Here is a 110975-nt window from a genome sequence, read left to right as displayed (position 1 = left end):
TTGCCGGCGGTCGACAGGCCGTAGAACCCGGCCTGGTACTGCTTGTAGATGACGCTCGCGATGACGTCACTGGTGAACCCTGGCCCACCGCCGGTCATCGCCCAGATGAGGTCGAAGGACCGCAGCCCGCCGATCAGCGACAGGATGATGACGGTGCCCATCGCGGGACGCGACAGCGGCAGGGTGATGTTCCGGAAGATCGACCACGCGCTCGCGCCGTCGACCCGTGCGGCCTCGAAGTACTCCTGCGGGATCGCCACGATGCCGGCGATGAAGATGAGCGTCGCGATGCCGACGCCCTTCCAGACGTCCACCGCGGCGACGCTCCACAGGGCGAGTGCCGGGTCGGTCAGCCACCCCGGAGTGGGGAGGCCGACCGAGCCGAGGACGCCGTTGATGATCCCGTGGAACGGGTCCATCAGCGCCTTGAACGTGATGCCGATGCCGATCGTCGACACGAGCACCGGGAAGAACACGACCGCCCGCAGGTAGCCGCGCCCCAGCACGGGCGACGTGAGGAGCAGGGCGAGGGCGAGTCCGATGACCACCTTCGCCGCGCTCGTCACGAAGCCGTACTGGAACGTGTGCACGAACCCGGAGACGAGCTGCGGGTCCTGGAAGAACCGGACGAAGTTGTCGAAACCGATGAAGGTCTGGTCGAACAGCGTCCAGCGGGTGAGGGAGAAGTAGAACCCGGCGAAGGTCGGGACCGCGAAGAACACGACGTACAGCGCGATCGCGGGGATGAAGAACCACGCGGGGTAGAACGAGCGCATCCGCTTGCGCGCGGGACCGGTCCCGCCGGAACCCGCTCGGGTCTTCGCCGGCTCGAGTGCCGTCGTGAGTGTCGCGGTCACCGTGTCACCAGCCCTTGATGCCGAGCTGCTGGGCCTGCTGGACGACGTCGTCGTCGTACTGGTCAGCACCCTTGGCCGCGTTGGTGATGCCGGAGCCGACCTGCACGCAGATCTTCTCGAGGTTCGGGCCCTTGATCGGGGACAGGAACTCGAGCGCCGGGCTCGCCTTGCCGTCGTCCAGGTACTTCTGCAGGTCGTCGATCATCGGGGGCACGTCGTCCGGCAGCGAGCAGGTCGAGATGACGTACGGGCCACCGGGCGTTCCGGTGTCGTTCTGCACCTTGCAGCCGTCGGCCGAGTTCGCGAAGGCGATGAACTTCTTCGCGGCGGCGAGCTCGTCACCCTCGGTGGTCTTCGGGATGTACAGGCCGTTCGGTTCCCAGATGGTCAGGTTCGTGTCGTCGGCGTCCTCGGCCGGCAGCGCGAAGGCTCCGATGTCCGCGACCGCGTCGGGGCTGTCCTGCTGCAGGGTCGAGATCGCGTTCGTCAGCATCGGGTACTGCGCCCCCGTGCCGTCGGCGAGCATCTTCAGGCCGTTCGCCTGCGTGGCCGAGGCGTAGTCCTCGTTGTAGAGGTCCTTGTCCTTGCCCTCGGCGAGGTGGTCGAAGCCGGCGAGTGCGGGTTCCTTGGCGTAGGACTCCTTGTTGGCGGTGTAGTTCTCCGCCCAGTCCTTCTGCTGCGCCGTGATGTTGGCGAAGTCGCCGAGCACGAACAGCTGGCTGGTCCAGGTGTCGCCGTACGTCTGGATGATCGGGGCGACCTTGCCGGCGTCCTTGATCTTCTCGCTGTTGCTGATGAACTCGTCCCACGTGGTGGGGACGCTGAGACCGAGGTCGGCGTAGACCTTTTTGTTGTACATGACGCCGCCGCCGAAGCTCGTGCCGAACGGAGCGCCGTAGACGCCCTTGTCGGTGCTGACGACCTTGGTGAACTGCTCGTCGACGTCCTTCGTCCAGCTCTCGTCGGACAGGTCCACCAGAGTGTTGTCCGGGTTGAGGGCCTGCATGAGCGAACCGGAGTTGTAGTTGAAGACGTCGGCCATCTCGCCGGTCGACAGCTGGGTCTTCACCAGGTTGTCGCCGTCGGTGCCCTGCGGGCGGGTGTCGAACTTGACCGTGATGTCGGGGTTGGCCTTCTCGAACGCCTCGATGAGCGGCTTCGCGGTGGCTGCGGTCGCGGGTGAGTTGTCGGCCTGGTAGGTGATCTGCACCTTGCCGCCGCCTTCGTCGGCGGAACCGCCGGACGAACACGCCGCGAGCCCGCCGATCAGGACCGTGGCGCCGCCGATGGCGACGAGCCGTTTGACGACGGCGCGCTTGGTGAGCGTCCTCGTGGTCAGGGAACGAGCTGACATTCCTTACCTCCTCGTAAGGCCCGGGGCGGGGTACCCCGGGTGAAACGGACCCGGATCCCGCGTCGTCGTGGGCTCCGGTTGCTGCTGTTTAGAACGTTTCAATCAGGATGGAACCACGTGGATTGAAGCGTGTCAATCGCTGTGCCGATTTCGTTACGGGAACGCGCGTGAGCCGTGCGCCGACCCCATCCCGCCCAACCCGCGAAAGCGACAGAGTGCCGCGAACTGTTCGCGTGGATCTGTCGCTTGGCCGGACCAGACGGCGTCCCGTGACGCAGGACTGTCGCTTTCGGGCGCTCAGGCCTCGGTGCGGCGCGGGTCGCTCGGCGCCGTGGCCCGCGCGGCCGCTGCACCGGCTCGACCGAGGGTGCTCTCGCGGGGGACGAGCTCGCTGCCGAGCACCACGGTGCGGTGGACGTGCATCGGGTCGGAGAGTTCCTCGAGCAGCAGGGCCACGGCGGTCGCGCCCATCTCCTCGCCGTGCATGGTGACCGAGGTCAACGGCACCGCGCCGCCCCACGCCACCGAGTTGTGGTCGCACCCCGACACCGGGATGTCCTCCGGCACGCGGATGCCGGCGGCTCGGAGCTCGGAGACGACCGCCATCGCGAGCAGGTCGGTGACACCCAGGACGCCGTCGGGCCGCTCGGCGACCGGCATCGCGGCGATCCGCGCGCCGGCGTCGGTACCGCCGGGCGGGTCGATGTCACCGGCGTCGACGTCGACGAGTTCGACTCCGGGGTGTTCCGCGATCGCGCGGAGGAGCCCCGCACGACGACGGGCCACCGGCTGCAGGTCGGGGCGGGCACTCACGAAGCCGATGCGTCGGCAGCCCTGCTCGATGAGGTGCTGCGCGGCGACGTACCCGGCCTGCTCGTTGTCGACGACCACCGAGCAGGCGTCCACCTCGGTCGGTTCGTAGTTGACGTAGACGACGGGCAGGCCGTGCTGCTTCGCTGCCTCGACCTGTGCGCGGGACTCCGTCATCGAGGCCAGCAGGATGCCGGACACCCGGGTGCTCTCGAGGAACGCGAGGTGTTCGCCCTGCGCCTCGAGGTCGTTCTCGCTGCTGGCGACGAGCAGGGTGCGCCGGCGTTCGCGGGCGGTCGTGTGCGCGCCGCTCACCACGTCGGTGAACAGCGAGTTGCGGAGCGAGGCGACCACGAGACCGATCGCCCGGGTGCTGCCGGACACCAGGGCCCGGGCGTTGCGGTTCGGCGTGTACCCGAGTTCGGCGATCGCGTCGTGCACGCGTGCGGCCGTGGGCTCGGCGACCCGCTCGGGGTGGTTCAGGACGTTCGAGACCGTCGCCAGCGAGACGCCGGCGCGAGCTGCGACGTGGTGCACGCTCGGCGGGCCGTCGCGCCGCGGGACATGCACCATGCTCCGATCGTAGGCCGCAGCGGCGGCCGATCCGTGCCGCAGAGCCGGGCCGGCTGGTGGGTAGACGCGAGGCGGTCGGCTACGCGTCGGCGACGGAGGACTGCCGGACCACGAGCTCCGGCGTGAACTCGACGTGCTCGAGGTCGATGCCCTGCCCGAGCTCGACCTGCTTCGTCAACAGCTCGATCGCCTGGCGCCCGAGGTCCTGCGCAGGCTGACGCACCGAGGTCAACGGGACGACGGCTGCCTCGGCGAAGGCGATGTCGTCGTAGCCCACGATCGCGATCTCGTCCGGCACCGCGATCGTGCCGCGCATGATGAACGCCTGTTCGAGACCGACCGCGAGCAGGTCGTTCGCCGCGAACACCGCGTCCGGCCGTCCGGCGCGGGGGCGTGCCTGGAGTTCTTCGCCGATGCGACGCCCTTCGAGCACCGACAGTGACGCGGTCGGCAGGACCTCGAGCTCGATACCAGCTGCCCGGGCCGCCGACAGTGCCCCGGCATGCCGGTCGGCAACCTGGCGGATGCTGGACGGGCCACCGACGAACGCGATGCGCGTCCGCCCGATGGCCGCGAGGTGCTCGACCGCGATGCGACCGCCCGCGACGTCGTCCACCGACACCGAGGCGAAGTGCTCGTCGTCGGCGCGGCGGTCGACGAGCACGACGGCGGTGCCCTGGTCGCGCAGGCGGGCGAGGCGGGACAGGTCGTCACCAGCGGGGGAGATCAGCAGGCCGGCGACGCGGCGTTCCTCGAACAGGTCGACGTAGGTGCGCTCGCGGTCGGTGGACTCGTCGGAGTTGCCGATCAGGACGGCCAGGCCCTTGTCCATCGCGGCGTCTTCGGCACCGCGGGCGACGTCGGTGAAGAACGGGTTGCCGCCGTCGAGCACGATCAGGCCGACGGTGGAGCTGCGGCCGGCCCGGAGCTGGCGTGCGGAGTCGTTGCGGACGAACCCGAGTGCGGCGATGGCCGACTGCACCCGGTCGACGGTGGTCGGGGCCACCTTGTCGGGGCGGTTCAGGACGTTCGACACCGTCCCCAGGGACACGCCGGCGAGCGCTGCCACCTCTCGCACACTGACCGCCATGTGGCCATCCTGGCATCGCACCTGCGCTTCCGGGCGGTGCGCGCCGTGATCTGTGGAAAACGGCGGACGGGAGGCACGGTGCGGGCTGGACCCGGGCCTCCCGTCCGGTGGGTGGTCGCGTCCACCGCACGGTGCTGGATCGTGGGTGCGGCCGCGCCTCGTGCGTGCTCTGCTCCGGCGTCGCACCGTGCGTGCTGCGCCGCCACGTGCGAGGTTGGCCGCTCGGTGCGCGCTTGCAGCGCCGCACGGAGCGGCCAACCTCGCACCAAGTGAGCGACCACGCACCGTGCGGACGCGGGCCCGCACCGCACCGTGCGGACGCGGGCCCGCACCGCACCGTGCGGACGTGGGCCCGCACCGCGCGGCACGGACCCGGACGCACGGGCGGACTTGCCAACGCCCGCCGGGGCGCACTATCGTCTCGCTGTCCCGTTGAAACGATTCACTGACGAACACGCGAACGGAGGACCAATGGCGGTCCGCATCGGAGCCCGGAGCACCAGGGGCTGGAAGGCGACCGTCTCGGTCGCCATGTCGAACTACATCGAGTCGGGGTCGATCATCGCGATCGCCACGAGCCTCAGCCTGTGGCAGGCGCAGTTCCACGTCGGCGACCTCGAGGTCGGTCTGCTGGCGAGTCTGTCGGCGAACGCGTTCGGTGCCGCCGCCGGCGCCATCATCGGCGGACCGCTGTGCGACCGCTACGGCCGGAAGTTCATCTACACCTACGACCTGCTGCTCTACATGCTCGGCATCCTGCTCGCGGTCTTCGCCGGCAGCTACGGCATGCTGCTGGTCGGCTTCATCCTGACCGGCATCGCGGTCGGCGCCGGGGTGCCGGCGAGCTGGACCTACATCGCCGAGCAGGCACCAGCGGACAAGCGCGCCGCCCACGTCGGCACCGCGCAGCTCGCCTGGTCGATCGGCCCGATGGTCGGCTTCGCGTTGGCCATCGCCGCCGCACCGCTCGGACTGCTCGGCAGCCGGCTCATCTTCGCGCACCTGTTCGTCGTCGCCGCCGTCGTCTGGTGGCTCCGCCGCGGGCTGCCGGAGTCGGCGATCTGGAAGGACGAGCGCGCCGCGACCGGCACCGCGAACTTCTTCCACGGGATCACCCAGCTGTTCAGCCGGCGTCGGAACCTGACCGCGATGCTGTTCCTGTTCGGCGTCTACGCGCTCTGGAACACCGTCGCCGGGCAGGCCGGTATCTTCCAGCCGCGGGTGTACTCGGCCACCGGGGTCACGAGCGTCACCGAGCAGTACGGCCTGCAGATCCTGGTGTGGGGCTGCACCGTCGCCGCGACCTCCTTCGGCTTCATGCGCTACGGCGACCGGGTCAGTCGACGGTTGCTGTTCGCCCTCGGCGCGGTGCTGGCGATCGTCGCCTGGGCCGTCCTGATCTACGCACCGGCGAACCTCGGCACGCTGCTGTTCTTCGCCGTGGCGTGGGGCATCTCGTCGGGCATCGGCGCCCAGGCGTTCTACGGCCTCTGGACGAGCGAGCTCTTCGCCACCCGGTACCGGGCCAGTGCCCAGGGCGTGCTCTTCCTCGCCGCGCGGGTCATGGTCGGTCTGCTGAGCATCTGGTTCCCGCTGCTGCTGTCGGACATCGGACTCCGTGCGCTCGGCGGTCTCATCCTGGGGCTCCTCGCGATGTCGTTCCTGGTCGGCACCATCTGGGCGCCGCGCACGCAGGGCAAGACACTCGAGGCGATCGAGGCCGAGCGGTACGGCACCGTGACCACCGTCACCGGTACCGTGCGCACCGCCGACGAGCGCGCCGTGCAGGACGCCGAGCAGCGCCGCCGCGCCGAGGCCGACCGGTGACCCGCGTCTGCTTCCGACTGCAGGTGCAGGCCGTGCACCTGGACGCCTACCGCGAGCGGCACGCCGCGGTCTGGCCGGCGATGCTCCGGGCGATCGCCACGGCGGGGCGGCGGAACTACTCCCTGTTCCTCGGCGACGACGGCCTGCTGATCGGCTACTACGAGACCGACTCGGTGGCCGATGCCGACGCGTCGCTCGCGGCCTCCGAGGTCGCGACCGCATGGGAGGCGCACATGCAGGACCTGTTCGACGGTGCCACGGGTCGGGCGGACCAGACCGCGCGGGTGCTGCCCGAGGTGTTCAACCTGGAGGACCAGCTGGCCGCCGCCGCCGAGTGAGGAGCGCTGGAAACCTCGAACGGGGAGTCGTGCGTCGTCGGTCCGCGGCCCTACGGTGGCGGGATGCGATTCCTGCGTGGCCGAAACCCGTTCCAGTTCGCCCTCGGTGCCCTCGCGATCCTGGGTGCGGTGATCCTCGTCGTGCGGTGGATCACGAGCTTCGTCGCGCCGCACACGTACAGCTACGCCTACATCGCGGGTGCCGGTGTCGCGATCGACCTGCCGTTCATCGTGGTCGTCGAGCTCGTCACGATCCTGTCGTTCGTCGGGTGGCTCGTCGTCGGCGCGCTGCACTGGGGACCGCGGCGCACCGACGGCTGAACACCACGGGTAGCGTCCGGTCCATGGCCGACGTGACCCACGCCGCGGACCTCGGGATCGACCTGTCCGACGGCAAGCCCCAACAGCTCTACCGGTGGTTCCTCGCGAGCATGCTCTTCGGCCGGCCCATCCGGCAGGAGCAGGCGGCGGAGACCTACCGCGTCCTCATCGACCACGGGTTCACCAGCCCGGGGAAGTTCGCGGGCGCCGGACGCGAGCAACTGCGGAGGGTCCTGGACGAGGGCGGCTACGCGCGCTTCGACTACCAGATGACCGATGCCCTGCACGAGACGATGCACACGCTCGACGCCGACGAGGGCTCCGTGTCGCACCTGGTGAAGACCGCGGCGTCGCGGAAGGACCTGCGCGACCGACTCGGCGCGCTCAAGGGGATCGGCCCGAAGACGATCGAGATCTTCCTGCGGGACATCCCGGACGCGGTGCTGCCGGACTGACCGCGAGTGCGTGCCCGGGTGACTTCGTGAGCAGAAACGGTCGAGTCTGACGCCCCGACCCGACCGTTTCTGCTCACGAAGCGCCCACGACCCGCCACGAGGAACCCCCGCCCCGCCCAGCCCACCCATCGCCCCCGTGGCTACCGTGGACCCCATGCAGCCGCCCGCAGCAGGAACCCTCCGCGTCCTCCACCTCTCCGACACCCACCTGACCGGCGACGGCGCTCTGCACCAGGGGTCCGTCGACACCACCGCAGCGCTGGACGGCGTGCTCGCCCGCGTCGACGGAGTGCCCGGCATCGGCCTCGTCGTCATCTCCGGCGACGTCTCCGAGGACGGCAGCCCCGAGTCCTACGCCGCCGTCCTCGAGCGGGTCGGCGGATGGGCGGAGCGTCACGGCGCCGCCCTCGTCGCCGTCCCGGGCAACCACGACCTGCGCGAGGGCTTCCGCCAGGTGCTGTCCAACGGCCACGTCCTCGGCGAGGGCGGCCGCCCCGTCATGCACACGATGGAGTACCACCCGCCGACCGTCCCGGTGTGGGGGCAGTCGCTCGTGGCCGGCCGGAGGATCGTCACGGTCGACACGAGCGTGCCGGGTTCCGGCTACGGCGAGCTCAGTGACGCCAGCCTCGAACGGCTCCGCACCGCGCTCGCCGGGGACCACGCCCCGCACGGCACGGTCGTCGTCCTGCACCACCCGCCCCTGCCGGCCCCGACCGAGCTGCACGAGGCGCTCCGGCTGCAGAACCCCGAGGCGCTCGCCGACGTGATCCGGGGGTCCGACGTGCGCGTGGTCCTGGGCGGGCACTACCACCACCACTTCGCCGGATCACTGGCCGGCGTCCCGGTCCTCGTCGCTCCCGGGGTCGCGAACGACACGGACGTCACCGGCGCGTACGACGAGGAATCGGCCTCCGTCGACAGCGGCGCCCTCGTCGTGGACGTCGCCGAGGACGGCTCCGTCTGGTCGACGCCGCTGCGCGTCCCACGCCCCGACGCCGACCCGCTCGCGTTCCACCTCGACGCCGAGACCGTCGCGTCCGTCATCGCGGCAGCCGGCAAGCACTGAGCGGCAGCCGGCAAGCACTGACCGGCCGGCGTGCAGTGAGCGCGCGACGCGTACCGAGCGCGCGAGGCGCACTGGACGTGCGCGACCGACGGACGGGAGGCCCGTGGCGACGCCGCCACGGGCCTCCCGTCCGCTCGTCGGTACCGCCCACTGCCGGTACCCCGCCTGCTCGGGCTGCACGCGGGGAAACCGAGTAGGCCGGAGGCACACGCCAGCGAAGGAGCACCCATGCGGAACGGCAAGGCAGTCCAGTACGACCGGTACGGCGACTTCAGCGTGGTCGAGCTCGTCCCGCAGGAGAAGCCGACGGCCGGCCCCGGCGAGATCGTCGTCGAGATCGTCGCCGCCGGGTTGAACCACATCGAGCGCTTCCTGCGCGAGGGGAAGCTCCGGGACCACATCGAGCTCGAGTTCCCGGCACGGCAGGGCGTCGACTTCGCCGGCATCGTCCGGGCGCGGGGCGACGGCGTGAAGGACCTGCGGGTCGGTGACGAGGTCATGGGGCACGCTCCCCAGGGCGGCTCGCACGCGAACTGGATCGCGGTGCCGCGTGGTGCCGTCATCAAGAAGCCGGAGTACGTCGGGTGGGAGGTCGCCGGTGGTCTGTACCTGGCCGGGTGCACGGCGGTGTCGGTGGTGCGATCGCTCCGCCTCGGACCGGACGACACCGTCGTCATCACCGCTGCAGCGGGCGGTGTCGGCCACATCGAGAGCCAGCTGGCGCACGACGCCGGTGCGACCGTGATCACCCTCGGCAGTGCGCGCAACCACGACTACCTGCGACAGATCGGCACGCTGCCGGTCGTGTACGGCGAGGGCGAGGAAGACCGGATCCGCGCGATCGCGGACGGCCGACCGATCACCGCCTTCATCGACAACCACGGGGAGAGCAACGCCGAGCTCCTGGCGGAACGCCTCGGGGTCGGGGCCGAGCGCTTCGTGTCGTCGGACGAACGTCGCGACATCGAGCTCCGGTTCCTGCGCGCCCCGGCAGAGGACGAGGAGACCCGGGAACTCCTGACCCTGCTGGCGAAGGCCCTGCAGGAACGTCGCTTCCAGGTGCTCATCTCGGGCTTCTACCCGTTCGAGTACATCGTCGAGGCGTACGAGGACCTCGCCGAGATGAAGTCGCGCGGCAAGGTCGTCATCGGGATGCAGACGGTCGAGACCGGAGCGCGGCTCGACTGGTACCGCTCCGAGAAGGCCCGCGACCTGCGGGACCGGTACGCGGATGCGCGCGGCTCGGAGGCGGAGACGATGGCGGGCGGCTCAGCGACCCCGGCGAGCTGACGGCGGTCAGGCCCGGCGGTCAGACCCGGCGGTCAGACCCGGCGGTCGGGCTCAGCTCAGGATGTCCTTCGAGGCGAACCGGCTGTACGCCAGCGCGCCGAACACGACGACGTAGCCGAGCTGCAGCAGTGCGTTCGACCCGAACGAGTCGAACGAGATCGGGTCGCGGAGCAGGTCGCCGAACCCCAGCCACTGGTGCGAGAACAGGTACGGGTGCAACCAGTCGAGCTGGGGGAGCTGGTCGAGGACCTGGGAGGCCCCGGCCAGCACCACCGTCGCGGCCATCGCCCCGACCGGCACGTTCGTCAGCGTCGACGCGAACATGCCGATCGCCACGAGTCCGAGCATCGACATCGCTACGTACAGGGCGAGGAGCAGTGCCCGACCGGCGTACGACGCTCCGCCGACCTGGGTGCCGGACAGCAGGGTGACCGGACCGATCGGGAACAGCACGGCACCGATCGCCGCACCGACGAGCACCACGAGCAGCGTCGCTGCCAAGCAGAAGGCGACCGCGCCGGCGAACTTGACCAGGATGAACCGCACCCGGCCGATCGGGGCGACGAGCAGGTAGCGGATGGTGCCGTGGCTGGCCTCGCCCGCGACGGTGTCGCCCGCGACCACGCCGACCGTGAGCGGCAGGAACAGCGGGATCGACACCGTCAACGCGGTGAACGCCACGAACAGGCCGTTGTTGGTGATGTCGCCGAGGAACGCCGGGCCGCCGTCGTCACCGTCGGTCGTCAGCTTCACGGCGACCGCGATCAGGATGGGGACGAGCGCGAGCGCCCCGAGCATCGCCCAGGTCCGGCGGCGGCGGAACACCAGCGCGAGTTCGGAGCCGAGCAGGGCGAAGGGACGCTGGCGGCGCGGTGTCTCGGCATCGGCCTCGGCGGCGGGCAGTGCACGGGCAGTGTCAGGCAGCGACATCGAAGCCCTCTCCGGTGAGCGCGACGAACAGGTCCTCGAGCGTGCCGCCGCCGACCGTCAGCCCACGGACGCGGACGTCGGCGCGGACGAGTTCGGCGGTGATGGTCTCGGGCAGCAGCTCGTGCGGCAGGTCGGCGACCAGGACGTCCGCGCCGCCGTCGTGCCGGGGGACGAGCCCGAGCCGGCTCAGGACGCTGCCGGCCTGCCCGACGTCGGGCGTGCGGACGGTCACGGTGCGCGCCCCGGCGGAACGGAGTTCGTCGAGTTCGCCCTGTGCCACGAGCTTGCCGGTGCGCATCACCGCGGCGTGGGTGCAGACCTGCTCGATCTCGGCGAGCAGGTGGCTCGACACGAACACCGTCGTGCCGTCGTCCGCCAGGGACCGGATGAGGTTGCGGACCTCGCGTGTGCCCTGCGGGTCGAGGCCGTTCGTCGGCTCGTCGAGCACCAGCAGGTCGCGCGGGGAGAGCAGTGCGTTCGCCAGGCCCAGTCGCTGCTTCATGCCGAGCGAGTACGCGTGCGCCTTCTTGTCCGCCGCGTGTGTCAGGCCGACCCGGTCGAGGGCACTGGCCACGCGGGCCTTGCGGGTGCGCGGGTCCGACGTGGGGTCCGCCGCGTCGAAGCGCTGCAGGTTCGCGCGCCCGGACAGGTACGGGTAGAAGGCCGGCCCCTCGACCAGGGCACCGACGCGCGGCAGCACCTGGTGGAGCGCCTTCGGCATCGACTGGCCGAGCACCTCGATCGTGCCGCCGGTCGCGCTCGACAACCCGAGGAGCATCCGGATCGTGGTCGTCTTGCCGGAACCGTTCGGCCCGAGGAACCCGAACACCGCGCCGCGCGGCACCGACAGGTCGATGCCGTCGACGGCGCGCTGCTTGCGGAAGACTTTCTGGAGGCCCGTGGTGCGGATCGCGAGGTCGGTGCCCGTGGTCGGACGGGTCGTGTCCACGGCGGCCGGTTCCGTCGTGTGCGCGGCTTCCGGTGTGCTCACTTCGCGGCGGCGACCAGCGACGACACCGGCACGGCGCCGGCGAGGACCCGGCCGTCGTCGGTCAGGTAGACCGACACGAGCGAGGTCTGGACGGCACGGCCGCCGTCGACGGCCTTCGTGAGCTGGCCGAGCAGGCCCGACGCCTCGTCACCGAGGGACGACTGGTCCACCGTGCCGGCGGGGAGCTCGGCGATCGTGCCCCAGCCCTCGCCCGTGAAGGTCGGCTCGTCACCGTCGTGCGCACCGCGGGCGTGATCGCCCTTCGCGTGCGTACCGTGCTCGGCGTCGGACAGGTCCTTCTCGGTGACCTTCGCGTTCGACGGGGGCGTGAAGTCGAAGAGTCGCGCGGCCGGGGCGCCGTAGTCGAGGCTCGTGAACCCGACCTGCACCGCTGGGTCGTCCTGCCCGGCGGCCTGGATCGTCGCGCGCAGCGGGAGCCCGGTCTGCTGGTCGACCGCCAGTCGGACGGTGCCGACCAGGGTGTCGGAGGACTTCGGCGTCAGCGTGATCTGCCAGGCGTCGTGACCCGCGACGCTGACCTCGGTCGGCTTCGAGACCGTGGTGCTCGGGGTGATGGCGTCGATGGCCTGCTCGGCGATGTCGGTCGGCGTGGTGGTGCCGTCCTGCGGGTCCTTCGCCGAGTCGGAGGGGAGGGTCACGTGGGTGGCCGTGCGCTCCTTCGAGTCCCAGGTCCAGACCTCGGACCCGTTGCGGACCACGTCCTGCTCGGCGAGCTGCTGTGTCAGCTGGACACGCTGCTTGTCGGGGCCGTCGACGTACACGCGGGCGGTGTGCGACGAGGTGAGCAGCCCGAGCACGTCCGAGGCGTCGCCCTCGAGCGAGGAGCCGCCGGAACCGGTCGGCAGTTCGGGGAGTCCGAGGTCGCTCGACTGCGAGAGCTTGCCGGAGTACTGCGCGTCCGAGGACTTCGCGATGCTGGCGATGACGTCGGCCGCGGTCGGGTTCGTCCCCGCGATCGGGTCGTTCGCCGCGTTCGCGATCATCGGGGCGGCGACGGCGCCGGCGACGACCACCGGCGCGATGACTGCTGGCAGCCAGGCTGACTTCTTCATCGGGTTCCCCTCGTGGAGCATCGGAGTCGTGAGTACGGTACGTCCGGCCCCCGACAGGACGCTGGGCGTCGACGGATCGCGATCGTTCGTAGACTCGGGAGGCGACCGACGGCGGTCGTGTGGCGGCGAAGGAGGCGGCATGCGGGCGGTGCTCGGTCTGGACATCGGGACGTCGAGCACGAAGGCGCTGCTGGCCCGGTTCGACGGCACCGTGATCGCCGAGGTGAGCCGCCGACACGACGTCGACCGTCCGGCCCAGGGACTGGTCGAGATGGATGCGGCCGTGTGGTGGGACGAGTTCACGACGTTGACGCACGAGCTCCTCGCGCTCGTCCCCGATGCCGACGTGCAGGCGGTGGGGGTGAGCGGCATCGGCCCCTGCGTCCTGCTGACCGACGACGCGGGTGATCCGCTGCGCCCGGCGGTCCTGTACGGCGTCGACACCCGGACGGCCGACCTGCTCGACGAGGTCACGGCGGAGCTCGGGGGCGAGGACACGATCCGCGCCCGGTGTGGCTCCGGACTGAGCACCCAGGCCGCCGGGGCGAAGCTCGCGTGGGTCGCCCGCCACGAGCCCGACGTCTGGGAGCGGGCGGTCCGGTTCACGATGCCAGCGTCCCGCGTGGTGGAGCTGCTGACGGGGGAGTACGTCCTCGACCACCACTCGGCCAGCCAGACCACGCCGCTCTACGACGTCCACGAGAACACTTGGATCACCGAGTGGTGCGAGCAGCTCGCGCCCGGCCTGCCCATGCCGCGGCTGCTGTGGTCCGGCGACCAGGCGGGCGTGGTGACGCGCGGGGCGGCCGCGGCCACGGGCCTCCCGGTCGGTATCCCCGTGACGGCCGGCACCATCGACGCCTGGGCGGAGGGCGTGAGCGTCGGGGAGTCCGTGCCGGGCCGGATGTTCCTGCAGTACGGCACCACGATGTTCATGATCGCGCCGACCGCCGAGCCGACGCCGGTGCCGGGCATGTGGACGACGGTCGGGACGCACCCGGGGCAGCCGAGCGTGTCGGGTGGGATGGCGACCTCCGGGGCGATCACCGACTGGCTGCGTCGGCTGGTCGACGGCGAGTGGCCGACGATGCTCGAAGAGGCTCGGTGCGCCGGGATCGGCGCGAACGGGCTGCTGATGCTGCCGTACTTCGCGGGGGAGCGGACGCCCATCGCCGATCCGGACGCGCGCGGGGTGATCGCCGGGCTGACGGTGCGGCACACGCGTGGGGACATCTACCGGGCGACGCTCGAGGCGACGGCCTACGCGGTCCGGCACAACGTCGAGGTGCTGCGTGCGGCCGGGGTCGAGGTCCGCGAACTCGTCGGGGCCGGCGGCGGGTTGCTCGGACGGCTCTGGCCGACGATCGTGAGCGACGTGACCGGGCTGCGACAGACGGTGCCGAGCGTGACGATCGGGGCGTGTTACGGCTCGGCGTACCTGGCAGCGCAGCTCGTGGCTGAAGCGGGCGACCCCGTCGACATCACCGAGTGGAACCCGCCGGCCACCGTCATCGAGCCGGACCCGGCGGCGACGGCGGCCTACGAGGCCGGGTACCGCGACTACCGCGAGCTCTACGAGGCGACGAAGGCCGTCGTGCACCGGTTGGCCGCGCGCAGCTGACCGTTCGACCCCGCGCAACGGACACAGCACCGCGCAGATGCACGGTGCTGTGTCCGGAACCTGGTTCCGCGGGAGTGCGCTCGCGCCTACGCCGGGGCGTCGACGCCGGCCGGGGCGCTGCCGTCGTACTCGCAGATGGCCTGGACCTTCGAGGCGCTCGCGCTGGAGCGGTCGAACTCGTAGCCGAGCCACTCCTTCGCCATCCGGCGCGCGACCTCGACGCCGACGACGCGCTGGCCCATGCAGAGGACCTGGGCGTCGTTCGACAGGACCGAACGCTCGACGCTGAACGAGTCGTGCGCCGTGACGGCCCGGATGCCGGGGACCTTGTTCGCCGCGATCGCGACGCCGAGGCCGGTGCCGCAGATCAGGATCGCGCGGTCTGCTTCACCCGACGCGACGAGTCGTGCCGCGTCGACGGCCACGTGCGGGTAGGCGGTGTGGCCGTCCGCGTCGACACCGACGTCGACGACCGACGCCACCCGCGGGTCGGCCTGCAGGTCCTGCTTGATGATCTCCTTGTAGTCGAACCCGGCATCGTCCGAGCCGATCACGAGACGGTACGTCATGCGTGTGTTCCTTCCAGTTCGTTCGCACGGGCAGCGAGGACCTCGCCGACCCGCGTGAGGATCATCCCCATCGAGGTGGCACCCGCGTCGGGTGTCCCCAGGCTCTTCTCCGCCAGCGGTCGGGCGCGCCCGACCTTCGGCGTGAGGTCGGCTGTCTTGTCGGCCTCGTCACGAGCGACTTCCGCTGCAGCCTGCCACGCGTCGGTGAGCGAGGAGCCAGCCGACACCGAGGTCCGCAGTGCATCCACGAACGGCAGCAGTGCGTCGAGCAGCGTCTTGTCCCCGCGGGACGCTCCGCCCAGGTGGACGATCGAGTCGGCGAAGGCCTGCGCGGCCTCGACGACGTCGGACGCCTCGTACGCGGAACGGTCGTCGCGCAGCGACCGTCCGAAGGCCTCGAGTGCCGCACCCCACAGGACTCCCGAGGTGCCGCCCGCGAACTCGGCCCACGCGTCACCGGCGCTTCCGAGGACGAAGGCGACCCCTGCCTCCTGGCCGACCCGGTCGACCGCCTTCCGGGCCGCGCCGATCCCCTTGACCATGCCGCGTCCGTGGTCGCCGTCGCCAGCGACGGCGTCGATGCGGCCGAGCTCCTGCTCGTGCTCCCGCAGGAGCGCGTCGATCGCCTCGATCGCGTCGCGTGCCGTCTGCGCGGCCTGCCGGGAGGCATCACTCGCGTCCGGTACGGCCGTCGCCTCGTCCTCGGCGTCGTCCACGGCGTCGGCCGGCAGCAACGCCGCGATCGGCGCGGCAGCCTTGCGGTAGGCCGGCGTGTAGGTGTCGGCGCGCCACAGGGGGTCGAGCTCGTCGTCGAGCCACTGCAGGGTCAGCGAGCAGCCGCCCATGTCGAGGCTCGTGACGAGTTCGCCGACCTCGGGTTCGACGATCTCGAGGCCGGCGTCCTGCAGCAGCGGGAGCACGCGTCCCCAGAGCAGGAACAGTTCCTCGTACTTCGTGTCGCCGAGGCCGTTCAGGATCGGGGCGACCCGGGTGCCCGCGCTCGCCGGTCGGTCGGCGAGCAGCCGTTCGACGAGCAGCGCCGCGAGGTCGGTGGCGCGGAGCAGTGGGACGTCCTCGATGCCGGGTTCACCGTGGATGCCGAGCCCGAGTCCGAGGTGCCCCTCGGGCACGGTGAAGAGCGGCTCGGTGGCGCCGGGCATGGTGCACCCGGAGAACGCGACACCGATCGTGCGGGTGGCGGCGTTCGATGCGTTGCCGAGGCGCTCGACCTCGTCGAGGTCCGCGCCTGCGGCGGCCGCGGCACCCATTGCCTTGAAGACCGAGAAGTCCCCGGCGATGCCACGGCGCTTCGACTCCTCGTCGGCGCTCGCGATGTCGTCCGTGACCACGACGATCCGGGTGTCGATGCCCTCGGCACGCAGCCGCTCGGCGGCGAGCCCGAAGTTCATCGTGTCACCGGCGTAGTTGCCGAACGACAGCACGACGCCCTTCCCCTGGTCGGCCGCCTTGGCGACCGAGTACACCTGCGCGGTGGACGGCGAGGTGAAGACGTTGCCGACGACGGCGCCGGTGGCGAACCCCGGGCCGACGATCCCGCAGAACGCGGGGTAGTGGCCGGAACCGCCGCCGACGACCACGGCGACCTGGGGGTCGGCGCCGTCGGTGGGCAGGGCGACGACGCCGCCGTGGACGCCGCGGACGCGGTCGGCGTAGAGCGCGAGCCAGCCGGCGAGCTGGTCCTCGGCGAACTCGTCGGGGGCGTCGTGGATCGTGGTCATGCTGGAGTCCTTCAGTGGGAGGTGCGGGTGCCCTGCGGCACCTTGAGGAAGTGGATCATCACGAACGCGCAGGCGTACAGGCCGACGAAGGTCCAGGTCGCGGCCTGACCGCCACCGCCGAGCGCGAAGACCGCGGCGACCACACCGGTGCCGAGGAACGCTGCGCCACCGGCCGCCGTCGTGTACATCGCCATCGCGGCGCCCTTGTGCTCGGGGGCGAGCGCCGGCATGATCGCGCCCATCGGCACGAAGCCGGCGAGCAGGCAACCGAACACGCAGCCGGCGATGACGGAGAGCACGTAGCCCCAGTCCGAGCCGGCGGGGACGAGCTGCGGGACGTACCACCAGGCGATGAGGCCGAGGGCGGACCCGACGATGCCGAACCACTTGACGGTGCGCTGCCAGCCGATCTTGTCGCCGACCCAGCCGAACAGGGCGTTCACCAGGATGTTCGTCGCGTAGACGCACACGGTCATGAGCAGCCAGCGGCTCTGGCCCCACCCGCGCTCGTTCGCGATCACGGCGGGCAGGACGACGAACATGCCGAACTCGGGCGCGGTGTTGATCAGGCGGACCAGGAAGCCCATCAGGATCTTCGGCCGGGTGACGGTCAGGCGGATGCCGCTCGTCAGCACCTGCCAGGCGCTCTCGCCGGCCGGGGCAATGCGGGAGAACCCGTTCGGCAGCCGGACGCCGAACAGCATGATGAGGAACCCGACGACGACCAGGCCGATCGAGGCGACCATCGCGCCGGTCTCACCGATCGTGCCGCCGCCGAACACCGGGATGGCGCCGATCGCGAAGAGGGAACCGAGCGTCGGCAGACCACCCGTGAAGGCGACGTAGAACCAGCCGACCGCCGAACCGTTCCGCTCGACCGGAGTGGTGATGTTCACCCAGACCAGGAACGCGAAGGCGAAGAGCGGGTAGCCGAAGCCCCGGACGGCGTAGGCGACGGCCGCGAACGGCACACTGCCGATGTTCAGCGCGAGCAGGAACAGCACCTCGAAGACGACCCAGACGGCGAACCCGAGGATCATCACCCGACGCGGCCCGATCAGGTCGGAGAGGGCGCCGGAGACGTAGCTGCCGATCAGGGCGGCGAGGCTGTAGAAGGTCACGATCGTCGCGACGGTGGCCTCGGGGCTGCCGAGGACCGCGACCATGTGCGGGGTGATGAAGTTCGACTCGACGCCGTTCCCGGTCATGAAGACCAGGACGGCGACGAACCCTAGGGCGAGCGGGCGGGGGATCCCCATCCGGTCGAGGCGGCCCTCGGCGCGAGGGGTCGTGGGCGCACCGGTGGCGCGCTGTGTCGTCGTTGACATGCTTGCTGACTCCAGGGGTCGGCGGGCTCAGGCCTGCAGGGACGGGAGGATCGAGACCTTGACGCTCGCGCCGGCGGAGTCGCCGACCAGGTCGAGGGCCTCTTGGAACCGCTCGAGCGGGAACTGGTGCGTGCAGATCTCCGACATCGGCAGGGTCTCGGCCTCGAGCAGCTTGATCGCCGCGGGCCAGGTGTGCGGGCCGAGGTGGGCACCCCGGACGTCGAGCTCCTTGTCATCCGAGATGATCGACCAGTCGACGGAGACGGCGTCCTTGAACACCGAGTACTCGACGAAGGTGCCGAGCTTGCGCAGCAGGTTGAGGCCCTGCGGGACCGCGGACGGGTGGCCGGTCGCCTCGATGTAGACGTCGGCGCCGTACCCGTCGGTGAGCTCCTTGACCCGGGCGACCGCGTCGTCCTCGGCGATGTTGATCGTCAGGTCCGCGCCGACCTTGCGTGCCAGCTCGAGCTTCGCCTCGACCACGTCGAGGGCGATGATCCGGAGCGGGTTCTTCTGTCGGGCACCGGCGATCGCGGAGAGGCCGATCGGTCCGGCGCCGGCGATCACGACGGTGTCGCCGAACTTGATGTCGCCCCGCTCGACGGCGTGGAACGCGCAGGACAGCGGCTCGGCGAACGCGGCGACCTGACCGGGCAGGGCGCTCGACACCGGGTGGGTCAGGGCCTTGGCGGGCACGAGCACGTACTCGGCCATCGCGCCGTCGTAGCCCTTGAACCCGAACATGTCGTGGACGTTGCACATCCAGTACGCGCCCTCGAGGCAGTAGCGGCACTCCCAGCACGGCACGATCTGCTCGCACGCGATGCGGTCGCCGAGCGAGACCTTCCGCTTCGCCAGGGTGTCGTCGTCGCCGGACACGATCGTGCCGACGAACTCGTGCCCGGGAATGCGGTCCGTCTCGGCCCAGGCGGCGCGGTTCTCGTCACCCCAGAACTTCGCGGCGCCGTGGTAGCACTTCAGGTCGCTCGCGCAGATGCCGACGGCGTCGGTGCGGAGCAGGAGCTCGCCGGGGCCGGGCGTCGGTACGGGGCGTTCCTCGAGCCGGTAGTCGCCCGGGCCGTGGACGACGACGGCTCGCATCGTCGTGGGGATGGTCGTGGTGGCGGTCGTGGCCGCGTTCTCGGTCGTCGTCGACATGCGCTGCTCCTTCGTTGGATGGCTTCGGCGACGACTGTACACCTCGCAGAACGTTTGTCCAGAACACAATTTCTGCTAGGTTCGACCCGACGCAAAGGAGCGAACATGACGACCAGCAGCACCATCGACTTCGCCGCGGCCCTGCGCCCGGGCCCGGACACCGTCGACCTGACGAACGACTTCACCGGCCGCACCGCGGTGGTGACCGGCGGCGCGTCCGGCATCGGGAACGCCATCGCTCGGGCACTCGCCGGACGGGGTGCGCGGGTCGCGATCGTCGACGTCCGTGGGGACGGCGCCACGGCGGCGGCGGCCGACCTGCCGGCGGCGACCGATGCACCGGGCGCGGCCGACCTGCCGGCTGCGACCGATGTGCCGGGCGCGGCCACGGGCCTCCATGCCGGGTTCGGCTGCGACGTGACGGACGAGACGTCCGTGGCGCGCACCGTCGCCGACGTCGTCGCGCACTTCGGTCGCGTCGACGTGCTCGTCAACTGCGCCGGGATCGCCGCACTCGCTCCGGCGGACGAACTGTCCGCCGAGACCTGGTCGAGGACGATCGACGTCAACCTGACCGGCACCTTCCGCGTCGCCCAGGCCGTCGGTCGGCACATGCTCGCCGCCGGGTACGGGCGCGTGGTGAACATCGCCTCGCAGGCCGCCCACGTCGGCATCGACGGGCACGCCGCGTACTGCGCCTCGAAGGCGGGCGTCATCGGCCTCACCCGGGTCCTCGCGCTCGAGTGGGGCGGTCGCGGCGTCACCGTCAACACCGTGTCGCCGACCGTCGTCCTCACCGACCTCGGCCGTGCCGCGTGGGCGAACGAGAACGGCATCCGGCACCAGGACGAGATCCCCACCGGCCGCTTCGCCACCCCCGACGAGATCGCCGCCGCGGTGCTGTTCCTGGCGGGGGAGTCGAGCGCGATGGTGAACGGCGCCGACCTCCGGGTGGACGGCGGGTTCACGATCCGCTGACGTGTGCCGGGGATACGATCGGCGCATGTCCGCCGAGAACCCCGCCGCCGAGGGTGCCCGGACCCGGTTCCCGCTCGACACCGTGTACCAGGCGGCTCGGATGTACTACCTCGAGGACGCCACCCAGGTCGAGATCGCCTCGCGCCTGGGTGTCTCGCGTCCGACGGTGTCGCGGCTCGTGGCCGAGGCGCGCAAGGCCGGACTCGTCCGCATCGAGGTCGTCGACCCGTTCCAGGACGAGACCGTCGCGCTCGCCGAACGGCTGCAGGTCGTGCTCGGCATCCGAGCAGTGCACCTGGCCGCCGTCACGCACACCGCCACGCTCGGCGCCGACCTCGCCGCGCCCCTCGCCGCAGCGGTCGAGGGCATGGGGCTCGTCCCCGGCGACGCCGTCCTGATGTCGTCGGGCCGCACGGTGTACGACGTCGCACACGCCGGCATGCCGAGCCTGCCCGGCGTGCAGCTCGTCCCGACGGTGGGCGGGCAGGCCGACCCGATGCCGTGGTTCCAGACGAACGAGATCACCCGGACCGCTGCGGAGCACTCCGGAGCGATCCCCGCCTTCCTGTTCGCGCAGGCTCTGCCGTCGCCCGCGATGCGCTCCTCACTCGACGAGGACCCGGCCTTCCAGCACGTCGTCGGGCTCTGGGGCCGGGCGAAGGGCGCGATCCTCGGCATCGGGGCACCGACCCCGACGCGTGACGCGCTGGCACGGGGTGTCCCCGTCGAGGACGCCGCGTTCGACCACGCCGCCGGTGACGTCTGCCTCAACTTCTACGCCGCGGACGGCTCGCCCATCGAGTTCCCCGGCAGCGACCGGATGGTCCGGACCTCACGAGAGGTCCTGTCGGGTGTGCCGCACGCCGTCGGCGTCGCCGTCGGCAGCGCCAAGGTCGGCAGCATCGTCGGCGCGGTGCGCGGGGGACTCGTCAACGAGCTGGTGTCGGACGCCGCGACGGCCCGCGCCGTGCTCGACGCGCTCGCCTGAGCGGTCTGCTCGGCGCCTGGCAGGTGCGCGTTCCTTCCCAGGACGGGCGCGATGGAAGGCGCTTTCGGGCATACCTGGTCGTTTCTTCGTGGCAGGTACGCCCGATTCGGGCAGGTACGCCCGATTCGGGCAGGTACGCCCGATTCGGGCAGGTACGCCCGAACCTAGTGCGTGCGCCGCACGTCCCACAGGTGGTGGACGGGGTCGTGCGCGTAGTAGGTGGCGAGCGTCGCGACGGTGAAGGCACTGCCGTCCGACCGCAGCCCGGTGCGCTCGAGCTGGTCGCCACGGACCTCGTCGAACGCCCGCGCTGCCCGGTGTGCGGCCTCGCCGAGCTCCCGGACGACGACGGCCGGGTCCTGCTCGCCGTACCGGTCCTGGACTGCGGTGGCGTCCTGGTCCCAGTTCGGGAACGTCGGGGCGTCCTCGGCGAGCATCAGGGCGAGCCGCTCGGTCATCTTCCGGTGCACGTCGCGCACGTGGGCGCCGTACTCGAGTGCCGACCAGGTGTGGTCGTCGGGACGCTCGCGCACGTCATCCCGGCCGAGTTCGGTCGGCCACGCGGTCGTGTTCGCGTCGATGATCCCCGGCACGTCGCGGATCGACACCGTGGTGCCGTCGTAGCCGCACTCGGGGCAGGTGCCCTCGATGACCCAGGTCCAGCTCTTCGTCTCGGGTTCGATCGCCATGCGCCGATGTTATGTCCTCGTTACTCAGCCTGGCGGATCCGCAGCCGCATGCGAATCGGGCCCTTCCCCCGTTCGGGTGACACGCCGCTGCCTGGGAATCACCGGCCAATGACATTTCGGTCGCTCGGTAACGTCGCTCGCTGTTCCTGAGCCGGTCTCCACCGGCCCGAGCCGGTCCCTGCCGGCTCGTCACGATCCTCGAGGAGAGACATGGGCTCCGATCCCAGCCATACCCCGACCCGGCCGCACCGACGTCTGCGCGAGAGCGACGTCACCGTGGTCGACAAGAGCATGATGCGCCGCGCGGTGAGCGGCATGGTCGTCGGCAACACGATGGAGTGGTACGACGTCGGCGTCTACGGCTACCTGGCCGTCACGATGGGGAAGGTCTTCCTGCCGACCGCCGAGCCCGCCGTGCAGATCCTGTTCAGCCTCGGTGTCTTCGCTGCGACGTACATCGCCCGTCCGCTCGGCGGCATCGTCTTCGGCCGTCTCGGCGACCGCATCGGGCGCCAGAAGGTGCTCGCGACGACGCTGATCATGATGGCGGCGTCGACGTTCCTCATCGGTGCGCTGCCCGCCTACGCGACGATCGGGGTGTTCGCACCGATCGTGCTCGTCGTGCTGAAGCTGGCGCAGGGGTTCTCCACCGGCGGTGAGTACGCCGGTGCGACGACCTTCGTGACCGAGTACGCCCCGGACCGTCGCCGCGGGTTCTTCGCGAGCATCCTGGACTTCGGCAGCTACCTGGGCTTCGCGCTCGGTGCGACCGTGGTCTCGGTGCTGCAGATCACCCTCGGCGAGGACGCGATGGTCGCCTACGGCTGGCGCTTCCCGTTCCTGGCGGCCGGTGTGATCGGCGTCGTCGCGATCTGGTTCCGTCTGCGCATCGAGGAGTCGCCGGTGTTCCAAGCGACCCAGGCCGCGCAGGAGGCCGCGTCCGAGACCCGCGCGTCCTTCGACGGGGAGCGTCCCGCGAACGTGCTCGTGATGGTCCGAGACCACTGGCGGCCGATCGTCATCGCGATCATGCTCGTCGCGGCGTCGAACACCGTCGGGTACGCCCTGACCTCGTACATGCCGACCTACCTGACCGACTCGCTCGGGTACTCCCCGCTCGACGGCACACTGCTGACGATCCCGGTGCTCCTGCTGCTGGCGGTCATGCTCCCGCTCACCGGCAAGCTGTCCGACAAGCTCGGTCGACGCGTCGTGATGTGGATCGGTGCCGCGACGACCGTGGTGCTCGTGGTGCCGGCGTTCATGCTGATCGGGCACGGTGCGCAGTGGTCCACGCTGGCCGGGCTCGGGCTGCTCGCACTGATGACCGCGCTGTGGGTGTCGAACCAGGCTGCATCGCTGCCGGCGCTGTTCCCGACCTCGACGCGGTACGGCGGCATGGGGTTCGCCTACAACATCGCCATCGCCGTCTTCGGTGGGACCACGCCCCTGATCGTGCAGGCGCTGCTGACCGTGACCGGGGACGAGCTCGCTCCGGCGTACTTCCTGATGGCGATGAGCGTCGTCGGTGCCATCGGTGTCTTCTGCATGAAGGAGTCCTCGCGGCGTCCGCTGCCGGGTTCGATGCCGGCGGTGGAGACCGAGGCCGAGGCGAAGGAGCTCGTGCTCACACAGGACACGAACCCGAACCTGGACCTGGGGGACCTGCCGTTCGCCGCCCAGGACGCTGCCGCCCGGGCCGCGGGCGACGCCGCCGAGGCCGTGCCGGCCCGCTGACGCTGGGGGCGCTCGCGGGTCGCTCGACTCGGAACGACGAGGTCGATGTCGTACGACATCGGCCTCGTCGTTCGTTGCACGGGCGGGCCGTTGCACGGGAGTGGGAACGACATCGTGGTCGTCGCACGACGTCGAGGATGTCGTTCGGAGTCGGAGTCGGAGTCGGAGTCGGAGTCGGAGCAGGCGCCGCTCCCGCCTCACTCGTGCCGGTGCTCCGACGCCGGGTCCACCGCCGGCCACACGGGGAACGGGTCCGCCCACCCGCGCCACAGTTCCGGCCCGGCCAGTAGCTCCGGCGGCGTGAGCAGTGCGCCGTCGAGGGCCCGTTCGATCGCCCGCACGTCGAGCCGCTCGCCGACGAACCACAGCGCCTGCCCGATCGGCGCGTCGGCGTCCCATGACGGGTTCGCGGTGGGGTCGAGCGCGAGCATCGCCCCGAAGCTCGACCACGAGCCGACGTGGTCCGGGCGTGATGCCAGCCGGAAGAACCCCTTCGAGCGGAGCACCCGGCCCGAGGCCCCGGCGGCCAGGTCCCGCTCGATCACGGTGGCCAGTCGCCCGGGGTGGAACGGCAGGGGCTCCCGGTAGCGCATCGCGACCAGGTCGTCGCGGGCGTCCCGGCCGGTGTCGGCGCCGCTCGACAGGGCGCGCATCCACCCGGCGCCCGAGGCCAGGACCCGAGCGGCCCCGCCGTTCGAGGCGGGCAGGTCGCGCGCGGTCCGGAGGGCGGGCAGCGCCACGATCACGGCCTGCGGCGCGAGCCGGTGCAGCAGTGCGACCAGTGCGCGACGGCGGCGCAGGGACAGTGGCGCGAGACGGTCGAGCGCGATGACGGTCGCGTACTCGACGAGTGATGCGACCCGGTCTGCGGCCACGAAGGCGTCGTCGACGTCCGACCACAGCAGGTGGGCGACGTCGTCGGCGCGCAGCACCCCGACCACGTGTCGGAGCACCCGGTCGTCGCCGGTCTCGCTCCGGGCGGCGTTCGCGAGCATCATGCCCACGGCGCGGGCGTCGGAGCCGGGTCGCAGGGTGACGACGAGGCCGTGGTCGGCGTCGGGGCCGCACACGCCGTCGAGGTGGTCGGCCCGCTCGGCGACCGCGCGGGCCGCGGCGAACGCACTCCCGTCGACGTGCATCCGGTGCCCGGTGGTGATCCGGGCGGCGACGCGGTCGGCGTCGGCCTCGTGGAGGGCGGTGACGAGGGTGATGGCAGCAGCACGCATGTCGGGTACCCTACCTGAAAACCGTTCTCAACAAGAGAGCGCCGACGGAGGAGAACCATGAAGGTCCGCAACTCGCTCAAGGCACTCAAGAAGATCCCCGGCTCGCAGGTCGTCCGTCGCCGCGGCCGGGTCTACGTCATCAACAAGCAGAACCCCCGCTGGAACACCCGCCAGGGCTGACGTCGGCGGTGGTCCGTAGGGTGGATCCATGCGACTGCTGCTCATCCGCCACGGCCAGACCCTCGCGAACGTGAACGGTGTCCTCGACGCCGTGGTGCCCGGACCCGGACTGACGGAGCTCGGCCAGCAGCAGGCGGACGCCCTGCCGGCAGCCCTGGCCGACCGGGGGATCGAGCGGCTCTTCGCCTCCACCATGGTCCGGACGCAGATCACCGCGGCACCCCTGGCGGCGTCGCTCGGGCTCGAGCCCGTCGTGCTGCCCGGTCTGCGTGAGATCGAGGCCGGGGACACCCAGGGCAAGAGCGACAAGGTGTCCGTGCAGCTGTACATCTCGACGGTGCACGGCTGGTCCGGCGGAGACCGCACGACCCGGATGCCGGGGGCGGAGAGCGGGCTCGAGTTCTTCGAGCGGTACGACGACGCCGTGCGGCAGATCGAGGCCACCGGCGTCGGCGTGGCGGCGGCGGTGAGTCACGGTGCGGCGATCCGTACCTGGGCGAGCGCGGCCGCCGACAACACCCCTGACCACTTCGGCACCAAGCGCCACCTGGAGAACACCGGCATCGTCGAGCTCGAGGGGTCCTTCGCCGACGGCTGGCACCTGGTCGACTGGGAGGGTGAGCCGATCGGTGGTGACCAGCTCATCGACCGCGCTGCGCTGGACCCGACCGGCGAGCGGTTCTGACGCGCGATCGCGACCGGGCGAACGGAACGAGACCAGACGAACGACGGGAGGTGGGCCCCACCCGCCGGTACCGGCGCACCGCGCCAGCGGGGTGACGGCCGAGACGGGAGGGACGGTACCAGCTGGTACCGGGCCTCCCGTCCGAATGCGGTCGCGTCGACTACGCGAGCTGCGACGCCGACGCCTGTGCCGTTGCGGACGTCAGCGGCACGATCACGCGGTGCGCCTCGCGGAGCACGTCGAGCGTGCGCTGGACTTCGTCCGCGCGCTCCTCGGGCGTCCAGTCGAGCGCCCCGGCGAGCACGTCGGCCAGCTCGTCGAGCAGGTCGATCGTGACACCGCCGACGAAAGCCAGGTTCGTGCGGCGCAGCACCACGTCGATCAGGTGGACGGCCTGCTCGTGCTCGGCGAAGTACGCGACCTCGGCGCGGGTGAGCGACGGGTCGGACTCGAGCGCCTCGACGGGGCCGTCGGTCAGGACGTCCACGACCTCGGCGGCACGGGTGCCGTAGCGCTCCAGCAGGCCCTCGACCAGGGACTCGTCCAGACCGTCACGGTGCGACGTGATCCACAGGGCGCGCTGCGCGTCGGTGGTGGGGAACTCCTTGCCGCCGCCGATCGCCATGCCGGTGGTGTCGACCTTGCGGGTCATCCCGAGCTTCGTGGTGGCCTCGGTCGACAGGTGTGCGGCGAGGGCGCGGAACGTCGTCCACTTGCCGCCGACGAGCGACAGCACGGTCGACTCCGGCAGTCCGGCGATCTGGGTGTCCACGATCCGGTAGTCACGCGACACGAAGCCGGGGGCGGTGTCCTCGTGGCGGGGGAGCGGGCGGATGCCGGAGTAGCTGTAGACGATGTGGTCGCGGGTGACGTCGATCTGCGGGAACACGTGCTTCACGAGCCCGAAGAAGTAGTCGATCTCCTCGTCGGTGGTCGTGACCGGCTTCGAGGGGTCGGCGTCGATGTCGGTCGTGCCGATGAGGACCCGGCCCTTGAGCGGGTAGATGAGGACGATGCGTCCGTCGTCGTTCTCGAAGAACAGCTCGCGGCCCTTGGTGGCCTCGAGCAGCTCGTCGTTCTGGACGACGATGTGCGAGCCCTTCGTGCCGCCCATGAACTTCGTCTCGCCGCCGAACGCCTCGTTCGTCAGGTCGGTCCAGGGGCCGGACGCGTTGATGACGACCTCGGCGGTGAACACGAACTCCTCGCCGGTCTCGCGGTCGCGCAGCAGCACGCCGCCGTCGCGGGTGCCGGCTGCCTCGACGTAGTTCGTCGCGCGGGCGGTCGCGGCGGAGCCGGTCCCGGTGCCCGCGGCGATGCCGTCCTTGAGGACGTCGAGGGCCAGGCGCTCGGGCTCGTGCACGCTCGCGTCGTAGTAGGTGCCCGTGTACTTCAGGTCCTTGTTGAGGGCGGGCATGTCCTCGAGCGCGGCCTTCTTGGTGCGGAAGACGTGCTTCGGGACGGAGCCGCCGTCGCGCGAGAAGGAGTCGTAGATCGTCATGCCGATCTTGATGAGCATCGCGCCGCGCTCCTTGGTGGAGCGCTGCTTGTGCGTCAGCATGCGCAGCGGGGCGTTCATGATGCCGGAGAACGTCGAGAAGATCGGCATCGTGGTCTGCAGCGGCTTGACGTAGTGCGGGGCGATGCGGATGAGGCCGTTGCGCTCCTGGACGCTCTCGCGCACCAGGCGGAACTCGCCGTTCTCGAGGTAGCGGATGCCGCCGTGGATCATGTGGCTCGACGCAGCGGACGCACCGGAGGCGTAGTCGCCGCGCTCGACCAGGGCGACGTCGACGCCCTGCAGCGCGAGGTCGCGGAACGTGGCGATGCCGTTGATGCCGCCGCCGACGACGAGGACCTGCGCGTTCGGGCGCTCGGTGAGGGCGGTCACCGTGTTCCGGGGCTGTGTCTTCTTCGACATGGTTCGTCGCTTCCTTCGTCGGTTCTCGTGGTCAGGATCGATCGTCCGCCGGTTTGGGAGGTCGGGCAACTTGCGTGCACGAACGTGCAGCACACGTGTCGCGCGCTCCGATCCGGGGGCCGGGAGGCGCGACAGGGGTTGCAGAGGCCGTGCACGTCCGTGCATGGTTGCGTTCGACAGATCGGAGCACCATGAGCGATGCGGCTCAGCCCATGCGCACGCAGCAGGCGCTGCGCGCCGCCCACCTGTACTACCTGCAGGACCTGACGATGGACGCCATCGCGGACGAACTCGCGACCTCGCGCTCCTCGGTGTCGCGTCTGCTGAAGTACGCCAGGGACACCGGCCTCGTCGACATCCAGATCCGCTCACCCTTGGACCAGGCCGCCGCGCTGAGCCGCAGCATCCGTTCGCGGTTCGGCGTGCACGCGCACGTCGTCCCGGTGCCGGACCACACGAGCGACGTCGACCGCCTGGAACGGGTCGCCCTGTCCGCCGCCCGGATCCTGACGCAGTACGTCGAGTCGAACATGGTGATCGGGATCTCGTGGGGCTCGACGGTGAGCGCGGTCAGCCGGTACCTCGTGCCGAAGACCACGCACGGGTCGACCATCGTGCAGATCAACGGCGCCGCGAACACCCGGACCACGGGCATCGTCTACGCCTCGGAGATCCTGCGGCGGTTCGGCGAGGCCTACGGCGCGTTCGTGCAGCAGTTCCCGGTGCCCGCGTTCTTCGACGACCCCGCCACGAAGGAGGCGCTGTTCCGCGAGCGCTCGATCCGCCGCGTGCTCGACCTGCACGAGCGGATGGACCTGGTCGTGTTCGGTGTGGGCGCCCCGCAGGCCCCGGTGCCGTCGCACGTGTACTCCGGCGGCTACCTCGACCCCGCCGACCGCGACGAGCTCACGAAGGCCCAGGTCGTCGGGGACGTCTCGACCGTGTTCTACCGGGCCGACGGGTCGTGGCGGGACATCGGCGTGAACGCACGCGCCGGCGGGCCGGACCTCGACACCATCAAGCGCGCTCCGCGTCGGGTCTGCGTCGTCGCGGGCCGGTCGAAGGCCGCGTCGTTGCGGGGTGCGCTGGCGTCCGGGCTCGTCACGGACCTGATCCTGGACGAGAGCGTCGGGCAGGCGATCCTGCAGCCCTGAGTCAGGATGTGACCCGGTTCTGTCGGGGGCGCCGGGTAGGTTCTCGGCCATGGTGATCTCGATGGACCGACCGGGCGGCCGGTACTCCCGTCGCGTGGTCGGCACTGACGTCGACCAGGCGCTCGCCTTCTTCGGGCGCGACTACGACTTCCGGGCACCCGCGGTCCGGCGCACCCGCCCCACCGCGCACTGGGACTTCGCTGGCGTCGGCGACGACCGGATGTCGCTGCGGTCGTCGCGGTTCATGGTCGACCTGCGCAGCGAGAGCCAGGTCGACGACGAGTTCCTGGTTGCCTGGATGCGGAGTGGCTCCAGCCGGATCACCTGCGGCGGCGAGACCTGGGCGCTCGAAGCCGGCGTGCCCGTCGTGCTGCCGTTCGCCGAGCCGTACTCCCTGCACCACCGCGACATCGCGCTGAACCTCGTGCACCTGGACCGCGACTTCGTCCGGGCGCTGGTCGGTGAGGACGACTTCGCCTTCGAGCCGATGCAGCGCCCGACGGCTGCGGGGTCGGCTGCGTGGCAGGACGTGGTCCGGACGCACTCGTCGACGTGGCTCGACGTCGACCACGACCTCGACCCGATCGCGCAGCGCGACATCGCCGAGGCCTTCGCGACCGCTGCGATCCGCGCGTTCCCGCAGCGCGATCGCTGGCGCTCGACCGTGGCCGGCGGCGGTCCGGAGCACGGACGCGTCCGCCGGGCGCTCGACTTCGTGCACGAGCACGCCCGCGAACCCATCGGCACACCGGAGATCGCCGCGGCGGCGGGGCTGAGCCCGCGCGGGCTGCAGCAGTCCCTGCGACGGCACCTCGACCAGACGCCCGGCGACCTGCTGCGCGAGGTGCGGCTCGACGGTGCGCGGGCGGACCTGCTCGGGGGTGCGCGCGACGAGACCTCGGTCGCCGAGATCGCGCGGTCGTGGGGTTTCGGACACCTCGGGCGGTTCTCGGCGACGTACCGTACCCGCTTCGGCGAGCTGCCGAGCGAGTCGCTCCGCACGCGCTGACCGCCGTGGGGGCACCGAGCCGGGGAGTCCACTCGGCGGCGGTAGCGTGACGACATGGACACCGTCGTCACCGAGCTCCGCTCCGCCCTGCAGGACCCCGACGGCACCGTCGTCCGGACCGAACCGGGCGTGCTCGACGCCGCGCGGACCGACAAGTCCGGCTGGATCGCACCCGGCGGTCCGGTCGCCGTCGTCGAGGCCCGCACCGTCGAGCACGTGCAGGCGACACTCCGGACCTGCTCGGCCCTGGGCGTCCCCGTCGTCCCGCGCGGCGCCGGCACCGGTCTGGCGGGTGGCGCGAACGGCACCGAGGGCACGGTGGTGCTCAGCGTCGCGCGGATGGACCGCATCGTCGAGGTGTCCGTCGAGGACGAACTCGCCGTCGTCGAACCCGGGGTGCTCAACGGTGCGCTGAACGCCGCCGTCGCCGAGCACGGGCTGCGCTTCGCACCGGACCCGGCGAGTGCGGCGATCGCGAGCGTCGGCGGCAACATCGCCACGAACGCCGGTGGCCTGCGGTGCGTGAAGTACGGCGTCACGCGCGAGGCCGTGCTCGGACTCGACGTCGTGCTGGCGGACGGCCGGCTCGTGTCGACCGGCCACCGCACCGTCAAGGGGGTGACCGGTCTCGACCTGACGGCGTTGCTCGTCGGGTCCGAGGGCACGCTCGGCGTCATCGTCGGCGCGACGGTGCGCCTCGTGCCCATCCCGGCGGGGGAGCCTGCGACGCTCGGGGCCGTCTACCCGTCCGTGCAGCAGGCCGCCGCCGCGGCCGCCGCCGTGGTGGCGGGAGCGGATCGGCCGTCGACGGTCGAGCTGCTGGACGCCCTGGCCCTCGAGGGGATCGCGGCGTACCTCGGACCCGAGGTGATCGTCGAGACGGTGGGGAGCACTGCGGCGGGCGGGGTGTTCCTGCTCGTGGAGTTCGACGGCCCGGGCGCGACCGAGGCCGCGCGGGGAGCCGTGCCGCGCCTCCAGGCCGAGGGCGGGACCGTGCACCTGGCCGGGTCGGCGGCGGAACGCGAGCGCCTGCTGACGATCCGCCGGTCCTTCCACGCTGCGATGGAGTCGCGCGGTCGGGTGCTCATCGAGGACGTCGCGGTGCCGCGCAGCCGGCTCGCCGAGATGTTCGCTCGCGTGGAGGAGATCGGCCGCGAACACGGGGTCCCGATCCCGACCGTGGCGCACGCCGGTGACGGCAACCTGCACCCGAACTTCGTCTTCGACGGCGACGTGGTGCCTGCTCACGTCTGGGACGCCGCCGATGCGATGTTCCGTGCCGCGATCGAGTTGGGCGGGACCCTGACGGGCGAGCACGGCGTGGGGGTGTTGAAGCGTCGGTGGATCGGTGACGAGCTCGGTGACGACGTCCTCGAGCTGCAGCGGGGGATCCGACGGGTGTTCGACCCGGCAGGCATCCTGAACCCGGGCAAGGTCTTCTGAGTGGCCATCCGCCGAATCTCATCGCACCGATGCGCCGTGCGTCATCAGGATCTTCGGCTGTAACGTCACCGCAACGAATCCGGCGCTGAATGGTGTGGACGAGAGCACCACCCACGAAGGAGTCTGCGATGCGCATCGGCGTCCCCACCGAGATCAAGAACAACGAGTACCGCGTGGCGGCCACCCCGGCGGGTGTCGCCGAGCTGGCGCTGCACGGCCACCAGGTCCTGGTGCAGGCCGGCGCCGGCATCGGGTCGGCGTTCCCCGACGACGAGTACCGCACCGCGGGCGCCGAGATCGTCGACACCGCCGCCGAGGTCTGGGCGCGCGCCGAGCTGATCCTGAAGGTCAAGGAGCCGGTGGCGTCCGAGTACCCGCTCATCCGTCCGGGCCAGGTGCTCTTCACGTACCTGCACCTGGCGGCCGACCGCCCGCTGACCGATGCACTCATCGACTCCGGGGCCACCGCGATCGCCTACGAGACCGTGCAGCTGCCGGACCGCTCGCTGCCGCTGTTGTCGCCGATGTCCGAGGTCGCCGGGCGGCTGTCGGCCCAGGTCGGTGCGTACAACCTGATGCGCACGAACGGCGGACGCGGGCTGCTGCTCGGTGGGGTGCCCGGCACGCCGAAGGGCCGCGTCGTCGTGATCGGCGGTGGCGTCGCGGGCGAGCACGCCGCGACGATGGCGCTCGGCATGGGGGCCGACGTGACGGTCTTCGACATCAGCCTGCCGCGGCTGCGCGCGCTCGACGCCCGGTTCGACGGGCGGATCACGACGCTCCGGTCGTCGGCGCACGCCATCGCTGCAGAACTCAGGGAGGCCGACCTGGTGATCGGTTCCGTGCTCATCCCCGGGGCGTCCGCGCCGAAGCTCGTCACCGACGCCATGGTCGCGGACATGCGTCCGGGATCGGTGCTCGTCGACATCGCGATCGACCAGGGCGGCTGCTTCGAGGGCTCGCACCCGACCACCCACGACGACCCGACGTTCGCGGTGCACGACACCGTGTACTACTGCGTGGCGAACATGCCCGGCGCCGTCCCGCGCACGAGCACGATCTCGCTGACGAACGCGACGCTGCCGTACGCCGTCGCGATCGCCGACCGGGGGTGGGAGGCCGCGCTGGCCGCCGACCCGTCGCTCGCCCTCGGCCTGAACGTGCACGCCGGCCAGGTCACGAACGAGGCCGTGGCGACTGCGCACGGCTTGGTGGCGTCCGCGCGGTAGGCCCCGGCTGCGCTGCGCTGCGCCGGGCCCCGGCCCCGGCCAGCGGCCCGCGGCCCGCGGCCCCGGCCCGCGAAAGCGACAGTCTGCCGCGGAACATCCGCGGCAGACTGTCGCTTTCGCGGCACGGACCGGCTCGGCGCCGCGAGAAGTGTCGGTTTGCCGGGACGGACCGGGACGGACCCGGACGGACCGCGACGCACCGTGGCGCCCCGCCCCGGCCCCGAGACTCGGGCTGGGCGACAGTTCTCGCAGCCGAGCGCCCGAGAAGTGTCGCTCAGCCCGAGACTCGGGCCAGGCCACGCGCGCCGGACCAACCCGCCCGCGCCCGCACGGCGACCGTCACCACCACGACCCCGGCGGCGGCGACCACCGCGGCCACGGCGGTCGGCATCGACACCAGCGGACCGTCGAGCCGGGCGACCGCCACCCACGCCAACCCCCAGGCCAGGGAGAGCATCGGCGCCAGGCGACCCCGACCCCACACCGCCAGCAGCAGCCCGACGAGCCCGGCCACCGCCGCGACGAGCACACCCCAGACGTCCTGCCCGAGGTCGAAGCCCCGGAAGCCCGCTGCCGTCAGCACCGCGGCCGTGTTCGCCGCCGTCGCGACGCACACCCACCCGAGGTAGAGGCCGAACGTGCCGTCGGTGACGATCGCCTCGACGACGCCGGAGGGCTTCGTCCGCCGCAGGATCGTGAACGTCCAGACCAACACCGCGAGCAGGGCCACGATGATCGGCTCGCTCGCCCACAGGAACCCGAACTGCACCGACAGGATCCACGCCGCGTTGAGCAGCAGCGACAGGATCGCCGGCACCGCCAGCTTCGCGTGCCGGTCATCGTCCGACGTGCGGAAGAGCTGGCGGATGGCGTAGGCGATGAGGCCGACGTAGACGACGCTCCAGATCGAGAACGCCGGACCGTCCGGCGCGATGGCGGTCGACGACGCGGACAGTGCTCCGCCGGCAGCGTCCTGGATCGGTGTCCCGCCGGCCGCGCCGGACCCGACGAACGCCCCGACCACCGCGACGACGGCACTCACGGCGACCGCGATGCGCTTCCAGATCCTCTTCATGACCGTTCCCTTCGTCAGCATGCTGATTACCTGCACCGTAGGCGGGCGGTCCTGTCGGGTGCGCAGCGTGCGTTCAGCCTGTGGGGGACGGCGGACGGGAGGCCCGTGGCGGGCCCGCCACGGGCCTCCCGTCCGAAAGCCGGTCACCTGCGTACGGTGGTCGCGTGAGCGTCGAGATGAACACCGTGTACGTCGACCGGATCGCCCCGATGGCGAGTCCGTCGCTGGACGACACCTTCCGGATGCTCGACGAGCAGGGCGCGAGCGCCTGCATCGTGCTGTACCAACCGGACGCGCAGGAGCTCGGCGACGTCGCGGTCGCGCTCGGCCTGCACGAGCTCGCGGTCGAGGACTCCGCCGAGGGACACCAGCGACCGAAGCTCGAGCGGTACGGCTCGACGCTCTTCGTGGTCCTCAAGCCCGCGCTCTACAACGACGGGCAGGAAGAGGTGGCGTTCGGCGAGGTGCACGCCTTCGTCGGTGAGGACTTCTTCCTCGTCGTGGTGAAGGCCGATCCGCGCGGCAAGCCGACCGTCCCGCGAGCGCTGCAGCGGATGAGCGGCAAGCCCGGCCTGGTGACGGTCGGACCGCAGGCGCAGCTCTGGGCGCTCATGGACACGATCGTCGACGGCTACGTGCCGGTGATCGACGGGCTGGAAGAGGACATCAACCAGATCGAGGACCAGCTGTTCGCGGGCGAGGCCGGGGTCTCGCGGCGCATCTACGAACTCTTCGGCGAGGTCGTCGACTTCCAGCGTGCGGCCCGTCCGCTCATCCACATCATCGAGAACCTGCACCGCGGCGCCGAGAAGTACCACCTGCCGATCGAGATGCAGCGCCGGTTCCGCGACGTCCTCGACCACGCCATCCGCACGGTGGAGCGGCTGGACACGTTCCGGCAGCTGCTGCAGAACGCGCTGACCGTCGACTCCACCCTGGCGGCACAGAAGCAGAACGACGACACGAAGCGGATCTCCGGCTGGGCGGCGATCCTGTTCGCCCCGACGCTCATCGCCGCCATCTACGGCATGAACTTCACGCACATGCCCGAGCTGACGTGGACCTGGGGCTACCCGCTGTCGATCGTGGGGATGATCCTGTTCGCCGCGATCCTGTGGGTCGTGTTCAAGGTCAAGCGCTGGTTCTGAGGAAGACTGGGGCCGTGACCTCGTCCGACCTCGTCCACCTGACCGCCGGTGGCGTCTCCCTCGTCCTCGACTGCCGTGACGACGCGCTGCCCGCGGTGGTGCACTGGGGAGCAGCCCTCGGACCACTCGACGACGACGCGCTCGTCGCACTCGCCGACGCGGACGTCGCTCCCGTGGCCCAGAACGAGATGGACGACCCCGTCCGTGTCGCCGTGCTGCCCGAGCCGAACCGCGGGTGGAGCGGACGACCCGGCCTGGCCGGACACCGCGACGGCCACGACTGGTCGCCGGCGTTCACCGTGCGGTCGCTCGACGTGACCGACACGACCGTCACGGCCGAGGCTGCCGACGACACCGCGGGGCTCGCGGTCCGGCTGACGATCGAGGTGCTCGTCTCCGGACTCGTCCGTGCCCGGGCTGCCGTCACGAACACCGCCGACGGCGTCTACACGGTGGACGACCTGACGGTGGCGATGCCGATCCCGTCCGGCGCGCGCGAGGTCCTGGACTTCGCCGGTCGGTGGGGCAAGGAACGCACCCCGCAGCGCCGCGAGCTCGTCGTCGGCACCCACCAGCGCGAGAGCCGGAAGGGCCGGACCGGTGCCGACGCCGCGACCGTCCTGACGGTGGGGGAGCCCGGCTTCGGCTTCGCCCGCGGTCAGGTGTGGGGCGTGCACACCGGCTGGAGCGGGAACCACCGGCACCACGCCGAACGCCTGTCGACCGGGCGCCAGGTGATCGGCGGCGGCGAACTGCTGCTGCCGGGCGAGGTCCGGCTCGGCACGGGCGAGACGTACGAGGGGCCGTGGGTGTGGTTCGCCCACGGTGACGGGCTCGACGACCAGGCCCGACGGTTCCACCAGTGGCTCCGCAGCCGGCCGCAGCACCCGACGACCCCGCGACCGATGACGATCAACGTCTGGGAGGCCGTGTACTTCGACCACGACCTCGCCCGGCTGACCGACCTGGCGGAGCGCGCCGCGGCCCTCGGGGTCGAGCGGTACGTGCTCGACGACGGGTGGTTCCGCGGCCGCCGGAACGACCACCTCGGGCTCGGCGACTGGTACGTCGACGAGGACGTCTGGCCCGACGGGCTCGGGCCGATCGTGGACCGTGTCCGGGCGCTCGGCATGGAGTTCGGCCTGTGGTTCGAACCCGAGATGGTGAACGAGGACAGCGACCTCGCCCGCGCCCACCCGGAGTGGATCATGCAGGCGGACGGCCGACTGCCGATGCGGTCCCGCGACCAGCAGGTGCTCGACCTGGCGATCCCCGCGGCGTACGAGTACGTGCTCGAGCGGATGACGGCGATCATCGGCGAGTACGGCATCGAGTACGTCAAGTGGGACCACAACCGCGACCTGGTGGAGGCCGGGTTCCCTGGTGCCGGCGCGGCGGTGCACGAGCAGACCCTGGCGACGTACCGGCTGATGGCGACCCTGAAGGCACGCTTCCCGACGCTCGAGATCGAGTCGTGCGCGTCGGGTGGCGCCCGGGTCGACCTCGGCGTGATCGAGCACACCGACCGCGTCTGGGTGTCCGACGACATCGACCCCCTCGAGCGGCAGCAGATGCACCGGTGGACGCAGCAGCTCCTGCCCCCGGAACTCCTCGGCGCGCACATCGCGAGCGGCAGGAACCACTCGACGGGCCGCGTCCACGACCTGGCCTTCCGGGCCGGCACCGCACTCGTCGGGCACCTGGGCATCGAGTGGGACCTCACCGAGGCCACGGCGGAGGAGTCGGCGTCGCTGGCGGAGTGGATCGCGCTGTACAAGGAGCTGCGCGGGCTGCTGCACGGCGGCGACCTGGTGCGCATGGACGAGGTCGACGACTCCCGGCTCGTGTACGGCACGGTCACGCCGGACCGGCAGCACGCCGTCTTCTTCCTGGCGAGCATCGGGCGGTCCGAGGTGTCCGGCACCGGTCGGGTCACGTTCCGCGACCTCGACCCGGACGTCTCGTACCGCGTCGACCCGATCGTGGTCGGCGACGGGCACGGGATCGTCCGGCCGGACTGGTGGAGTGGCGCACGGGTGTTCAGCGGTCGGGTGCTCGGCACGGTCGGTCTGCACCCGCCGCTCATGCCCGCCGACTGCGTGGTCCCGTTCCGGCTGACGGCCGTCTGACGGCAGGTGGGACGACCGGGAGGCCCGGTGCCGGTGATCGGAGCCGCTAGGGTTTTCGACATGCCGCGCTCCGGACACGCGACCCCCGTCTGGGCGCTCAAGCTCGCCGTCGTCACCGCCCTGGTGGGCGTCTCCGGCGGCATCGCCGGCATCGCCGTGTGGCTCGCGCTGCAGCTCATCCAGTTCGTGGCCTTCGGGTACGGCTTCGGTGGGCACCTCGAGGCGGCGGACGCCCCGTCGGCGCTGAACCGGTTCCTCGCCCTCGTGGCCGCCGGTGTCCTGACGGGCTTCGCCTGGTGGGCGCTCCGGCGCTGGGGGCGTCCGATCGTGTCGGTCACCGCGGCGGTCGGCGGCAAGCGGATGCCCGCACTCGCGACCCTGGCGAACGCCGGGGTGCAGATCCTGGCGGTCGGTCTCGGCGCCTCGATCGGCAAGGAGGTCGCCCCGCGCGAGGTCGGCGCCTGGCTCTCCCAGCTCGTCACCCGTCGTGCCGGTCTCACCCCGCGCGAGACGAAGATCCTGGTCGCCTGCGGAGCGGCGGCGGGTCTCGCCGCGGTGTACGACGTCCCGCTCGGCGGTGCGCTGTTCGCCGTCGAGGTCCTGCTCGGCGAGATCAGCTTCGCCACGGCCCTGCCCGCGTTCGCCACGAGTGCCGTCGCCGCGTTCGTCGCCCGGCTCGTGATCCCGGACGAGGTGCTCTACCACGTGCCGGCGATGCACATGTCGCCGTCGCTGCTCGTCTGGGCGATCATCGTCGGGCCCGTCCTCGGCCTGGCCGGCGTCGGGTTCGTGAAGCTCACCAACCGGCTGCAGGGCATCGCGCCCAAGGGCTGGCACCTGCTCGTCGTGCTGCCGGTGGTGTTCGCGATGGTCGGGCTCATCGCGGTGCCGTTCCCCGAGATCCTCGGCAACGGGCGGGCGCTGGGCATCGTCGCGATGAACGCCTCGCTCGACGACGACACCATCGCCGGCCTGGCGCCGATCGTGCTGCTCCTGCTGCTCGGCGTCGTCCGCACGATCACCACGTCGGCCACGATCGGTGCCGGCGCGGTCGGCGGCACCCTGACGCCCTCGATCGCGATCGGTTCGGCGATCGGCGGCGGCCTCGGGGGCGCGTGGCTCCTGCTCTGGCCTGCTGACGGCCCGGGCCTGGCGGCCTTCGCGTTCGTCGGCGCCGCGGCGTTCCTGGCGACCACGATGCGGGCCCCGTTCACGGCCCTCGTCCTGGTGGTCGAGTTCACGCAGGAGGGAACCGACATCCTCATCCCGTCGCTGCTCGCGGTGTCCGGGGCGGTCGCGGTCGGGTACGTCCTGGCACGTCGACGCAGCGCACAGATGGTGTGAACACTTCGTCACCTTCCGCGACAGACGACGGTTCTGCGGCCTACGATCTGCGGCATGACGGAGCGACGGGCTCCGCACCGAGCTGAGGAGCAGGCCATGGCGGGGTTCGACGACATCACGAAGAAAGCCCAGGACTTCCTGAAGGACAACAAGGTCCAGGACGCCCTGAAGAGCGAGAAGGCCGAGGACATCAGCGACAAGGTCCTCGGGGGCGTCGCCGACGCGGTCAAGAAGGCCACCGGCGGCAAGTACGACGACAAGATCGACGGTGCCCGCGACGCTGCGGACAAGAAGATCGGCAACGAGTAGCCCCACCGTGCGACGGCCCAGGACCCGGCGTGGTCCTGGGCCGTTCCCGTGCCGACTGGACGCCGTCGGGAACAACGGCCACCATTGACGGGTTGCTCCGGACAGCAACACCAGGAGGACGAGACGTGACAGTCGTGGCGCCGAACCAGCCGCTCACCGAGGCCGAGGTCGAGACGATCAAGTCGGACTTCCCGATCCTCGCGCAGGACGTGAACGGGCAACCGTTGGCGTACCTGGACTCCGGGGCGACGGCGGAACGCCCGACCCAGGTCCTCGACGCCGAGCGCCGGTTCCTCGAGCACGACAACGCCGCCGTGCACCGCGGCGCGCACACGCTCGCGGCCCTGAGTACCGATGCCTACGAGGACGCCCGTGCCACCGTCGCCGACTTCATCGGCGCTGCCGGTCCGAGCGAGGTCGTCTGGACCGCGAACGCCACCGACGCCCTCAACCTCGTCGCCTACGGCATCGCGAACGCCAGCCGTGGCCGCGGCGGGGTCGACGCCGCTCGCTTCCGCATCGGACCGGGCGACGAGATCCTGGTCACCGAGGCCGAGCACCACGCGAACCTCGTGCCCTGGCAGGAACTCGCCGCGCTGACCGGTGCGACGCTCCGCTGGGTCCCGGTCGCCGACGACGGCACCTGGACCGCCGAGGACGTCGCTGCCCTGATCACCGACCACACCAAGGTCGTCGCGTTCGCGCACGTCTCCAACGTCACCGGCATGGTCGCCCCCGTCGAGCAGATCGTCGGTCTCGCCCACGCCCGTGGCGCGCTGGTCGTCCTCGACGCCTGCCAGTCCGCGCCGCACCGGCCGCTCGACGTGCAGCAGCTCGGCGTCGACTTCGCCGCGTTCTCCGGGCACAAGATGCTCGGCCCGAACGGCATCGGCGTCCTCTGGGGCCGCAGCGAGCTGTTGAACGCGCTGCCCCCGTTCCGCACCGGTGGGTCCATGATCACCACCGTGACCATGCAGGCGTCGGAGTTCATGCCGGCACCCGAGCGGTTCGAGGCCGGCACACAGCCCGTGTCGCAGGCCGTCGCCCTGGCCGAGGCCGTCCGCTACCTGCAGGGCATCGGCATGGAGCGTGTCCGCGCGCACGAGGAGCACCTCGCCCGGCGCATGCTCGACGGCCTGGCCGCCGTCCCCGGCATCCGCGTCGTCGGTCCGCCGGTCGGCGTCCCGCGATCGGGCCTGGTGTCGTTCGACGTCGACGGCGTGCACGCCCACGACGTCTCGCAGTACCTCGACGCGCAGGGCATCGCCGTCCGCTCGGGGCACCACTGCGCCCAACCCCTGCACCGCCGACTCGGCCTGGTCGCCACCAGCCGCGCGAGCACCTACGTCTACACGACCGAGCACGACGTCGACCGGTTCATCGCGGCCGTCGGCGAGGTCCGCGGCTACTTCGGAGCGACCGCGTGAACGCCCTCGACAGCCTGTACCAGCAGGTCATCCTCGACCACGCGAAGGCCCGGCACGGCGACGGCGACCTGCCCGACGCGGACGCATCCCACTTCGAGCGCAACCCCACGTGCGGCGACGAGATCACCGTCCGCATCCGCCTCGAACCGGGCACCGACCGGATCGCCGGTCTCGCCTGGCAGGGCGACGGCTGCTCGATCTCGATGGCCTCGGCATCGGTCCTCACCGACATGGCCGTCGGTCGCACGGTCCCGGAGCTCCTCGCACTGACCGACGAGTTCCGCACGATGATGCGCTCCCGCGGCGTCGGTGAGCCCGACGAGGACGTCCTCGAGGACCTCATCGCCTTCCACGGCGTCTCGAAGTTCGTCATGCGGGTCAAGTGCGGCATGCTCGCCTGGGTCGCGGCGGAAGCCGCTGCGCGTGAGGCGACGGCGTCCCGCTGAGCCGGGTGCGGCTCGCGATCGCGACCACGTGACGGCCAGGAGGCCCGGTGCGGGCCCGCCCCGCGCCTCCCGTCCGTCGCCGGGAGCGTCTCGAGCGTCCGGAGCGACGAACGGAGGACAGCAGTGATCGTCGAGGTGCGCCGCCCCGGAGGGGCGGAGTCCGACCTGATGGTGCGGACGTACCTGACCGAGGTGGCCTCGCGCTGGTACGGGCGCGACGCGACGCCTGCCGAGGTCGATCTCGCACTGGCCGACGAGCCGTACGACGACCTGGAGGGCGACAGCGGCGTGTTCCTGGTGGCGTCCGACGGTGGACGGCTGATCGCGTGTGCCGGCGCCCGGTTCCTCGGCGACGTGGCGGAGCTCACGAAGGTGTTCACGCTGCCGAGCCACCGTGGGCGGGGCGTGGGGTCGGCGTTGCTGCGCCGGCTCGAGGCGGAGTGTCGTGCGCGGGGGATCGCGTCCCTGCGACTGGACACCCGGGCTGCGCTCGCCGAGGCCTGCGCGCTCTACGAACGACTCGGGTTCGTTCGGGTGCCGCCGTTCAACGAGGATCGGTACTCCGACCGTTGGTACGCGAAGGTGCTGTAGGCCCGGGTCAGGGGCAGACGTCCTGCGTCGAGGCCTTCGTGTCGTTGACCACGACCGTCGTCACGATGTCGTCGGCTGCGGTGACGCCGCCCGTCGTGTCGAAGTGCAGCCAGTGTCCGCCGGTGGTCGGTGTCACGTACTCGCGGTAGCCGCCGATCGTCGAGTCCCACGTGTCGATCGTCTTCTCGAGACCCGGGTACGCCGCGCGTACCTCGTCGGCGGTCGAACCGAGTGCGATGCCCGTGGTCGTGAGCACGGGCGACGAGAACGCCCCGAAATCGGCGGCCTGTCCGGCCACGCGGACGTAGCGGACGCCCGCCCCGGAGTCATCGGCCGCGACGAGGATCCGGTAGCCGGATCCGCTCGGGGTGGACAGGTCGGCAGACTCCCACTCCCAGAACGTCGGACAACCGCTGGACGGCTGACGCGTGAACCCGGCGGCCGGCAGGACGGTGCCGGCGTCGGCAGCGCCGAGCTGGACCGGTCCGAAGGACGCGTCCCCGAAGCGCCACGTCGACGGGCCGGTCGGGGCGGGCGACGCGGCGCCGGTCGGGGTCGGCGTGGGTGTCGACGCGCTGTCGGTCGCGGTCGGCGTGGGTGTCGACGAGCGGGTCGTCTCGGCGGCCGTCGCGCTCGTCGGCGCCGCGCTCGGAGCGCCTGCGCCGGACGCGGTCGCGCAGCCCGTGGCCCCGATGAGGAGCGTGGCGATCCCGGCGGTAAGGACGGTGGTGCGGAGTGTGGTGCGGAGTGTGGTCATGGTCTCCCCCTTCACTGAGCAGTGTCGTCGTGCAGGCGATCCTGACACGCGGCGGCGTGTCGGCCTGCCGGCACGTCCTCGTGTCCGTCACGACCATCGGCGCGGCCAGGGAGCTGCCGTCAGCTCGCTCCGTGCGGTCCTCGGTCGGGATCACGGAGGGTCATGAAGACGTCGACGTCGTCCTCGGTGTCGACGACGAAGCCGTGCCGTTCGTAGAGCCGTCGTGCGGGGCTTCCCTGCAACACGTTGAGTCGGGTCGTGCCCGTGTGGGAAGCGGACAGGACGGTCCGGAGCACCGTGGACCCGATGCCGCGCCCCTGGGCGTCCGGCGCGAGGTAGAAGTGCTCGATCCACCGGGTGTCGGCGTCCGGACGCACGGTGATCGAGCCGCGATCACACCCGTCGACCACGACGACCCGGGTGTGTTCGGGTGCGAAGGCATCACGCATCCGTCGGCGGACCCGGACCGCGTCGAAGCGGCCGAGACGCTCCAGGTCGGCACGGAGGACCTGCGCACGCAGCTCGACGAGCCACTCGATGTCCTCGGGGATGCTGTTCCGCAGTGTGACGTCCACCCGTCGAGCCTAGGAGTCGTCGGAGCGGATCCCGTGGTGGTGATCGGCTCGTACGCTGGTCCGATGGATCAGGACGGTGTCATCGACCTCGTGGCGGCACGCCGCGCCTCGGCCGGGCACCCCATCGTCGTCGGCATCTCGGGGTACTGCGGCTCGGGGAAGTCCACGCTGGCGCGCAGTCTGGCCGGGACGGTCCCGGGCGCGGTGCGGATCCGTGGGGACGACTTCCTCGATCCGGAGCGGTCCCACCGGCGGTCGGGAGACTGGGGCGGTGTCGATCGGGAGCGTCTGACGTCGTCCGTCCTCGAACCGCATCGGACGGGGCGAGCGAGCACGTTCCAGCGGTTCGACTGGTCGGTCCGGGCGCTCGGTCCCGCGGAGCCACTGCCGACGACGGACGTCGTGGTCGTCGACCTCATCGGCCTCTTCCACCCGGACGGGATGCCGCACATCGACGTGGCGGTCTGGTGCGACGTGGACCTCGACACCGCCGCTCGTCGCGGCATGGCGCGCGATCGCCGGCTCGGACGTGACCACCACGACCTGTGGCGGGACGTGTGGATCCCCAACGAACGCGACTTCGAAGCACAGTTCGCCCCGAGGGACGCTGCCGACGTCCTCTTCGACGGGTGACGGGCCCTTGCGCAGCGGCCGTGGTCAGACTGCTCGACCGGCGGTCGTGGCGGATCGGTCAGTGCGTCCGACGGTGACCCCGAGGGCGATCTGCACGATGCCGAACAGGATCAGGAAGCCGGCGATGGCGACGACGGCCAGCGCTGCCCCGATGGACGGCAGGTTGATGACGAGCACGCCGATGACGATGCTGAGCACCGCGGCGCCGATCGTCAGAGCACGATTCGTCGGTGTCGGGGCGTAGAGCAGCGTGATGCCCTCCACCAGCCAGGCGAAGCCGATCACGAACGCGATCCACCGCACCCCGACCGGCGGGGCGACGAGCGCCACGATGCCCCCGGCGAGGATCAGTGCGCCGAGGACGACCAAGCCGATGCGGCGGCCGGTGCCGATCCCGCGGGTGAACGCACGGACGATCATCGACAGGCCGGACACCAGCAGGTAGATACCGAACACCCACGCGACCGCGAACAGCGTCGCGTGCGGGAGCACGAGTGAGGCGACACCAACGAGGACCGCCACGATGCCGACGATCAGCAGCGCGGTCCGTAGTCGTCGATCCCCGCCGACGTCGGTGACGACGTCGTCCTGCAGCGCCATGGTGTCCGCCCTTCCCTGAGAGGATCTGGTCCTGCGCGCTTCTGCGTCAGGGCTACTCCTCGGAACCGCCCGTGTCCGGTGCCGATGCGGACGCATCGGTCCGCGCGGGGTCGGTCCGGCTCGGCGGGCGCGCCGGCCACGTGACGAGCAGCAGCACCGCGAGCGGGCCGAACAGCAGCGTCAGGAGGAACCAGGTCCACGCTGATCGGTTCCGGGTCCGGGCGTACCCACCGGCGAGCATCGCGACGCTGAGCCAGAGGCTCGACAGGTACAGGCCGGTGAAGTCCTCGTGCACGAACGGTTCCCTTCGAGAGATACATCAATACCGGTCGAAGGGTAGCGCGTCGTCAGACCGTGCCGGCCTCGTCGTCGCTGGTGCGGCGGAGTGAGCGCACCATGCTGCGCAACGCTCCCCGCGCCACCGCCTGCTGCTCGTCGGACAGTCCGCCGAGCATCCGGACCTCGACGCCGCGGACAGCCGCGCTCGCGAGCTCGAGGCTCGCCCGCCCGCTCGCCGTCAACCGCGTCGGGAGCGCCTTGCCAACCGGCGCTTCGGTGGCCCGCGTCACGAAGCCGTCCCGTTCCAGGGCCTGCAGCAGCACGTTCATCGACTGCCGCGTGACGAAGGCGCCGCGTGCGAGCTCGGAGTTCGAGAGTCCGGGCCGCTGGGCCAGCAGTTCGAGGCACGAGTAGTGCGTCATCGTCATGCCGAGGGGGCGCAGCACGGCCTCCATCGCGGCGCGGAGCGCGCTCGCGGCTTCCTTGAGCAGGTACCCGAGGGACGTCTCGAGGTCGATACCGTCTTGACTCATGTCAGGAGTCTGACATAGATTGCTCCGTGTCAGAAGACTGACACGACACGAAGGAGCACCACATGCCCGTCACCGGACCCGACTTCATCTCCCTGCAGACCCGCGACCTGACGGCGTCCCAGGCGTTCTACGAGCAGTACCTCGGTCTGGTCCGCTCGCAGGCCGGCCCGCCGCACGCCGTCGTCTTCGAGACGACGCCGATCGCGTTCGCACTGCGGGACGTCGTCCCCGGCACCGACCTCGACGCGGTCTCGCAGCCGGGCATCGGGGCGGCGATCTGGCTGCACGCGACCGACGTGCAGGCAATCCACGACGCCCTGGTGGCCGACGGCCACACGATCGTCGCGGCGCCGATCGACGGCCCGTTCGGTCGGACGTTCACCTTCGCCGACCCGGACGGCTACCAGGTCACGCTCCACGACCGCGCCTGAGTCGCCGGCCGTCACGCTTCGTCACGATGGATGACGGACGCAGACCCCGCACGTAGCGTCGCCAAGCGTGACCAGCAGCAGCGAGCCCCGGCAGATCCGCTTCAACGCGTTCGACATGAACTGCGTCGCGCACCAGTCCTCCGGGCTGTGGCGGCACCCGCGCGACCGATCGCGGGACTACCGCGACCTGACGTACTGGACGGACCTGGCGAAGACGCTCGAGCGCGGGGCGTTCGACGGCATCTTCATCGCCGACGTGCTGGGCACCTACGACGTGTACGGCGACTCGAACGAGGCCGCACTCCGCACGGGCTCGCAGGTGCCGGTCAACGACCCGATCCTGCTGGTGTCGGCGATGGCGTCGGTGACCGAGCACCTCGGCTTCGGGATCACGGCGGGCACGGCGTACGAGCACCCGTACCCGTTCGCCCGGCGGATCTCGACGCTCGACCACCTGACCAAGGGGCGCGTCGGCTGGAACGTCGTCACCGGCTACCTGCCGAGCGCCGCGCGGAACATGGGCCAGACCGACCAGCTGTCGCACGACGACCGCTACGACGTGGCCGACGAGTACCTCGAGGTCCTCTACAAGCTGTGGGAGGGCTCGTGGGAGGACGACGCGGTCGTCGCCGACCGCGCGTCCGGCGTCTTCACCGACCCGGCGAAGGTGCACCCGATCGAGCACCACGGCAAGCACTTCGACGTGCCGGGCATCCACCTGTCCGAGCCGTCGGTGCAGCGTTCACCTGTCATCTACCAGGCGGGCGCGTCGCCGCGCGGCATCCGCTTCGCAGCGGAGAACGCCGAAGCCGTCTTCGTGGGCGCACCGACCGTCGAGCAGCTCGCGTCGACCGTCGCGAAGGTCCGTGACGCCCTGGAGGCAGCTGGTCGCGACCGCTACGCCGCTCGCGTCTACACGCTGCTCACCGTGATCACGGACGCCACCGACGAGCTGGCGCAGGCGAAGTACGAGGACTACCTGTCGTACGCGTCGGAGCTCGGTGCGCTGGTGCTCAACTCCGGCTGGATGGGCGTCGACCTGTCGCAGTGGGACCTCGACGAGCCCCTCGGTGATGTCGAGTCGAACGCGATCCAGTCGGCGGCGGCCAACATCGCGGCGGCCACCGGCGAGGACGGCAGCTCGTGGACGATCCGCGACCTCGCCCGGCACACCGCGATCGGCGGGCTCGGGCCGGTCGCCGTCGGCGGGGGAGCGACCATCGCCGACCGCTTGCAGGAGATCCAGGAGCTCACCGACGTCGACGGCTTCAACTTGGCGTACGCGGTGACCCCGGGCACGTGGGAGGACGTCATCGAGTTCGTCATCCCCGAACTCCGGGCGCGTGGGGCCTACCCGACCGGCTACGAGCCCGGTTCGCTGCGGCACAAGCTGCACGGCCGCGGTGACCGGCTGCCCGACGAGCACCGTGGGGCGTCGTTCAGGATCGGCAGCAGCGCGGTCGTAGGCTGACCGGGTGATCGAACCGTCCGTGTCCGTGCGTCCAGCGGCCCCGGACGAGGTCTCGGCGTGTGTCGACCTGTGGGTCGCAGCGGTCGCGGCACGGGACGGCGTTCCGGAGTCCGACGCGGTGCGAGCCCGCGCGGCGTCGAAGTTCGCCGTGCCGCGCGTCGCACTGCTCGTCGCTGCCGGAGCGGCCGGTGCGATCGACGGCTTCGCGCTCGTGACGGCGCCGGGGTCCGGGCGTCCGACCGACCCGTCCGACGCCGCCTACCTGTCGCTGCTCGCCGTCCGCCCGGACGTGCAGGCGCGGGGTGTGGGGCGTGCGCTCCTGGCCGCGTCGGTCGACGCGGCGTCGGCGACGGGACACCCCGCGGTGGTCCTGCACGCACTCGCCGGCAACGAGCGGGCGCTGCGGCTCTACGAAGCCGGCGGGTTCCGGGCGGACGGGGTCGAGTTCCCGCACGCCCTGACGGGCGGGCCGACGCGGACGTACATCGCGACGGCCCCGGCGCACTGAACGGTCAGACGCGCCACTTCGGTCGCGGGGCGTGGTCCTCGTAGGACTGCCGACTCGGGTAGGTGATCAGCTCGATCGTCGATCCCCACGGGGTGCCGACGTACACGAACCGGTTGCCGAATCCTCCCTCGTTGCCGCCCAGGTCGCGCGGGTCCGCGTACCGCTGGCCGCCCGCCGTCTCGATGTGCGACAGCGCGTGGTCGATGTCGTCGACGTAGAACGCCACGTGCTGCCAGCCGAGGTCGCTCGCGCGGACGGCCGGGCGCTGATCGGGGCCGTGGTACTCGAACAGCTCGAGTCCCGGACCGTTCGGCAGCGCGAGCATGCGCAGCGCGCCCTGGGCCATGGTCTTCGGGATGCCGAGCCGGCGCTGCACGTCGGGTTGACCGCGGAGCGGTTCGCTCCGGAGGAACCGGTCGTACAGGGGGACGGCGTCGAGTCCCAGGACGAAGAAGTCGGTGGCCTGGTCGATGTCGGGCACGGTGAGGCCGATGTGGTCGATGCCGTGTGCGGTGCTGGGGGTGCCCGTCGGGGTGGTGACGGTTGCAGGACGTGTCGCGGTGGTGCCGGATGGGCGTGGCGCAGTGTGCATGGTGCCGTCTCCCCTGAGTTCGGCTCGGACGTGGATCACCCGAGTAGAACGGCTGCGCGCGGGGGAGGACAAGCGGAGCGCGGGACGCGTGCGGAGAACCGCCGCGATCGTGCGTGATCAGTCGACGGGGGTCCACGCCGGGTACGTTGCCGAGCGTCCGTCGCCCGACGACCGCCGGGTGACGCGGCGCTGCACCCAGGGCAGGACGTGCTCGCGGTAGTAGCGGAGTTCCTCGGAGAATCGGGTGCGACCGGTCTGTTCGGACGCCGGCTCGATCGGTGCCGGTCCGTCCCCGATCGCGTGCAGGGCGAGGTCCGCGACGCGCTGGTGGCCGGTGTCGTTCATGTGCAGCCGGTCCTCGGACCAGAACTCGGCACGGCGCAGGTGTGGATCACGGGACACGTCGACGAAGGGCAGGTCGTACCGCCGGGCGAGGTCGGCGAGGGCGTCGGCCCAGGCGTCGCCGCGCGCGTTGATGAGGTGCCCCAGGGGGAGCCGGGCGCTCGGGTCGGCCGGGCTGAGCAGTGCCAGGTGGACGCCGCGGTCGAGGACCGTCCTGACCGCCGCCTCGAGCGGCGCGACGAGGGCGGCAGCGTCGAACCGTGGCCGCAGCAGGTCGTTGCCGCCCGCGCAGAACGTGATCAGTGTCGGTGCGGGGTCGAGTGCGAGCGCCGCGTCGAGCTGCTCGTCGAGGACCCCGGCGAGCAGGCGCCCGCGGACCGCGAGGTTGGCGTACCGGACGTCTGCGTCGTGCGCACGGGCCATGCCGCTCGCGAGTCGACCGGTCCAGCCGGGGAACGGTACGGCGCCGGCGTCGCCGATGCCCTCCGAGAAGCTGTCGCCGATCGCGACGTAACGGATGGTGTCGGGCATGGGGCCATCTTCGTGCACATGTCTGTGCACGTTCTGGTGTGGAACGAGCGTTTCAGGACAGCGACCACGACACACGACCGTTACACGAGGGAAACGGCGGGCGCGAAGAGGCTCCCTAACTTCTGTGGTGGAGGCGATCACCGCCTCCCCACCCCACTCCCTCGGAGGACGCCATGGCTACCGATCTCGTGACACCCGTCGCAGCGCCCCACGCCCCCACCACGACCGCCGCACCCGCTGGTGCCGGCGTCGTCAAGCCCGGGTACGACCCGGCGCTCACGAACGAGGACCTCGCCCCGCTGCGCAAGCAGAGCTGGACGAGCTACAACTTCTTCGCCTTCTGGATGTCCGACGTGCACTCGGTCGGCGGCTACGTCACCGCCGGGTCGCTCTTCGCACTCGGCATCGCGAGCTGGCAGGTGCTCATCGCCCTGGTGGTCGGCATCCTGATCGTGCAGGTCTTCGCCAACCTCGTCGCCAAGCCGTCGCAGCGCACCGGCGTGCCCTACCCGGTCATCAACCGTGCGGTGTTCGGGGTGCTCGGGGCGAACGTGCCCGCGATCATCCGCGGGCTGATCGCGATGGCCTGGTACGGCGTGCAGACGTTCCTCGCCGCGCAGTCGCTCAACATCATCTTCCTGAAGTTCATCCCCGCCTCGGCCGGGCTGCTCGACCACTCGTTCCTGGGGCTGTCGGCGCTCGGGTGGATCTCGTACGCGATCCTGTGGGTCGCGCAGGGGGCCCTGTTCTGGATGGGCATGGAGGCCATCAAGAAGTTCATCGACTGGGCGGGCCCGGCGGTGTACGTCGTGATGATCGCGCTGGCGATCTACCTCGTCAGCCAGGCCGGCATCGGCAACATCTCGTTCACGCTGTCGGTGGGAGAGCCGCTCTCGTTCGGCGCGTCGATCCCGGTCATGCTCTCCGCGGTCGCCCTGGTGGTCAGCTACTTCTCCGGCCCGATGCTCAACTTCGGTGACTTCTCGCGCTACGGCAAGTCCTTCGCGTCCGTCAAGCGGGGCAACTTCTGGGGCCTGCCGATCAACTTCCTGTTCTTCTCGGTGCTCACCGTGCTGTGTGCGAGTGCGACCGTGCCGGTCTTCGGCAAGCTCATCACCGACCCGATCGAGACCGTGCAGGCGATCGGCGCTCCGTTCGCGATCCTGCTCGGCGGCCTGACCTTCGTGACGGCGACGGTCGGCATCAACATCGTCGCGAACTTCATCAGCCCCGCGTTCGACTTCTCGAACGTCGCTCCGCGCAAGATCTCGTGGCGAGCCGGCGGCATGATCGCCGCGGTCGGCTCCGTGCTGCTGACCCCGTGGAACTGGTACGGCAACGACCAGGCCATCCTGTACACGCTCGGGGTGCTCGGCGCGCTGATCGGCCCGCTGTTCGGCATCCTGATCGCCGGGTACTACATCGTCGGGAAGCAACGCATCGCCGTCGACGACATGTACACGAAGGACACCTCGGCCCGGTACTGGTACCGCGGCGGCTTCAACCCGAACGCCATCGGTACCCTCGTCGTCACCGGGGTGGTCTCGGTCGCCAGTGCGGTGCTGCCGCCCGCGCTCGGGATCCTGCCGGGGTTGAACAACTACAGCTGGTTCATCGGCTGCGGCCTGGGACTCGTGGTCTTCTGGGGCCTCGAGCGGGTCCGGCCGAGCATGCCGGAGCTCGCCTCGGACGACCCGACGGTCGACGACGGCGCCGCCGTCGGGCGAGCCTGAGACGCCCCCGCACCACCAGCGACACCCGCACCGCCCGCACCACCGGAAGGACCCCGATGCGCATCCGCGTCGTCAACCCGAACACCACCGCCTCGATGACCCGCTCGATCGGCGTCGCCGCCACCGCGGTCGCCGGCCCGGGAACCATCGTCGAGGCGGTGAACCCCACGATGGGCCCGGCGTCGATCGAGAGCCACTACGAAGAGGCGCTCGCGGTGCCGGGGCTCCTCGAGCAGATCGCGCTCGGGGAGCAGGACGGCGTGGACGCCTACGTCGTCGCCTGCTTCGGTGACCCGGGCCTCGACGCCGCGCGGGAGCTCGCCGCCGGGCCGGTCATCGGGATCGCCGAGGCGGGCTTCCACGCGGCGGCGATGCTCGGGCGCCGGTTCGGCGTCGTGACGACCCTGGCGCGGACGACCGGACGGGCCCACGAGCTCGCCGAGCGCTACGGCTTCGCGTCGCTCGTCACCGAGATCCGGGCGTGCGAGGTCGCGGTGCTCGAGCTCGACGACCCCGCCTCGGGAGCACGTGCCCTGGTGATCGAGGAGTGCCGGGCCGTCATCGCTGGCGGAGCCGACGCGGTCGTGCTCGGCTGCGCGGGGATGGCGGACTTCTGCGCCGAGGTCTCGCGGGCGATCGGGGCGCCGGTCGTCGACGGCGTCGCCGCGGCGACCGTGCTCGCCGAGTCGCTCGTGCGGCTCGGGCTCTCGACGGGCAAGCACGGCGAGTACGCCACCCCGCCGACGAAGGCGATGTCGGGTCTGCTTGCGGGCTTCGAACGCCAGCCGGCGGCGGCCGCGACGGTCGGGGCGGGCGCATGACGGGCCTCCCGGCCGCCGCCGACACCGTCGCGGACCTCGTCCTGCGCGCGGATCGCGCCTGGATCGACGGAGCCTTCCGCCCCGCTGCGGTCGTCGTGCGCGACGGCCGCGTCGACGGCGTCCTGCCCGTCGACGCCGTGGTCCGGACGCTCGACGACCGCACCGTGCCGGACGACCAGGTCCTGCTGCCCGGCCTCGTCGACACCCACGTGCACGTCAACGAACCCGGACGCACCGAGTGGGAGGGGTTCGCCTCCGCGACCCGGGCCGCCGCCCTCGGCGGGGTCACGACCATCATCGACATGCCGCTCAACTCGATCCCCGCCACGACGACGGTCGAGGCGCTCGCCGTGAAGCGGGCGAGTGCCGAGGGGCGGGTCGCCGTCGACGTCGGGTTCTGGGGCGGGGCGGTCCCCGACAACGCCGGCTCGCTCAGCGCACTGCACGACGCGGGCGTCTTCGGGTTCAAGTGCTTCACCGCGCCGTCCGGGGTCGACGAGTTCCCGCACCTGGACGCCGACCAACTGCGCGCCGCGATCGAGGAGGTCGCCCGGATCGATGCCCTGCTCATCGTGCACGCCGAGGACCCCGAGTTCCTGGTCGACCACGCCGCGCTCGGCGGCCACTACGAGGACTTCCTCGCCACCCGCCCGGTCGACGCCGAGCGGTCCGCCATCGCGCGGGTCATCGACGGCGCACGGGCCACCGGCGCCCGGGTGCACATCCTGCACCTGTCCGACGCGGGAGCGATCCCGATGATCCGCGCCGCGAAGGACGACGGCGTCCGGATCACGGTCGAGACCTGCCCGCACTACCTGTCGTTCGAAGCGGGGTCCATCCCCGACGGCGCGACCGAGTACAAGTGCTGCCCGCCGATCCGTGACGACGCGAACCGTGACGCCCTGTGGGCCGGTGTGCTCGACGGCACGATCGACATGATCGTGTCCGACCACTCGCCGTCGACCGCCGACCTCAAGGTCGACGACTGGGGACTCGCCTGGGGCGGGATCGCCGGCCTGCAGGTCGGCTTCCGGGCCGTCTGGACCGAGGCCCTCCGCCGCGGCGTCCCGCTCGAGGCGCTGCTGCCGCTGTTCACGACCGGTCCGGCAGCACTCGTCGGCTTCCCCGACCGCGGGGTCATCGCCCCCGGCGCGCTGGCCCACTTCGCCGTGTTCGACCCGTCCGCCACGGCCGTCATCGACGTGGCCGGCCTCGCACACCGCAACCCGGTCTCCGCGTTCGCCGGCCTGGAGGCCCGTGGCCGCGTCACCGAGACCTGGCTGCGCGGGCGCGTGGTGGCGTCCACCGCGTCCGGCGTCACCGCCGTCGAGGGGCAGCTCGTCGCTGCGCCCGCGACCGCGGATGCCCGGGTCACCGAAACACGTCTGTAACGATCGTTCCGGTACGCTCGTGACCGGAACGGAAGGATCAACCATGCACCCCGTGAACCCGCCAGCCCGCCTCCTCATGGGCCCCGGCCCGATCACCGCCGACCCGCGTGTGCTCCGCGCCCTGTCGACCCCGCTCGTCGGGCAGTACGACCCGTGGATGACCTCCGCCATGAACGACACCCAGGAGCTCTACCGCGGTGTGTTCGGCACCACGAACGACGCCACCGTGCTCGTCGACGGCACCTCGCGCGCCGGGATCGAGGCGGTGCTCGTGTCGCTCCTCGCACCGGGTGACCGCGTGCTCGTGCCGGTGTTCGGCCGGTTCGGGCACCTGCTCGCCGAGATCGCCGGCCGTGCCGGGGCCGAGGTCCACACCATCGAGACCGCGTGGGGGCAGGTCTTCACACCGTCCGCGATCGAGGACGCCATCGTCCGTGTCCGGCCGAAGGTGCTGGCGATCGTGCAGGGTGACACCTCCACGACGATGAACCAGCCGCTCGACGAACTGGGCGCGATCTGCGAGCGGCACGGCGTGCTGTTCTACACCGACGCCACGGCGACCGTCGGCGGCAACCCGCTCGAGGTCGACGCCTGGGGCATCGACGCCGTCAGCGCCGGCCTGCAGAAGTGCCTCGGCGGGCCGTCCGGCAGCGCACCGGTCACCGTCTCGCCGCGTGCGACCGCCGTGCTCGACGAGCGCCGCAGCGTCGAGGCGGGCATCCGCGAACCCGGTGACGACGTCGCCGACGAGCCGATCCGCTCGAACTACCTCGACCTCGCGATGATCCTGGACTACTGGGGCCCGCGGCGCCTGAACCACCACACCGAGGCCGCGTCGATGCTCTACGCCGCCAACGAGTGCGCCCGCATCCTGCTCGACGAAGGGCGCGAGCAGGCGATCGCTCGGCACGAACTCGCGGGCCGCGCGATGCTGCAGGGCGTCCAGGCGCTCGGGCTCGGGGTGTTCGGTGACGTCGCACACAAGATGCACAACGTCGTCGCCGTGGAGATCCCGTCCGACGTCGTCGGCGACCAGGTCCGTGGTTCGATGCTCGACGACCACGGCATCGAGATCGGCACCTCGTTCGGACCGCTGCACGGCAAGGTCTGGCGCATCGGCACCATGGGCTACAACGCCCGCAAGGACACCGTCGTGACGACCCTCGCCGCCCTCGAGCACGCGCTCCGCCGTGCGGGGCACGCCGTCCCGCACGGCGGTGGGGTCGACGCGGCCCTCGACGCCTTCGCCGGTGCGCCGGTCGGGGTGCTGGCGTGACCGCGGCCCCGGTCGTGACCGCCACCGCCCTGGGCACCGCCGACGCCGAGCTCGTGGCGCGCTGGTGCGACGAGCTGGCCCTGGTCACCGCGGAGACCGGTCGGATCACCCGCGTGTACCTGTCGCCCGAGCACGCCCGCGTCAACGGGATCGTCGCCGGGTGGATGCAGGATGCCGGACTCACCACCTGGCAGGACGCCGCCGGCAACCTGCACGGACGGGTCGACGGCGCGACGCCCGACGCCCCCGTGCTGCTGCTCGGCTCGCACCTCGACACCGTGGTGGACGCCGGCCGCTACGACGGGATCGTCGGGGTCCTGATGGCCATCCGCACCGCTGCGCGACTGACGACCGCGGGACCGCTGCCCGTCGCGCTCGAGGTCATCGCGTTCTCCGACGAAGAGGGGACCCGCTTCGGCAAGGCCCTGCTCGGGTCGTCCGCCGTCGCCGGGGTGTGGGACGAGTCCTGGTGGGACCTGGCGGACGGCGACGGCGTGACCCTGCGCGAGGCCTTCACCCGGTTCGGGCTCGACCCGGCCCGGGTGGGTGACGCGACGGCAGACCCGACGACGCTCGCCGGGTACCTCGAGGCGCACATCGAACAGGGCCCGTACCTCGAGCAGGCCGGTCAGGCGCTCGGCGTCGTCACGAGCATCGCGAGCGCCCGACGCTTCTCGGTCGAGGCCGTCGGCGAGGCCCGGCACGCGGGCGGAACGCCGTACGAGCGCCGCCACGACGCGCTGCTCGCCGCGGCCGAGGCCGCCTTGGCCGTCGAGCGGATCTGCCGGGCGTCGCACCACGTCGGCACCGTCGGCACGATGACCGTCGAACCGGGCGCCGTGAACGTGGTCCCCGGGCTCGCGCGGTTCTCGGTGGACCTGCGCGGCGAGTTCGACGACGGCCGCGACGCGGTCTGGGACGAGCTCACGAAGGCGTTCTCGCTGATCGGGGAACGACGCGGGGTCAGCGTCACGCCGACCGAGGTGCACCGTGCACCGGCGGTGTTCTGCGCGCCGCGGCTGATGGACGCCGTCCGCGCCGGCATCGAGTCGACGGGCGAGGCTGCGCCGATGGAGCTGTTCTCGCGGGCGGGACACGACGCCATGTCGCTCGGGCTCGTCACCGACGTCGCGATGCTGTTCCTGCGCAACCCGGACGGCATCAGCCACCACCCGGACGAGTTCGTCTCGACGCCCGACATCGCGCTCGGGCTCGACGCGCTCGCCGTCGCGGTGGAGCGGGTGGCCCGGGCATGAGCACCGCCGGACCGGACGTCCGCGCCCGCATCGACTCCGTCTGGGAGCAGCTCTCGCCCGCCGAACGCCGCGTCGCCGCGATGGTCCGGCACGACCCGGAACTCCTGCTCGTCGGAACCTCGGCCGAGCTCGCCGCCGAGTCGGGCACGTCGAAGGCCACGGTGTCCCGGCTCGTCCGGTCGCTCGGGTTCCAGGACGCGGCCGAGGTCCGGCAGAACCTGATGTCCGCACGCGGTTCCGGCCTGCCGTGGGTGGCGGAAGACGCCGCCCACGTCGACCAGCGTGCCGTCGAGGCCCGCAACCTCGACGCGGCCTTCGCCTCGCTGGCCCGTGCCGATCGTCCGCGACTCGCTCGCCGCATCGTCCGCGCTCATCGTGTGCTCGTGTTCGGGGAGCGCGGTGCCTACCCGGTGGCGCTGCAGCTCCGCGCGCAGCTCGCCCAGGTCCGCTCCGACGTCCGGGTCGGTCCGGCCCCGGGGCAGCGGCTCGGCGAAGAGGTCGCCGACCTCGACCGCCGTGACCTCGTCGTCCTGGTGACCGTGCGTCGTCACACCGCCGGGGTCGACCGGATCGTGCGGCACTGCGTCTCGACCGGCGCCGACGTCGTCGTGCTGGGCGACCCGACCGCAGCCGTCATCGCGGCACCGGCGAACACGGCGATCCTGTGCCCGGTCGACTCGCCGGCGGCGTTCGACTCGATGGCGGCCATGTTCGCGGTCGTCGCGGCCATCGCGAACGACGTGTACGAAGCCTCGGGGCCGGCTGGCCGCGCGCGGGTCGACGCGGTGGCGAGTGCCTACGACGCGCTGGGGGAGCTCGCAGCGCCCTGACCGTCGCGGCCGTCCCGGCCGTCGGCGTGCAGCTCGGTGGCGAGCGACGCGTTGCGCTCACGGATGAGCCGCGGCAGGTAGCGCTCGAGGGCGACGACCTCGGCCAGACGACCGAGCGGGCCCAACGGTGCGCGGAACGTGATGGTGTCGACCATGCGCGTGCCGCCGGCCGACGGCTCGAACCGGTGCTCGTGGTGGAAGCGGGCGAACGGCCCACGCACCTGTTCGTCGACGAACCGGTGTGGGGCCTCCAGAGCAGTGATCCGACTCGTCATCCGCCAGACGATCCCGAAGTGCCGCGCGCGCCACGTGACGGACTCGCCCAGGCCGATCGTGCCGGACGTCGTGCCGGCGACGGCGCGTTCGTCGGTCGCAGCCATCGACCGCTCGTGCGCGCCGATGTCGAGTGACAGCGCGAACGCGCGCTCGGGCGGTGCCGCGAGCTCGGTCACCACGCGGAACGTCACCGTCACGACGCGGGCCAGACCGTCGGCGTCGAGCGGTCGTCATCGTGCAGAGCAGCCGCGATGAGCTGGTCGTGGCGTCGTCCGCGGTGGAACACGCCGGACCGGAGCCGTCCCTCGTAGCGGAGCCCGAGCCGCTGCGCGATCGCCGCGGACGGGGCGTTCGCCGCGATCGCCCGCCACTGCACGCGGACGAGCCCGAGCCCGTCGGACGACGGCGTGAACGCCCAAGCCAGGACGGCGGCTGCGGCCTCGGTCACGAAGCCGTGGCCGCGCCCGTCCGGGTGCACGGCGTAGCCGACCTCGGCCGCGCCGTCGACGAACCCGAACAGTCCGATCGTCCCGAGCAGCCGGAGGTCGTCGGCCCGCCGGATGCCGAACTCGTAGCGGGAGTCCGTGGACCAGCCCGCGCGCACGACGTCGGTGATCCAGTTGTGTGCCTCGGCGTGGCCGTACGGCACCGGTACCGGTGTGTAGGCGACGACGTCGGGATCGTTCGCGTAGGCGATGACGTCCTCCGCATCGGACGGTTCCGGCACGGAGAGCACCAGGCGATCGGTCCGGAGGGTGACGGGGTCCACGCACCGAGCCTAGCCACGGCAGTGCGCGCGGTACCGTCGGGAGCATGACGTTCGACGCGATCCCGTTCCCGGTCATCGACGGCCACAACGACCTGCCGTGGGAGCGCCGCGAGACCCACGACTCCGGGGTCGAGGGCATCGACACCGAGGTCGACTCGCTGCACACCGACCTGCCGAAGCTCCGCGCCGGTGGGGTCGTCGGCCAGTTCTGGTCGGTCTTCGTGCCCGTCGACGAACCGGACCCGGTGCGGACGACGCTGCAGCAGATCGACCTGGCGCACCGGATCATCGCGCGGTACCCGGAGTCGCTCGCACTGTCCCGGACGGCGACCGAGGTGCGGGCGGCGGTCGAGTCCGGCCGGATCGCGTCGCTGCTCGGCGCCGAGGGCGGGCACTCCATCGGCGACGACCTGGCGGTGCTCCGCGACTTCGCCCGACTCGGCGTCCGGTACATGACGCTCACGCACAACGACGACACCCCCTGGGCCGACTCGGCGACGGGCTCGCGTCCGCACGGCGGGCTGACCGACCGCGGCCGCCAGGTGGTGGCCGAGATGGAGCGGATCGGCATGCTCGTCGACCTGTCCCACACCGCACCGGCGACCATGCGGGACACCCTCGACGTCGCCACGCAGCCCGTCGTGTTCAGCCACTCGTCCACCGTCGCCGTCGACGACCACCCGCGGAACGTGCCGGACGACGTGCTCGCCCGGCTGTCGGACAACGGCGGCGTCGTGATGATCACGTTCGTGCCGAAGTTCGTCTCCCGCGACTGGGTGGACTGGGAGGACGCCGGCTCGGTGGGGGAGCCGCCGCTCGTGACGGTGTCGGACGTCGCGGACCACGTCGAGCACGCCCGCGACCTCGCCGGCGCAGCACACATCGGCCTCGGCGGGGACTACGACGGCACCCCGGTGCTGCCGCCGGACCTGCGCGACGTGTCGCGGTACCCGGTGCTCGCGGCCGAGCTGCAGCGGCGCGGGTGGGGAGCGGACGACCTGCGGGCGCTCGCCGGGGGCAACGTGCTGCGGGTGCTCGAAGCGACCGACGAGCGCTTCGCGCGGACAGCATTCGTGCGCTGACCCTGGCCATGTGCTTTCACACCTGACGTCCATACCGATTCGTGGACGGCGCGTGCCAGCAGCCCCCACGATCGGCGGATGACTGATGGATCGACGCTCCCGGCCGAGTACGAACACACGTTTCGAGTGATCCGCGAACAGGTGACCGCGACGCGGCATCGCGTGCAGCTGGCAGCGAACGCGCAACTGGTGCACCTGTACTGGTCGATCGGCACGGTCCTGCTCGAGCGGTCGAAGAGCGGGCAGTGGGGGAGCGGTGTCCTGAACCGGCTCGCCGACGATCTGCGAAGCGAGTTCCCGTCGATGAAGGGGCTGTCGGCGACGAACCTCAAGTACATGCGGCAGTTCGCGGCGGCCTGGCCTGAGGAAGCATCAATTGGTCCACAGCTTGTGGACCAATTGCCGTGGGGGCACATCCGTGCTCTGCTCCCAGTGCCGGAGCCTGATCGCCGGGCTCGGTACGCAGTAGCTGCAGTTCAGGGCAGCTGGTCGCGAAGCGCGCTCGTGCACAACCTGCGAACCCGTGTCCTGGAGCGCAGCGGGACTCCGCCAACGAACTTCGGTCGTCTCCTGGACGAAGACGGTGCCGATCTGGCTCGGCAGATGACCCGGGACCCGTACGTGCTCGACTTCCTCGCCGTCGACGGCGACCTCGACGAGCGAAAGCTCGAGCGCGCACTGGTGCAGCGGATCGAGGAAACCCTCCGCGAGTTCGGTACCGGGTTCGCATTCGTCGGGCGGCAGGTGCACTTCGACGTCGACGGCAACGACTTCTTCGTCGATCTCCTCTTCTTCCACGTCGAGCAGCTCCGGTACGTCGTCGTGGAACTCAAGACCGGAGAGTTCCGGCCGGACAACATCGGGCAGCTCTCGTTCTACGTCGCCCTCGTCGACGGCGAGCTCCGCCGCCCAGCGCACGCTGAAACGGTCGGGCTGTTGCTCGTCGCGGGCAAGAACGACGCCGTCGTCCGGTACGCACTCGGCGCGTCCAACGCCCCGGTGGGAGTGGCTTCGTTCGATCTGCTGCCAACTGAGCTGCAGCGAGCGCTGCCTTCGGAGGCGCAACTCCGGCGGGCGCTGCGGCCAGCGGAGGACGCTCAGCCGTAGGTGGGGTACTGCGGCCAGCCCTCGGGGCTGTCCTCCCAGTCCTGCTGGCGGCCGTACGCGGTGCGGTCCATGATGTGCGCGACCGGCAGGATGGCCTCCGTCCCACGCGATCCGGTGGCGTACGTCAGGTAGGGCACGCCGTCGCGCAGCAGGTAGTACGAGTAGCCCGGCACCGGACCGTCGTAGTCGTCGTGGTGCAGGGTCCATCCCCAGTCGTCGTGGTAGCTCGTGGCGCCCGACGACACCCACCGGTGCGGCCAGCCGCGCAGCTCCCGCCAGCGCTCGAGCTTCTCGATCGGGGCCTGCGAGACCATGGCGAACGCGATGCCCTCGTCGTCGAGCCGGCCCGTGTTCGCCGGCAGGTTGTCCACGGCCCAGGTGCAGCTCGGGCAGCCGTCGTCCCAGTCGGGCGCGAACATCACGTTCTGCACGAGGAGCAGGTAGCGGCCGTCGAACAGCTCGGAGAGCCGGACCGGGCCGTCGGCACCCTGGAACTCGTAGTCCTCCACCTGGACCATCGGGAGTCGGCGGCGGGCGGCGGACACCCGGTCGCCGTGCCGGGTGAGTTCCTTCTCGTCGCGGACCTGGGTGGCGAGTGCCTCGTCGAACGCGGCACGGTCGACCACGGGCGGTGCGACCTCGGGTTGCTGCAGCTTGGACATGGCGACCTCCTCGTCGTTGCCCGGAACCGTACGCCCAGGTGGGCCACACGGCAACGGGAGCCCGATGCCGTGGACAGGACCACCTGGGGTCCGGTCGCTAGGATCGGGCGCACACCGCGCCTCCAGGAAGAGCGATGCGCGACCTGACCCGATGAGGACGGACCGGATGAGCGGCACGATCTACGACAACATCTCCCAGGCGTTCGGCAACACCCCGCTCGTCAAGCTGAACCGGCTGCCGAAGGCGGGCGGCGCCGAGGTGCTGGCCAAGCTCGAGTTCTACAACCCCGGCGCCAGCGTGAAGGACCGCCTCGGCGTCGCGATCATCGACGCGGCCGAGCAGTCCGGCGACCTGCAGCCGGGCGGCACCATCGTCGAGGGGTCGTCGGGCAACACCGGCATCGCCCTCGCGCTCGTCGGTGCGGCCCGCGGCTACAAGGTGATCATCACGATGCCGGAGACGATGAGCGTCGAGCGTCGTGCGGTGATGCGCGCCTACGGGGCCGAGATCGTGCTCACCCCCGGTCCCGAGGGCATGAAGGGCGCGGTCGAACGCGCCGCCGCGATCGTCGACGAGACGCCCGGCGCGATCCTCGCCCACCAGTTCGAGACCGCCGCGAACGCCGCGATCCACCGGAAGACCACCGCTGAGGAGATCCTGCGCGACACCGAGGAGCACGTCGACGTGTTCGTCGCCGGCGTCGGGACCGGTGGCACGATCACGGGTGTCGGCCAGGTGCTCAAGGAGCGCGTGCCCGGCGTGCAGATCGTCGCGGTCGAGCCGAAGGACTCCCCGCTCCTGACCGAGGGCAAGGCCGGACCGCACAAGATCGCGGGCATCGGCGCGAACTTCATCCCCGAGGTCCTCGACCAGTCCGTCATCGACGAGGTGTTCGACGTCGAGCTCGACGACGCTCTGCGTGTGGCGCGGGCGCTCGCGACCGACGAGGGCATCCTCGCCGGCATCTCGTCCGGGGCGATCATCCACGCCGCGCTCGAGATCGCCGCACGACCCGAGAACGCCGGCAAGCGCGTCGTCGCGATCGTCTGCGACACCGGGGAGCGCTACCTGTCGACGGTGCTCTTCGAGGGACTCACTGCGTGAGTCGTCCCGTCCGACGAGGCGTGCTGCGGACGGTCCGGGAGGACCTGGCCGCAGCACGCCGCGGCGACCCCGCCGCCCGTGGTGACCTCGAGAACGCGATCGTCTACTCCGGGCTGCACGCCATCTGGACCTACCGCGTGACGCACCGGCTCTGGCTCGCCAGGGGCCTGCCCGGATCGCGGTTCGTCGCGCGGGTCATCGGCCAGGCAGCGCGATCGGTGACGGGCATCGAGATCCACCCCGGCGCCCGCATCGGCCGACGGTTCTTCATCGACCACGGCATGGGCGTCGTGATCGGCGAGACCGCGGTGATCGGAGACGACGTCGTGCTGTTCCACGGGGTGACCCTGGGCGGGCGCGGCGGCGACCACGGCCCAGGAGCCCGACGGCACCCGGTGGTCGGCGACCGCGTCGTGCTCGGCGCGGGATCGTCCCTGATCGGGGCGATCAGCATCGGGCAGGACTCCGTCGTGGGTGCGAACACCGTGGTGACGAAGGACGTCCCCGTGGGGTCGGTCGTCGCCGGGGTCGCCGGGACCGCCCGCCCGAGGTCCGGGCACGAGGGCGTCCCGACGCTCTGACGGGTGCGCGCCGCTGCAGTTGTTGGTGTTGCGAGACGCCGGTGTGTTCGTGAGACGCCGGTGTGTGTTACGAGACGCCGGTGTGTTCGCGAGACGCCGCCCAGCCGCTCAGACGCCGCCAGAGGTGGCGGCGTCCCAGCGGGATGGCGGCGTCTCGCGCGGACGCCGGCGTCTCAGCGAGCCGCCGCAAGCCGCAGCCGCTCAGCTCTTCTCGCAGGCGATGCCGTCCTTGTCGCGGTCGAGTTTCGCGTTCGCCTTGTACAGGGCGTCGTCCTTCTTCACCGTGCCCTTGAGCGCACGGGTCGTGGTCTTGCCGCCGGAGACGACCTTGTTCTGCGTGACGGACTTCTTCGCGATGCCGCCCGAGTACACCTTCTGCACCGCGGTGCAGTTGGCGTAGGTCTTCGGGGCGGCTTGCGCGGTGGAGGCACCACCGACGACGACGGTGGTGGCGAGGACTGCGGTGGCGGCGGCGATGCCGAGGGTACGGATGATGCGCACGGGTTCCCCCTGGAACAGGTGTGTGGTCGCCGGGGCGACCGCCGCGTCGGGTACGCGGCGAGCTGATCCTACGATGTGAACGACGCTCATGACATGCCCCCGAACAGGTCCGGTCCGCGAGCCGCGGTGTCGGGCGTCTGGGGCATGCTGGGTGCATGGACGGCGCGCAGTTGCACGAGATCGCGAGTCGCACCGCGATGGGCCTGCCCGCGGTGTTCGAGACCGAGCCCTTCGGCGAGGGCGCCCTGGTCTACAAGGTCGTCGACAAGATGTTCGTGATGACGAGCGAGCTCCGTGGTGTGCCGATCGTCAACCTGAAGTGCGCGCCGCCGCACGGGGCAGCACTCGTCCGCGACCACGCCGAGATCACACCGGGGTGGCACATGAACAAGCGGCACTGGATCACGCTCGCTCCCGGTGACGGCATCGACGAGACCCTGGTCGAGGACCTCGTCGCGAACGCCTACGACCTGGTCGTCGCCGGGTTGCCCCGAGCGAAGCGGCCCCTCGACCCGACGCGCGGCGACTGATCAGGAGCTGGCGGCTGCCGAGGAGCTGGCGGCTGCCGAGGACCGGGCGAGGACCTTCGACACGTCGCGGACGACCTTCGGCGCGAGTCGCTCCCCGGACTCGAGCACCGCACGGGCACGCTCGGGGGTGAGCCCCGCGAAGACCTCGCCGATCGTCACGCCGTGCTCCGGCCGGTACGTCACGACGACCGGGTCGCCTGCTGCCACCGGGCCGGACTTCACGACCCGCAGGTACGCGCCCGGACGGCCTTCCTCGGTGAACCGCCGGACCCACTTGTCGACGCCCATCCGGCGCGCGAACGTGCCGCACGGGATCCGGGGGATCGTCACCTCGAGTTCCAGTGTCTCGCCGATGCGCCACCGCTCGCCCGTCACGGCCCCGGTGACGTCGACACCCGTCGTCCGCAGGTTCTCGCCGAACAGGCCCGGGGGGATCTCGCGCTCCAGCGACGCGGCGAAGTACGCGGCGTCCTCGTCGGCGTAGGCGTACACGGCCTGGTCCTCGCCGCCGTGGTGCTTCCGGTCGGCCTGGACGTCGGCGTACAGCCCGAGCGGTCGGACCCGGACCTTGCCGTCGACCGGACGCTTGTCGATGGCGGTGACGCCGATCGTGCCGGAGTCGGGCAGCAGGCGGTCGACGCGGCAGACGGCGGTGACGAGCGACATGTCTCCACTCTGGCGCAAGTGTGACGACAAGTGTGACGATCCGCCGTCCTCGCGCGTCCCATCAGCGACCGACCTCGTTCCCAGCCCCGACCAGTAGAAGGAAAGCGTGCACCACCAGTCCCTCGCCGAGCTCGACGACGCGGTCCTCGCCGGCCGGTCGTCCGATGGCGACGTCCGGGCCTTCGAGGTCCTGATCCGCCGCTACACACCGCTCCTGCGCGCTTACGCCCGTCGGACCCTGGGATCGACCGACGAACTCGACGACGTCGTGCAGGAGACCTTCATCACCGCGTGGGACCGCCTGGACCGGCTCGAGGACCACGCCAAGGTGAAGTCCTGGCTGATGCGGATCCTCAGCCGGAAGTGCCTGGACCGCATCCGGGCCCGCCGGTTCCACGACGACGTCACCGAACTCGAGGTCGCCGCACCCGCCGACGACGCTCCCGACCGGGTCGCCGAGGCCCGCTCGCGCGAGGAAGCGGCGGAGACGGCGCTCGCCGAACTGCCCGAAGCCCAACGACGCTGCTGGATCATGAAGGAGGTGCTCGAGTACAGCTACGACGACATCGCCGCAGAACTCGACCTGCCTCCCTCGACGGTCCGCGGACTCCTGTCCCGAGCGAGGAAGAACATGATCCGACTCATGGAGGGATGGCGATGAGCGACCTCGACGCACTCGAACTCGACGACCTCGACGGCCACTCCATCGACGAGCTCGCCGACTACCTGGACGCCGGCATGCAGCCGCCGGACCCCACCATCGACGGCTCACCCGCGTGCCAGAACGCCCTCGCGGCGATCCTGCGCGTGCGGCACGCGTCGCTCGGGTCCCTCGAGGCCGCCGCCCGCGACGAAGCCCCGGCCGACGAGTCGTGGATCGGCGGCGTGCTCGCCAACATCTCGCTGGAGTCCCGCTCCGGACGGGACGTCCCGCTCCGCGCGCAGTCCGAGTCGGAGCGCCCGGTGATGACCGAGGGAGCGATCCGGTCGCTCATCCGCCGGACCGGCGACGGTGTTCCCGGCGTCCTCGTCGCCCGGTGCCGGCTCGACGGCGACGTCACCGAACTCGCCGCACCGGTCCGCGTGGTCGTCGAGGTCGCGATCATGTCCGGCCCGTCGATCGTCGCGACGGCGGACCTGGTCCGCACCGGGGTCGCCCAGGCGCTGGCCGAGCAGACCGATCTGGTCGTCGAGTCGATCGACGTGGTGGTCCGCGACCTGCTCGAACCGCAGCCCGACAACACCGACGACCCGAACACCGACACCGACACCGAGGGGACCCGATGAGCACCACCGACGACACCCTCGCCGTGGTCGAACAGGCCGTGGTCGACGTCCCCGGCGTCACCGACCTCTACCGCGCCCGCCCGACCGTGGCCAGCACCGTCAGTGCCGTCCGCGGCATGGCGTCCAGCACCACCCCCGCACGCATCGTGGTCGACGACGGCGTCCTGCGGGTCGTCATCGGCACCGACGGACACCGCCCCGCGCCCGAGGTCGCCCGCGCCGTGCACGACGTCGCCCTGACGACGGCGTCAGCGCACGGCCTGGCGCTCACGCGGGTCGACGTGCGGGTCGCGCGGGTGGGGTGAACCCGGCTCGTCAACGCGACACAGTCCCGTCACCGTGCACGGACCGTCCCGCTGAAGGGACACAGTCCCATCACCGTGCACGGACCGTCCCGCTGAAGCGACAGAATCCCGTGAACAGTTCGCGGGGCCCTGTCGCTTCGGCGATGACGGACGGGAGGCCCGTGGCGGCGCCGTCACGGGCCTCCCGTCCGATCACCGGTCGCGGTTCGTCACCGGATGCGGCGCGTCCCCGGCCGCCGCTCGGCGACCTCGAGCACCACGACGGTCGCGGCGACGAGCAGTGCAGTCGCGACGAGGGAGACGTCGGGCACCGCGATCGTCGCGAGGATCGCAACGGCGAGCACGACGACGATCGCGTTCCACCCGGCGGACAGCGACGGCCGGAGTGCGAGCGCCCAGATGGCGAGCACGAACAACGCGACCGGGACGGCCACGGTCGCAGCGACCGTGGCGTGCGACAGTTCGGCCTCGCCGGCGTCCGCACTGACCGCGACCTCGATCCCGGCCGGCAGCGCACCCGCGGCGGCGAAGACGAAGTAGTGGCCGTAGCCGAACACGAGCGCACTCGGCAGGTTCCGGATGTGGTCGTGCTGCTCGCGCGAGAAGTAGATCCACCAGAGTCCGGCGACGATGACGAGCCCGGCCGCGGCCAGCACCAGCAGCGACGCGAGGTGGTCGGCCTGGGCGATGCCGTTGATGACCGCGTTCGCCGAGGCGACGAGTCCTTCGCCCAGCACGATGAGGGTGAACAGCGCGTACCGCTCGGCGATGTGGTGCGTGTGCCACGGCGTCGTCTCGCCCGTGCCCTCGGCGATCGGCGGGACGAGGACCTCGAGCAGGACGAGGACGGGGAACGCCCACGCCGTCGATCCCTGCGGCAGCGCGAGCATGCCGACCCAGAGCGCCTGCACGACGACGATGCCCACGGCGTAGCGGAGTGCGGTGCGGCGGTACCGCGAGGACGACACGGCGACGCGGAGCCACTGCGCCACCATCGCCAGGCGCATCACCACGTAGCCGATCACCGGGACCGTGAAGTCCCCTTCGGTCATGGCGGCGTGCACCCCGGCGGCGAGCACGAGCACGCCGGCCATCTGCACGAACGTCGTGACGCGGTACAGCCAGTCGTCGGTGTCGAACGAGGTCGCGAACCAGCTGAAGTTCAGCCACGCCCACCAGATGGCGAAGAACACCATGGCGTACGCCACCACCGCGGAACTGACGTGCCCCTCGGTCTCGATCTCGTGCAGGTTGGTGGCGGCGAAGCCCACCGCGACGACGAACACCAGGTCGAACAGCAGTTCCAGGGGGCTCGCGGCTCGGTGTCCCTCGGCGGGGTCGCGGGGCGCCATCCGGCGCAGTCCGATCGTCGTCACCCGGCATGCCTACAGGACGAACGGCCCCGGGCGGTACCCGGGGCCGTTCGACGTGCAGGTGCGTGGGCCAGCAGGCGGCCGGCCCGCGCCGCTCAGTAGAAGTTGCTCGCCTGCGAGTGCGCCCACGCCGAGCACGGGGTGCCGTACGCGGCGCTGATGTACTGCAGGCCCCACTTGATCTGGGTCGTGGCGTTGGTCTGCCAGTCGGAGCCGATGGTCGCCATCTTCGAACCGGGCAGCGCCTGCGGGATGCCGGTCGCCCCGCCGTTGGCGTTGACGGCCTGGTAGTCCCAGCCGGACTCCTTGGTCCACAGGTTGTCGAGGCACTGGAACTGGTCGGAGCCCCAGCCGTACTCGGAGGACGCCAGCGAGGTCGCCGTCGCCTTGGCGCCTGCGACGGTGTTGCCCGCCGCCAGCTTCCGGGCGGCCTCCGCTGCTGCTGCGGCGGCCCGCTTCTCGGCGGCGGCCTTCGCGACGGCGGCCACCTTCGCGTCGACGTCGCGCTTGTCCTGCGTGGCGCTGGCCTGCGCGACGTGCGCGGTCGACTCGACGGTCGACGAGATGCGCGTCGTGAGCGCGGCGCCGGACAGCTCCGGGTAGTCACTGAGCGCGTCGATGTGCTGCTCGAGCGAGGCCGTGTCGGTCTTGGCGTTCGCCGTCGTCATCACGGTCTTCGCGGTCGAGATGGTCGCCGCTGCCTGGGCACGGTCGAGGGCGGTGCCGCGCAGCGCGGGCTGGGCCGTCGCGGACGCGCTCGCGGTACCGGTCGGCATGCCGAGCGCTTCGCCGATGGCGGGCTGGGTGCCGATCGTGAGGGCACCGCCAGCGACGGCGAGGACCGCGGCGCCGCCGACGATCAACGTCGCACGGTGTCGGAGCGCACGGTGGCGGAGGGCGCGGCGCACGCGCCGGCTGGGGGAGTTCAGGGCCTCACGTCGGGTCGAGGCGGTGGTGGTGGGGAGGTCGGGGGTGTGTCCTGGCATCGGTTCCGGTGGTCGGGCGGTTCGTGGTGCGGGACTCCGGGCTGCGCGGCACGTCGGGGCCGGTGAGCGATGCTGCGCGCGTCGAGGTGCGCGGAGCATGGGGAGTCCGGCGAACCGGGGAGGACCGGACGGTGGTGTGGGGCCCGTCCGTCCGCCGCGACCGGCCCTGGGGAGGCCGCCGTCGGGCGAAGCCGACACGATGACTCGTCAGACTGGATGACGCGTCCAGGATCGCTGGCAGAACCGTCCGTCCACCCGTTGGTAACGGTTCGGTAACGGCCCGTTCAGACCTAGAACGTGTGAGGTTCCTGGGTGCGGTCGCCCTGGGCGACGCGTTCGAGGGCGTCGAGCGCTCCGGCGATCGCGGTGACGTCGGACTCACCGAGCTCGGCGATGAGCTCGGCGACGATCCCGGTGCGGTCCGAGCGTGCTCGTTCGACCGCGGCGATGCCCTCGTCGGTGGCCGAGACCATGAAGGCGCGGCCGTCCCGCGGGTCCGCCTCACGCTCGATGAAGCCGCGCTGTTCGAGCTCGGTCAGGATGCGGGTCATCGTGGGCTTCGTGACCACCTCGATCCGCGACAGGTCGCCTGGGCGCAGGGGTCCTTCGCGCTGGATGGTGGCGAGTGCGGACACGATCCCGTACCCGAGCGAGGCCGAGTCCGTCCGTGCTCGCCGGTTGATCCGTCCGACCGCCGCGGCCAGACGTGCGGCGACCTCGGTACGGTCCGTCGATCGAGGACTCATGTGCTGCTCCGGGTGGGCGATCGGGTGGTCGCCAGCGATGCTATCGGCTCGCCGGATCCGCAGTCTGGGAGCGTCGTGCGCGTCGGTCGCGGGTCCGGACGGGGTGTCCGGGAGGCCCGTGGAACGCGGACCGCCCGCCTCACGTGCGCGAGACGGGCGGGTTCCTGTACGGGGGTACAGCCGGACTCAGTGCTTCTCGCCCGGCAGCTGGTGGATCGCCTCGGTCGCGAGCTCGGCGGCGACGTTGTCCCCGGACTCGGTCGCGGTGCGCAGCCGACGGAAGTCCGCGGTCATCCGGTCCCAGTCGACGAGCTCGTCGAGGTTCGGCAGGCGCAGGCGGAACGCCAGGCCGTCCATGGTGTCGCGGCACACGCGCTGCAGGTTCTCGTTGCCGCACTCGGCGACGTAGAGCGCGAACACGTCGAGCGCATCGTGGTTGACCGCGGGGACGTCGTGCGACTCGAGCTCGGCGATCGTCTTGTCGATCTGCGTGAGGATCTTCTTCCGAGCGCCGGCACCGAGGCGGGGGACCGCCAGTCGGACGACTCCGCCGAACAGCACCCCGAGGGTCTGCATCGCCTCGATCACCTCGGTGGGCTGGGGTGTCGTGACGCGCGTGTACCGGTTCGGCGCCATCTCGATGAGGCCGGCGCGGGAGAGCTGGCTCAGCGCCTCGCGGATCGGCGTGCGGGAGACGCCGAGCCAGGCGATGAGCTCGTCGTCGTTGAGCCGCTCGCCGGGGACGAGCGTGCCGTCCATGATCGCGTCGTGGATCTTGTGCCGGACGGTGTCGCGGAGCAGCTGGTGCTCGGTCGGGGCGCTGCGGGGGACCGGCATGCGTTCTCCTTCGATCGGGGCGCGGTCAGTGCACGCGCACCGATCAACGTACCTGATATGAGACCGGCGTTCCGCTCGGCTCAGCGCGTGTCACCGGGCGGTCGAGGTCGTCCTGGGCAGCATCGTCCGTGGCGTGGTCGCTCACCGCACGACCCCGCCCCAGGCGTACCGCACCGTGGTGCCGTCGACGACGAGCAGCGAGTCGGGTGCCCGGTCGAACAGTCCCGGCATGCCGACGGCGTCGGGCAGGTCCCCCTCGAGCCGGTCGAGGTGCGCGGCCCGCACGGTCAGCGGCGGGTGCTGTCGCTGCCAGAACAGCGTCTGGGCCAGGTACCGGGCGTGGATGCCGGCGCGGGTGGTGAGTTCGGCGGCCAGTGGCGTGTCGACGACGTCACCGGCGGTGACCCGGATCGAGGCCGCGTGCCGGGTTCGATCCGTGCCCGAGGGGCGTTCCTGCCGCAGCGACCGCGCCCAGCGCACCGGGTGCAGTGCACGTGCGGGGTGCCGGACCGACCGGTGCGCGACGACCTCGCCGCGGCGGCGCGACCGGGCGTGCGCGAAGGTGTACGGCACGCCGAGCAGCGCGTGTGCGGCCACGATCGCCGGCACGTTCGCGGTGTCCACGGTGCGGTACGCGACCCCGCGCCGGCCCTGGTCGTCCACGGTCAGGACCTCGATGGTGACCTCGGTCATGCGCCCGAGGCGGCCGGCGGAGGGGAACGGTGGCACCCGCGTCTCGTGGAAGACGTAGGCCGTCAGTCCCACCCAGGCGCTGCCGTCGACCACGTCGGGGCGCGTCCCCCGTGGGACGAGTCGCGCCAGCGGCCCCGGGTCGTGCCGCCAGTGCGCGAAGACGACGTCGTCCCACGCGTGCTGGGTCACCGGCCGGTGCAGCAGCGGTGCGGCCGCACGGGTCCAGGACGGCTGGCTCACCGCTTCGGTGCGTGCCGACCGACGCGCACGGCCCACAGGACGAGCGGGGCCTGCAGCGGGAGTCGGAGTACGGAGACCAACCGCATCGCCCGGGTCGAGCGCGGGCTGTCGAGCAGGTCGTTCGCCATCTTCACGTTCGCGGGGAAGACCGCGGCGAACAGGGCAGCTGCAGCCCACCCCGAGGCCCGGCGAGTGGCCGGGAACGCGAGTCCGGCGGCGATGCCGAGTTCGGCAACGCCGGACGCGACCGTCGTCAGCCGCGGTGGCAGTGTGTCCGGCACGATCCGGTCGTAGTGGCGCGGCTGCAGGAAGTGGGTGACGCCGGCCCCGCCGAGCAGCACCGCGAGCAGTGTGGCAGTCCGGGTGGCTCGTCTGATCCGCTCACGTCGTCGCATGCCCCCATCGTGCTCGCCCGTCCTCGGAATCAGGTCAGTGCGGTCGCGACGAGGTCGAGGACCGCCGCCGCCACCTCGGCCTTCGTGCCCGACGTCTCGCGGACCACCTCGCCGCCCGGCACCAGGACCTCGATCGCGTTCTCCTCGCGCTCGAACCCGGCCGACCAGCCGACGTGGTTCACGACGAGCAGGTCGGCGGGCTTGCGGGCGATCTTCGCGCGGCCGAGTGCGATGCGGGCGTCGCGGTCGGCTTCGGTCTCGGCGGCGAACCCGACGATGACCTGCCCGGTGCGCCGCGCCGCCACCAGGTCGGCGAGCACGTCGGGGTTCCGTACCAGCTCGAGCGTCATCCGCTCGCCCTGGGCGTCCTTCTTGAGCTTCTCGGCGAGGACCTCGGCCGGCCGGTAGTCGGCGACGGCAGCGGTCATCACGACGACGTCGGCATCGACCGCCGCGGCGTGCACGGCCTCGGCGAGCTCGAGCGCAGACCCCACCGGCACGACGGTCGCGTCGATGCCCGCGGTCAGGCCGGCCTCGACGTTCGCGGCGACGACGGTGACGACGGCACCGCGCGCTGCGGCGTCCGCGGCGATCGCCAGGCCCTGCCGACCGCTCGACCGGTTGCCGACGAAGCGCACCGGGTCGAACGGCTCGCGGGTGCCGCCCGCGCTGACGACCACGCGGACGCCGGAGAGGTCGCCCTGCTCGCCGCGGGCCCCGGCGCCGGACTGCGTCCCCGCGTCGGTGCCGGCGCGACGCCCTGCCGCCGCACCGGCCGGGCCGTCCAGCACGGCGAGCGCGGCGGCGACGATGTCCTCGGGTTCCGCCATCCGGCCGATGCCGGCGTCGTCGCCCGTCAGTGCGCCGACCACCGGTCCGACCAGGTGCACGCCCCGCTCGCGCAGGACGGCGACGTTGGTCCGGGTCGCGGGGTGCTCCCACATCTGCGGGTGCATCGCCGGCGCGACGACGACCGGGGCGTCGGTGGCGAGCAGCGTCGTGCCGAGCAGGTCGCTCGCCAGGCCGTTCGCCATCCGTGCCAGGGAGTCCGCGGTCGCCGGGGCCACCACGACCAGGTCCGCGCGACGGCCGAGGGCGACGTGGCGGACCTCGGACACGTCGTCCCAGACGCTCGTGGTGACGGGGTTGCGGCTGAGCGCCTCGAGCGTCGGCAGCCCGACGAAGCGCAGCGCCCCCTCGGTCGGGACGACGTGCACCTCGTGCCCGCGCTTGACGAGGTCGCGGACCACGCCGACGGCCTTGTAGGCGGCGATGCCCCCGGTGATCCCCACGATGACGGTCAGGGTGCGCTCTGCTGCTGCGTTCACGCCGCTCACGCTACCGGGGGCACGTGCGAGGATCGACGGCATGTGCACCGTCGTCGTCCGCGTCGACCCCGGGTCCGCGTGGCCCGTCACCGTGCTCGCCCTGCGGGACGAGTCACCCGAGCGTCCGTGGGACCCGCCTGCTGCGTGGTGGCCCGATCGCGATCCCGGGGTCCGCGGTGTGCGCGACCGTGCTGCCGGCGGTGCGTGGCTCGCCGCCTCGGACCGCGCCGGACTGGCGGTCGTGCTCAACCGCGGCGAACCGGTGCCGAGTGTCGACGGCACGTGGACGACCCGCGGCGTGGTACCGGTCGACGCCGTCGCCGACGACCTGTTGCCCGGACACGACGGCACCCTGCCGACCACCCGCGCGTTCAACCTGGTGCGGGCGACCGCCGACGGCGCCGCGGTCCTGACCTGGGACGGCACACGGGTCCGCACGACCGAGCTCGGCCCCGGCGTGCACATGGTGACGCACGGCGAACCGGACGACCCGGCGGCACCGCGCATCGGCCGGTGGCTCGAGGCCTTCCGTGCCGCGGACGCCCCGGTCGGGCCACCGGTGCTCGGGCCTTTCGACGAACTCCGGACGGTGGACGCGGGCGACGACGCCGGAGACGGGTGGGGCGGCTGGTTCGGTGTCCTGGCCGAGTCTGCTGCGCTGCCGAGCGATCACCCCGACGCGATCCTCCGCGACGCGCACGAGGCCGAGGGGCACATGACGACGCTGTCGATCGTCGCCGCCGCGATCGGCCCGGACCGCACGGTCCTGCAGCACGCCCGCCTGACCGAACCCGGACGGCTGGACGGGTCGGTGGAGCTGCACCGCGCCTGACGCCGGCGTCCCGGGATGACGCCGGCGTGCAGCGTGAGACGCCGGCGTGCAGCGCGAGACGCCGGCGTACTCGTTCGACGCCGCCCTGTCCACGAGACGCCTCCAGATTCGGCGGCGTTTCGTGGAGCTGGGGGCGTTTTGGCGAGACGCCGGCGTCTTCGCGAGCCGGAGGCGAGGTCGCCGTCCTCGTCCTCGTCCAGAGGGGGCGGCCGCGTCGGACCGCAGCGCCCCGCACCGTGCGAGCCGCGCCCCGCGCTCAGAGGGGCGGACGTGTCCCGGTGAGGTCCTCGGCGACGGCCCAGAGCGAGCGGGCGAGGTCGGCGCTCCGTGCCGACCCGGGGATCGAGACGGCGGTCGTCGGTCCGGTCAGGCCGAAGGGGCCAGCCGGGCCGTAGTAGGCGCCGCCGACCGCGTTCGGGCCGACCGCGGCGTAGAGCAGCGGCTCGGTGCCCTGCTCGACCGCCTGGGTGAAGGGGAGCGCGCGGTTGCTGGGCCGCACCGGCTTGGCGCGTCCGAGCGAGCGCCCGGCCGACTGCAGGTTCGTGCGGGTGTAGCCGGGGTGCGCCGCGGTGCTGACGACGGGGACGTCCGCCTCGACGGTCAGTCGGTGCAGGTGCAGCGCGAGGAGCAGGTCGGCGAGCTTGGACTGGCCGTAGGCACGCCAGCCGTTGTACCCGCGTTCCCACTGCAGGTCGCCGAAGCGGATCCGGCCGGGGATCGCGGCGAGGCTCGACATCGTCGTGACCCGCGGTGCCTCAGCGCGCAGCAGCGACGGCAGCAACAGGTTGGTCAGCGCGAACGGGCCGAGGAAGTTCGTGCCGAACTGCAGCTCGAACCCGTCGACCGTCTCGAAGCGCTTCGGCGGCGCCATGACCCCGGCGTTGTTCACCAGGACGTCGATCGGGCGGTCCTCGCCGACGATGCCGTCGGCGAAGCGGCGCACGCTCGCCAGGTCCGCGAGGTCGAGTTCGCGCACCTCGACGTCGGCGTTCGGGTGGGCTGCGCGGATCTCGGCCGCGGCGGCATCGCCCTTCGCGGTCGTGCGCACGGCGAGCACGACGCTCGCGCCGGCGGCCGCGAGACGGGTCGCGGCTTCCTTCCCGGTGCCACTGTTGGAGCCGGTGACGACGATCCTGCGTCCGGTCTGGTCAGGGAGCTTCGGCATGCGGGCGACCGTACACGCGGGCGCTGGCCGTGCCGGACCGCCGGCCTGGCCCTGCCGGCCCGATCGTGGTAGTTTGATGCAAACGCATGGAAGTGCGACCAGGAGGAACCATGAGCAACGCATTCGGCACCGATCGCCCTTCGGACGTCCCGCCGCCCGCACCCGAGCGGATCGGACCCGTGGAGCTCGGCATCGACACCTTCGGCGACGTCACCGAACTCGCCGACGGCAGTCTCAAGTCCGACGCGCAGAGCATCCGCGACGTCGTCGCCCAGGCCGTCCTCGCCGACCAGGTCGGCATCGACTTCATCGGCGTCGGTGAGCACCACCGCGCCGACTTCGTGGTGAGCGCACCCGAGGTCGTCCTCGCCGCGATCGCCGCCTCGACCTCCCGCATCCGGATGGGCTCCGCCGTCACGGTGCTGTCGTCCGACGACCCCGTGCGTGTCTACGAGCGCTTCGCCACCGTCGACGCGATCTCGGACGGCCGTGCCGAGGTCATCCTCGGGCGCGGTTCCTTCACCGAGTCGTTCCCGCTGTTCGGCCACGAGCTCTCCGACTACGAGGTCCTGTTCGAGGAGAAGCTGCAGCTCTGGGCGGCCCTGCGCGGCGGCGACGCCGTCACCTGGTCCGGCACGAAGCGCGCGAGCCTGGTCGACCAGGACGTCTTCCCGAAGCTCGAGCACGGCGCCATCCCCACCTGGATCGGCGTCGGCGGTTCCCCGCAGTCGGTCATCCGTGCGGCGTCCTACGGCCTGCCGCTCTTCCTCGCCATCATCGGCGGGCAGCCGGCGCAGTTCGCCCCGTTCTCGCGGCTGTACCGTCAGGCGCTCGCCCAGCTCGACCTGCCGCAGCAGCCCATCGCGATGCACTCGCCGGGCTTCGTCGCGGCGACCGACGAGGAAGCCGCCGAGCGCTACTGGCCGTACCACAAGGCCGTCACCGACCAGCTCGGCCGGGAGCGCGGCTGGCCGCCCCTCGACGTCGCCGGGTACCACGCGGGCCTGTCCGCCGGTGGCTCGCTGTACGTCGGGTCGCCGGAGGCCGTGGCGCGGAAGATCGCCCGGAACATGCGGATCCTCGGCGCCTCGCGGTTCGACATGCGGTACGCGACCGGTCGCCTCCCGCACGAGGACATGCTGCGGTCCATCGAGCTCTACGGCACCCGGGTCGCGCCGCGCGTGCGCGAGCTGCTCGCCGAGCCCGTCCCCGTCCCGTAGGCGATCACCCCGGCGCGCCTACCCCGCGAAAGCGACAGATCGCCGCGGAACGTTCGCGGCGATCTGTCGCTTTGGCGCACCTGTCGGCCGGGAGGCGCGGGTCGGCTCCGTCGGTCGGCCTCACGGGCGCGACGGGTACGGTCCACGGCATGCCGTCACGTCCCAGCACCCCTCCCGTCGAGCGCCGGTTCCGCGGCCGGATCATGGGCGTCGGCACCACGTCGGGCGTCCGGATCGTCGTCGGGATGTGGGACCGCTCGCCGTTCGGGGCGTTCACCGACGTGTTCCTCGAGCTACCCGACGGCACCAGTGTGCTGCTCGCGCCGGACGAGATAGTCGCCGCGTACGTCTCCGGTACCTACCGGTTCGACACGGTGTCCGTGGTCGACGTCCGGGCCCGACGGACGGCACGTGGCCTGGAGCTCGACGCCGGCGCGTTGCAGGTGTCGGTCGACGTCGGCACGATCTCCCCGCTCGGCCGGGTGCTGCGCGTGGTCCCGAAGCCGATCGCCCGCGACCCGCGGTGGCTCGCCGCGATCGACCCGATCGCCCGGCTCGTCGCTCCCGGATCCGGCACCGCCGGCTCGGCGGGGAACGGCCGCCGCGAGTACTACGGCGTGACCGGGGCGCACGACGTCACCGGAGTGCGCGGGACCTGGGCGGGGGAGCCCCTCGGTACCCTGGCGCCGCTCGACCCGCCCGTGGCGTTCGGCTTCGCGTCGATGCCGCGTGTGCCGCAGGTCGTCGACGTCGAGACCACGATCCGCGAGTCCGCCTGACGCGTTCCGTCCGGGTGCACCTTCCGACGATCCACCACCGGATCGACTCGTGGAGTGTCGCTCGTTGCGCATGCATCCGGTGTGTGTGCATGTTCCGACGATGCACGCGGTGATCGTCTGGTGGAGTGCCGCTGTGTGCGGACGCATGGAGTGCGCCGGACCGGGTGCGGGCACTGCGGACCGGCCACCTGCGTGGCCGGACGTGTCCGGGGGAGTCGGCACGGTCCTCCCGGTCGGGGTGGTGCTGCCGTGTGCCGGACGCGCCCAGCGTCGAGGGGCACACTGGCGGGAACGGTACGGCCCCGCCGGACCCGCGGTCGAACGTCGGGACGGGTGGGGCGCACGACGCAAAGGAGCATCATGACCGACACGCAGACCGACCAGCGCGCCGCCATCTCGGACATCGTCCACGGCGCCCACACGGCCCTGTTGACGACGGTGAGCGAGGATGGCCAGCTGCACGCCCGGCCCCTCGCAGTGCAGGACAAGGCGTTCAACGGGACCCTCCGCTTCCTGGTGCAGGACGGCAGCGAGAAGGTCGACGACATCGCCAGGAACCCGCACGTCAACGTCTCCATCGAGTCGCAGGGCGGCTACCTGTCCATCGCCGGCACCGCCACGGTGACGCAGGACAGCGCCGTGATCGACGAGCTGTGGTCGCCGTTCGCCGAGGCCTGGTTCCCGGACGGCCGCGACGACCCCTCGATCCGACTCCTCACCGTGTCGGGCGACTCGGTCGAGTACTGGACGCAGGACACCGGCCCGGTCGGCAGCCTCGTGCAGACGCTCAAGGCCGCACTCGGCAAGCAGAGCCAGCCGGACACCGGGGACCACGGGACCGTCGAGCTCTAGGGGCGGGCGGGGCGGGGCGGGCTCGGCTCGATCCGACTCCGAACGACGGGACCGATGTCGTACGACGTCGATTCCGTCGTTCCACGTCGGAGCTGCCGTCGTGCCGATGCCGATGCCGATGCCGATGCCGGAGCCGCCGACCTCGCCGTCGTCGCTACGGGGGCCCGAGCAGCCAGAGCACCGCGACGAGCACCGGCTGCCCGGCCAGCGCCGCGGTGACGAAGGTCCACCGCATCCACGGCTTCGCGACGAGCTCCGGCGAGCCGAACAACGGCGCCAGGGGCATGAGCAGCCGCGGGGTCGAGGCCATCGGCAGCGACACCGCGAAGATGTAGAGCGCGTAGGCGGCCGAGTACAGCACGGTCGTCGACCCGAGCCGCTTCGTCGACCGGCGGAGCAGCCAGATCGGGAACCCGACGAGCAGGAACACCACGATCAGGATCCCGCCGACGCCGAGCCAGCGCCCGGCGATGAGGAACCACGGTGACAGTGGCACGAAGTCCACGCGGCCGATGAAGTTCACCCACCACGACATCTCGGTCTCGAGGTAGGCGTTCGGCGTGCCGGTGACGTGCGACGCGATGACCGGCCACGCGAGGCCCGCCGCCACCATCACGGCACCGGCGGCCACGACCTGCACCTGCTCGCGGAGCGGGAAGGTGTCGAGCACCCGCCCGGTCTCACGGCGAGCCCGGACCCACCGCACCAGGGCGATGACCCCGAGCACGAGCGGGACGGCCAATGCACCCGGACGGGTGAAGGCAGCAGCGACCCCGAGCACGGTGAGCAGCCCGTACCGGCGACGCTCCAGGGCGAGCAGTGCGCCGAACGTGAGCGCGAGGAACATGCTCTCCGCGTACCCGACCTGCAACAGGAACGACAGCGGCCCGCACGTGAAGAAGAACACCGCCCACATCGCGGCGGCGTTGCCTGCACGGTCACGGACCAGGCGGTGCAGCAGGTAGGTCGCCAGCAGCCCGGCCAGCACGGAGATGAGCGGGGCACCGACGGTGAACGGCAGCCCGGTCGAGGCGGTGAGCATCCGGATCGTGAACGGGAACGCCGGCAGGAAGGCCCAGGCGTTCTGCGCTACGTTGCCGACGGCGTCGAGCGGCAGCACGTCGGGGTACCCGTGCAGCGAGATCTGCTCGTAGTACTGGCCGTCCCAGGCGGTGAGGAACGCCGTGAAGCCGTGCCCGTTGCCCCAGATGGCGTTGTCCGGCATCGCCCGTCCGATGAGCGGGTACGCCAGCGCCAGCCACAGCGTCGACACGATCCGGCCGCCGGTCCAGACGAGCAGCACGGCCGCCCACGCCGGCAGGGAGGTGACGGTGTCGAGTGCGCGACGCCGTCCGGTCGAGGCGGTCCCGGTGACCGCGCCGTCGAGCCGGCTCATGCGCGTGCTCGGCGCGAGCCCGTGCGCGCTCGGCGGCGTTCGGGCAGGGAGGACGGCACCCGGCCAGGGTAGTCGCCCTCCACCTGGGTGGTCGGTGCGGCACCCCGGACGGGAGGCCCGACTCGCGTTCTGCAATGCGGAATGCGCTGGTCGGGTGGTCGGCCCCACCGCGTGGCGTCCGCCTAGCCTGGAGTCTCCGCCGACGACCGACGAACCACAGGAGCAACCGTGCCGAACCCCACCGCGCCGAAGACCGCCATCGTGACCGACGACGCCCCGAAGCCCGCCGGGCCCTACAGCCAGGGCATCGTCGCCAACGGCTTCATCTACACCGCCGGGTTCGGCCCGCAGGACCCCGCCACGGGTGCGATCGCCGACGACGTGGCCGGTCAGACCGCGCAGGTGCTGGCCAACGTCGCAGCGGTGCTGGCCGAGCACGGCGCCACCCTCGACGACGTCGTGAAGTCCACGGTGCACCTCGAGCACTCCGACCGCGACTTCCCGGCCTTCAACGAGGAGTACGCGAAGCACTTCTCGCAGCCGTACCCGGTCCGCACCACCGTGCAGTCGCACCTGGCGAACATCCTGGTCGAGATCGACGTCGTGGCGGTGCTGCCGAGCGCTTCGTGACGTCGGGACAGGCTGTGTGAAGCCTCACCGAGGGGCGTCGCCGTGCTGCGTCGCTGACCGTGCTGCGTCACCGGCCCGGCTGCTCCACCGGCCGTGCTGGGTCACCGCCCCCCCCGGTGCCCGCTGCTCCCTGCTCCCTGCTCCCTGCTCGTGGTCGATCCGGCCCGGGTGGCGACGCAGCCCGGCCCCGGGGGTCGCGTGCGTCAGGGCGCCCTCGGCCAGCACGGGGACCCCGGCGACGAGGACGTCGTCGATGCCCTCGGCCAGGCGCATCGGTTCGTCGTAGGACGACCGCGCCGTGATCCGATCGGGATGCACGACCACGAGGTCGGCGACCGCCCCGACGGCGACCGCGCCACGTCGACCGAGGCCGAGTCGCTCGACCGCAGTGGTGGACAGGTGCCGCGAGGCATCGAGCCACGTCAGCAGCCCCGTGCGGGCGAAGTCCTGCAGGTAGCGCGCGAACGTGCCGTACGCCCGCGGGTGCGGGTGTGTGCCCACGAAGATGCCGTCGGAACCTGCCGTGTGCCCGGGCAGCCGGAAAAGCGGCGCCAGGTCGTCGGCAGTCCGTGGACGGGGCACGCGCATCACGGCGGTGACCTGCAGTGCCGAGTCGACCAGGACGTCGAGGGCCAGGTCCACCGGATCCGTCCCGGTCGCCTCGGCGGCGTCGGCGAGGGTGCGGCCCTGCAGCGCGTGGAACTCGGCGGCGGGCACGTGCGACAGCGTGATCTGCTCCGCCCAGCCGGTGCCGAGGTCGGCGCGGGACAGCACGCGGTCGAGCACGGCCGCCCGGACCGCGGCACGACCGTCGTCGGCGATCGCGTGGGCGAGGTCCTCGGTACCGGGACGGGCGAGGGCCGCGGGCAGCAGCAGCATCGACAGTATCGTGCAGCCACGCGAGTACGGGTAGGCGTCGAACGACATCGGGGCGCCATCGGCCTCGAGCTCGGCCAGTGCCGTCACCGCGAGGTCGACGGGCGCGTGCAGGTGGGAGACGTGCGCGCGGACGCCCGACGAGCGGACGATGTCGGCGATCTCGTCGAGGCCGGCGCGGGCGTTCCCCTCGTAACCACCGCGCATGTGCGACACGTAGACGCCGTCGACGGCAGCGACCTCGGTGCAGAGCGCAGCGAGTTCTGCGGTGCCGGCGAACAGGCCGGGGACGTAGTCGAGCCCCGTCGCCAGGCCGACCGCACCGTCCACGAGGCCGTCGCGCACGAGCTCCCGCATCGCGGCCAGCTGCGCGCTGTCCGCCGGCCCCGGGTCGTCGCCCATGACCTGGTGCCGGACCGTGCCGGCGGGCACGAGCGTCGCGACGTTGATCGGGGTCGTTCCGTCGTAGGTCGTCAGCAGGCCGTCGACCCCACCACCGCGGTACGTCGGATGCGGGCCGTCGATGGCGGCGAAGTACGTGTCGGCGTACGAACCGTCACCCGGCGCTGGTCCGACGCCGTCCTGTCCGGTCACGATCGTGGTCACGCCCTGGCGCAGGAGCGCGAGCTGCACGCCTTCGTCGAACACGAGCGACCCGGCGTGCGAGTGTGCGTCCACGAAGCCCGGCAGCACCAGGCGTCCGTCGCAGTCGATCACGTGCGCGTCGGCAGGGGCGGCCAGGTCGGCACCGACGGCACGGATGACGGCGTCGGTGACGAGGACGTCGGCGCGCACCGGGGCCCCGTCCGCACCGAGTACCGACCCGCCGCGCAGCAGGACGACGCCGCTGGTGGACCGCTCGCCGGTGGGCTGCTCGGAGCCCGTCATGTGCTCGGGATCGCCGGTGGTCATCGGTCGAGCGCCGCGACGAGCCGGCCAGCCCGCTCCCGCAGGGCGTCGAGGTCGCCCGAGGTCAGGGCGTCGCCGACGAGCGGGGACCCGAGTCCGACGGCGACCGCACCGGCGGCCAGGTACTCCGGGGCGTCGTCGACCCCGATGCCCCCGGTCGGGATGACGTCGACGAAGTCGAGCGGTGCCAGGACCTGCTTCAGGAACGCGGGGCCGCCGAGCTGCGCCGCCGGGAAGACCTTCACCGCGCGGGCACCGAGCCGCCACGCGCGGACGATCTCCGTCGGGGTCGCTGCGCCGGGGTACCAGCCGAGGCCACGCTCGTGCGCGCGCTCGCCGAGTTCGGCGTCGAGGTGGGGACTGACGGCGAACGAGGCACCGGCCGCAGCGGCCTCGTCGAGCTGGCGGACGTCGAGCACCGTGCCGACGCCGATGGACGCCGCGGAACCGTACCGCTCGACCGCCCACGCGATGCCCTCGCGCCAATGCGGGGTGTTCGTGGTGATCTCGATCGCCGTCACGCCGGACTCGACCAGGGTGGCGATGACGTCCTCGACGTGGTCGCCGGTGCCGCCGCGGAGGATCGCGATCGCCGGACCGGCCTGGTGACGGTGCCGTGCGGCGGCGTCCTGTTCGGTGCTCGTGGTGTCGTTCGTCATGGTGCGCTTCCTCGAGTGGTGGTGTTCGGCGGACACGGTGTCGTCGGACGCGGTGTCAGCGGTCGACGTGGTCGTGCACGGTGTGGTCGGTGTCCGACGGATCCGGGGCGTGGTGCAAGGCGGCCGGGTCCGGGCGGCGCCAGTCGCTCTCGACGGTGCAGGCGAGGGCGCCGGCGTCGGCGGCCCGGTCGAGCGCCTCGGCGGCGTCCGCTCCGCCCAGGCTCGCCGCGAGCCAGCCCGCGACGAACGCGTCACCGGCACCGACCGGGTCGACGACGCGCACCGGGGTCGCGGGCCGACGCACGAACACGCCGTCGATCGACGCCACGGCGCCGCGGGAGCCGAGCTTCACGACCGCGCGGCCCCGTGCCAGCGCGGCGAGGTCGTGCGCGAGCGCTTCCTCGTCGTCGTCCTGGTCGTCGCGGCCGAGCACGAGCCGGGCTTCGTCGTCGCCGGCGAACACCACGGCGGACCGTGCTGCGACGGCCCGGTACCGGTCTCGTGCAGCGTCGGCGCCGATGAGCTTCGGCCGGTGGTTGACGTCGAACGACACCGGCACACCGGCGGCGGCCGCCCGGTCGAGCGCTGCGGTCACGGTGTCGTGTGCGGATTCGGAGAGTGCCAGGGTGATCCCGGTGACGTGCACGAGCGCAGCGGTCTCGACGACGCTGCCGGGCAGGTCCGTCGCGGCCAACGCCGAGCCGGCCGAACCACGGCGGTGGTACGTCACCCGGGTACGGCCGTCGAGCAGACGCTCCTTCATCATGATGCCGGTGGAGCGCTCGGCGTCGGGGACCGCGAGCACGTCGACGCCCTCGCCACCGATGTCGGCGGCCACCCGGTCGCCGGCGGGGTCCGTGCCGACCCGACCGATCCACGTGGCCGGAACCCCGGCGCGGACCAGGCCGATCGCGACGTTGCTCTCGGCTCCGCCGGTGTCCACCCGCATGTGCTCGAGGTCCGGCACCGCGCCGACGTCGCGCCCGGTCAGGAGCAGCATCGTCTCGCCGAACGTCAGCACCGAGCCGGTCACCGCGCACCCCGCGCGAGGGCGAGCTGCGCCGACGAGGACCCCAGCGCGACGGAGATCTCGTGGGCGGTCCGCACGACCCCGTCGCCGAGTTCGCGGACCGCCGCTGCGGGGAACCGCGAGGCCAGCCCGGAGATGCTCATCGCGCCGACCACCTGGTTCGCGTGGTCGAACACCGGGGCGGCGACGCACCGGATGTCGGGCTCGTTCTCGCGGTCGTCGATGCCGTACCCCCGTCCGTGCGTGCGGTCGACCTCGTGCCGCCAGCGGTCGTCGTCGGTGATGGTGTGCTCCGTCATGACCTGGGCCGGTTCGGCGAGCACCCGGTCGAGCAGCTCCGGTTCACCGAACGCGACGATCGCCTTGCCGGACGCCGTGTTCCGCATCGGCAGGCGGTTCCCGATCCGGGAGCCCATGCGGACGGTGCCGCGGGTCTCGACCTTGTCGACGTAGACGATGTCGGTGCCGTCCGGCACGACGAGGTGGCACGTCAGGCCGGTCTGCTCCGCCGTCCGACGCAGGAACGGCGCCGCGGCGGAGCGCAGGTCGATCCCCTCGAGGTAGCTCTGCCCGAGCAGCAGGGCGCCGAGGCCGAGCGTGAAGCCGGCGTCCGGGGTTCGGCGCAGCAGGTCGTTCTCGAGCATCGGGGCCGTCAGGCGGAGCACCGTCGACTTCGAGGCGCCGAGCTCGGCGGCCAGCACGGACAGGCTGACGGACACCGCGCCGCTGCGGGTCCGGTCGGCGATGCAGTCGAGCAGGCGGAGCCCGCGACGCAGGGACAGCGCGGCGTTCCGGGCAGGACCGTCGCCGTCCGTCGGCACCGGGGCCGCAGTGGTCGCGCGCATCAGAACCACGTCGCGATCGTCCGGAGCACGGTGTCGTCGTCGGCCAGGACGTGCACCTGCCGCCACTTGTCGAACACCGTGCAGGGGTGTGAGATGCCGAGGACGACGACGTCACCGGGCGTCAGCTCGGGGGCACCGTCCGCCAGCGCGAGGTAGCAGTGCTGGTCGTCGAGGCGGGTGACGGTGACCGCCCCGGGCGGCGGGACGATCTGTGGGTCGCCCGCCGGGCCTCCTGGCAGGGTCTGCCGCACCGACCGCACCACCGGCAGCCCTTCGTCGAAGGAGATGTCGCGCTTGCCCACGGCGACGAACGCGAGCCCGGGCTCCGGACAGGACGTCACGCGTCCCCAGACCTCGATCGCGGCGACGAGCGAGCCCTCGGCCGGGTGCCGGCCGAACGGCGTGCGCTCGGCGTAGAAGCCGTCGTCGTGGGTCAGGTACGCACCCGACCGCAGCAGCACGTCGAGGTCGTCGGTGCGGTGCGCCACCGCGTCCACGACGGCGTCGAACCAGGCGCTGCCGCCCATGCTGAGGAGTCCGCGACCGTCGACGAGCCCGCGGACGTCCTCGGCGACGTCGAGCACGCCGGCGACGTACTCGCGGGCAGCGTCGACGCCGGGCAGCCCGCCCTCGTACCCGGAGACACCGCGGAGCACGAGCCCGGCGTCGTGGGCGAGCAGCGCGAGGGCACGCGCGTCGTCGGGGGAGCGGACCCCGGTGCGCCCGCCCGGGAACCCGAGCTCGACCAGGACGTGCAGCTCGCCGGCGACGGTGCCCTGTGCGGCGACGGCGGCGGTGACGCCTGCGGCGGAGTCGACGTAGCAGAGGACGTCGGCGTCCGGGTCGACCGTGCCTCGGGACGCGAGCCAGGCGAGGCCGGCGGGGTCGAGGACCTCGTTCGCGACCAGGATCCGGTGGACGCCGTGCTCCCACGCGACCATCGCCTGCTGGACGGACGCGACCGTGACGCCCCACGCTCCGGCGTCGATCTGCCGCGCGGCGAGGTCGGGCGCCATGTGCGTCTTCATGTGCGGCGCGAACAGCAGCCCGTGGCGGTCGACGTAGGCCTGCATGACGGCGGTGTTGTTCGCCAGGGCGGACTCGCGCAGGGTCATCACGGGCAGGTGGGCGTGGTCGAGGACGTGGTGCGGAGTGCCCGTTGCCGGGTCCCAGGCGCCCTTCGTGGTCACGGTCCGGGTCGTCGTGTCGGCGTCGGTCATCGGTGAGCCTCCTGTCGTCGCGCAGCCTCCACGCTCGCGCTCGGCGGACCCGCAGGGCAACGCGCTGGTGCGCATCATTCTGCAATGCACAACACGATCGCGGAACCTCCTGACACGATCCCCCCACGACCCGGCACCGGGCATAGCCTTTGACGCGACATGGCGACGACGATGACGACACCCAGACGGCGGACGGGCAGCACGGCGGTCGCCGTGCTCGTGGCGGGGACCTTCTTCATGGAGCTCCTCGACGGCACGATCCTGGCGACGGCGGCGCCCGCGATGGGACGCGACCTCGGCGTCGACTCGGCCGCCGTCGGCGTCGCGATCACCGCGTACCTGGTCACCCTGGCGGTCTTCATCCCCGTGTCCGGCTGGCTCACCGACCGGATCGGGTCCCGCACCGTCTTCGCGGGCGCGATCGCGCTCTTCACGATCGCGTCGGCACTCTGCGCGATGTCGACCGGCCTCGTCGACCTGACGCTCTGGCGCATCCTGCAGGGGCTCGGCGGTGCGCTCATGGTGCCCGTCGGCCGCCTCGTGGTGCTCCGGAGCGCCGGCCGCGAGCAGCTCGTCACGGCGATCGCGATCCTCACCTGGCCCGCCCTGGCCGCGCCGATCATCGCCCCGTTCATCGGCGGCGTGCTCGTCGACACCCTGACGTGGCACTGGATCTTCCTGATCAACATCCCGCTCGGCGTCATCGCGTTCGTCGCCGCGCTCGTGCTCGTCCCGCAGGAGCGCGCCGCGCAGCGTGTGCCGTTCGACTGGTTCGGGTCGCTGCTCGCGTGCTTCGGCCTCGGGTCGCTCGTCGTGATGGCGTCGCTGCTCGCGCTCGACGTCATCCCGGTCCTGGCCGTCGTGGTGTCCGGTGTCGTCGGTGCCGTCTGCTGCTGGTTCGCGATCCGGCACTTCCGCCGGGCGCCGCACCCGATCATGGGGCTCGAGGCGTTCCGGCTCGAGACGTTCCGGGTGTCGCACGCCGGCGGCAGCCTGTTCCGCCTGGCGGTCTCCGCGGTGCCGTTCGTGCTCCCGCTGCTGTTCCAGGACGCCTGGGGCTGGAGCGCCGTGCTCGCCGGGTCCGCCGTGCTGTGGGTCTTCGTCGGCAACCTCGGCATCAAGCCGATGACGACGCCGTTCCTGCGCTGGTTCGGCTACCGCCCGGTGATCATCGTGTCGAGTGCGGTCGCGGCGCTGACCGTCGTCGCGATGGCGTTCATGACCGAGGCCACCCCGTTCTGGCTGCTCGCGGTCCTGCTCGTCGTCAGCGGCGCCGCCCGCTCCGTCGGCTTCACGGCGTACAACACCATCGCCTTCGCCGACGTCGAGCAGGCGGACATGACCCCGGCCAACACGCTCTCGTCGACGTTGCAGCAGACCGCCGCCGGGTTCGGCGTCGCCGTCGCCGCGGTCGTCATCCGCGCAGCCGGCGGGCTCGGTGGCGACGGCCCGTACACCGTCGCGTTCTGGGTGATCGCGGCGCTGCTCGCCGTCGCGTGCGTCGAGGGCATCCTGATGAGCCGCACAGCGGGGGACACCGTCCGCCCCGCCCGCCGGGTCCGCGCCTGACCCGGGCGGTTCCGCGCAGCCCACGACTGTCCGTTTCCGTCACGGTCACACGCGCGAAACCCGACAGGCGTTACAGTCTCAGCATCCGTTTGCGAACGCCGAGTACGGTTGCCGCGGCAGGGTGACCCGGACCACCCGGACAGGAAGGCAGCATGGCCGCGCCAGAACAGCAGAGCACGATCGCCACCGACGCAGGCGTGCCGCCCACTGCCCTCCGGGTCGTCAGCTACAACCTCCGCGAGCACACCGCGAACGGTGAACTCGCCGCCCTGGCCGAGGCCTCGGACGCCGACGTCCTCTGCGTGCAGGAGTGCGACAGCAACGACCTGGCCCCGTCGATCGGTGGGCTGTCGCTCGCCGCGTCGACCCGCACGAACCGCCTCGGACTCGCCATCTACAAGCGCGACGACCGCTTCGAGGTGCAGGACTTCAGCATCCACTCGCTGCAGAAGTCCCTGCACGACCGGGTCCTCGCACCCGCACACGAACGGCTCATCGCGATGCACCTGCGCGACACCGAGGCAGACGCCGAGGTCGTCGTCGCCTCGTTCCACGCCTCACCGCTGACCGCGACGAACTCGCTGCGTCGCAAGCAGATCGAGGCGGCCCACCAGTTCCTCCGCGAGCTCGCGAAGGACGTCCCCGCGGTCATGGTCGGCGACTTCAACTACCCCTGGTTCCAGACGAACCTGCGCCGCAAGATCGAGCAGGGCGGGTTCGCACTGTCGCTGTCCGACCAGCCGACGTACCTGCGCTACCGCAAGTTCACGGGCCACTTCGACTTCGCCACGAGCGTCGGGCTGCACATCGCCGGCGTCGAGACCCTGCCGGCGGGCATCTCCGACCACCGTCCGATCCTGGTGCGCGCACACTACGAGCACCCCGGAGCGACCGGCACGATCGAGACCGTGGAGTCCCCGGCCGCCTGACCCGCGCGCCCGCCCGCGCCCCGCGACCGCGACCGCGCCCGCCCGCGCCCCGCGCCGCTGCTCCCGAGGTTCCGAAATCTCGGCATCTCGGCGCTCGCAGCGGGCCTTCGTGGAACCTCGGCGGATCGCATGCGGCGAGTCGTGGAACCTCGGCGACCGGACCGAGCAAGGACGGCTCCGAGCGGCGCCCGGGGCACGTCCCGGCCCGCCCGGCCCGCCCGGGGCACGTCCCGTCCCGCCCCTTCCGCCCGTCCCGCCCGCCCGGGCCGCTGCCCCGACACTCCGAGATTTCGGAACCTCGGGGGCCCCAGCGGGCGTTCGTGGAACCTCGGCGTATCGCGTGCGGCAAGTCGTGGAACCCCGGCGGACGTGAGCGGCGCGTCGTGAAAGCCCGAGACCGCTCGGCGGACGACGCGGGGTGCGCCCGCAACCCGGCAACGCGCTGGAGGCCCGGTGCCGGTTCAAGGAACCGGCACCGGGCCTCCAGGCAGTCACGACCACGGGCACGTGGCGAGGTCGCAGCACACGCCGCGCGCGGCGCGCCCGCGTCAGCGACGCAAGGTCGCGCGCGCCAGCCGGTTGCCGACGAACTGGCCGAGCTGCACGATGACGACGATCGCCGCCACCGAGACGTAGACGATCCACCAGTCGTACCGCTGCGATCCGTAGGTGATCGCGTACTCGCCGAGTCCACCGCCACCGATCAACGCACCCTGCGCCGTCATGTCGACGATGCCGATGTAGATGAACGTGTAGCCGAGGATGAGCGGCCCGAGGCCCTCGGGGATCAGGACGGTCAGCAGGATCGAGATCGGGTGCGCACCCGATGCTCGAGCCGCCTCGACGACGCCGGGGTCGACCGCGAGCAGGTTCTGCTCGACGATGCGCGACACGGCGAAGGCCGCGGCCAGCGAGATCGCGAAGGTCACCGCGGGCACGCCGATCGTGGTCTGCACCACGACGCGCGACAGCGGGGCGATCGCGGCGAGGAAGATCACGAACGGGATCGGCCGGACCAGGTTCACGACGACGTTGATGATCGTGTACGCGGTGCGGTTGCCGAGCAGGTTGCCCGGACGGGTCGCGTAGAGCAGCAGCCCGAGGGCGAGCCCGATGACGCCGGCGATGACGAGCGACACGAGCGACATCACGATGGTGTCGCGCATGGCGGCGAGGAAGACGTCGAACGTGTCGATCACGCTCTGGAACGAGTTGTTCACGCTGCTGCCTCCTCGTCGGTCGTGACCCCGTCGGCGCGCAGGGCGGCGACGGCGCGGTCGATGGCGTCCGGTGCACCAGCACCAGCACCAGCACCAGCACTGGCACCGGCCGTCAGCTCGTACGTGAGCGACCCGATCCGGCGCTCGCGGATCTCACCGACCCCGCCGTAGACGAGCTCGGCGGTGACCCCGGCGGACCGGAACACCGCGTCGATCCGGTTCTGCAGCCCGGCCTCGTCGGTGATCTGCACGGTCACCAGTCGCCCGGGGTGGCGTTCCCGCAGGCGAGCCAGCGTGTCGACCGATGGGCGATCGTGCAGCGCGGTGCGGACGAACCGCTGCGCAGCGCCCGTCTTCGGCGTGGAGAACACGTCGTAGACGTCCCCGACCTCGACGACGCGACCCTGCTCCATCACGGCGACGCGGTCGGCGATCTGGCGGACGGCGTCCATCTCGTGTGTGATGACGATGATCGTGACGCCGAGTTCCTTGTTCACCCGGCGGAGCAGCCCGAGCACCTCGGAGGTGGTCTCCGGGTCGAGGGCGCTGGTGGCCTCGTCGGCGAGCAGCAGGTCGGGCGACGCCGCGAGGGCCCGCGCGATGCCGACGCGCTGCTTCTGACCGCCGGACAGCTGCTCCGGGTAGGCGTGGGCGCGCTCGAGGAGCCCGACGAAGTCGAGCAGCTCGGCCACGCGACGGTCGCGCTCGTCCTTCGGCACACCGGCGACCTTGAGCGGGTACGCGACGTTGCCGGCGATGGTGCGGGACCGGAACAGGTTGAACTGCTGGAAGATCATCCCGATGTTGCGACGCGCCAGACGGCGATCCCGCTCGGGGATCGCCGTCAGTTCGCTGCCCGCCACGGTGACCGTCCCGGAGCTGGGCAGCTCGAGGGCGTTCACCAGACGGACCAGGGTGGACTTGCCGGCACCGGAGTACCCGATGACGCCGAGGACCTCTCCCTGGTGCACGTCCAGGGAGACGTCCTCGACGGCCACCACGGTCTCGCCGGTGTCGGCGCGGCGGTAGTGCTTCGAGACGCCGCGGAGTTCGACGAGGACCGGCACTACTCCGCTGCCGCCTTCGCGTCGGACTCGACCGTGGTGAGCTCCTTCTGCAGCGAGGCGGCGCTCTCGTCGCTCGGGACGGCGTCCGGGTAGTCCTTCGCGAAGACCTTCTGCACGGCGTCGTCCTGGAACAGCTTCGCCAGGTCGAGGTACGTCTTGTTGGTCTTGTCGGCGTCGCGGACGGCGAAGACGTTCACGTACGGGGCGGCGGAGGCGCTCTTCGGGTCGTCCTGGAAGATCGCGTCCTTGGTGTCGAGCCCGGCCGAGGTGGCGTAGTTCACGTTGACGATCGCGCCCTCGACGGAACCCTGCTGCAGGGCGTTCGCGGTCTGCGAGGCGTCGAGCGTCTGCACGTCGACCTTGTGCGAGGTGATGTCGGCCGTGGTCGAGAAGGCGTTGCCGCCGTCCTTGAGCTCGAGCAGGTCAGCGGCCTGCAGGACCAGGAGCGCACGGGCTTCGTTGATGGCGTCGTTCGGGATCGCGACCTTCGCGCCGTCCTCGAAGTCGGCGACGTCGGAGACCTTCGTCGAGTACAGCGGCAGCGGGTAGACGGCCGTCGCGCCGATCGGCTGCAGGTCGTCGTCCGAGGTGACGTTGTAGTTCGCCAGGTACTGGATGTGCTGGAATTGGTTGATGTCGATCTGCTTGTCCTTGAGCGCAGGGTTCGGCAGCGAGTAGTCCGAGAAGTTCTGGAGCTTCACGGTGACGTTGAGCTGCTCCTTGGCGGCCTTCACGTAGGTGTTCCAGTAGGGCAGCGACTTGTCCGAGACACCGATGGTGACGGTCTTCGGCGCAGCGTCACCGGCGGCAGCGCCACCGCTGTCGCCACCGGAGCGCACGACTCCGACGATGACGGCGACGACGATCGCCACGACGACGATGACGGCGGCGATGATCCAGCCGATCGGGCGCTTGCCCTTCGGCTTCTCGGGCAGTGCGGGGGCTGCGGACATGCTGGTGCTCCTCGTGGGCCGTGCTGTGCGGGGGAGCCGCGGTGGTCCGCGGCGTGGAGTCGAGTGTGACGGGAGCGGGTCCCCGGTGCGAGTTCCGTTCCGCCGTGTTACATCGCCGTCACGGGGTGCATTGGTTCACTCGGTACGTGCGCAGCATCGAACTCGTCCTCGACGGCCCCTCGGACCGAGCGGTCCGGGCGCTCTGGCAGACCCTCGTCGCCGCGGAGCTGCCGAGCCTCGGCCACTCGGGCACGAACGACCCGCACGTCACCCTCGTGGCCGGCGAGGCCGTTGCCGTCCCGACGGACCTCGACGTCGCCGTACCCGAGGCCCTGCGCGTCGCCGGTCTCCTGCTCTTCCCGGCCGGGCCCGGTCGGCACGTGCTCGGCCTCGGCGTGGTCGTCGACGAGCGACTCGCCCGCTTCCACCGCGCGGTCGACACCGCCGCTCCGGGCTCGCTCGACTCGTCGCTGCCCGGACGGTGGGCACCGCACGTCACCCTCGCTCGGCGGATCCGCGACGTCGACCTGCCGGCGGCGCTCCGGGTCCTCGCTGCGGACGCGCCCCTGCCCGAGGTGCTCACCGTGGGCGGTCTCCGGCACTGGGACGGGGATGTGAAGGTGGTCACCCGCCTGCGCTGACGCGCGCTGCGGACCGGCCCCGGGCCTCCCGGACGGCAAAGGGACTGCGGAACCTGGTTCCGGGGCGTCGGGTGCGCGGGTGCGCGGGTGTGCAGGGGCGCGGGGGCGTCGGACTGGAGGCGCGGGTCAGGCCCGCAGCACCCGCTCGCCGAACGCGGATGCGAACGTCCGGTCCGGGTCGGCTCGTGCGATCAGCTCACGGACGTCCGCCACCCGTGGGTACAGCTCCGCGATCGCGTCGCCGTCGAGCGAGCTCATCTTGCCCCAGTGCGGTCGCCCGTCGAACGGTGCGAGCCGCGCCTCGAGGTCGGGCAGCAGCGCGGCGACCGCCTCCGGGTGCTTCTGCCAGGTGAACGCGATGCAGAGCACGTCCTCGCCCTGGGTCGGGCTCAACCAGAGGCCGTCGGCCGCCATCGTCCGGAGCTCGCACACGTGCAGGTGCGGCTGGATGCGGTCGGCCAGCCCGCGCAGGGCGTCGAGCGCCGCCGCCGCGTGCCGGAGCGGGACGAAGTGCTCGCTCTGCACTTCGGACCCGTGGCTCGGCACGGACTCGATGGGGAAGTGCGGCAGCCGGTCCCACCACGGTCCCACCGAGCCGTCGCGCGCCGTGTGGTGGCCGTCGCCGGGGGAGCCGGGCAGCCGGGGTGCGCCGAACAGGTCGCCCGGCACGGCGACGTCGTCGGCGCCGTCGGGCACCCGGGACTTCACGAGCGCCTCGCTGATCTCGTCGCCGAAGACCGTGTAAGCGCACACCGAGTACCCGGCTGCGTGGACTGCGGCGACGTGGTCGGTGAACGTGCTCCACGGGAACGGCCCGTACGAGTCCTGCCGCATCCGGTACGTGGGTTCGAGGTCGAGCGTGACCCGGGTCACGATGCCGAACAGCCCGAGGTGCAGGACGGTCCCGGGGAACGCCGGGTCGGTGCGGTCGACGGTCCGGAGCGAACCGTCGGGACCGAGCAGTTCGAGGGACCGGACCGCGGTGGTCAACGAGCCGAGGGTGGTGCCGGAGCCGTGGGTGCCGGTGGCGACCGCGCCGCCGACGGAGATGTGCGGGAGCGAGCCCATGTTGTGCAGCGCGAGCCCGGCGCGGTCGAGGTCGGGAGCGACGACGCCGTAGCGGGTGCCGGCTCCGAGGGCCACCGTCCGCCGCTCGGGGTCGACGACCAGGTCGGTGGGGATCGCGGTCAGGTCGAGCAGGACGCCCGGAGCGTCGGCGGAGTCGTTGAACGAGTGCCGGGTGCCGAGCCCGTGCACCCGGGGGGAGCGTGCGACGACCTCGGCCGCTTCGTCGATCGAGCGCGGTCGGAGCACCTGCTCGGCCGTGTAGGTGACCGTGCCGGACCAGTTCAGTTCGCTCGCCGTCGACCGCATGCCGCCCACGATGCCACGTGGACCCGTGGGCGGCACCGCGGTCAGTGCGCGGGCGGGGGCGTCGGCGCGCCTTCGGGCACCGCCGGACGGGTGACGAAGACCGATGCCAGGATGCCGAACAGCGAGATCACCGCGCCGACCATGAACGCGGTCTTCACACCAGAGGCGGTCGCAGCGGCCACGGCGTCCGCACCCGCGCCGGTCGCTGCCGTGGCGGCGCCGATCGTGAGCAGGGTGACGAACAGAGCGGTGCCGGCGGCTCCGGCGAGCTGCTGCGCCGTGCCGAGGACCGCGCTGCCGTGCGAGTAGAGCTTCGGGGGCAGGCCACCGAGCGCCGCCGTGAACAGCGGGGTGAAGGTGAGCGCCAGGCCGATGCTCAGCACGACGTGCGCCCCGAGGACGAACCACACGCTGGTGTCCACGCCGACCGTGGAGAGCGCCCAGAGCACCGCGCTGACGATGATCGAGCCGGGGATGAGCAGTACGCGCGGTCCGCGACGGTCGTAGATGCGCCCGACGATGGGGGAGAGGAGCCCCATGAGCAGCCCGCCGGGGAGCAGCAGCAGTCCGACGTTCAGGACCTCGAGCCCGAGGACGCGCTCCAGGTAGATCGGCAGCAGGATGAGCGTGCCGAACATCGCCATGAAGCTCAGCGCCATCGCGACGATCGGGACGGTGAAGCCGCGGGTCTGGAAGGTGCGCAGGTCGAGCAGGGCGCTGTCGGTGCGCTGCAGTCGGGTCTGTCGGACGATGAAGACCGCCAGGGCGACGGCACCGACGACGAGCGCGGTGACCGGGACGAACAGGCCGGTGGTGCCGGCCTCGCCGATGCTGGACAGGCCGTAGACGATCCCACCGAACGCGAACGCGGACAGGATCACCGAGAACACGTCGAGCGGTGCCCGGCGGGGCGTCGAGACGTTGCGGACCTTCACCATGCCGAGGATGAGCGCGGCGATCGCGATCGGCAGGACGAAGCCGAACAGCCAACGCCACGAGAACGCGTTGAGGATGAGCCCGGAGATCGTCGGGCCGATGGCCGGCGCGACCGAGATGACGATCGAGATGTTCCCCATGATGCGGCCACGGTGGGCCGGGTCGACGAGGGTGAGCACCGTCGTCATCAGGAGCGGCATCATGATCGCGGTGCCGCTCGCCTGGACGATGCGGCCGACGAGCAGCAGCGTGAACCCGGGTGCGAGCAGGGCGATCAGGGTGCCGGCCGAGAACAGGCCCATCGCCCAGACGAAGACGGGGCGGGTGTTGAACCGCTGCAGCAGGAACCCGGTGATCGGGATCACGACCGCCATGGTGAGCAGGAAGCCGGTGGTCAGCCACTGCCCGGTCGCCGCACTGATGTCGAGGTCGTCCATCAGCCGCGGCAGCGCCACGCCCATGATCGTCTCGTTGAGGATGACGACGAACGCGGACACGAGCAGCAGCCCGATCACGAGTCGGGTCTCGGCAGCGGTCGGTTGCGAGACGCTTCCCGTGCGGGGGGCGGAATCGACGGCCTGGGTCATGCGGGAGCTCCTGGTGGATCACGACTGGTGGAACGAGGTGGCGCAGAACGCGCAGACAGGGCAACCGCCTGAGTGGATTCGATTATTCCGCTCCGCACCGACATCCGCAGGTGAACGGTCGGTGTCGGCGGGTCAGTGCAGGATCGCGAACCCGTCGGCGTCGCCGTGCGGCACGACCGGCCGGAGGTCGACGTCCGTCACGGTGGCCGACGGCGGCCCGCTCCGCAGGCACTCCATCAACGTCTCCACCGCGACCGACGGCCCCTCGGCCTCGACCTCGACGGTGCCGTCCCAGAGGTTCCTGGCGTACCCGACGAGGTCGAGCCCGTCGGCCTTCCGTGCCGTCCAGTACCGGAACCCGACCCCCTGGACGGTCCCCGACACCACGGCATGCATCCTCGTCACCGTCGTCATGGTCCTCACCGTATCCACGCGGGGCCTCCCGGAGTTTTCGGCCTCGTGACGATCTGTTTCCGGTTCGTGACGACCCGGAGTCCCTCACGGGCGCAACACACCGCGCAGCGGTGATAGTGTCATCGCAACCCGAACACTTCGAGTCAGATTGACATTAAGGTCCACCATGGACGAAGCAGGCATCCGCGTCGCGGTCTCGACCGTGATCGTCGCGCTGCGCCCGCACCCCGACACCGGGGCACCGGCGCTGTGGATGCCGCTGGTGCGCCGGGTGGCCGAACCGTTCGAGGGATCGTGGGCGCTGCCCGGCGGCTGGGTGGGCGTCGACGAGGGACTCGAGGACTCCGCCGCAGCCCGCCTGCGCGAGACGACGAACGTCCAGCCCCGCTACCTCGAACAGCTCTACGCGTTCGGCGACGTCGGCCGCTCACCGAGCCGGGTGGTGTCGATCGTGTACTGGGCGCTCGTGCACCCGGACGAGGCGAACGTCGTGCCGGACGACTGGAACGTCCGCTGGTTCCTCGCCGACGAGCACCCGCCGCTCGCCTTCGACCACGACCGGATCGTGGAGTACGCGCTCTGGCGGCTCCGCACCAAGATGTCGTACTCCCGCATCGCCCAGGCCTTCCTGGGGGACCGGTTCACCCTCGCCGAGCTGCGCGGGGTGTACGAGGCGGTGCTCGGGCGCGCGCTCGACCCCGCGAACTTCCGTCGGCAGGTCGAGAAGACCGACGCGATCCTGCCGACCGACGAGACCACGAGCGGGGGTCGGCACCGTCCGGCCCGGCTGTACCGCTCGAACCCCGACCTGGCCTACGCGGACAACGGCCCGCTGCAGCAGGGCACACGACCGCAGAACCGATAGGAACCACCGTGTCCATCGCGACGACCATCGACCTCATCTCGAACGGCAAGGCCGGCGGCAGCACCTGCACGCCCGACCTCGCCATGCCCACGTGGGACTTCGACTCCCGGCCCGGGTACGGCCCGGGCTCGTCGATGACCGACGTCATCCCGACCAGCGCACCGCGCCAGGGCGTGCTGCCGGACGAGTACAAGACCGCGCCGACCGACGAGCTGCACGCGCGCATCGAGCGGGCGAAGGCGACGCTCGGCGACCGGGTCGTCGTCCTCGGGCACTTCTACCAGCGGGACGAGGTCGTCCGGCACGCGGACTTCCTCGGTGACTCCTTCCAGCTCGCCAACGCGGCGCTGACGAAGCCCGACGCCGAGGCCATCGTGTTCTGCGGCGTGCACTTCATGGCCGAGACCGCCGACATCCTGGCCCGCGACGACCAGCGCGTCATCCTGCCGAACCTGGCCGCTGGCTGCTCGATGGCGGACATGGCCGACATCGACAGCGTCGAGGCCGCCTGGGCCGAGCTGACCGCCGTCTACGGCACCGAGCCCGACGCCGACGGCCGGGTGCCCGTCATCCCCGTCACCTACATGAACTCCGCTGCCGACCTGAAGGCGTTCTGCGGGCGCAACGGCGGCATCGTCTGCACCAGCTCGAACGCCGCGACGGTGCTCGAGTGGGCGTTCGAGCGCGGGCAGCGCGTGCTGTTCTTCCCCGATCAGCACCTCGGTCGCAACACCGCCAAGGCCATGGGGATCAGCACCGACCTGATGCCGATGTGGAACCCCCGGAAGCCCCTGGGCGGCAACGAGACGAGCGACCTCGAAGCGGCGAAGGTCATCCTCTGGCACGGCTTCTGCTCGGTGCACCGCCGTTTCACGGTCGACCAGATCGACCAGGCCCGACGCGAGCACCCCGGTGTCCAGGTCATCGTCCACCCGGAGTGCCCGATGGCCGTCGTCGACGCCGCCGACCACGCCGGCAGCACCGACCTGATCCGGAAGACCGTCGCCGCGGCCACCGAACCGACCACGTTCGCGATCGGCACCGAGATCAACATGGTGAACCGGCTCGCCGCCGAGTACCCGCAGCACACGATCTTCTGCCTCGACCCGGTCGTCTGCCCGTGCTCGACGATGTACCGGATCCACCCGGGCTACCTCGCCTGGGTGCTCGAGGCCCTGGTGCGTGGCGAGGTCCTCAACGAGATCGTCGTCCCCGCCGAGGTCCAGGCCGACGCCAAGGTCGCGCTCGAGCGCATGCTCGCGGCCAAGCCCCGCGGCTGACCCCCGAGCCCGAACCCGAACGACCGAGGGAGACCACCGTGCACGTCGTCATCGTCGGCTCCGGCATCGCCGGTCTGACCGCAGCGATCCGTGCCAGCGCCGTCCACGACGTCACGCTGGTGACGAAGGGTGCGCTCGCCGACAGTGCCACCGCGTACGCCCAGGGCGGGGTCGCGGTGGCGCTCGGTGCCGACGACTCGCCGGCACTGCACCAGGCCGACACCCACGTCGCGGCGGCCGGCAGCGCGGACGTGCGCGCCGTCGAGGTCCTCTGCACCGACGGTCCGGCGCGGGTCCGCGACCTGCTCGCCCTCGGTGTGCCGTTCGACCGCTCGACCGACCCGTCGGCGCTCGACCGGTACGGCGACGACCTGGCCCGCGGGCGCGAAGCCGCGCACGGACGCTGGCGCGTGGTGCACGCCGACGGCGACGCGACCGGCGCGGCGATCGAGCGCACGCTCATCGACGCGCTGCACCGCCAGCACGTCACGATCCTCGAGCGCACCTGCCTCACCGACCTGGTCGTGCGTGATGGCACCGTCGTCGGCATCGACGTCCTCGACCTGCTCGGTGAACCCCGACGGATCGACGCCGACGCCGTCGTGATCGCTTCCGGGGGAGCGGGACACCTGTACCGCGAGACCACCAACCCGCTCGTGGCGACGGGGGACGGCGTGGCCGCCGCGTGGCGTGCCGGAGCGGTGGTCGCCGACCTGGAGTTCGTCCAGTTCCACCCGACCCGCCTCGCGGTGCCGGACGGAGGTCTCGTCTCCGAGGCCGTCCGCGGCGAGGGAGCCGTCCTCCGCGACGCACGCGGACGCCGCTTCATGACGTCGGTGCACCCGGACGCCGAGCTGGCACCGCGCGACGTCGTCGCCCGCGGCATCGCCGCCGCCGTCCGCGACCAGGGCGGCGCACCCGTGCTCCTCGACGCCACCGGACTCGGCGCGGACTTCCTGACCGGACGGTTCCCCGGACTCACCCGGGCCACCCGTGCGGCCGGTTTCGACTGGACCCGACAGGGGGTGCCGGTGTCCCCGGCGGCCCACTACTCGATGGGCGGCATCGCCACCGACGCCGAGGGGCGCACCAGCCTCCCGGGGTTGCTGGCCATCGGCGAGGCCGCATGCACCGGGGTCCACGGAGCGAACCGACTGGCCTCGAACTCCCTGCTCGAGGGACTCGTCTTCGCGGTCCGCGCAGCGGACGCGGTCGCCGGACCCCGGCCCGGCCTGCTCCGCCTGCGGGGGAACGCAGACCTGCGCGTGACCAGCGTTCCCCGAGCGGCGGACGTGATCCGCGCCTCCCCCCACCTGCTCGGCCGTCACGCCGCTCCGCAGGCTCCGCAGCGCGCCGGAACCGGCAGGCGTGGGCCCAGTCAGGCCTGGCCGGGAGGCCCGGATCACCGTGACGGGTCCACCGACGTCCGCCAGGCGGTCCAGGCCGTCATGACCGACCGCGTCGGGCTGCTGCGTGACGCGACCGGACTGGCGAGCGCCCGGCGCGAGCTCGACGCGCTCACCGCGCCCGCCACCGGCGGCGTGCGCGAGCACGAGGACCGCGCACTGCTCGACCTGGCACGGCTGGTCGCGCTCGCCGCCGAGACCCGCACGGAGTCCCGCGGAGCCCACGCCCGCACCGACCACCCCGACACCGATCCAGCAGCCCCGGCCTCGTACGCCTGGGTCGCCGAGACGGTCACTCGACACATCGCCGTTCCGCAGGAGGTTCCCGCATGACCATCGACCCCGGCACCATCCCGCCGCACGCCCTGCGCCGCGTCATCGAGACCGCGCTGGAAGAGGACGCGCCCTGGGGCGACGTCACCAGCGAGACGCTCATCCCAGCCGACGCGACCGCGACGGCGACGCTCGCGGCCCGCGAGCCCGGAGTGCTGAGCGGCGGGACCGTCTTCGTGGCGGTCATGCACGCGGTCGACCCGTCGATCCGGGCGACCCTGCACGCCGACGAGGGGTCCGCGTTCACCGCCGGCGACACGCTCGCCACCGTGACGGGGTCGGCGCGTTCGGTGCTCCGCGCCGAGCGGGTCGCGCTGAACCTGGTGCAGCGCATGTCGGGCATCGCCACCGCCACCGCGGCCCACGTCGCGGCCGCAGCGGGCACCTCGGCGCGGATCGTCGACACCCGGAAGACCACGCCCGGCCTCCGCGCGCTCGAGCGGTACGCCGTGCGCTGCGGCGGCGGGCACAACCACCGCACGTCGCTGTCCGACGCCGTGCTGGCCAAGGACAACCACCTGGCCGTGCTGCTCGCCGGCGGCATCGGCATCGGCGACGCGATCACCGCAGCACGGCAGCGACTCGGGCACACCGTGCACGTCGAGGTCGAGGTGGACCGCATCGACCAGATCGAGCCCGTCGTCGCGGCGGGCGTCGACACGATCATGCTCGACAACTTCACGCCGGCCGAGCTCGAGACGGGTGTCGGCATCGTCGCGGGTCGTGCGCTCGTCGAGGCGTCGGGCGGGGTGTCCCTCGACACCGTCGCGGCCATCGCCGCGACCGGGGTCGACGTCATCTCGGTCGGGGCGCTCACGCACTCGGCTCGGGCGCTCGACCTCGGGCTCGACATCGCGGTGGCGGCCGGGGACTGACCGTGTTCTACCTGGACCGGGCGGCCACGACCCCCGTCCGCCGCGAGGTCCTCGAGGCGATGTGGCCGTACCTGACCGGGGTGTTCGGCAACCCGTCGTCGACGCACGGTGTCGGGGACGAGGCCGCGCGCGGGCTCGCGGCCGCACGGGCCACGGTCGCCGGCGTGCTCGGCTGCCGACCGGCCGAGGTCGTCTTCACCACGGGTGGGACCGAGGGCGCGAACACCGCGGTCAAGGGGATCGCGCTCGCCGCCCCACGCGGACGCCACGTCGTCACCAGCGCGATCGAGCACGAGGCCGTGCTCGAGAGCTGCGCGTACCTGGCACGCTTCCACGGCTTCGACGTCACGGTGCTGCCGGTCACGTCGGACGGCCTGGTCGACCCGTCGGTGCTGCGCGCGGCGCTCCGGCCGGACACGACCCTCGTGTCGATCGCGCACGCCGACAACGAGATCGGCACCGTGCAGGACGTCCCGGCGCTCGCCGCCGAGGCCCAGGCGGTCGGCGCGCGCTTCCACACCGACGCCGTGCAGTCCGCGCCGTGGCTGCCGATCGGGCTCGACGTCCTGGGCGTCGACGCACTGTCGCTGTCCGGGCACAAGCTCGGGGCGCCGAAGGGGACCGGTGTGCTCGCGGTCCGGTCGGGGGTGCCCGTCGAACCGTTGCTGCACGGCGGGGGACAGGAGCGGGGCCGACGCTCCGGCACCGAGGACGTCGCCGGCGCGGTGGCGGTCGCGACGGCGCTCGGGCTGGTGGCCGCCGGCGGTGCTGCTGCGTCCGGTGGTGCTGCTGCCTCCGGCGGTGCTGCTGCCTCCGCCGCTGCGACGGCCGTTCGTGACGCCGTGCTCGACGGGGTGCTCGCCGCCGTCCCCGGCGCGTTCGTGACCGGGTCGCGCGAGCACCGGCTGCCCGGGCACGCGTCGTTCTGCTTCCCCGGGGTCAACGGCGAGACCGTGTTGCTCGAGCTGGAACAGCGCGACGTCGTGTCCTCGTCGGGCAGCGCCTGCGCGGCGGGCAGCACCGAGGCGTCGCACGTGCTCACCGCGCTCGGGATCCCGGACGAGGTCGCCCGCACCGCGCTCCGACTCACCTTCGACGGTTCCCTCGGCGCCGAGGACGTGCCGGTCGTCGTCGGAGCGGTCGCGGACGCCGTGGCAACCGTCCGCGCACTCGGCTGACGTGGCGAACGCAGGGTGTACTAGACGTTCTACTCCATGAGTGGGGTCGTGTCCCCCCTTATGCGGACGCGGAATCTGCGCCAGAGTGTCCACATGGCAAACGTGATGATGACCCGGACGCGACGGGACGACCGCTTCCGAGCGGTGCAGCTCCTGCCCGCACCGGCGACCCTCGTCGCGCTCGCCCTGGCTGCGCAGCACGACCTCGGCACCGCCCCCCTCGGGCTGATCGCCGCCGTCGGAGCCCTCGCGACCGTCGGGAGCGCCCTGCTCCCCATGATCCGACCCGCCGCCGCTCGACGATCGATGCCCGCACCGATCGAGACGGACCGGTACCGAGAGGACACCGAACACCCTTGAGGTCCGACACCGCCCGGCTCCTCCCGTGACCCGGCCGGTGCCCCAGACCGGATGCCGATACCCCTGATCGACATCCGGAGCGGGGCGCGACGTTCCCCCTGTCGTCGCGTCCCGCCACACACCGCGACCCGCCGTGGGCCGACGTCGCCCCCCTGAACGACGTCAGTTCCCCTGCAGCCCACGGCGGGCTCCCGGTGTCTCCCGCTCCCGCTACCGTCGGGACATGCCCTCGTACCGTGTGACCCTGGCGATCGGCGCGCTCGCCGCCGGCACCGCGCCCGACGCCGTCCTGCCCGCTGCGGCCCGGCTGGTCGCCGAGCACGCCGTGGTCGAGGCGCAGGACGTCCGCCTGCTGCGCGGTGTGCCGTGCGCAGTCGTCCGGTTCGGGTCCGACGACGACGCCACGGCAGCGGTCGTGCGCGATGCGACCGTGCACGGCCTTCGCGACGTGGTCGAGATCCGCTCCGACGTCGTCACGCGCCGCGACGGTGCGCGGTGGATCCCGGTGGCGTGACGGCTGCGGCCGTGCTGCCCGGGGCGTCCGGCGCGCCCGGTGCATCCGGCGTGCCCGGTGCATCCGGCGTGCCCGGTGCATCCGGCGTGCCCGGCCAGACGTAGTCCAGGTCGTCGGGTGCGTCCGGGAACAGCGCGCGGTAGTGCTCCGGCGCCTTCTGCACCAACTTCGAACGGTGTGACGCGTGCAGGGCCTCGTCGTCGTTCCACGGCGGGATCGGGACCTCACCGCGCTCGTACGCCGCCAGGTCCTCCGGGACCCGCCCGAGGTCCAGCAGCGTCTTCTCCAGGCAGGTGTCCACGTGCCCACGGTCGAGCCAGACGCGGCACGTCGCTTCCTGGTACGCCATCAGCGCCGGACGGTAGCCGCGCCACATCGCGGTGACCGGGTGGTGCTGCCAGCCGTACCCCGGCAGCGTCAGCGCCCGCATCACCTGCAGGGTCTCCACGCGCTGCTTGCCGAGACGCCGGTCGTCGAGGACCTCGGCAGAGGCCCGGAAATCGGCGCACGGCAAGAACGTCTGCATGCCGCGGGACGCTACCCGGGGGGCCTGGCACCCGACACATGTCGTCACACGCGGACCGCCCCGGTGGCAGGCGTGTGAGCATCGACCGCATGAGTGGAGAACTGGTCGTCGGCGTCAGCGGTAGCCCTTCGGACCCCTCGAGGACGTCCACCCTGGTCGCGGCCACGGTGGCGCGCCTCGGGCAGGAGGTCGAGGGTGCCCGCACCGAGACCATCGAGATCGGCCCGCTCCTGGCCGACCTCGGTGCCGCGTCCTCGCGTGAGGCGATGTCCGAGCGCACCCGGGCGGCACTCGAGATGGTCGAAGCCGCCGACGTGCTCGTCGTCGGCAGCCCGGCGTTCCGCGCCGCTTACTCCGGCGCGTTCAAGCTGTTCTTCGACTGGATCGGGCAGTACGACCTCGTCGACACTCCGGTCCTGCTGACCGCAACGGGCGGCAGCGACCGTCACGCCCTGCTCGTCGAGCACCAGATGCGCCCGCTGTTCGGCTTCTTCCAGTCGACGACGCTGCCGATCGGGGTGTTCGGCAACGAGCGCGACTTCACCAAGCGCGAAGGTGGCTACGACATCGGCAACGTCGACCTCGAACTCCGCATCGACCAGGCCGTGCGACGGGCGATCCCGATCATCCGCGGGGGCTTCGCCACGGCCGGCCTGGCCGACGTGCGGCGCCCCGCGGACTTCTGACCCGGCGCCGCCGCCCTTCCGCGCGTTCCTGGTCGATTCGGGCGTACCTGGTCTGAAGTTCTCACCAGGTACGCCCGATTCGACCTCGCATCGCAGATGTCGTGGGAAAGAACGCCTACGGAGTGGGGACGGTGACCGTCTCGCCCGACGCCGCCGACCGGCGCGCCGCGTCGAGCACCTCGACCACGTGCACCGCGTCGTCGACGGTCACCGGCACCGGACCGAGCCCGCGGACGGCCCGTGCGAACCGCTCGTAGTAGTCCGTGTAGGAGCTCTGCGCCGACGGGACGTCGACAGTGCCGGACTCCGTCGTGAGGGTCCCGGACGAGGGTTCGACTCCCCAGGTCGACCGGTCGTCGGCAGGTGACGCACCCGCCACGGCTGCCTGTGCCTGCACGTCGGTGCTCGTGGCCTCGTACGTGCCGTCGACACCGTCGAGGCGGAGCTGCCGTGCACCCAGCCACCCGGCCTTGTTCGACGTCAGGACGGACTCGACACCGGAGACGTGCGTCGCTGCGAGCGTGAAGCCGGCGTCGATCTGGCCGTCCTGGTCACGGCCGAGCGAGCGGGCATCGCGGACGTCGAGCGTGCAGGACACCCGGGCGATCGGTCCGAACAACGACACGGCCTGGTCGACCAGGTGCGAGCCGATGTCGGAGAGCACGCCGCCGCCGATGCCGGTCGCGATGCCGTGCCGCTCGACCAGGTCGAAGCGGGACCAGAAGCGCAGTGGCGTCCCGACCCGTCCGGCGTCCAGCACGTTCCGGAGGGTGGTGAGGTCGGTGTCCCAGCGGCGGTTGTGGAAGGGCGTGATCACGACGCCGGCGTCGGCGGCGGCCTGCCGGATCTCGCGCGCGGTGGCCGGGTCCGGGGCGAACGGCTTGTCCGCGACGACGGCGACCCCGGCGGCGATCGCCTGCAGGACGAGTTCGCGGCGGGTAGACGGGGGAGTGGTGACGACGACGGCGTCGACGCCCGCGGCGATCAGGTCACCGAGGGAGTCGTGCACGGTGACGCCGGGCAGGTCGGTCGCGAGCTGCTCGCGCTTGGCGGCCGATCGGGCGACGACGCCGACGAGGTCGATGCCCGTCGCGTCCAGCAGGAACGGGCGGTGGAACGCCCGCCCTCCGATGCCGTAGCCGACGAGTCCGATGCGCACTTTGTCCATACATATGAACCTAGCGCGTCCAGCCAGCGTTGGGAACGTTCCAACGAGGCGGACGGGAGGCCCGCTGCGGCCCCGCCACGGGCCTCCCGTCCGCCTCGTGCGCACGTGTCGGGCGCGACGTGCGCGCTTGACGGGCGCGACGTCCGCGACGTGCGCGACGTGGGCGACGTGGGCGACGTGCGCGACCGCCGGGTTCCACGACTTGCCGTCCGCGTGACGCCGAGGTTCCACTCCGAGGCCGCAGCGGCGCCGAGGTTCCGAGATCTCGGAACCTCGGCGGGGCGAGAGATGCCCGTGCCGAGTGACGAGCGTCAGGCGATGAGGGACGCGACGTGTGCGACGGCCAGGCGGTAGCCGTCGGCGCCCGCGCCGGCGATGACCGCGGTCGCGGCGGTGGCGACGTGGTCGACGTGCCGGAAGGGCTCGCGCTTCCACGTGTTCGACAGGTGCACCTCGACGACGGGGACGGACAGCGCCTCGACCGCGTCGTGCAACGCGACCGAGGTGTGTGCGTAGGCCGCGGGGTTGATCACCACCGCGGCGAAGTCGTCGAGGGCCTCGTGCAGCCACTCGACGAGTTCACCCTCGCGGTTCGTCTGGCGGAAGTCCGCGTCCAGCCCGTGCACGGCCGCCTCGGTGTGCACGATCGCCTCGAGCTCGGCGAGCGTCACGGTGCCGTACTGCTCCGGATCGCGCCGCCCGAGGATGTCGAGGTTCGGTCCGTTGAGGACGAGGATGCGCGCCTGGTCGGTCATGGGGCGAGCCTAGCGATCGCGGGCCACGGGCCGCCGCCGGCAGACACATGCCTCGGCTATGTGAACGGTCACAATTCGGTGTAACGTCTCCGTCCGGGTCGGCGGAGTTGTCGACTGCAACACACTGACGTGGAGATGTTGAATGGTTCTCGCTGCAGCGAACGAAGGGATCCGGCTCGACTTGGGCTGGGTCGACTACCTGATGGTCATCGTGTACTTCGCGGTCGTCATCGGGATCGGGTTCACCGCCCGCAAACAGGTCCGGACGAGCATGGACTTCTTCCTGTCCGGGCGCTCGATGCCGGCGTGGATCACGGGCCTGGCCTTCGTGTCCGCGAACCTCGGTGCGACCGAGATCCTCGGCATGGCCGCCAACGGTGCCCAGATCGGCATGGCGACCCTGCACTACTACCTGGTCGGCGCGGTGCCGGCGATGGTGTTCCTCGGGCTCGTGATGATGCCCTTCTACTACGGCTCCAAGGTCCGGTCGGTGCCGGAGTTCATGCTCCGCCGCTTCGGCAAGGCCCCGCACCTGGTGAACTCGATCGCGTTCGCCGTGTCGAACGTCCTCATCGCGGGCATCAACCTCTACGCCATGGCCATCGTCATCGAGGCGATGCTCGGCTGGCCGGAGTGGCTGGCCATCGTCGTGTCCGCCGGCTTCGTGCTCGTCTACATCACCCTCGGCGGGCTCTCCAGCGCGATCTACAACGAGGTCATGCAGTTCTTCGTGATCATCGCCGGGCTCATCCCGCTGACGATCGTCGGTCTGCACCGCGTCGGCGGCTGGGACGGGCTCAGCAAGGCGATCACCGAGACCCAGGGCGTGCAGCACCTGCAGGCCTGGGCGGGCACCGGCTTCGGCGATGTGACCAACCCGATCGGCGCCAACTGGCTCGCGATCGTGCTCGGCCTGGGCTTCGTCCTCGGCTTCGGGTACTGGACCACCAACTTCACCGAGGTGCAGCGCGCGTTCTCGGCGAAGAACATGTCCGCGGCGCGCCGGACCCCGCTCATCGCCGCGATCCCGAAGCTGTTCATCCCGGCCATCGTCGTGATCCCCGGTCTCATCGCCGCGGCGGTCGTCGGCAACCAGTTCGCCGACGGCTCGCTCACCTACAACGACGCGATCCCGAAGCTCATCCAGATGTACCTGCCGACCGGTGTCCTCGGCGTCGCGGTGACCGGCCTGCTCGCGTCCTTCATGGCCGGCATGGCGGCCAACGTCTCGTCGTTCAACACCGTCTTCACGTACGACATCTGGCAGCGCTACATCAAGCCGAACATGCCGGACATCCACTACCTGAAGACCGGTCGCTGGGTCACCGTCGTCGGCGTCCTGGTCGGCATCGCGACCGCGTTCATCGCGGCCCAGGCGTCGAACATCATGACGTACATGCAGACGCTGTTCTCGTTCTTCAACGCGCCACTGTTCGCCGTCTTCATCCTCGGTCTGCTCTGGAAGCGGATGACCACGCAGGGTGCGCTCTGGGGCTACGTGCTCGGTATCGTCACGCCGACGATCACCTGGATCGCGTACCTCGTGAACCCCGACCTGTTCGCCACCGCGACCGCCGAGACCCTGTACGGCGCGATCATCTCGTTCGTGACCGTCCTGATCGTCGGGTTCATCGTCTCGATGTTCACCACGCCCAAGGACGAGAAGGAGCTCGGCGGTCTGGTCTACGGCATCGGCAAGATCGACCTGCACGGCGACTCCGTCGCGACCGACACCGCCTGGTACCGCTCGCCCGCACTGCTCGGCACCGTCGCACTGATCCTGTGTGTCGTCCTGTACCTGCCGTTCCTCTGATCCGCGAAGGAGATCACCGACCATGAGTGACACCACCACCCCCGGCGCGCTGACCGAGGAGCAGAAGGCCGCCCTCGTCCGCTCGACCCGTCGCCTCGACCTACGCCGCATCCTCGGCGGCCTGTTCGTGCTCTACGGCGTCATCGTGACGATCGTCGGGATCGTCCACTGGGACACCGACCCAGAGAAGACCGGCGGCATCCACATCAACCTGTGGGTCGGACTGTCGATGCTCGTCGGCGGCCTGCTGTTCTTCCTCTGGGACCGCCTGAACCCGGTGCCGGCCGAGGACATCATCGGCCAGGCCGAGGCCGAGGCCGACCAGAAGGCCGCCGGCGAGGGCCGCGCGTCCGCCTGACCCCGGTCGCGCGCCACTGAGCCGACTCGGAACGACGACGTCGCTGTCGCACGACAGCGACGTCGTCGTTCCGGGTCTGCGCCACCCGTGCGGCACGGTACGAAACGATCGCCTGCCTCCGACCGTCCTTGGTCCGGCGCCGGTTGACGGTCGGCCCGTGACGGCCCTAGTATTGATATGTCGATCGGGTGTTCTCGGTCGGAAGTGATCCCCGGAAGACCTGCAGCCAGCGCGGGGCCCGGGGATTTGCGCTGTTCGGGACTGTCGCCAGTCACTGGACAACGATCTCTGTCGTTGCCGACGCGCCTGTCAGAGCCCCGGCAGAGTGCGCTCCGCAGGCGATGTCTGCGAGCGCCAAGAGCGGCTCGTCGGGTCCCCGGAGGTGCTCGTGCCGGAGACCGCGGCCGAGTCCTCGGTCACGGATCGCATCGAGCAGGCGACGGTCGTTGCGGTCTGCGTGCGGCCCGCGGGACTCGAAGACGAGATGCCGCACACCTCGCTCGTCGAGTTCGAACACGAGTCGCTCGAGGCACAGCCGGCGGCGTCGCTCGGGCCGCGCTGGCACACCGTCGTACCGGATGATGAGGACCTCGACGGCGCACAGGAGGAGCTCGAGCCACGAAAGCCGTTGTGTCGCGAGGGCTTCGTACCAGTGGGGCTTCCGCATGCGCGCTGGTCGCACGGCGTCGACAGCGCAACGCGCATCGGGCCGTGCACTCGGCGCGACGATGACCGCCGAGATCACGTACGTCGTGTGGTCGCGTCCGCCGCCCGGCTCCGATTCGTCGACGTACGCGCGCATCGAACCAGCATATTGCGTATCAGTTCGTACCGCGACGGAACGGTTGCGCATCGCCGCGCCACGGGCCAGGTTGAGCGTGACGAAAGGAACCTCCCCATGGACACGATGGTCTTCATCAACCTGCCCGTCACCGACCTCGACCGTTCGAAGGCGTTCTACGAAGCCCTCGGCTACTCGATCAACCCGATGTTCAGCGACGACACCGCTGCGTGCATCGTCATCAGCGACACGATCTACGTCATGGCGCTCACCCACGCGAAGTTCGCCGACTTCACCGACAAGACGATCGCCGACGCCGGCACCGTCGAGGTGATCAACTCGCTCACCGCCGGGTCGAAGGACGAGGTGCACCGCATCGTCGACGCCGCCGTCGCGGCCGGCGGGAGTGAGGACCGCGCGCCGATGGACCTCGGCTTCATGTTCCAGCGGAGCTTCACCGACCCGGACGGCCACCGGTGGGAGTACGTGTGGATGGACCCGCAGGCCGCCCAGGACGGCCCGCCGGCCGAGTGAACGTCGCACTGTCGGCGGAGCGCGCCAGGATGGGGGCGTGAACACCGAGCCTGCCGCAGCGCCCCACTCCGACCTGGTGACCGGCGAGGACGGACTCGCCCGGCCGGTGTGGGCATCGACGGATGAGCTGCTCCGCGACTACTACGACACCGAGTGGGGCATGCCCGTGCGGGACGAGCGCGGCGTGTTCGAGCGGCTGTCACTCGAGGCGTTCCAGTCCGGCCTGTCCTGGCGCACGATCCTGGCGAAGCGTCCGGCGTTCCGTGCGGCGTTCGCGGACTTCGACCCCGACACCGTCGCGGGCTTCGGCGAGGACGACGTCGCTCGGCTGATGGCCGACGCCGGCATCGTCCGGAACCGGGCGAAGATCCTCGCGACCATCACCAACGCGAACGCGACGGTCGCATTGCGGCAGGACGGCGGGCTGTCCGACTTCGTCTGGTCGTTCCGTCCGGCGACGACGCCCGAGCCCGAGTCGTACGCGCAGGTCCCGACGACCTCCGACGAGTCGGTCGCACTGTCGAAGGCACTGCGGAAGCGCGGCTTCGCGTTCGTCGGTCCGACCACGATGCACGCCCTGATGGAGGCGCTCGGCATCGTCGACACGCACCTGCTCGGCAGCCACCGGCGCGGGACCTCGGGCGTCTGGAACTGACCAGGATGCCGACCGCACCGGGCTAGGGTCGCGGCATGAGCACCGACCAGCCGAACCCGCGCGTGCGTCCCGTCCACCCGGTCGACGCCGACGTCGTCGCCGTGCCCGTCGACGTGCCCGCTCCCACGCCGGACGAGGCCGGGGACTCGGCGACGGAGCCGGGCCACGATCCCGCCGAGGTCCGGATCGCCTTCCTGCTCTTCCCGGACCTGACGCAGCTCGACTTCACCGGTCCGGCGCAGGTGCTCTCCCGGGTGCCCGGCGCGCGCGTCGAGTACGTGGCGGCGACGCTCGACCCGGTGCCGACCGACTGCGGGTTCGCGCTGGTCCCGACGACGACCATCGCCGACGCTGGTCCGGCGGACGTCCTCGTGGTCCCCGGTGGCGACGGTGCCTTCGATGCGATGCTCGACCCCGAGCTCATCGGGTTCGTCCGGCGCGAGGCCGAGCGCGCCACCTGGGTGACCTCGGTCTGCACGGGGGCGTTCGTCCTCGGTGCCGCGGGGCTCCTCGCCGGCAAACGGGCGACGACCCACTGGGCGTCGAAGCCGATGCTCGAGGCGTTCGGGGCGCAACCGGTCGACGAGCGGATCGTCGACGACGGTGCGATCGTCACGGCGGCCGGCGTCAGTGCGGGCATCGACATGGCGCTGTGGCTGGCGGCCGAGCTCGCGGGGCGGGCAGCGGCCGAGGCGATCCAGCTGCAGATCGAGTACGACCCGCAGCCGCCGTTCGACGCGGGCTCCGCCGAGCGCGCCGACGCCGTCGTGGTCGCCCGCGCACGGGCTGCGGCCGAGGCGGCTCGCGGGGACCGCGTCACCCGCGCAGCAGCTGCCGTCCTGCCGTGACGACACAGCTGCCCTGACGAAGCACCTGCCGTGACGAAGCGGCAGAGCCCTCAGACCAGCGGCTTCTGCATCTGCGTCGCGGTGACCTCGTACCCGAGCGAGGCGTACAGGTCCTGCGCGCCGGTGTTGTAGCCGAACACGTTGAGCCCGATGCTCGTCGCGCCGTGCTCCGCTGCGGCATGGTGGCCGAGCTCGAGTGCACGTCGGGCGTGTCCGCGACGACGGTGCGGTTCGTCGATCTCGACGTCGAACACCCACCAGTCGGTCCCGCCCGGAGCGAACGGGCCGATCCAGAGGTACCCGACCGTGGTGTCGTCCTGGTCGAGGACGTCCCACACCAGGTGTCCGTCGGCCGGGGCCCCGCCCGGGAACCACTGGTCGAGCGACTTCTGCTTGTTCGCCTCGGCCTGTTCGCGGGTCTCACCCGCCTGCATCCGTGACGCCACGTACTCGGCCATGGTCCGGTCGAGCCAGGCCGGGAGGCGCGTGGCCGGCATCTCCTGCAGGCGCGTGTCCGTCATCGGTTGCCCTTCGAACCCCGGCTCGGCTTGCCGCGCATCTTCCCGCGGCCGGGGGTGGGGCCCTTGCCGGTGTTGGACTTCTTGCCGCTGCCGGACTTGCCGCTGCCGGGCGACTTCGCCTTTGCCTTGCCGCCGGCGCCGGCGCCGGCCTTGCCCGACCCGCCCTTGCCCGAGCCGCTCTTGCCCGAACCGTCGGAGCCGCCACCGGCCTTGGAACCGCCGCCTGCCGCACGCATGGCCTCTTCGACGTCGCGATCGGTGCCGGTCGGCTGGTTCCGCGAACTGTTGGCGGTGCGTCCGCGCACCACGCCGATGAACTCCTCGGTCGTCTCGGTGGCGTCCTCGTCTCGCCAGACCAGCGCGATCTGCGTGCCGGTCGCGCCGAAGAGCGGGCGCGCGACGAGGTCCTTGCGGCTCGCCGCGCGGAAGAGCGACTGGGGGAGCACGACCACGCCGACGTTCGCCTCGACCAGGTCGAGCGCGGCGGCGATGTCGGCCGGCACCGGACCGGCGTCGACGACGTGCACCTCGGCGTCCGCGAGGTCCACCTCGGCCAGGTCGGCGAGGGGGGAGTCCTTCGGCATCGCGACCACGGCCGTCTCGGTCCAGAGCGGGATGGCGTTGTGCTGCTCGGAGACGGGCATGCGTGCGAAGACCATGTCGACCTCGCCGGTGAGCGTGTCGTCGACGTCGTCAGACCCGATCGGCCGCAGCCGCAGCTCGATCGAGGGGTGTCGATCCCGCCAGACACGGGCCCACTTGGCCGGGGAGACCCCGGGCACGAATGCGATGGTGAGTGCCGCGGTCATGCAGACGAGCATAGGGGCCGTACTCTAGGGGGCATGGCGCAGGAACAGACCATGAAGCCCGAAACGGCTGCGAAGAAGCTCGGCATCTTGCTGGCGGCCGCTCCGGAGTCCTTCCAGGGCGCTCCCGTCACACGGACCGCCTTCGACGAGCTCCGGACCGAACCCCCGACGTGGCTCGAGGACCTCCGACGCGACGGCCCGCACCCGCGACCCGTCGTGGCGCAGAAGCTCGGCATCTCGATCTCGGGGCTGACCCGTGCGGGGATCGACGACGCGCTCACCACGGCGGAGATCAAGACGCTGCTCGAGCAGAAGCCCGAGTGGCTCGTCCGCGAGCGCGAGACACAGGCCGCCGTGCACGTCGAGAACGCCCGTGTGAAGCATGAGCGCGCCGCCAAGGCCGCTGCCCGCGCCGAGGACTGACCCGCCCGGCACCGCGCCGCCGCAGCTGAGGACCCGCCGTGCACGAGACCGTCGCCGACGCCATGCTCGTCGTGCCGCAGTTCGCGTCGGTGTGCTGCATCGTCGGGGACCGCTACCGACCGCGCCCCGGCGTGATCGTGCCGGCCGCGGTGATGCTCGTCGCGATGCTCATGCCCGTCGTGCACGCGGGCGCGGTGTGGACGCTGTTCGCCGCGACGCTCCTGCTGTTGCTCGCTCCGCTGCCGGTGATGCGCCGACGCCGTGCCGACGGCCGCCGCGCCGAGCCGATGGACGTGCACCGCGCGCTGTCGGCGGTCGTGATGGCCGGCATGCTCCTGATGGGCCACGCGACCGGCGTTGCCGACGGGCACGCCGGACACGGCATCGCGTTGTCCGCGGTGCTCGGTGCCGGCGTGATCGGCTACTGCGCGTTCAGCGGGTGGCTGCTGCGGTACGAGTGGGCGCAGGACGACCGCCGGGCCGTGCGCAGCGGCGAGGTCTTCGCGATGACGGTCGCCGTCGTCGGCATGACCCTCGCGATGTAGCGCTCGAGCGCCGTCGGTGCTCAGTCGGTCGTGGCCGACGAGTCGCCCGTGTGCGTGACACGGTCCTTCGCTGCGCGGATGGTGTCCTTCGGCACCGGCGGCACGCCCCGTCGGAGCCCTCGGAGTCCGACCACGAACAAGATCGCGGTGACGACGGCGAACACCACCAACGTGATCCCCGTCGCCGCCCAGACCGGCAGCGCCAGGGCCAGGAGCGCCACCACGAGGCCGGCCAGCAGCACGAGCGTGGTCAGTGCGAAGGCCACCGCGGCGCCGGTGAGCACCAGCCCGGTCTTCGCGCCGTTCGCCCGCTCGCTGATCTCCCGCCGAGCCGAGGCCACCTCGTCACGGACGGCGCGCAGCACGGGTTCCAGCGCCTTCTGCACCAGACCGGCGGTGACGGTGTCGCGGAAGGACGGCTTGCTGCTCGTCGTGGTGTCGTCGTGGTCCGTGGTGCTCATGGGTCTCCTGTCCGGGGCGCGGTGATCGCGTCCACCTGCTCTGACGCGT

At 71.6% G+C, this 110975-nt stretch carries 116 protein-coding genes and 1 pseudogene (1 of these 117 running past the window's edge); 64 read left to right on the top strand and 53 right to left on the bottom strand.

Going from position 1 to position 110975, the window contains the following annotated elements; genetic code table 11:
- From EDF42_RS12035 to EDF42_RS12020, 4 genes are all read right to left on the bottom strand, one after another.
- On the bottom strand, positions 1-857 hold the 5' portion of the coding sequence (locus EDF42_RS12035; RefSeq protein WP_243649937.1) for a carbohydrate ABC transporter permease. Its footprint begins 79 nt before the window's first position; 857 of the gene's 936 nt are visible here — the first part of the coding sequence; the start codon lies at positions 855-857; its stop codon lies off the left edge, out of view.
- Between the two features lie 4 nt (positions 858-861).
- A complete protein-coding gene (locus tag EDF42_RS12030; RefSeq protein WP_123672446.1) occupies positions 862-2211 on the bottom strand; it encodes an ABC transporter substrate-binding protein in 1350 nt (449 codons plus the stop codon).
- A gap of 297 nt (positions 2212-2508) precedes the next feature.
- On the bottom strand, positions 2509-3594 hold the full coding sequence (locus tag EDF42_RS12025) for a LacI family DNA-binding transcriptional regulator (RefSeq protein ID WP_123338735.1): 1086 nt from the start codon (positions 3592-3594) through the stop codon (positions 2509-2511).
- A 79-nt stretch (positions 3595-3673) separates the two neighbouring features.
- A complete protein-coding gene (locus EDF42_RS12020) occupies positions 3674-4684 on the bottom strand; it encodes a LacI family DNA-binding transcriptional regulator (protein WP_123338736.1) in 1011 nt (336 codons plus the stop codon).
- A gap of 471 nt (positions 4685-5155) precedes the next feature.
- On the opposite strand from EDF42_RS12020, the gene EDF42_RS12015 reads away from it, so the two are divergent.
- The 6 genes from EDF42_RS12015 (at position 5156) to EDF42_RS11990 (ending at position 9984) form a co-directional block, all read left to right on the top strand.
- Positions 5156-6511, top strand: coding sequence for an MFS transporter (locus EDF42_RS12015; protein ID WP_221180441.1), 1356 nt, complete (start codon positions 5156-5158; stop codon positions 6509-6511).
- Positions 6508-6849: an L-rhamnose mutarotase gene (locus EDF42_RS12010; RefSeq protein WP_123672445.1), complete on the top strand. Its 342-nt coding sequence runs from the start codon at positions 6508-6510 to the stop codon at positions 6847-6849. Before EDF42_RS12015 ends, EDF42_RS12010 begins: the two co-directional genes overlap by 4 nt.
- A 63-nt stretch (positions 6850-6912) precedes the next feature.
- A complete protein-coding gene (locus EDF42_RS12005; RefSeq protein ID WP_123338738.1) occupies positions 6913-7170 on the top strand; it encodes a hypothetical protein in 258 nt (85 codons plus the stop codon).
- A 23-nt stretch (positions 7171-7193) separates the two neighbouring features.
- Complete coding sequence (locus EDF42_RS12000; protein ID WP_123672444.1) at positions 7194-7625, top strand: DNA methylase; 432 nt, start codon at positions 7194-7196, stop codon at positions 7623-7625.
- A 154-nt stretch (positions 7626-7779) separates the two neighbouring features.
- Entirely contained in the window at positions 7780-8694 is a 915-nt protein-coding gene (locus EDF42_RS11995) for a metallophosphoesterase (RefSeq protein ID WP_123672443.1), read from the top strand.
- Positions 8695-8922: 228 nt separating this feature from the next.
- Positions 8923-9984, top strand: coding sequence for an NADP-dependent oxidoreductase (locus EDF42_RS11990; protein ID WP_123338741.1), 1062 nt, complete (start codon positions 8923-8925; stop codon positions 9982-9984).
- 51 nt (positions 9985-10035) lie between these two features.
- On the opposite strand, the gene EDF42_RS11985 is transcribed toward EDF42_RS11990, so the two are convergent.
- The 3 genes from EDF42_RS11985 to EDF42_RS11975 are packed head-to-tail and all read right to left on the bottom strand — an operon-like array spanning position 10036 to position 12978.
- Positions 10036-10914, bottom strand: a complete 879-nt coding sequence (locus tag EDF42_RS11985; RefSeq protein ID WP_185040919.1) for an ABC transporter permease — start codon at positions 10912-10914, stop codon at positions 10036-10038.
- Positions 10901-11863 carry an ABC transporter ATP-binding protein gene (locus EDF42_RS11980; RefSeq protein ID WP_123672508.1) on the bottom strand — a complete coding sequence of 321 codons (963 nt, stop codon included), beginning with the start codon at positions 11861-11863 and terminating at the stop codon, positions 10901-10903. Before EDF42_RS11980 ends, EDF42_RS11985 begins: the two co-directional genes overlap by 14 nt.
- Before the next feature lie 38 nt (positions 11864-11901).
- Entirely contained in the window at positions 11902-12978 is a 1077-nt protein-coding gene (locus EDF42_RS11975; RefSeq protein ID WP_148067765.1) for an outer membrane lipoprotein carrier protein LolA, read from the bottom strand.
- Between the two features lie 139 nt (positions 12979-13117).
- On the opposite strand from EDF42_RS11975, the gene EDF42_RS11970 reads away from it, so the two are divergent.
- Positions 13118-14599, top strand: a complete 1482-nt coding sequence (locus EDF42_RS11970) for an FGGY-family carbohydrate kinase (RefSeq protein ID WP_123672441.1) — start codon at positions 13118-13120, stop codon at positions 14597-14599.
- A gap of 86 nt (positions 14600-14685) precedes the next feature.
- Here the strand turns inward: EDF42_RS11970 and EDF42_RS11965 are convergent, their stop codons facing one another.
- The 4 genes from EDF42_RS11965 to EDF42_RS11950 are packed head-to-tail and all read right to left on the bottom strand — an operon-like array spanning position 14686 to position 19393.
- Positions 14686-15168, bottom strand: coding sequence for a ribose-5-phosphate isomerase (locus tag EDF42_RS11965; RefSeq protein ID WP_123672440.1), 483 nt, complete (start codon positions 15166-15168; stop codon positions 14686-14688).
- Positions 15165-16907: a dihydroxyacetone kinase family protein gene (locus EDF42_RS11960; RefSeq protein WP_123672439.1), complete on the bottom strand. Its 1743-nt coding sequence runs from the start codon at positions 16905-16907 to the stop codon at positions 15165-15167. Before EDF42_RS11960 ends, EDF42_RS11965 begins: the two co-directional genes overlap by 4 nt.
- Before the next feature lie 11 nt (positions 16908-16918).
- Positions 16919-18235 (bottom strand): MFS transporter, encoded by a 1317-nt coding sequence (locus EDF42_RS11955; RefSeq protein ID WP_221180442.1) that lies wholly within the window; start codon positions 18233-18235, stop codon positions 16919-16921.
- Positions 18236-18262: 27 nt separating this feature from the next.
- Complete coding sequence (locus EDF42_RS11950) at positions 18263-19393, bottom strand: zinc-binding dehydrogenase (protein WP_123672438.1); 1131 nt, start codon at positions 19391-19393, stop codon at positions 18263-18265.
- A 105-nt stretch (positions 19394-19498) separates the two neighbouring features.
- Between EDF42_RS11950 and EDF42_RS11945 the strand changes: the two genes are divergently transcribed.
- Complete coding sequence (locus EDF42_RS11945) at positions 19499-20371, top strand: GolD/DthD family dehydrogenase (protein WP_123672437.1); 873 nt, start codon at positions 19499-19501, stop codon at positions 20369-20371.
- A 25-nt stretch (positions 20372-20396) separates the two neighbouring features.
- On the top strand, positions 20397-21359 hold the full coding sequence (locus EDF42_RS11940) for a sugar-binding transcriptional regulator (RefSeq protein ID WP_123672436.1): 963 nt from the start codon (positions 20397-20399) through the stop codon (positions 21357-21359).
- Positions 21360-21523: 164 nt separating this feature from the next.
- On the opposite strand, the gene EDF42_RS11935 is transcribed toward EDF42_RS11940, so the two are convergent.
- The gene (locus EDF42_RS11935) at positions 21524-22048 is read right to left on the bottom strand and encodes a DinB family protein (protein WP_123672435.1); all 525 of its coding nucleotides are present in this window, start codon (positions 22046-22048) and stop codon (positions 21524-21526) included.
- Between the two features lie 210 nt (positions 22049-22258).
- Here EDF42_RS11935 and EDF42_RS11930 point away from each other — a divergent pair, with 210 nt between their 5' ends.
- Positions 22259-23785: an MFS transporter gene (locus EDF42_RS11930; protein WP_123672434.1), complete on the top strand. Its 1527-nt coding sequence runs from the start codon at positions 22259-22261 to the stop codon at positions 23783-23785.
- 197 nt (positions 23786-23982) lie between these two features.
- On the opposite strand, the gene EDF42_RS11925 is transcribed toward EDF42_RS11930, so the two are convergent.
- On the bottom strand, positions 23983-25011 hold the full coding sequence (locus EDF42_RS11925; RefSeq protein ID WP_123672433.1) for a GTP-binding protein: 1029 nt from the start codon (positions 25009-25011) through the stop codon (positions 23983-23985).
- A 57-nt stretch (positions 25012-25068) separates the two neighbouring features.
- Between EDF42_RS11925 and ykgO the strand changes: the two genes are divergently transcribed.
- Both ykgO and EDF42_RS11915 read left to right on the top strand, forming a co-directional pair.
- A complete protein-coding gene (ykgO, locus tag EDF42_RS11920) occupies positions 25069-25191 on the top strand; it encodes a type B 50S ribosomal protein L36 (RefSeq protein WP_022905672.1) in 123 nt (40 codons plus the stop codon).
- A 28-nt stretch (positions 25192-25219) separates the two neighbouring features.
- Positions 25220-25876 (top strand): histidine phosphatase family protein, encoded by a 657-nt coding sequence (locus tag EDF42_RS11915; RefSeq protein ID WP_123672432.1) that lies wholly within the window; start codon positions 25220-25222, stop codon positions 25874-25876.
- A 160-nt stretch (positions 25877-26036) separates the two neighbouring features.
- On the opposite strand, the gene EDF42_RS11910 is transcribed toward EDF42_RS11915, so the two are convergent.
- Complete coding sequence (locus EDF42_RS11910) at positions 26037-27797, bottom strand: glycerol-3-phosphate dehydrogenase/oxidase (RefSeq protein WP_123672431.1); 1761 nt, start codon at positions 27795-27797, stop codon at positions 26037-26039.
- 191 nt (positions 27798-27988) lie between these two features.
- On the opposite strand from EDF42_RS11910, the gene EDF42_RS11905 reads away from it, so the two are divergent.
- The 4 genes from EDF42_RS11905 (at position 27989) to ald (ending at position 32632) form a co-directional block, all read left to right on the top strand.
- On the top strand, positions 27989-28951 hold the full coding sequence (locus EDF42_RS11905) for a sugar-binding transcriptional regulator (RefSeq protein WP_165901120.1): 963 nt from the start codon (positions 27989-27991) through the stop codon (positions 28949-28951).
- A 49-nt stretch (positions 28952-29000) separates the two neighbouring features.
- A complete protein-coding gene (locus tag EDF42_RS11900) occupies positions 29001-29960 on the top strand; it encodes an AraC family transcriptional regulator (protein ID WP_123672430.1) in 960 nt (319 codons plus the stop codon).
- Between the two features lie 54 nt (positions 29961-30014).
- Entirely contained in the window at positions 30015-31403 is a 1389-nt protein-coding gene (locus tag EDF42_RS11895; protein ID WP_123672429.1) for an FAD-binding oxidoreductase, read from the top strand.
- Between the two features lie 128 nt (positions 31404-31531).
- On the top strand, positions 31532-32632 hold the full coding sequence (gene ald, locus EDF42_RS11890) for an alanine dehydrogenase (protein WP_123672428.1): 1101 nt from the start codon (positions 31532-31534) through the stop codon (positions 32630-32632).
- Positions 32633-32906: 274 nt separating this feature from the next.
- Here the strand turns inward: ald and EDF42_RS11885 are convergent, their stop codons facing one another.
- The gene (locus tag EDF42_RS11885) at positions 32907-33707 is read right to left on the bottom strand and encodes a tryptophan-rich sensory protein (protein WP_123672506.1); all 801 of its coding nucleotides are present in this window, start codon (positions 33705-33707) and stop codon (positions 32907-32909) included.
- 164 nt (positions 33708-33871) lie between these two features.
- Here EDF42_RS11885 and EDF42_RS11880 point away from each other — a divergent pair, with 164 nt between their 5' ends.
- From EDF42_RS11880 to EDF42_RS11850, 7 genes and pseudogenes are all read left to right on the top strand, one after another.
- Positions 33872-34855, top strand: coding sequence for a magnesium and cobalt transport protein CorA (locus EDF42_RS11880; protein ID WP_240347381.1), 984 nt, complete (start codon positions 33872-33874; stop codon positions 34853-34855).
- Between the two features lie 14 nt (positions 34856-34869).
- Positions 34870-36984 (top strand): alpha-galactosidase, encoded by a 2115-nt coding sequence (locus tag EDF42_RS11875; RefSeq protein WP_123672427.1) that lies wholly within the window; start codon positions 34870-34872, stop codon positions 36982-36984.
- 60 nt (positions 36985-37044) lie between these two features.
- Positions 37045-38328, top strand: a complete 1284-nt coding sequence (locus EDF42_RS11870) for a chloride channel protein (RefSeq protein ID WP_123672426.1) — start codon at positions 37045-37047, stop codon at positions 38326-38328.
- A 54-nt stretch (positions 38329-38382) separates the two neighbouring features.
- Positions 38383-38637 carry an antitoxin gene (locus EDF42_RS11865; protein WP_374102075.1) on the top strand — a complete coding sequence of 85 codons (255 nt, stop codon included), beginning with the start codon at positions 38383-38385 and terminating at the stop codon, positions 38635-38637.
- A gap of 134 nt (positions 38638-38771) precedes the next feature.
- Entirely contained in the window at positions 38772-40064 is a 1293-nt protein-coding gene (locus tag EDF42_RS11860; RefSeq protein ID WP_123672425.1) for an aminotransferase class V-fold PLP-dependent enzyme, read from the top strand.
- Complete coding sequence (gene sufU / locus EDF42_RS11855; RefSeq protein WP_123338759.1) at positions 40061-40510, top strand: Fe-S cluster assembly sulfur transfer protein SufU; 450 nt, start codon at positions 40061-40063, stop codon at positions 40508-40510. Before EDF42_RS11860 ends, sufU begins: the two co-directional genes overlap by 4 nt.
- Positions 40511-40621: 111 nt before the next feature.
- Positions 40622-41101 (top strand): annotated as a pseudogene (locus EDF42_RS11850) (GNAT family N-acetyltransferase); the annotation flags it as partial.
- 7 nt (positions 41102-41108) lie between these two features.
- Here the strand turns inward: EDF42_RS11850 and EDF42_RS11845 are convergent.
- On the bottom strand, positions 41109-41858 hold the full coding sequence (locus tag EDF42_RS11845) for a hypothetical protein (RefSeq protein ID WP_123672423.1): 750 nt from the start codon (positions 41856-41858) through the stop codon (positions 41109-41111).
- Positions 41859-41977: 119 nt separating this feature from the next.
- The gene (locus tag EDF42_RS11840; RefSeq protein ID WP_185002822.1) at positions 41978-42433 is read right to left on the bottom strand and encodes a GNAT family N-acetyltransferase; all 456 of its coding nucleotides are present in this window, start codon (positions 42431-42433) and stop codon (positions 41978-41980) included.
- A gap of 63 nt (positions 42434-42496) precedes the next feature.
- Here EDF42_RS11840 and EDF42_RS11835 point away from each other — a divergent pair, with 63 nt between their 5' ends.
- The gene (locus EDF42_RS11835) at positions 42497-43066 is read left to right on the top strand and encodes a uridine kinase (protein ID WP_123672504.1); all 570 of its coding nucleotides are present in this window, start codon (positions 42497-42499) and stop codon (positions 43064-43066) included.
- Between the two features lie 24 nt (positions 43067-43090).
- Here the strand turns inward: EDF42_RS11835 and EDF42_RS11830 are convergent, their stop codons facing one another.
- From EDF42_RS11830 to EDF42_RS11820, 3 genes are read right to left on the bottom strand one after another with little or no spacing between them, the layout of a single operon-like run.
- Complete coding sequence (locus tag EDF42_RS11830; RefSeq protein WP_185040918.1) at positions 43091-43666, bottom strand: HdeD family acid-resistance protein; 576 nt, start codon at positions 43664-43666, stop codon at positions 43091-43093.
- A gap of 52 nt (positions 43667-43718) precedes the next feature.
- Positions 43719-43961 carry a hypothetical protein gene (locus tag EDF42_RS11825; protein ID WP_260235416.1) on the bottom strand — a complete coding sequence of 81 codons (243 nt, stop codon included), beginning with the start codon at positions 43959-43961 and terminating at the stop codon, positions 43719-43721.
- Positions 43962-44013: 52 nt separating this feature from the next.
- Positions 44014-44478 (bottom strand): MarR family winged helix-turn-helix transcriptional regulator, encoded by a 465-nt coding sequence (locus EDF42_RS11820; RefSeq protein WP_123672421.1) that lies wholly within the window; start codon positions 44476-44478, stop codon positions 44014-44016.
- Between the two features lie 62 nt (positions 44479-44540).
- Here EDF42_RS11820 and EDF42_RS11815 point away from each other — a divergent pair, with 62 nt between their 5' ends.
- The 3 genes from EDF42_RS11815 (at position 44541) to EDF42_RS11805 (ending at position 46888) form a co-directional block, all read left to right on the top strand.
- Complete coding sequence (locus EDF42_RS11815) at positions 44541-44909, top strand: VOC family protein (protein ID WP_123338764.1); 369 nt, start codon at positions 44541-44543, stop codon at positions 44907-44909.
- Between the two features lie 67 nt (positions 44910-44976).
- Positions 44977-46380 carry an LLM class flavin-dependent oxidoreductase gene (locus tag EDF42_RS11810; RefSeq protein ID WP_221181020.1) on the top strand — a complete coding sequence of 468 codons (1404 nt, stop codon included), beginning with the start codon at positions 44977-44979 and terminating at the stop codon, positions 46378-46380.
- A gap of 4 nt (positions 46381-46384) precedes the next feature.
- Positions 46385-46888 carry an N-acetyltransferase gene (locus tag EDF42_RS11805; RefSeq protein ID WP_123672420.1) on the top strand — a complete coding sequence of 168 codons (504 nt, stop codon included), beginning with the start codon at positions 46385-46387 and terminating at the stop codon, positions 46886-46888.
- A gap of 4 nt (positions 46889-46892) precedes the next feature.
- Here EDF42_RS11805 and EDF42_RS11800 read toward each other — a convergent pair whose 3' ends face one another.
- Both EDF42_RS11800 and EDF42_RS11795 read right to left on the bottom strand, forming a co-directional pair.
- Positions 46893-47480 (bottom strand): VOC family protein, encoded by a 588-nt coding sequence (locus EDF42_RS11800; protein WP_123338766.1) that lies wholly within the window; start codon positions 47478-47480, stop codon positions 46893-46895.
- A gap of 117 nt (positions 47481-47597) precedes the next feature.
- Positions 47598-48353, bottom strand: coding sequence for an SGNH/GDSL hydrolase family protein (locus EDF42_RS11795; RefSeq protein WP_123672419.1), 756 nt, complete (start codon positions 48351-48353; stop codon positions 47598-47600).
- A 173-nt stretch (positions 48354-48526) separates the two neighbouring features.
- Here EDF42_RS11795 and EDF42_RS11790 point away from each other — a divergent pair, with 173 nt between their 5' ends.
- From EDF42_RS11790 to EDF42_RS11765, 6 genes are read left to right on the top strand one after another with little or no spacing between them, the layout of a single operon-like run.
- Complete coding sequence (locus tag EDF42_RS11790; RefSeq protein WP_123338768.1) at positions 48527-50086, top strand: NCS1 family nucleobase:cation symporter-1; 1560 nt, start codon at positions 48527-48529, stop codon at positions 50084-50086.
- Between the two features lie 56 nt (positions 50087-50142).
- Positions 50143-50907, top strand: a complete 765-nt coding sequence (locus EDF42_RS11785) for an aspartate/glutamate racemase family protein (RefSeq protein WP_123338769.1) — start codon at positions 50143-50145, stop codon at positions 50905-50907.
- On the top strand, positions 50904-52298 hold the full coding sequence (gene allB, locus EDF42_RS11780; protein ID WP_123672418.1) for an allantoinase AllB: 1395 nt from the start codon (positions 50904-50906) through the stop codon (positions 52296-52298). Before EDF42_RS11785 ends, allB begins: the two co-directional genes overlap by 4 nt.
- Positions 52299-52341: 43 nt before the next feature.
- Positions 52342-53574: an alanine--glyoxylate aminotransferase family protein gene (locus tag EDF42_RS11775; protein WP_123338771.1), complete on the top strand. Its 1233-nt coding sequence runs from the start codon at positions 52342-52344 to the stop codon at positions 53572-53574.
- Positions 53571-54830: an allantoate amidohydrolase gene (locus EDF42_RS11770; protein ID WP_123338772.1), complete on the top strand. Its 1260-nt coding sequence runs from the start codon at positions 53571-53573 to the stop codon at positions 54828-54830. The genes EDF42_RS11775 and EDF42_RS11770 overlap by 4 nt, the downstream gene beginning before the upstream one ends.
- Positions 54827-55660, top strand: a complete 834-nt coding sequence (locus tag EDF42_RS11765; protein WP_123338773.1) for a MurR/RpiR family transcriptional regulator — start codon at positions 54827-54829, stop codon at positions 55658-55660. Before EDF42_RS11770 ends, EDF42_RS11765 begins: the two co-directional genes overlap by 4 nt.
- Here the strand turns inward: EDF42_RS11765 and EDF42_RS11760 are convergent.
- Both EDF42_RS11760 and EDF42_RS11755 read right to left on the bottom strand, forming a co-directional pair.
- The gene (locus tag EDF42_RS11760; RefSeq protein WP_123672417.1) at positions 55627-56133 is read right to left on the bottom strand and encodes an SRPBCC family protein; all 507 of its coding nucleotides are present in this window, start codon (positions 56131-56133) and stop codon (positions 55627-55629) included. The two genes, EDF42_RS11765 and EDF42_RS11760, sit on opposite strands and share 34 nt — an antisense overlap.
- On the bottom strand, positions 56130-56705 hold the full coding sequence (locus EDF42_RS11755; RefSeq protein ID WP_123338775.1) for a GNAT family N-acetyltransferase: 576 nt from the start codon (positions 56703-56705) through the stop codon (positions 56130-56132). Before EDF42_RS11755 ends, EDF42_RS11760 begins: the two co-directional genes overlap by 4 nt.
- A 44-nt stretch (positions 56706-56749) precedes the next feature.
- Between EDF42_RS11755 and EDF42_RS11750 the strand changes: the two genes are divergently transcribed.
- Both EDF42_RS11750 and EDF42_RS11745 read left to right on the top strand, forming a co-directional pair.
- Complete coding sequence (locus tag EDF42_RS11750; protein WP_123672416.1) at positions 56750-57787, top strand: dipeptidase; 1038 nt, start codon at positions 56750-56752, stop codon at positions 57785-57787.
- Positions 57788-57865: 78 nt separating this feature from the next.
- The gene (locus tag EDF42_RS11745; protein WP_123338777.1) at positions 57866-58894 is read left to right on the top strand and encodes a YhcG family protein; all 1029 of its coding nucleotides are present in this window, start codon (positions 57866-57868) and stop codon (positions 58892-58894) included.
- On the opposite strand, the gene EDF42_RS11740 is transcribed toward EDF42_RS11745, so the two are convergent.
- A complete protein-coding gene (locus tag EDF42_RS11740; RefSeq protein ID WP_123292329.1) occupies positions 58885-59556 on the bottom strand; it encodes a DUF899 family protein in 672 nt (223 codons plus the stop codon). The genes EDF42_RS11745 and EDF42_RS11740 overlap by 10 nt on opposite strands.
- Positions 59557-59722: 166 nt before the next feature.
- On the opposite strand from EDF42_RS11740, the gene cysK reads away from it, so the two are divergent.
- Both cysK and epsC read left to right on the top strand, forming a co-directional pair.
- Entirely contained in the window at positions 59723-60661 is a 939-nt protein-coding gene (cysK, locus tag EDF42_RS11735) for a cysteine synthase A (protein ID WP_123292013.1), read from the top strand.
- On the top strand, positions 60658-61242 hold the full coding sequence (gene epsC, locus EDF42_RS11730) for a serine O-acetyltransferase EpsC (RefSeq protein ID WP_260235415.1): 585 nt from the start codon (positions 60658-60660) through the stop codon (positions 61240-61242). Before cysK ends, epsC begins: the two co-directional genes overlap by 4 nt.
- Before the next feature lie 201 nt (positions 61243-61443).
- Here epsC and EDF42_RS11725 read toward each other — a convergent pair whose 3' ends face one another.
- Positions 61444-61743: an excalibur calcium-binding domain-containing protein gene (locus EDF42_RS11725; protein WP_240347376.1), complete on the bottom strand. Its 300-nt coding sequence runs from the start codon at positions 61741-61743 to the stop codon at positions 61444-61446.
- Between the two features lie 155 nt (positions 61744-61898).
- On the opposite strand from EDF42_RS11725, the gene EDF42_RS11720 reads away from it, so the two are divergent.
- Positions 61899-62273 carry an MmcQ/YjbR family DNA-binding protein gene (locus EDF42_RS11720; protein ID WP_123292015.1) on the top strand — a complete coding sequence of 125 codons (375 nt, stop codon included), beginning with the start codon at positions 61899-61901 and terminating at the stop codon, positions 62271-62273.
- Here EDF42_RS11720 and EDF42_RS11715 read toward each other — a convergent pair whose 3' ends face one another.
- Entirely contained in the window at positions 62274-62939 is a 666-nt protein-coding gene (locus EDF42_RS11715; RefSeq protein WP_123672413.1) for an MOSC domain-containing protein, read from the bottom strand.
- Between the two features lie 106 nt (positions 62940-63045).
- Between EDF42_RS11715 and EDF42_RS11710 the strand changes: the two genes are divergently transcribed.
- Genes EDF42_RS11710 through EDF42_RS11700 form a run of 3 tightly spaced genes read left to right on the top strand, consistent with a single transcriptional unit; the run spans position 63046 to position 64531 of the window.
- Positions 63046-63600, top strand: a complete 555-nt coding sequence (locus EDF42_RS11710) for an RNA polymerase sigma factor (RefSeq protein ID WP_111084365.1) — start codon at positions 63046-63048, stop codon at positions 63598-63600.
- Positions 63597-64226 (top strand): hypothetical protein, encoded by a 630-nt coding sequence (locus tag EDF42_RS11705; RefSeq protein WP_148067763.1) that lies wholly within the window; start codon positions 63597-63599, stop codon positions 64224-64226. The genes EDF42_RS11710 and EDF42_RS11705 overlap by 4 nt, the downstream gene beginning before the upstream one ends.
- On the top strand, positions 64223-64531 hold the full coding sequence (locus tag EDF42_RS11700; protein ID WP_123338782.1) for a hypothetical protein: 309 nt from the start codon (positions 64223-64225) through the stop codon (positions 64529-64531). The genes EDF42_RS11705 and EDF42_RS11700 overlap by 4 nt, the downstream gene beginning before the upstream one ends.
- A gap of 209 nt (positions 64532-64740) precedes the next feature.
- Here the strand turns inward: EDF42_RS11700 and EDF42_RS11695 are convergent, their stop codons facing one another.
- The 7 genes from EDF42_RS11695 to EDF42_RS11665 all read right to left on the bottom strand — a co-directional run bounded on the left by EDF42_RS11695 (position 64741) and on the right by EDF42_RS11665 (position 71105).
- A complete protein-coding gene (locus EDF42_RS11695) occupies positions 64741-65907 on the bottom strand; it encodes a low temperature requirement protein A (RefSeq protein ID WP_260235414.1) in 1167 nt (388 codons plus the stop codon).
- 92 nt (positions 65908-65999) lie between these two features.
- Positions 66000-66890 (bottom strand): phospholipase, encoded by an 891-nt coding sequence (locus tag EDF42_RS11690; RefSeq protein ID WP_123672411.1) that lies wholly within the window; start codon positions 66888-66890, stop codon positions 66000-66002.
- Between the two features lie 290 nt (positions 66891-67180).
- Positions 67181-67636, bottom strand: coding sequence for a MarR family winged helix-turn-helix transcriptional regulator (locus EDF42_RS11685; RefSeq protein WP_111084361.1), 456 nt, complete (start codon positions 67634-67636; stop codon positions 67181-67183).
- Positions 67637-67822: 186 nt separating this feature from the next.
- Positions 67823-68473 carry a GntR family transcriptional regulator gene (locus tag EDF42_RS11680; protein WP_123292021.1) on the bottom strand — a complete coding sequence of 217 codons (651 nt, stop codon included), beginning with the start codon at positions 68471-68473 and terminating at the stop codon, positions 67823-67825.
- Between the two features lie 141 nt (positions 68474-68614).
- Positions 68615-69406 (bottom strand): DUF2071 domain-containing protein, encoded by a 792-nt coding sequence (locus EDF42_RS11675; protein ID WP_185040917.1) that lies wholly within the window; start codon positions 69404-69406, stop codon positions 68615-68617.
- Complete coding sequence (locus EDF42_RS11670; protein ID WP_123672409.1) at positions 69403-69801, bottom strand: hypothetical protein; 399 nt, start codon at positions 69799-69801, stop codon at positions 69403-69405. The genes EDF42_RS11675 and EDF42_RS11670 overlap by 4 nt, the downstream gene beginning before the upstream one ends.
- Positions 69802-69830: 29 nt before the next feature.
- Positions 69831-71105, bottom strand: coding sequence for a phosphopantothenate--cysteine ligase family flavoprotein (locus EDF42_RS11665; RefSeq protein ID WP_123672500.1), 1275 nt, complete (start codon positions 71103-71105; stop codon positions 69831-69833).
- Positions 71106-71169: 64 nt separating this feature from the next.
- On the opposite strand from EDF42_RS11665, the gene EDF42_RS11660 reads away from it, so the two are divergent.
- Complete coding sequence (locus tag EDF42_RS11660; protein ID WP_185040916.1) at positions 71170-71961, top strand: NRDE family protein; 792 nt, start codon at positions 71170-71172, stop codon at positions 71959-71961.
- Positions 71962-72217: 256 nt separating this feature from the next.
- Here EDF42_RS11660 and EDF42_RS11655 read toward each other — a convergent pair whose 3' ends face one another.
- Complete coding sequence (locus EDF42_RS11655) at positions 72218-73126, bottom strand: SDR family oxidoreductase (protein WP_123672407.1); 909 nt, start codon at positions 73124-73126, stop codon at positions 72218-72220.
- Positions 73127-73236: 110 nt separating this feature from the next.
- Here EDF42_RS11655 and EDF42_RS11650 point away from each other — a divergent pair, with 110 nt between their 5' ends.
- The 3 genes from EDF42_RS11650 to EDF42_RS11640 all read left to right on the top strand — a co-directional run bounded on the left by EDF42_RS11650 (position 73237) and on the right by EDF42_RS11640 (position 75977).
- Positions 73237-74346 (top strand): LLM class flavin-dependent oxidoreductase, encoded by a 1110-nt coding sequence (locus EDF42_RS11650; protein WP_260235412.1) that lies wholly within the window; start codon positions 73237-73239, stop codon positions 74344-74346.
- A gap of 149 nt (positions 74347-74495) precedes the next feature.
- Positions 74496-75125 (top strand): hypothetical protein, encoded by a 630-nt coding sequence (locus tag EDF42_RS11645; RefSeq protein WP_123672406.1) that lies wholly within the window; start codon positions 74496-74498, stop codon positions 75123-75125.
- Positions 75126-75485: 360 nt separating this feature from the next.
- Entirely contained in the window at positions 75486-75977 is a 492-nt protein-coding gene (locus tag EDF42_RS11640) for a pyridoxamine 5'-phosphate oxidase family protein (RefSeq protein ID WP_123292028.1), read from the top strand.
- A gap of 154 nt (positions 75978-76131) precedes the next feature.
- Here the strand turns inward: EDF42_RS11640 and EDF42_RS11635 are convergent, their stop codons facing one another.
- On the bottom strand, positions 76132-77373 hold the full coding sequence (locus EDF42_RS11635; protein ID WP_123672405.1) for a hypothetical protein: 1242 nt from the start codon (positions 77371-77373) through the stop codon (positions 76132-76134).
- A 228-nt stretch (positions 77374-77601) separates the two neighbouring features.
- Between EDF42_RS11635 and EDF42_RS11630 the strand changes: the two genes are divergently transcribed.
- Positions 77602-78003 (top strand): RidA family protein, encoded by a 402-nt coding sequence (locus EDF42_RS11630; protein WP_123313916.1) that lies wholly within the window; start codon positions 77602-77604, stop codon positions 78001-78003.
- A gap of 24 nt (positions 78004-78027) precedes the next feature.
- Here EDF42_RS11630 and EDF42_RS11625 read toward each other — a convergent pair whose 3' ends face one another.
- The 5 genes from EDF42_RS11625 to EDF42_RS11605 are packed head-to-tail and all read right to left on the bottom strand — an operon-like array spanning position 78028 to position 83542.
- On the bottom strand, positions 78028-79791 hold the full coding sequence (locus EDF42_RS11625) for an amidohydrolase family protein (RefSeq protein WP_260235411.1): 1764 nt from the start codon (positions 79789-79791) through the stop codon (positions 78028-78030).
- The gene (locus EDF42_RS11620; protein ID WP_123672404.1) at positions 79788-80447 is read right to left on the bottom strand and encodes a bifunctional 4-hydroxy-2-oxoglutarate aldolase/2-dehydro-3-deoxy-phosphogluconate aldolase; all 660 of its coding nucleotides are present in this window, start codon (positions 80445-80447) and stop codon (positions 79788-79790) included. The genes EDF42_RS11625 and EDF42_RS11620 overlap by 4 nt, the downstream gene beginning before the upstream one ends.
- A 55-nt stretch (positions 80448-80502) precedes the next feature.
- A complete protein-coding gene (locus EDF42_RS11615; protein WP_123672403.1) occupies positions 80503-81480 on the bottom strand; it encodes a sugar kinase in 978 nt (325 codons plus the stop codon).
- Entirely contained in the window at positions 81477-82322 is an 846-nt protein-coding gene (locus EDF42_RS11610) for an IclR family transcriptional regulator (RefSeq protein ID WP_123292034.1), read from the bottom strand. The genes EDF42_RS11615 and EDF42_RS11610 overlap by 4 nt, the downstream gene beginning before the upstream one ends.
- Complete coding sequence (locus EDF42_RS11605; protein WP_185040914.1) at positions 82322-83542, bottom strand: alanine racemase; 1221 nt, start codon at positions 83540-83542, stop codon at positions 82322-82324. Before EDF42_RS11605 ends, EDF42_RS11610 begins: the two co-directional genes overlap by 1 nt.
- A gap of 159 nt (positions 83543-83701) precedes the next feature.
- Here EDF42_RS11605 and EDF42_RS11600 point away from each other — a divergent pair, with 159 nt between their 5' ends.
- Together EDF42_RS11600 and EDF42_RS11595 are read left to right on the top strand one after the other, a co-directional pair.
- Positions 83702-85111 carry an MFS transporter gene (locus EDF42_RS11600; RefSeq protein ID WP_221180444.1) on the top strand — a complete coding sequence of 470 codons (1410 nt, stop codon included), beginning with the start codon at positions 83702-83704 and terminating at the stop codon, positions 85109-85111.
- A 152-nt stretch (positions 85112-85263) separates the two neighbouring features.
- Positions 85264-86040: an endonuclease/exonuclease/phosphatase family protein gene (locus EDF42_RS11595; RefSeq protein WP_111084345.1), complete on the top strand. Its 777-nt coding sequence runs from the start codon at positions 85264-85266 to the stop codon at positions 86038-86040.
- A 548-nt stretch (positions 86041-86588) separates the two neighbouring features.
- Here the strand turns inward: EDF42_RS11595 and EDF42_RS11590 are convergent.
- From EDF42_RS11590 to EDF42_RS11580, 3 genes are read right to left on the bottom strand one after another with little or no spacing between them, the layout of a single operon-like run.
- A complete protein-coding gene (locus EDF42_RS11590; RefSeq protein ID WP_111084480.1) occupies positions 86589-87206 on the bottom strand; it encodes a methionine ABC transporter permease in 618 nt (205 codons plus the stop codon).
- A gap of 50 nt (positions 87207-87256) precedes the next feature.
- Positions 87257-88327: a methionine ABC transporter ATP-binding protein gene (locus EDF42_RS11585; protein ID WP_123672401.1), complete on the bottom strand. Its 1071-nt coding sequence runs from the start codon at positions 88325-88327 to the stop codon at positions 87257-87259.
- Complete coding sequence (locus EDF42_RS11580) at positions 88327-89280, bottom strand: MetQ/NlpA family ABC transporter substrate-binding protein (RefSeq protein ID WP_123672400.1); 954 nt, start codon at positions 89278-89280, stop codon at positions 88327-88329. Before EDF42_RS11580 ends, EDF42_RS11585 begins: the two co-directional genes overlap by 1 nt.
- A 146-nt stretch (positions 89281-89426) precedes the next feature.
- Between EDF42_RS11580 and EDF42_RS11575 the strand changes: the two genes are divergently transcribed.
- A complete protein-coding gene (locus EDF42_RS11575) occupies positions 89427-89921 on the top strand; it encodes a 2'-5' RNA ligase family protein (protein ID WP_123672399.1) in 495 nt (164 codons plus the stop codon).
- 126 nt (positions 89922-90047) lie between these two features.
- On the opposite strand, the gene EDF42_RS11570 is transcribed toward EDF42_RS11575, so the two are convergent.
- From EDF42_RS11570 to EDF42_RS11560, 3 genes are all read right to left on the bottom strand, one after another.
- Positions 90048-91295: an FAD-binding protein gene (locus EDF42_RS11570; RefSeq protein ID WP_123672398.1), complete on the bottom strand. Its 1248-nt coding sequence runs from the start codon at positions 91293-91295 to the stop codon at positions 90048-90050.
- A 41-nt stretch (positions 91296-91336) separates the two neighbouring features.
- The gene (locus EDF42_RS11565) at positions 91337-92818 is read right to left on the bottom strand and encodes an MDR family MFS transporter (RefSeq protein WP_123338799.1); all 1482 of its coding nucleotides are present in this window, start codon (positions 92816-92818) and stop codon (positions 91337-91339) included.
- Between the two features lie 132 nt (positions 92819-92950).
- On the bottom strand, positions 92951-93232 hold the full coding sequence (locus EDF42_RS11560; protein WP_228509678.1) for an acylphosphatase: 282 nt from the start codon (positions 93230-93232) through the stop codon (positions 92951-92953).
- 166 nt (positions 93233-93398) lie between these two features.
- On the opposite strand from EDF42_RS11560, the gene EDF42_RS11555 reads away from it, so the two are divergent.
- The 7 genes from EDF42_RS11555 (at position 93399) to EDF42_RS11525 (ending at position 100043) form a co-directional block, all read left to right on the top strand.
- Positions 93399-94097: an NrtR DNA-binding winged helix domain-containing protein gene (locus EDF42_RS11555; protein WP_111084339.1), complete on the top strand. Its 699-nt coding sequence runs from the start codon at positions 93399-93401 to the stop codon at positions 94095-94097.
- Positions 94098-94105: 8 nt separating this feature from the next.
- Complete coding sequence (gene nadA / locus EDF42_RS11550) at positions 94106-95377, top strand: quinolinate synthase NadA (protein ID WP_123338800.1); 1272 nt, start codon at positions 94106-94108, stop codon at positions 95375-95377.
- A gap of 38 nt (positions 95378-95415) precedes the next feature.
- Entirely contained in the window at positions 95416-97116 is a 1701-nt protein-coding gene (locus EDF42_RS11545; RefSeq protein WP_123672397.1) for an L-aspartate oxidase, read from the top strand.
- Complete coding sequence (nadC, locus tag EDF42_RS11540) at positions 97113-97991, top strand: carboxylating nicotinate-nucleotide diphosphorylase (protein ID WP_123338802.1); 879 nt, start codon at positions 97113-97115, stop codon at positions 97989-97991. Before EDF42_RS11545 ends, nadC begins: the two co-directional genes overlap by 4 nt.
- Before the next feature lie 2 nt (positions 97992-97993).
- A complete protein-coding gene (locus tag EDF42_RS11535; RefSeq protein WP_123672396.1) occupies positions 97994-99169 on the top strand; it encodes a cysteine desulfurase family protein in 1176 nt (391 codons plus the stop codon).
- A gap of 93 nt (positions 99170-99262) precedes the next feature.
- Positions 99263-99529 (top strand): hypothetical protein, encoded by a 267-nt coding sequence (locus EDF42_RS11530; protein WP_131921776.1) that lies wholly within the window; start codon positions 99263-99265, stop codon positions 99527-99529.
- Between the two features lie 223 nt (positions 99530-99752).
- Positions 99753-100043, top strand: coding sequence for a hypothetical protein (locus EDF42_RS11525; protein ID WP_123672395.1), 291 nt, complete (start codon positions 99753-99755; stop codon positions 100041-100043).
- Here the strand turns inward: EDF42_RS11525 and EDF42_RS11520 are convergent.
- Entirely contained in the window at positions 100003-100569 is a 567-nt protein-coding gene (locus EDF42_RS11520; protein WP_260235406.1) for an MSMEG_6728 family protein, read from the bottom strand. The two genes, EDF42_RS11525 and EDF42_RS11520, sit on opposite strands and share 41 nt — an antisense overlap.
- A gap of 89 nt (positions 100570-100658) precedes the next feature.
- On the opposite strand from EDF42_RS11520, the gene EDF42_RS11515 reads away from it, so the two are divergent.
- Positions 100659-101255 (top strand): NAD(P)H-dependent oxidoreductase, encoded by a 597-nt coding sequence (locus EDF42_RS11515; RefSeq protein WP_185002809.1) that lies wholly within the window; start codon positions 100659-100661, stop codon positions 101253-101255.
- A 115-nt stretch (positions 101256-101370) separates the two neighbouring features.
- Here EDF42_RS11515 and EDF42_RS11510 read toward each other — a convergent pair whose 3' ends face one another.
- Both EDF42_RS11510 and aroQ read right to left on the bottom strand, forming a co-directional pair.
- On the bottom strand, positions 101371-102423 hold the full coding sequence (locus EDF42_RS11510) for a Gfo/Idh/MocA family protein (protein ID WP_260235405.1): 1053 nt from the start codon (positions 102421-102423) through the stop codon (positions 101371-101373).
- A gap of 311 nt (positions 102424-102734) precedes the next feature.
- On the bottom strand, positions 102735-103178 hold the full coding sequence (aroQ, locus tag EDF42_RS11505; protein ID WP_123292051.1) for a type II 3-dehydroquinate dehydratase: 444 nt from the start codon (positions 103176-103178) through the stop codon (positions 102735-102737).
- Positions 103179-103320: 142 nt separating this feature from the next.
- On the opposite strand from aroQ, the gene EDF42_RS11500 reads away from it, so the two are divergent.
- The 5 genes from EDF42_RS11500 to EDF42_RS11475 all read left to right on the top strand — a co-directional run bounded on the left by EDF42_RS11500 (position 103321) and on the right by EDF42_RS11475 (position 108167).
- Positions 103321-104991 carry a sodium:solute symporter family protein gene (locus tag EDF42_RS11500; protein ID WP_123338808.1) on the top strand — a complete coding sequence of 557 codons (1671 nt, stop codon included), beginning with the start codon at positions 103321-103323 and terminating at the stop codon, positions 104989-104991.
- A gap of 22 nt (positions 104992-105013) precedes the next feature.
- A complete protein-coding gene (locus tag EDF42_RS11495; RefSeq protein ID WP_111084327.1) occupies positions 105014-105349 on the top strand; it encodes a hypothetical protein in 336 nt (111 codons plus the stop codon).
- A gap of 388 nt (positions 105350-105737) precedes the next feature.
- A complete protein-coding gene (locus tag EDF42_RS19350; RefSeq protein WP_311316782.1) occupies positions 105738-106664 on the top strand; it encodes a VOC family protein in 927 nt (308 codons plus the stop codon).
- A gap of 37 nt (positions 106665-106701) precedes the next feature.
- Positions 106702-107319, top strand: a complete 618-nt coding sequence (locus tag EDF42_RS11480; protein WP_123338811.1) for a DNA-3-methyladenine glycosylase I — start codon at positions 106702-106704, stop codon at positions 107317-107319.
- Positions 107320-107354: 35 nt separating this feature from the next.
- Positions 107355-108167: a DJ-1/PfpI family protein gene (locus EDF42_RS11475; RefSeq protein WP_123338812.1), complete on the top strand. Its 813-nt coding sequence runs from the start codon at positions 107355-107357 to the stop codon at positions 108165-108167.
- Positions 108168-108217: 50 nt separating this feature from the next.
- Here EDF42_RS11475 and EDF42_RS11470 read toward each other — a convergent pair whose 3' ends face one another.
- Together EDF42_RS11470 and EDF42_RS11465 are read right to left on the bottom strand one after the other, a co-directional pair.
- Positions 108218-108688 (bottom strand): GNAT family N-acetyltransferase, encoded by a 471-nt coding sequence (locus tag EDF42_RS11470; RefSeq protein ID WP_123672392.1) that lies wholly within the window; start codon positions 108686-108688, stop codon positions 108218-108220.
- A complete protein-coding gene (locus tag EDF42_RS11465; RefSeq protein ID WP_185040912.1) occupies positions 108685-109497 on the bottom strand; it encodes a LysR family transcriptional regulator substrate-binding protein in 813 nt (270 codons plus the stop codon). Before EDF42_RS11465 ends, EDF42_RS11470 begins: the two co-directional genes overlap by 4 nt.
- Positions 109498-109530: 33 nt before the next feature.
- Between EDF42_RS11465 and EDF42_RS11460 the strand changes: the two genes are divergently transcribed.
- Positions 109531-109920, top strand: a complete 390-nt coding sequence (locus EDF42_RS11460; protein WP_123672390.1) for a DUF5997 family protein — start codon at positions 109531-109533, stop codon at positions 109918-109920.
- Between the two features lie 38 nt (positions 109921-109958).
- Positions 109959-110465 (top strand): hypothetical protein, encoded by a 507-nt coding sequence (locus EDF42_RS11455; RefSeq protein ID WP_123672389.1) that lies wholly within the window; start codon positions 109959-109961, stop codon positions 110463-110465.
- Positions 110466-110485: 20 nt separating this feature from the next.
- Here EDF42_RS11455 and EDF42_RS11450 read toward each other — a convergent pair whose 3' ends face one another.
- Positions 110486-110926: a phage holin family protein gene (locus tag EDF42_RS11450; RefSeq protein WP_123672388.1), complete on the bottom strand. Its 441-nt coding sequence runs from the start codon at positions 110924-110926 to the stop codon at positions 110486-110488.
- Positions 110927-110975 lie beyond the last annotated feature (49 nt).

The organism is Curtobacterium sp. PhB172 (assembly GCF_003752545.1).
GTDB lineage: Bacteria > Actinomycetota > Actinomycetes > Actinomycetales > Microbacteriaceae > Curtobacterium.
Note: the sequence above shows the minus strand (reverse complement) of the source record. Positions and strands in the feature narration are given on the sequence as shown.

Excerpts from the sequence above, each read along its gene's own strand:
- EDF42_RS11475 (WP_123338812.1), top strand. The coding sequence starts at position 107,355 with ATGAGCACCGACCAGCCGAACCCGCGCGTGCGTCCCGTCCACCCGGTC.
- EDF42_RS11790 (WP_123338768.1), top strand. The coding sequence starts at position 48,527 with ATGGCTACCGATCTCGTGACACCCGTCGCAGCGCCCCACGCCCCCACC.
- EDF42_RS11895 (WP_123672429.1), top strand. The coding sequence starts at position 30,015 with ATGGACACCGTCGTCACCGAGCTCCGCTCCGCCCTGCAGGACCCCGAC.
- EDF42_RS11905 (WP_165901120.1), top strand. The coding sequence starts at position 27,989 with ATGAGCGATGCGGCTCAGCCCATGCGCACGCAGCAGGCGCTGCGCGCC.
- EDF42_RS11955 (WP_221180442.1), bottom strand. The coding sequence starts at position 18,235 with ATGTCAACGACGACACAGCGCGCCACCGGTGCGCCCACGACCCCTCGC.
- EDF42_RS11970 (WP_123672441.1), top strand. The coding sequence starts at position 13,118 with ATGCGGGCGGTGCTCGGTCTGGACATCGGGACGTCGAGCACGAAGGCG.
- EDF42_RS11750 (WP_123672416.1), top strand. The coding sequence starts at position 56,750 with ATGACGTTCGACGCGATCCCGTTCCCGGTCATCGACGGCCACAACGAC.
- EDF42_RS11655 (WP_123672407.1), bottom strand. The coding sequence starts at position 73,126 with ATGCCGAAGCTCCCTGACCAGACCGGACGCAGGATCGTCGTCACCGGC.
- EDF42_RS11705 (WP_148067763.1), top strand. The coding sequence starts at position 63,597 with ATGAGCGACCTCGACGCACTCGAACTCGACGACCTCGACGGCCACTCC.
- EDF42_RS11830 (WP_185040918.1), bottom strand. The coding sequence starts at position 43,666 with ATGGCGCTGCAGGACGACGTCGTCACCGACGTCGGCGGGGATCGACGA.
- EDF42_RS11985 (WP_185040919.1), bottom strand. The coding sequence starts at position 10,914 with ATGTCGCTGCCTGACACTGCCCGTGCACTGCCCGCCGCCGAGGCCGAT.
- EDF42_RS11520 (WP_260235406.1), bottom strand. The coding sequence starts at position 100,569 with ATGCAGACGTTCTTGCCGTGCGCCGATTTCCGGGCCTCTGCCGAGGTC.
- EDF42_RS11715 (WP_123672413.1), bottom strand. The coding sequence starts at position 62,939 with ATGTCGCTCGTCACCGCCGTCTGCCGCGTCGACCGCCTGCTGCCCGAC.
- EDF42_RS11515 (WP_185002809.1), top strand. The coding sequence starts at position 100,659 with ATGAGTGGAGAACTGGTCGTCGGCGTCAGCGGTAGCCCTTCGGACCCC.
- EDF42_RS12025 (WP_123338735.1), bottom strand. The coding sequence starts at position 3,594 with ATGGTGCATGTCCCGCGGCGCGACGGCCCGCCGAGCGTGCACCACGTC.
- ykgO (WP_022905672.1), top strand. The coding sequence starts at position 25,069 with ATGAAGGTCCGCAACTCGCTCAAGGCACTCAAGAAGATCCCCGGCTCG.
- EDF42_RS11600 (WP_221180444.1), top strand. The coding sequence starts at position 83,702 with ATGGCGACGACGATGACGACACCCAGACGGCGGACGGGCAGCACGGCG.
- EDF42_RS11960 (WP_123672439.1), bottom strand. The coding sequence starts at position 16,907 with ATGACCACGATCCACGACGCCCCCGACGAGTTCGCCGAGGACCAGCTC.
- EDF42_RS11785 (WP_123338769.1), top strand. The coding sequence starts at position 50,143 with ATGCGCATCCGCGTCGTCAACCCGAACACCACCGCCTCGATGACCCGC.
- EDF42_RS11645 (WP_123672406.1), top strand. The coding sequence starts at position 74,496 with ATGCCGTCACGTCCCAGCACCCCTCCCGTCGAGCGCCGGTTCCGCGGC.
- EDF42_RS12000 (WP_123672444.1), top strand. The coding sequence starts at position 7,194 with ATGGCCGACGTGACCCACGCCGCGGACCTCGGGATCGACCTGTCCGAC.
- EDF42_RS11800 (WP_123338766.1), bottom strand. The coding sequence starts at position 47,480 with ATGCACACTGCGCCACGCCCATCCGGCACCACCGCGACACGTCCTGCA.
- EDF42_RS11935 (WP_123672435.1), bottom strand. The coding sequence starts at position 22,048 with ATGGCGATCGAACCCGAGACGAAGAGCTGGACCTGGGTCATCGAGGGC.
- EDF42_RS11635 (WP_123672405.1), bottom strand. The coding sequence starts at position 77,373 with ATGAGCCGGCTCGACGGCGCGGTCACCGGGACCGCCTCGACCGGACGG.
- EDF42_RS11610 (WP_123292034.1), bottom strand. The coding sequence starts at position 82,322 with ATGCGCGCGACCACTGCGGCCCCGGTGCCGACGGACGGCGACGGTCCT.
- EDF42_RS11835 (WP_123672504.1), top strand. The coding sequence starts at position 42,497 with ATGGATCAGGACGGTGTCATCGACCTCGTGGCGGCACGCCGCGCCTCG.
- EDF42_RS11845 (WP_123672423.1), bottom strand. The coding sequence starts at position 41,858 with ATGACCACACTCCGCACCACACTCCGCACCACCGTCCTTACCGCCGGG.
- EDF42_RS11495 (WP_111084327.1), top strand. The coding sequence starts at position 105,014 with ATGAGTGACACCACCACCCCCGGCGCGCTGACCGAGGAGCAGAAGGCC.
- EDF42_RS11820 (WP_123672421.1), bottom strand. The coding sequence starts at position 44,478 with ATGAGTCAAGACGGTATCGACCTCGAGACGTCCCTCGGGTACCTGCTC.
- EDF42_RS11740 (WP_123292329.1), bottom strand. The coding sequence starts at position 59,556 with ATGTCCAAGCTGCAGCAACCCGAGGTCGCACCGCCCGTGGTCGACCGT.
- EDF42_RS11990 (WP_123338741.1), top strand. The coding sequence starts at position 8,923 with ATGCGGAACGGCAAGGCAGTCCAGTACGACCGGTACGGCGACTTCAGC.
- EDF42_RS11560 (WP_228509678.1), bottom strand. The coding sequence starts at position 93,232 with ATGACGACGGTGACGAGGATGCATGCCGTGGTGTCGGGGACCGTCCAG.
- EDF42_RS11700 (WP_123338782.1), top strand. The coding sequence starts at position 64,223 with ATGAGCACCACCGACGACACCCTCGCCGTGGTCGAACAGGCCGTGGTC.
- EDF42_RS11965 (WP_123672440.1), bottom strand. The coding sequence starts at position 15,168 with ATGACGTACCGTCTCGTGATCGGCTCGGACGATGCCGGGTTCGACTAC.
- EDF42_RS11470 (WP_123672392.1), bottom strand. The coding sequence starts at position 108,688 with ATGACGGACACGCGCCTGCAGGAGATGCCGGCCACGCGCCTCCCGGCC.
- EDF42_RS11460 (WP_123672390.1), top strand. The coding sequence starts at position 109,531 with ATGGCGCAGGAACAGACCATGAAGCCCGAAACGGCTGCGAAGAAGCTC.
- EDF42_RS12005 (WP_123338738.1), top strand. The coding sequence starts at position 6,913 with ATGCGATTCCTGCGTGGCCGAAACCCGTTCCAGTTCGCCCTCGGTGCC.
- EDF42_RS11930 (WP_123672434.1), top strand. The coding sequence starts at position 22,259 with ATGGGCTCCGATCCCAGCCATACCCCGACCCGGCCGCACCGACGTCTG.
- EDF42_RS11595 (WP_111084345.1), top strand. The coding sequence starts at position 85,264 with ATGGCCGCGCCAGAACAGCAGAGCACGATCGCCACCGACGCAGGCGTG.
- EDF42_RS11765 (WP_123338773.1), top strand. The coding sequence starts at position 54,827 with ATGAGCACCGCCGGACCGGACGTCCGCGCCCGCATCGACTCCGTCTGG.
- EDF42_RS12030 (WP_123672446.1), bottom strand. The coding sequence starts at position 2,211 with ATGTCAGCTCGTTCCCTGACCACGAGGACGCTCACCAAGCGCGCCGTC.
- EDF42_RS11950 (WP_123672438.1), bottom strand. The coding sequence starts at position 19,393 with ATGTCGACGACGACCGAGAACGCGGCCACGACCGCCACCACGACCATC.
- EDF42_RS11620 (WP_123672404.1), bottom strand. The coding sequence starts at position 80,447 with ATGACGAACGACACCACGAGCACCGAACAGGACGCCGCCGCACGGCAC.
- EDF42_RS11925 (WP_123672433.1), bottom strand. The coding sequence starts at position 25,011 with ATGCGTGCTGCTGCCATCACCCTCGTCACCGCCCTCCACGAGGCCGAC.
- EDF42_RS11510 (WP_260235405.1), bottom strand. The coding sequence starts at position 102,423 with ATGGACAAAGTGCGCATCGGACTCGTCGGCTACGGCATCGGAGGGCGG.
- EDF42_RS11555 (WP_111084339.1), top strand. The coding sequence starts at position 93,399 with ATGGACGAAGCAGGCATCCGCGTCGCGGTCTCGACCGTGATCGTCGCG.
- EDF42_RS11865 (WP_374102075.1), top strand. The coding sequence starts at position 38,383 with ATGACGGAGCGACGGGCTCCGCACCGAGCTGAGGAGCAGGCCATGGCG.
- EDF42_RS11910 (WP_123672431.1), bottom strand. The coding sequence starts at position 27,797 with ATGTCGAAGAAGACACAGCCCCGGAACACGGTGACCGCCCTCACCGAG.
- EDF42_RS11680 (WP_123292021.1), bottom strand. The coding sequence starts at position 68,473 with ATGCCGGTCCCCCGCAGCGCCCCGACCGAGCACCAGCTGCTCCGCGAC.
- EDF42_RS11945 (WP_123672437.1), top strand. The coding sequence starts at position 19,499 with ATGACGACCAGCAGCACCATCGACTTCGCCGCGGCCCTGCGCCCGGGC.
- EDF42_RS11720 (WP_123292015.1), top strand. The coding sequence starts at position 61,899 with ATGGACGGCGCGCAGTTGCACGAGATCGCGAGTCGCACCGCGATGGGC.
- EDF42_RS11450 (WP_123672388.1), bottom strand. The coding sequence starts at position 110,926 with ATGAGCACCACGGACCACGACGACACCACGACGAGCAGCAAGCCGTCC.
- EDF42_RS11605 (WP_185040914.1), bottom strand. The coding sequence starts at position 83,542 with ATGACCGACGCCGACACGACGACCCGGACCGTGACCACGAAGGGCGCC.
- EDF42_RS11465 (WP_185040912.1), bottom strand. The coding sequence starts at position 109,497 with ATGACCGCGGCACTCACCATCGCATTCGTGCCCGGGGTCTCCCCGGCC.
- EDF42_RS11995 (WP_123672443.1), top strand. The coding sequence starts at position 7,780 with ATGCAGCCGCCCGCAGCAGGAACCCTCCGCGTCCTCCACCTCTCCGAC.
- EDF42_RS11590 (WP_111084480.1), bottom strand. The coding sequence starts at position 87,206 with ATGCGCGACACCATCGTGATGTCGCTCGTGTCGCTCGTCATCGCCGGC.
- EDF42_RS11660 (WP_185040916.1), top strand. The coding sequence starts at position 71,170 with ATGTGCACCGTCGTCGTCCGCGTCGACCCCGGGTCCGCGTGGCCCGTC.
- allB (WP_123672418.1), top strand. The coding sequence starts at position 50,904 with ATGACGGGCCTCCCGGCCGCCGCCGACACCGTCGCGGACCTCGTCCTG.
- EDF42_RS11870 (WP_123672426.1), top strand. The coding sequence starts at position 37,045 with ATGCCGCGCTCCGGACACGCGACCCCCGTCTGGGCGCTCAAGCTCGCC.
- EDF42_RS11580 (WP_123672400.1), bottom strand. The coding sequence starts at position 89,280 with ATGTCCGCAGCCCCCGCACTGCCCGAGAAGCCGAAGGGCAAGCGCCCG.
- EDF42_RS11690 (WP_123672411.1), bottom strand. The coding sequence starts at position 66,890 with ATGCCAGGACACACCCCCGACCTCCCCACCACCACCGCCTCGACCCGA.
- EDF42_RS11565 (WP_123338799.1), bottom strand. The coding sequence starts at position 92,818 with ATGACCCAGGCCGTCGATTCCGCCCCCCGCACGGGAAGCGTCTCGCAA.
- EDF42_RS11570 (WP_123672398.1), bottom strand. The coding sequence starts at position 91,295 with ATGCGGTCGACGGCGAGCGAACTGAACTGGTCCGGCACGGTCACCTAC.
- EDF42_RS11670 (WP_123672409.1), bottom strand. The coding sequence starts at position 69,801 with ATGCGACGACGTGAGCGGATCAGACGAGCCACCCGGACTGCCACACTG.
- EDF42_RS11815 (WP_123338764.1), top strand. The coding sequence starts at position 44,541 with ATGCCCGTCACCGGACCCGACTTCATCTCCCTGCAGACCCGCGACCTG.
- EDF42_RS11685 (WP_111084361.1), bottom strand. The coding sequence starts at position 67,636 with ATGAGTCCTCGATCGACGGACCGTACCGAGGTCGCCGCACGTCTGGCC.
- EDF42_RS12015 (WP_221180441.1), top strand. The coding sequence starts at position 5,156 with ATGGCGGTCCGCATCGGAGCCCGGAGCACCAGGGGCTGGAAGGCGACC.
- EDF42_RS11915 (WP_123672432.1), top strand. The coding sequence starts at position 25,220 with ATGCGACTGCTGCTCATCCGCCACGGCCAGACCCTCGCGAACGTGAAC.
- EDF42_RS11885 (WP_123672506.1), bottom strand. The coding sequence starts at position 33,707 with ATGAAGAGGATCTGGAAGCGCATCGCGGTCGCCGTGAGTGCCGTCGTC.
- cysK (WP_123292013.1), top strand. The coding sequence starts at position 59,723 with ATGAGCGGCACGATCTACGACAACATCTCCCAGGCGTTCGGCAACACC.
- EDF42_RS11530 (WP_131921776.1), top strand. The coding sequence starts at position 99,263 with ATGGCAAACGTGATGATGACCCGGACGCGACGGGACGACCGCTTCCGA.
- EDF42_RS11525 (WP_123672395.1), top strand. The coding sequence starts at position 99,753 with ATGCCCTCGTACCGTGTGACCCTGGCGATCGGCGCGCTCGCCGCCGGC.
- EDF42_RS12020 (WP_123338736.1), bottom strand. The coding sequence starts at position 4,684 with ATGGCGGTCAGTGTGCGAGAGGTGGCAGCGCTCGCCGGCGTGTCCCTG.
- aroQ (WP_123292051.1), bottom strand. The coding sequence starts at position 103,178 with ATGACCGACCAGGCGCGCATCCTCGTCCTCAACGGACCGAACCTCGAC.
- nadC (WP_123338802.1), top strand. The coding sequence starts at position 97,113 with ATGACCATCGACCCCGGCACCATCCCGCCGCACGCCCTGCGCCGCGTC.
- EDF42_RS11940 (WP_123672436.1), top strand. The coding sequence starts at position 20,397 with ATGTCCGCCGAGAACCCCGCCGCCGAGGGTGCCCGGACCCGGTTCCCG.
- EDF42_RS11745 (WP_123338777.1), top strand. The coding sequence starts at position 57,866 with ATGACTGATGGATCGACGCTCCCGGCCGAGTACGAACACACGTTTCGA.
- EDF42_RS11650 (WP_260235412.1), top strand. The coding sequence starts at position 73,237 with ATGAGCAACGCATTCGGCACCGATCGCCCTTCGGACGTCCCGCCGCCC.
- EDF42_RS11625 (WP_260235411.1), bottom strand. The coding sequence starts at position 79,791 with ATGACCACCGGCGATCCCGAGCACATGACGGGCTCCGAGCAGCCCACC.
- EDF42_RS11775 (WP_123338771.1), top strand. The coding sequence starts at position 52,342 with ATGCACCCCGTGAACCCGCCAGCCCGCCTCCTCATGGGCCCCGGCCCG.
- ald (WP_123672428.1), top strand. The coding sequence starts at position 31,532 with ATGCGCATCGGCGTCCCCACCGAGATCAAGAACAACGAGTACCGCGTG.
- EDF42_RS11640 (WP_123292028.1), top strand. The coding sequence starts at position 75,486 with ATGACCGACACGCAGACCGACCAGCGCGCCGCCATCTCGGACATCGTC.
- EDF42_RS11975 (WP_148067765.1), bottom strand. The coding sequence starts at position 12,978 with ATGAAGAAGTCAGCCTGGCTGCCAGCAGTCATCGCGCCGGTGGTCGTC.
- EDF42_RS11900 (WP_123672430.1), top strand. The coding sequence starts at position 29,001 with ATGGTGATCTCGATGGACCGACCGGGCGGCCGGTACTCCCGTCGCGTG.
- EDF42_RS11500 (WP_123338808.1), top strand. The coding sequence starts at position 103,321 with ATGGTTCTCGCTGCAGCGAACGAAGGGATCCGGCTCGACTTGGGCTGG.
- EDF42_RS11795 (WP_123672419.1), bottom strand. The coding sequence starts at position 48,353 with ATGCCCGACACCATCCGTTACGTCGCGATCGGCGACAGCTTCTCGGAG.